108 protein-coding genes and 2 pseudogenes (1 of these 110 running past the window's edge) are annotated in these 112016 nt (G+C 63.5%); 49 read left to right on the plus strand and 61 right to left on the minus strand.

The annotated features are described in order from the left end of the window. Both CJZ80_RS15560 and CJZ80_RS15565 read right to left on the minus strand, forming a co-directional pair. Positions 1–201, minus strand: the 5' portion of a protein-coding gene (locus tag CJZ80_RS15560) for a hypothetical protein (protein ID WP_233132755.1). 18 nt of this gene lie to the left of the window's left edge; 201 of the gene's 219 nt are visible here — the first part of the coding sequence; the start codon lies at positions 199–201; its stop codon lies off the left edge, out of view. Beyond that, complete coding sequence (locus CJZ80_RS15565; RefSeq protein WP_233132756.1) at positions 202–471, minus strand: hypothetical protein; 270 nt, start codon at positions 469–471, stop codon at positions 202–204. A gap of 243 nt (positions 472–714) precedes the next feature. Here CJZ80_RS15565 and CJZ80_RS02815 point away from each other — a divergent pair, with 243 nt between their 5' ends. Then, positions 715–1101 (plus strand): antitoxin Xre/MbcA/ParS toxin-binding domain-containing protein, encoded by a 387-nt coding sequence (locus CJZ80_RS02815; RefSeq protein WP_094510569.1) that lies wholly within the window; start codon positions 715–717, stop codon positions 1099–1101. A gap of 5 nt (positions 1102–1106) precedes the next feature. Next, complete coding sequence (locus CJZ80_RS02820; RefSeq protein ID WP_094510570.1) at positions 1107–1847, plus strand: RES family NAD+ phosphorylase; 741 nt, start codon at positions 1107–1109, stop codon at positions 1845–1847. A 22-nt stretch (positions 1848–1869) separates the two neighbouring features. On the opposite strand, the gene CJZ80_RS02825 is transcribed toward CJZ80_RS02820, so the two are convergent. Further along, positions 1870–3741, minus strand: coding sequence for a DUF2075 domain-containing protein (locus tag CJZ80_RS02825; RefSeq protein ID WP_094510571.1), 1872 nt, complete (start codon positions 3739–3741; stop codon positions 1870–1872). A 337-nt stretch (positions 3742–4078) separates the two neighbouring features. Next, a complete protein-coding gene (locus CJZ80_RS02830) occupies positions 4079–4747 on the minus strand; it encodes an alpha/beta family hydrolase (RefSeq protein WP_094510572.1) in 669 nt (222 codons plus the stop codon). A 75-nt stretch (positions 4748–4822) separates the two neighbouring features. On the opposite strand from CJZ80_RS02830, the gene CJZ80_RS02835 reads away from it, so the two are divergent. From CJZ80_RS02835 to CJZ80_RS02855, 5 genes are all read left to right on the plus strand, one after another. Further along, complete coding sequence (locus tag CJZ80_RS02835) at positions 4823–6046, plus strand: glycosyltransferase family 2 protein (RefSeq protein ID WP_094510768.1); 1224 nt, start codon at positions 4823–4825, stop codon at positions 6044–6046. Positions 6047–6436: 390 nt separating this feature from the next. After that, a complete protein-coding gene (locus tag CJZ80_RS02840; RefSeq protein WP_094510573.1) occupies positions 6437–6670 on the plus strand; it encodes a hypothetical protein in 234 nt (77 codons plus the stop codon). Further along, a complete protein-coding gene (locus CJZ80_RS02845; protein ID WP_094510574.1) occupies positions 6667–6897 on the plus strand; it encodes a hypothetical protein in 231 nt (76 codons plus the stop codon). Before CJZ80_RS02840 ends, CJZ80_RS02845 begins: the two co-directional genes overlap by 4 nt. A 936-nt stretch (positions 6898–7833) precedes the next feature. Then, positions 7834–9978, plus strand: coding sequence for an adenylate/guanylate cyclase domain-containing protein (locus CJZ80_RS02850; RefSeq protein WP_094510575.1), 2145 nt, complete (start codon positions 7834–7836; stop codon positions 9976–9978). After that, positions 9978–11525 (plus strand): mechanosensitive ion channel family protein, encoded by a 1548-nt coding sequence (locus tag CJZ80_RS02855; protein WP_094510576.1) that lies wholly within the window; start codon positions 9978–9980, stop codon positions 11523–11525. Before CJZ80_RS02850 ends, CJZ80_RS02855 begins: the two co-directional genes overlap by 1 nt. A gap of 398 nt (positions 11526–11923) precedes the next feature. Here the strand turns inward: CJZ80_RS02855 and CJZ80_RS02860 are convergent, their stop codons facing one another. Next, positions 11924–12226: a helix-turn-helix domain-containing protein gene (locus tag CJZ80_RS02860; RefSeq protein WP_198948212.1), complete on the minus strand. Its 303-nt coding sequence runs from the start codon at positions 12224–12226 to the stop codon at positions 11924–11926. Between the two features lie 165 nt (positions 12227–12391). Between CJZ80_RS02860 and CJZ80_RS02865 the strand changes: the two genes are divergently transcribed. From CJZ80_RS02865 to CJZ80_RS02875, 3 genes are all read left to right on the plus strand, one after another. After that, on the plus strand, positions 12392–13126 hold the full coding sequence (locus CJZ80_RS02865) for a glucose 1-dehydrogenase (protein WP_094510578.1): 735 nt from the start codon (positions 12392–12394) through the stop codon (positions 13124–13126). Positions 13127–13148: 22 nt separating this feature from the next. Continuing rightward, positions 13149–13589, plus strand: a complete 441-nt coding sequence (locus CJZ80_RS02870) for an antibiotic biosynthesis monooxygenase (RefSeq protein ID WP_094510579.1) — start codon at positions 13149–13151, stop codon at positions 13587–13589. 126 nt (positions 13590–13715) lie between these two features. Further along, positions 13716–14777, plus strand: a complete 1062-nt coding sequence (locus CJZ80_RS02875) for an endonuclease/exonuclease/phosphatase family protein (protein ID WP_094510580.1) — start codon at positions 13716–13718, stop codon at positions 14775–14777. A 489-nt stretch (positions 14778–15266) separates the two neighbouring features. On the opposite strand, the gene CJZ80_RS02880 is transcribed toward CJZ80_RS02875, so the two are convergent. Continuing rightward, positions 15267–15530 carry a hypothetical protein gene (locus CJZ80_RS02880; protein WP_094510581.1) on the minus strand — a complete coding sequence of 88 codons (264 nt, stop codon included), beginning with the start codon at positions 15528–15530 and terminating at the stop codon, positions 15267–15269. Then, positions 15527–15742, minus strand: coding sequence for a hypothetical protein (locus CJZ80_RS02885; protein WP_094510582.1), 216 nt, complete (start codon positions 15740–15742; stop codon positions 15527–15529). Before CJZ80_RS02885 ends, CJZ80_RS02880 begins: the two co-directional genes overlap by 4 nt. On the opposite strand from CJZ80_RS02885, the gene CJZ80_RS02890 reads away from it, so the two are divergent. Further along, positions 15741–16016 (plus strand): hypothetical protein, encoded by a 276-nt coding sequence (locus CJZ80_RS02890; protein WP_198948213.1) that lies wholly within the window; start codon positions 15741–15743, stop codon positions 16014–16016. The two genes, CJZ80_RS02885 and CJZ80_RS02890, sit on opposite strands and share 2 nt — an antisense overlap. An 83-nt stretch (positions 16017–16099) precedes the next feature. Here CJZ80_RS02890 and dcd read toward each other — a convergent pair whose 3' ends face one another. The 12 genes from dcd to CJZ80_RS02950 all read right to left on the minus strand — a co-directional run bounded on the left by dcd (position 16100) and on the right by CJZ80_RS02950 (position 23746). Beyond that, positions 16100–16624 (minus strand): dCTP deaminase, encoded by a 525-nt coding sequence (gene dcd, locus CJZ80_RS02895; protein ID WP_094510583.1) that lies wholly within the window; start codon positions 16622–16624, stop codon positions 16100–16102. Positions 16625–16658: 34 nt separating this feature from the next. Further along, a complete protein-coding gene (locus CJZ80_RS02900) occupies positions 16659–17966 on the minus strand; it encodes a hypothetical protein (RefSeq protein WP_144036886.1) in 1308 nt (435 codons plus the stop codon). After that, positions 17956–19506 (minus strand): class I adenylate-forming enzyme family protein, encoded by a 1551-nt coding sequence (locus CJZ80_RS02905; protein ID WP_094510585.1) that lies wholly within the window; start codon positions 19504–19506, stop codon positions 17956–17958. Before CJZ80_RS02905 ends, CJZ80_RS02900 begins: the two co-directional genes overlap by 11 nt. 149 nt (positions 19507–19655) lie before the next feature. Next, entirely contained in the window at positions 19656–20342 is a 687-nt protein-coding gene (locus CJZ80_RS02910) for an LrgB family protein (RefSeq protein WP_094510586.1), read from the minus strand. Further along, a complete protein-coding gene (locus CJZ80_RS02915; RefSeq protein ID WP_158217406.1) occupies positions 20339–20701 on the minus strand; it encodes a CidA/LrgA family protein in 363 nt (120 codons plus the stop codon). Before CJZ80_RS02915 ends, CJZ80_RS02910 begins: the two co-directional genes overlap by 4 nt. A 50-nt stretch (positions 20702–20751) precedes the next feature. Further along, positions 20752–21246 carry a 2,4'-dihydroxyacetophenone dioxygenase family protein gene (locus tag CJZ80_RS02920; protein WP_198948214.1) on the minus strand — a complete coding sequence of 165 codons (495 nt, stop codon included), beginning with the start codon at positions 21244–21246 and terminating at the stop codon, positions 20752–20754. 292 nt (positions 21247–21538) lie between these two features. Further along, positions 21539–21742: a hypothetical protein gene (locus tag CJZ80_RS02925; protein WP_094510588.1), complete on the minus strand. Its 204-nt coding sequence runs from the start codon at positions 21740–21742 to the stop codon at positions 21539–21541. Between the two features lie 12 nt (positions 21743–21754). After that, positions 21755–21988, minus strand: coding sequence for a DUF433 domain-containing protein (locus CJZ80_RS02930; protein ID WP_094510589.1), 234 nt, complete (start codon positions 21986–21988; stop codon positions 21755–21757). A 142-nt stretch (positions 21989–22130) separates the two neighbouring features. Then, positions 22131–22631 carry a GNAT family N-acetyltransferase gene (locus CJZ80_RS02935; RefSeq protein WP_094510590.1) on the minus strand — a complete coding sequence of 167 codons (501 nt, stop codon included), beginning with the start codon at positions 22629–22631 and terminating at the stop codon, positions 22131–22133. Beyond that, the gene (locus tag CJZ80_RS02940; RefSeq protein ID WP_094510591.1) at positions 22628–22921 is read right to left on the minus strand and encodes a DUF1778 domain-containing protein; all 294 of its coding nucleotides are present in this window, start codon (positions 22919–22921) and stop codon (positions 22628–22630) included. Before CJZ80_RS02940 ends, CJZ80_RS02935 begins: the two co-directional genes overlap by 4 nt. Before the next feature lie 211 nt (positions 22922–23132). Further along, entirely contained in the window at positions 23133–23498 is a 366-nt protein-coding gene (locus CJZ80_RS02945; protein ID WP_094510592.1) for a type II toxin-antitoxin system VapC family toxin, read from the minus strand. Then, positions 23498–23746, minus strand: a complete 249-nt coding sequence (locus tag CJZ80_RS02950; RefSeq protein WP_233132757.1) for a CopG family transcriptional regulator — start codon at positions 23744–23746, stop codon at positions 23498–23500. Before CJZ80_RS02950 ends, CJZ80_RS02945 begins: the two co-directional genes overlap by 1 nt. 127 nt (positions 23747–23873) lie before the next feature. On the opposite strand from CJZ80_RS02950, the gene CJZ80_RS02955 reads away from it, so the two are divergent. Genes CJZ80_RS02955 through CJZ80_RS15255 form a run of 3 tightly spaced genes read left to right on the plus strand, consistent with a single transcriptional unit; the run spans position 23874 to position 24968 of the window. Continuing rightward, positions 23874–24224 carry a nucleotidyltransferase domain-containing protein gene (locus CJZ80_RS02955; protein ID WP_158217407.1) on the plus strand — a complete coding sequence of 117 codons (351 nt, stop codon included), beginning with the start codon at positions 23874–23876 and terminating at the stop codon, positions 24222–24224. Continuing rightward, positions 24211–24585, plus strand: a complete 375-nt coding sequence (locus CJZ80_RS02960; RefSeq protein ID WP_158217408.1) for a HEPN domain-containing protein — start codon at positions 24211–24213, stop codon at positions 24583–24585. The genes CJZ80_RS02955 and CJZ80_RS02960 overlap by 14 nt, the downstream gene beginning before the upstream one ends. Positions 24586–24632: 47 nt before the next feature. Continuing rightward, positions 24633–24968: a hypothetical protein gene (locus tag CJZ80_RS15255; protein WP_158217409.1), complete on the plus strand. Its 336-nt coding sequence runs from the start codon at positions 24633–24635 to the stop codon at positions 24966–24968. 638 nt (positions 24969–25606) lie between these two features. Here the strand turns inward: CJZ80_RS15255 and CJZ80_RS02980 are convergent. From CJZ80_RS02980 to CJZ80_RS02990, 3 genes are all read right to left on the minus strand, one after another. Beyond that, a complete protein-coding gene (locus CJZ80_RS02980) occupies positions 25607–25813 on the minus strand; it encodes a 2-oxoisovalerate dehydrogenase (RefSeq protein WP_094510596.1) in 207 nt (68 codons plus the stop codon). 384 nt (positions 25814–26197) lie between these two features. Further along, the gene (locus tag CJZ80_RS02985; protein WP_233132758.1) at positions 26198–26500 is read right to left on the minus strand and encodes a HigA family addiction module antitoxin; all 303 of its coding nucleotides are present in this window, start codon (positions 26498–26500) and stop codon (positions 26198–26200) included. Continuing rightward, positions 26487–26765: a type II toxin-antitoxin system RelE/ParE family toxin gene (locus CJZ80_RS02990; protein WP_094510598.1), complete on the minus strand. Its 279-nt coding sequence runs from the start codon at positions 26763–26765 to the stop codon at positions 26487–26489. Before CJZ80_RS02990 ends, CJZ80_RS02985 begins: the two co-directional genes overlap by 14 nt. Before the next feature lie 72 nt (positions 26766–26837). Here CJZ80_RS02990 and CJZ80_RS02995 point away from each other — a divergent pair, with 72 nt between their 5' ends. Together CJZ80_RS02995 and CJZ80_RS03000 are read left to right on the plus strand one after the other, a co-directional pair. After that, positions 26838–27401, plus strand: a complete 564-nt coding sequence (locus CJZ80_RS02995; protein WP_094510599.1) for an HNH endonuclease — start codon at positions 26838–26840, stop codon at positions 27399–27401. Continuing rightward, complete coding sequence (locus CJZ80_RS03000; RefSeq protein WP_198948215.1) at positions 27374–27700, plus strand: HIT family protein; 327 nt, start codon at positions 27374–27376, stop codon at positions 27698–27700. Before CJZ80_RS02995 ends, CJZ80_RS03000 begins: the two co-directional genes overlap by 28 nt. A gap of 163 nt (positions 27701–27863) precedes the next feature. Here the strand turns inward: CJZ80_RS03000 and CJZ80_RS03005 are convergent, their stop codons facing one another. Together CJZ80_RS03005 and CJZ80_RS15885 are read right to left on the minus strand one after the other, a co-directional pair. Continuing rightward, positions 27864–29465 (minus strand): phospholipase D-like domain-containing protein, encoded by a 1602-nt coding sequence (locus CJZ80_RS03005; protein WP_198948216.1) that lies wholly within the window; start codon positions 29463–29465, stop codon positions 27864–27866. A gap of 202 nt (positions 29466–29667) precedes the next feature. Further along, positions 29668–30123, minus strand: a pseudogene (locus CJZ80_RS15885) (tyrosine-type recombinase/integrase); the annotation flags it as partial. Positions 30124–30235: 112 nt separating this feature from the next. Between CJZ80_RS15885 and CJZ80_RS03015 the strand changes: the two are divergent. Continuing rightward, entirely contained in the window at positions 30236–31171 is a 936-nt protein-coding gene (locus tag CJZ80_RS03015) for an HNH endonuclease (protein ID WP_094510601.1), read from the plus strand. An 11-nt stretch (positions 31172–31182) separates the two neighbouring features. Here CJZ80_RS03015 and CJZ80_RS03020 read toward each other — a convergent pair whose 3' ends face one another. The 7 genes from CJZ80_RS03020 to CJZ80_RS03055 form a co-directional block, all read right to left on the minus strand. Beyond that, a complete protein-coding gene (locus CJZ80_RS03020; RefSeq protein ID WP_094510602.1) occupies positions 31183–31389 on the minus strand; it encodes a hypothetical protein in 207 nt (68 codons plus the stop codon). Further along, positions 31349–31582: a BrnT family toxin gene (locus CJZ80_RS03025; protein WP_369802988.1), complete on the minus strand. Its 234-nt coding sequence runs from the start codon at positions 31580–31582 to the stop codon at positions 31349–31351. The genes CJZ80_RS03020 and CJZ80_RS03025 overlap by 41 nt, the downstream gene beginning before the upstream one ends. Positions 31583–32324: 742 nt before the next feature. Further along, complete coding sequence (locus CJZ80_RS03035) at positions 32325–33992, minus strand: AAA family ATPase (protein WP_094510603.1); 1668 nt, start codon at positions 33990–33992, stop codon at positions 32325–32327. After that, a complete protein-coding gene (locus CJZ80_RS03040; RefSeq protein WP_094510604.1) occupies positions 33989–37867 on the minus strand; it encodes an N-6 DNA methylase in 3879 nt (1292 codons plus the stop codon). The genes CJZ80_RS03035 and CJZ80_RS03040 overlap by 4 nt, the downstream gene beginning before the upstream one ends. Then, a complete protein-coding gene (locus CJZ80_RS03045; protein WP_198948218.1) occupies positions 37864–41181 on the minus strand; it encodes a helicase-related protein in 3318 nt (1105 codons plus the stop codon). The genes CJZ80_RS03040 and CJZ80_RS03045 overlap by 4 nt, the downstream gene beginning before the upstream one ends. A gap of 173 nt (positions 41182–41354) precedes the next feature. Then, on the minus strand, positions 41355–41735 hold the full coding sequence (locus CJZ80_RS03050) for a hypothetical protein (protein WP_094510606.1): 381 nt from the start codon (positions 41733–41735) through the stop codon (positions 41355–41357). Continuing rightward, complete coding sequence (locus CJZ80_RS03055) at positions 41732–42190, minus strand: hypothetical protein (protein WP_094510607.1); 459 nt, start codon at positions 42188–42190, stop codon at positions 41732–41734. Before CJZ80_RS03055 ends, CJZ80_RS03050 begins: the two co-directional genes overlap by 4 nt. Before the next feature lie 127 nt (positions 42191–42317). Between CJZ80_RS03055 and CJZ80_RS03060 the strand changes: the two genes are divergently transcribed. The 4 genes and pseudogenes from CJZ80_RS03060 to CJZ80_RS15890 form a co-directional block, all read left to right on the plus strand. Beyond that, positions 42318–44522, plus strand: a complete 2205-nt coding sequence (locus CJZ80_RS03060; RefSeq protein WP_198948219.1) for a DUF3427 domain-containing protein — start codon at positions 42318–42320, stop codon at positions 44520–44522. A gap of 29 nt (positions 44523–44551) precedes the next feature. Beyond that, positions 44552–44878, plus strand: a complete 327-nt coding sequence (locus tag CJZ80_RS03065; protein WP_094510609.1) for a nucleotidyltransferase family protein — start codon at positions 44552–44554, stop codon at positions 44876–44878. A 37-nt stretch (positions 44879–44915) separates the two neighbouring features. Next, on the plus strand, positions 44916–45233 hold the full coding sequence (locus tag CJZ80_RS03070; RefSeq protein WP_144036887.1) for a DUF86 domain-containing protein: 318 nt from the start codon (positions 44916–44918) through the stop codon (positions 45231–45233). Continuing rightward, positions 45233–45510, plus strand: a pseudogene (locus tag CJZ80_RS15890) (hypothetical protein); the annotation flags it as partial. The gene CJZ80_RS03070 and the pseudogene CJZ80_RS15890, both read left to right, overlap by 1 nt. A gap of 41 nt (positions 45511–45551) precedes the next feature. Here CJZ80_RS15890 and CJZ80_RS03075 read toward each other — a convergent pair. Continuing rightward, positions 45552–45980 carry a hypothetical protein gene (locus tag CJZ80_RS03075; protein ID WP_144036888.1) on the minus strand — a complete coding sequence of 143 codons (429 nt, stop codon included), beginning with the start codon at positions 45978–45980 and terminating at the stop codon, positions 45552–45554. 128 nt (positions 45981–46108) lie between these two features. Here CJZ80_RS03075 and CJZ80_RS03080 point away from each other — a divergent pair, with 128 nt between their 5' ends. Both CJZ80_RS03080 and CJZ80_RS03085 read left to right on the plus strand, forming a co-directional pair. Next, a complete protein-coding gene (locus CJZ80_RS03080) occupies positions 46109–46372 on the plus strand; it encodes a hypothetical protein (protein ID WP_233132759.1) in 264 nt (87 codons plus the stop codon). A gap of 10 nt (positions 46373–46382) precedes the next feature. Further along, entirely contained in the window at positions 46383–47624 is a 1242-nt protein-coding gene (locus CJZ80_RS03085; RefSeq protein WP_094510613.1) for a hypothetical protein, read from the plus strand. A 97-nt stretch (positions 47625–47721) separates the two neighbouring features. Here the strand turns inward: CJZ80_RS03085 and CJZ80_RS03090 are convergent, their stop codons facing one another. The 3 genes from CJZ80_RS03090 to CJZ80_RS15260 form a co-directional block, all read right to left on the minus strand. Further along, positions 47722–49347 carry a YdiU family protein gene (locus CJZ80_RS03090; RefSeq protein ID WP_369802982.1) on the minus strand — a complete coding sequence of 542 codons (1626 nt, stop codon included), beginning with the start codon at positions 49345–49347 and terminating at the stop codon, positions 47722–47724. Positions 49348–49545: 198 nt separating this feature from the next. Beyond that, complete coding sequence (locus tag CJZ80_RS03095) at positions 49546–51126, minus strand: FAD-dependent monooxygenase (RefSeq protein WP_094510773.1); 1581 nt, start codon at positions 51124–51126, stop codon at positions 49546–49548. A 124-nt stretch (positions 51127–51250) separates the two neighbouring features. Further along, entirely contained in the window at positions 51251–51388 is a 138-nt protein-coding gene (locus tag CJZ80_RS15260; protein ID WP_158217410.1) for a hypothetical protein, read from the minus strand. A gap of 41 nt (positions 51389–51429) precedes the next feature. Here CJZ80_RS15260 and CJZ80_RS03100 point away from each other — a divergent pair, with 41 nt between their 5' ends. Continuing rightward, entirely contained in the window at positions 51430–52089 is a 660-nt protein-coding gene (locus tag CJZ80_RS03100; protein ID WP_094510614.1) for a glutathione S-transferase family protein, read from the plus strand. A 39-nt stretch (positions 52090–52128) separates the two neighbouring features. Here CJZ80_RS03100 and thiD read toward each other — a convergent pair whose 3' ends face one another. After that, positions 52129–52923, minus strand: coding sequence for a bifunctional hydroxymethylpyrimidine kinase/phosphomethylpyrimidine kinase (gene thiD / locus CJZ80_RS03105; RefSeq protein ID WP_094510615.1), 795 nt, complete (start codon positions 52921–52923; stop codon positions 52129–52131). A gap of 67 nt (positions 52924–52990) precedes the next feature. On the opposite strand from thiD, the gene CJZ80_RS03110 reads away from it, so the two are divergent. The 3 genes from CJZ80_RS03110 to CJZ80_RS03115 all read left to right on the plus strand — a co-directional run bounded on the left by CJZ80_RS03110 (position 52991) and on the right by CJZ80_RS03115 (position 54416). Then, positions 52991–53323, plus strand: a complete 333-nt coding sequence (locus tag CJZ80_RS03110) for an efflux RND transporter permease subunit (RefSeq protein WP_233132760.1) — start codon at positions 52991–52993, stop codon at positions 53321–53323. 83 nt (positions 53324–53406) lie between these two features. Next, positions 53407–53595 carry a hypothetical protein gene (locus CJZ80_RS15265; protein ID WP_158217411.1) on the plus strand — a complete coding sequence of 63 codons (189 nt, stop codon included), beginning with the start codon at positions 53407–53409 and terminating at the stop codon, positions 53593–53595. Beyond that, positions 53592–54416, plus strand: coding sequence for an efflux RND transporter periplasmic adaptor subunit (locus tag CJZ80_RS03115; protein ID WP_158217412.1), 825 nt, complete (start codon positions 53592–53594; stop codon positions 54414–54416). Before CJZ80_RS15265 ends, CJZ80_RS03115 begins: the two co-directional genes overlap by 4 nt. Before the next feature lie 34 nt (positions 54417–54450). Here CJZ80_RS03115 and CJZ80_RS03120 read toward each other — a convergent pair whose 3' ends face one another. Next, positions 54451–55623, minus strand: coding sequence for a class I SAM-dependent methyltransferase (locus tag CJZ80_RS03120; protein WP_233132761.1), 1173 nt, complete (start codon positions 55621–55623; stop codon positions 54451–54453). Positions 55624–55670: 47 nt separating this feature from the next. Here CJZ80_RS03120 and CJZ80_RS03125 point away from each other — a divergent pair, with 47 nt between their 5' ends. Next, positions 55671–56519 (plus strand): TPM domain-containing protein, encoded by an 849-nt coding sequence (locus tag CJZ80_RS03125; protein ID WP_094510617.1) that lies wholly within the window; start codon positions 55671–55673, stop codon positions 56517–56519. 17 nt (positions 56520–56536) lie between these two features. On the opposite strand, the gene CJZ80_RS03130 is transcribed toward CJZ80_RS03125, so the two are convergent. The 3 genes from CJZ80_RS03130 to CJZ80_RS03140 all read right to left on the minus strand — a co-directional run bounded on the left by CJZ80_RS03130 (position 56537) and on the right by CJZ80_RS03140 (position 59705). Continuing rightward, on the minus strand, positions 56537–57307 hold the full coding sequence (locus CJZ80_RS03130) for a glycoside hydrolase family 104 protein (protein ID WP_094510618.1): 771 nt from the start codon (positions 57305–57307) through the stop codon (positions 56537–56539). Positions 57308–57786: 479 nt separating this feature from the next. Beyond that, positions 57787–58860 (minus strand): hypothetical protein, encoded by a 1074-nt coding sequence (locus CJZ80_RS03135; RefSeq protein ID WP_094510619.1) that lies wholly within the window; start codon positions 58858–58860, stop codon positions 57787–57789. Continuing rightward, positions 58854–59705: a TIGR04168 family protein gene (locus tag CJZ80_RS03140; RefSeq protein WP_094510775.1), complete on the minus strand. Its 852-nt coding sequence runs from the start codon at positions 59703–59705 to the stop codon at positions 58854–58856. The genes CJZ80_RS03135 and CJZ80_RS03140 overlap by 7 nt, the downstream gene beginning before the upstream one ends. A gap of 123 nt (positions 59706–59828) precedes the next feature. On the opposite strand from CJZ80_RS03140, the gene nadA reads away from it, so the two are divergent. From nadA to CJZ80_RS03165, 5 genes are all read left to right on the plus strand, one after another. Then, positions 59829–60776 (plus strand): quinolinate synthase NadA, encoded by a 948-nt coding sequence (nadA, locus tag CJZ80_RS03145; RefSeq protein WP_094510776.1) that lies wholly within the window; start codon positions 59829–59831, stop codon positions 60774–60776. Between the two features lie 68 nt (positions 60777–60844). After that, on the plus strand, positions 60845–61870 hold the full coding sequence (locus CJZ80_RS03150; protein ID WP_233132762.1) for a ligase-associated DNA damage response exonuclease: 1026 nt from the start codon (positions 60845–60847) through the stop codon (positions 61868–61870). 336 nt (positions 61871–62206) lie between these two features. Then, positions 62207–62551 carry a hypothetical protein gene (locus CJZ80_RS03155; RefSeq protein WP_094510620.1) on the plus strand — a complete coding sequence of 115 codons (345 nt, stop codon included), beginning with the start codon at positions 62207–62209 and terminating at the stop codon, positions 62549–62551. Between the two features lie 578 nt (positions 62552–63129). Then, positions 63130–64764: a M10 family metallopeptidase C-terminal domain-containing protein gene (locus CJZ80_RS03160; RefSeq protein ID WP_094510621.1), complete on the plus strand. Its 1635-nt coding sequence runs from the start codon at positions 63130–63132 to the stop codon at positions 64762–64764. A gap of 178 nt (positions 64765–64942) precedes the next feature. Then, positions 64943–66655: an ATP-dependent DNA ligase gene (locus CJZ80_RS03165; protein WP_094510622.1), complete on the plus strand. Its 1713-nt coding sequence runs from the start codon at positions 64943–64945 to the stop codon at positions 66653–66655. Positions 66656–66722: 67 nt separating this feature from the next. Here CJZ80_RS03165 and CJZ80_RS03170 read toward each other — a convergent pair whose 3' ends face one another. The 4 genes from CJZ80_RS03170 to CJZ80_RS03185 form a co-directional block, all read right to left on the minus strand. Next, entirely contained in the window at positions 66723–67349 is a 627-nt protein-coding gene (locus tag CJZ80_RS03170; RefSeq protein WP_094510623.1) for a DUF4178 domain-containing protein, read from the minus strand. Between the two features lie 93 nt (positions 67350–67442). Next, positions 67443–68990, minus strand: a complete 1548-nt coding sequence (locus CJZ80_RS03175) for a polyamine aminopropyltransferase (protein ID WP_094510624.1) — start codon at positions 68988–68990, stop codon at positions 67443–67445. Beyond that, positions 68987–69220 (minus strand): hypothetical protein, encoded by a 234-nt coding sequence (locus CJZ80_RS03180; protein WP_094510625.1) that lies wholly within the window; start codon positions 69218–69220, stop codon positions 68987–68989. The genes CJZ80_RS03175 and CJZ80_RS03180 overlap by 4 nt, the downstream gene beginning before the upstream one ends. 30 nt (positions 69221–69250) lie before the next feature. Then, entirely contained in the window at positions 69251–70264 is a 1014-nt protein-coding gene (locus CJZ80_RS03185; protein ID WP_094510626.1) for a hypothetical protein, read from the minus strand. Positions 70265–70328: 64 nt separating this feature from the next. Here CJZ80_RS03185 and CJZ80_RS03190 point away from each other — a divergent pair, with 64 nt between their 5' ends. The 4 genes from CJZ80_RS03190 to CJZ80_RS03205 all read left to right on the plus strand — a co-directional run bounded on the left by CJZ80_RS03190 (position 70329) and on the right by CJZ80_RS03205 (position 74869). Continuing rightward, a complete protein-coding gene (locus tag CJZ80_RS03190) occupies positions 70329–70538 on the plus strand; it encodes a DUF350 domain-containing protein (RefSeq protein ID WP_094510627.1) in 210 nt (69 codons plus the stop codon). Between the two features lie 82 nt (positions 70539–70620). Beyond that, entirely contained in the window at positions 70621–73137 is a 2517-nt protein-coding gene (locus tag CJZ80_RS03195; protein ID WP_094510778.1) for a DEAD/DEAH box helicase, read from the plus strand. 47 nt (positions 73138–73184) lie between these two features. Next, complete coding sequence (locus tag CJZ80_RS03200) at positions 73185–73907, plus strand: PspA/IM30 family protein (RefSeq protein ID WP_094510628.1); 723 nt, start codon at positions 73185–73187, stop codon at positions 73905–73907. Beyond that, positions 73904–74869, plus strand: a complete 966-nt coding sequence (locus CJZ80_RS03205) for a substrate-binding domain-containing protein (RefSeq protein ID WP_094510629.1) — start codon at positions 73904–73906, stop codon at positions 74867–74869. Before CJZ80_RS03200 ends, CJZ80_RS03205 begins: the two co-directional genes overlap by 4 nt. Before the next feature lie 29 nt (positions 74870–74898). Here the strand turns inward: CJZ80_RS03205 and CJZ80_RS15270 are convergent, their stop codons facing one another. Continuing rightward, a complete protein-coding gene (locus CJZ80_RS15270; protein ID WP_094510630.1) occupies positions 74899–76878 on the minus strand; it encodes an NAD-binding protein in 1980 nt (659 codons plus the stop codon). A 172-nt stretch (positions 76879–77050) separates the two neighbouring features. Between CJZ80_RS15270 and CJZ80_RS03215 the strand changes: the two genes are divergently transcribed. Both CJZ80_RS03215 and CJZ80_RS03220 read left to right on the plus strand, forming a co-directional pair. Beyond that, positions 77051–79582: a glycogen/starch/alpha-glucan phosphorylase gene (locus tag CJZ80_RS03215; protein WP_094510631.1), complete on the plus strand. Its 2532-nt coding sequence runs from the start codon at positions 77051–77053 to the stop codon at positions 79580–79582. Further along, positions 79572–81788: a PhoX family phosphatase gene (locus tag CJZ80_RS03220; RefSeq protein WP_094510632.1), complete on the plus strand. Its 2217-nt coding sequence runs from the start codon at positions 79572–79574 to the stop codon at positions 81786–81788. The genes CJZ80_RS03215 and CJZ80_RS03220 overlap by 11 nt, the downstream gene beginning before the upstream one ends. Positions 81789–81796: 8 nt before the next feature. Here the strand turns inward: CJZ80_RS03220 and CJZ80_RS03225 are convergent, their stop codons facing one another. Together CJZ80_RS03225 and CJZ80_RS03230 are read right to left on the minus strand one after the other, a co-directional pair. Further along, on the minus strand, positions 81797–83941 hold the full coding sequence (locus CJZ80_RS03225; RefSeq protein ID WP_094510633.1) for a 4Fe-4S binding protein: 2145 nt from the start codon (positions 83939–83941) through the stop codon (positions 81797–81799). Positions 83942–84129: 188 nt separating this feature from the next. Beyond that, entirely contained in the window at positions 84130–84738 is a 609-nt protein-coding gene (locus CJZ80_RS03230) for a hypothetical protein (RefSeq protein WP_144036890.1), read from the minus strand. A 1232-nt stretch (positions 84739–85970) separates the two neighbouring features. On the opposite strand from CJZ80_RS03230, the gene CJZ80_RS15580 reads away from it, so the two are divergent. After that, positions 85971–86117 carry a DUF1651 domain-containing protein gene (locus CJZ80_RS15580; protein ID WP_255374106.1) on the plus strand — a complete coding sequence of 49 codons (147 nt, stop codon included), beginning with the start codon at positions 85971–85973 and terminating at the stop codon, positions 86115–86117. An 83-nt stretch (positions 86118–86200) separates the two neighbouring features. Beyond that, positions 86201–86884 (plus strand): cupin domain-containing protein, encoded by a 684-nt coding sequence (locus CJZ80_RS03245; protein ID WP_094510636.1) that lies wholly within the window; start codon positions 86201–86203, stop codon positions 86882–86884. Here CJZ80_RS03245 and CJZ80_RS03250 read toward each other — a convergent pair. From CJZ80_RS03250 to CJZ80_RS03265, 3 genes are all read right to left on the minus strand, one after another. Then, positions 86873–87490 carry a cation transporter gene (locus CJZ80_RS03250; RefSeq protein WP_198948220.1) on the minus strand — a complete coding sequence of 206 codons (618 nt, stop codon included), beginning with the start codon at positions 87488–87490 and terminating at the stop codon, positions 86873–86875. The two genes, CJZ80_RS03245 and CJZ80_RS03250, sit on opposite strands and share 12 nt — an antisense overlap. 34 nt (positions 87491–87524) lie before the next feature. After that, positions 87525–89093: a glutamate synthase-related protein gene (locus CJZ80_RS03255; RefSeq protein WP_094510638.1), complete on the minus strand. Its 1569-nt coding sequence runs from the start codon at positions 89091–89093 to the stop codon at positions 87525–87527. A gap of 284 nt (positions 89094–89377) precedes the next feature. After that, positions 89378–90049 (minus strand): isoprenylcysteine carboxylmethyltransferase family protein, encoded by a 672-nt coding sequence (locus tag CJZ80_RS03265; RefSeq protein ID WP_094510639.1) that lies wholly within the window; start codon positions 90047–90049, stop codon positions 89378–89380. A gap of 92 nt (positions 90050–90141) precedes the next feature. On the opposite strand from CJZ80_RS03265, the gene CJZ80_RS03270 reads away from it, so the two are divergent. Both CJZ80_RS03270 and CJZ80_RS03275 read left to right on the plus strand, forming a co-directional pair. After that, positions 90142–91776 carry an FAD-dependent oxidoreductase gene (locus CJZ80_RS03270; RefSeq protein ID WP_094510640.1) on the plus strand — a complete coding sequence of 545 codons (1635 nt, stop codon included), beginning with the start codon at positions 90142–90144 and terminating at the stop codon, positions 91774–91776. A 58-nt stretch (positions 91777–91834) separates the two neighbouring features. Then, positions 91835–92041 carry a DUF1651 domain-containing protein gene (locus CJZ80_RS03275; RefSeq protein WP_094510641.1) on the plus strand — a complete coding sequence of 69 codons (207 nt, stop codon included), beginning with the start codon at positions 91835–91837 and terminating at the stop codon, positions 92039–92041. Between the two features lie 169 nt (positions 92042–92210). Here CJZ80_RS03275 and CJZ80_RS03280 read toward each other — a convergent pair whose 3' ends face one another. Then, positions 92211–93521, minus strand: a complete 1311-nt coding sequence (locus CJZ80_RS03280; RefSeq protein WP_094510779.1) for an Nramp family divalent metal transporter — start codon at positions 93519–93521, stop codon at positions 92211–92213. 222 nt (positions 93522–93743) lie between these two features. Between CJZ80_RS03280 and cadR the strand changes: the two genes are divergently transcribed. Beyond that, positions 93744–94160, plus strand: coding sequence for a Cd(II)/Pb(II)-responsive transcriptional regulator (gene cadR / locus CJZ80_RS03285; protein ID WP_094510642.1), 417 nt, complete (start codon positions 93744–93746; stop codon positions 94158–94160). Here the strand turns inward: cadR and CJZ80_RS03290 are convergent. Together CJZ80_RS03290 and CJZ80_RS03295 are read right to left on the minus strand one after the other, a co-directional pair. Further along, complete coding sequence (locus CJZ80_RS03290) at positions 94114–96390, minus strand: cation-translocating P-type ATPase (RefSeq protein WP_233132763.1); 2277 nt, start codon at positions 96388–96390, stop codon at positions 94114–94116. The genes cadR and CJZ80_RS03290 overlap by 47 nt on opposite strands. 85 nt (positions 96391–96475) lie before the next feature. Continuing rightward, positions 96476–96886: a hypothetical protein gene (locus CJZ80_RS03295; protein WP_144036891.1), complete on the minus strand. Its 411-nt coding sequence runs from the start codon at positions 96884–96886 to the stop codon at positions 96476–96478. 202 nt (positions 96887–97088) lie between these two features. Between CJZ80_RS03295 and CJZ80_RS03300 the strand changes: the two genes are divergently transcribed. Then, positions 97089–97268, plus strand: a complete 180-nt coding sequence (locus tag CJZ80_RS03300; protein ID WP_094510644.1) for a hypothetical protein — start codon at positions 97089–97091, stop codon at positions 97266–97268. A 55-nt stretch (positions 97269–97323) separates the two neighbouring features. Here CJZ80_RS03300 and CJZ80_RS03305 read toward each other — a convergent pair whose 3' ends face one another. Continuing rightward, the gene (locus CJZ80_RS03305; RefSeq protein WP_369802983.1) at positions 97324–98016 is read right to left on the minus strand and encodes an SOS response-associated peptidase; all 693 of its coding nucleotides are present in this window, start codon (positions 98014–98016) and stop codon (positions 97324–97326) included. 497 nt (positions 98017–98513) lie between these two features. Between CJZ80_RS03305 and CJZ80_RS03310 the strand changes: the two genes are divergently transcribed. Further along, on the plus strand, positions 98514–99140 hold the full coding sequence (locus CJZ80_RS03310; protein ID WP_144036892.1) for a hypothetical protein: 627 nt from the start codon (positions 98514–98516) through the stop codon (positions 99138–99140). Between the two features lie 185 nt (positions 99141–99325). On the opposite strand, the gene CJZ80_RS03315 is transcribed toward CJZ80_RS03310, so the two are convergent. The 6 genes from CJZ80_RS03315 to CJZ80_RS03335 form a co-directional block, all read right to left on the minus strand. Next, positions 99326–99742 (minus strand): hypothetical protein, encoded by a 417-nt coding sequence (locus CJZ80_RS03315; RefSeq protein ID WP_094510647.1) that lies wholly within the window; start codon positions 99740–99742, stop codon positions 99326–99328. Positions 99743–99950: 208 nt separating this feature from the next. Then, positions 99951–103490, minus strand: coding sequence for a TM0106 family RecB-like putative nuclease (locus CJZ80_RS03320; protein WP_094510648.1), 3540 nt, complete (start codon positions 103488–103490; stop codon positions 99951–99953). Between the two features lie 18 nt (positions 103491–103508). Next, positions 103509–104378: a GIY-YIG nuclease family protein gene (locus tag CJZ80_RS14865; protein ID WP_144036893.1), complete on the minus strand. Its 870-nt coding sequence runs from the start codon at positions 104376–104378 to the stop codon at positions 103509–103511. Positions 104379–104552: 174 nt separating this feature from the next. Then, positions 104553–105188: a metallophosphoesterase family protein gene (locus tag CJZ80_RS03325; RefSeq protein WP_094510649.1), complete on the minus strand. Its 636-nt coding sequence runs from the start codon at positions 105186–105188 to the stop codon at positions 104553–104555. Beyond that, the gene (locus tag CJZ80_RS03330; protein WP_094510650.1) at positions 105175–106431 is read right to left on the minus strand and encodes a VWA domain-containing protein; all 1257 of its coding nucleotides are present in this window, start codon (positions 106429–106431) and stop codon (positions 105175–105177) included. The genes CJZ80_RS03325 and CJZ80_RS03330 overlap by 14 nt, the downstream gene beginning before the upstream one ends. A gap of 34 nt (positions 106432–106465) precedes the next feature. Then, positions 106466–107155 carry a MerR family transcriptional regulator gene (locus tag CJZ80_RS03335; RefSeq protein ID WP_094510651.1) on the minus strand — a complete coding sequence of 230 codons (690 nt, stop codon included), beginning with the start codon at positions 107153–107155 and terminating at the stop codon, positions 106466–106468. Positions 107156–107330: 175 nt separating this feature from the next. Between CJZ80_RS03335 and CJZ80_RS03340 the strand changes: the two genes are divergently transcribed. From CJZ80_RS03340 to CJZ80_RS03350, 3 genes are all read left to right on the plus strand, one after another. After that, positions 107331–108077 (plus strand): M20/M25/M40 family metallo-hydrolase, encoded by a 747-nt coding sequence (locus CJZ80_RS03340; RefSeq protein ID WP_158217413.1) that lies wholly within the window; start codon positions 107331–107333, stop codon positions 108075–108077. Between the two features lie 334 nt (positions 108078–108411). Further along, a complete protein-coding gene (locus tag CJZ80_RS03345; RefSeq protein ID WP_094510653.1) occupies positions 108412–110181 on the plus strand; it encodes an AAA family ATPase in 1770 nt (589 codons plus the stop codon). Next, positions 110178–111506, plus strand: a complete 1329-nt coding sequence (locus tag CJZ80_RS03350) for a hypothetical protein (protein WP_094510654.1) — start codon at positions 110178–110180, stop codon at positions 111504–111506. The genes CJZ80_RS03345 and CJZ80_RS03350 overlap by 4 nt, the downstream gene beginning before the upstream one ends. Here the strand turns inward: CJZ80_RS03350 and CJZ80_RS03355 are convergent, their stop codons facing one another. Then, a complete protein-coding gene (locus CJZ80_RS03355; RefSeq protein WP_233132765.1) occupies positions 111507–111671 on the minus strand; it encodes a hypothetical protein in 165 nt (54 codons plus the stop codon). Positions 111672–112016: the final 345 nt, after the last annotated feature.

Raw genomic sequence — 112016 nt, forward strand, 5'->3', positions numbered from 1 at the left:
CAGCTCGTCAAGATAGCTGGAGAGGCGGAACCCAGCCGGATGGGAATAGATGATGCCTGCAATCTTCCAGCTGCCAGCGGCGCCGCGCACCAGCTGATAGCGCAGCTTCTTCGGCGCCTCCTTGGGGCGGTTGCGCAGGCCTGCCTGCACAGGCACCAGGGCCTCCAGCCCTCCGCCGGGGGCGGCGGTGCAGCCCAGCACCTAGGCACCGAAGGTCGACACCTGGGTGCCGCTGAACAGATCGAAGTCGACAAAACGGCCGCTGGCTGGATCGAGCCCATAGGCGCGCCGCAGCTTCTGGTAAAGCCCATCGGTGAAGCGGCCTTGCTGGCTCTTGAGGTCGATCGGAACGCGCAGCTCTTGCCGCGCCACCTGACAGCGGTAGAGACCATCCAGCTGGGCCTTCACCGGAGCTGGGCATGGCGCGATCGCCGCGGCCGCCAACAGCGGCATCAGCTGGGGCAGGGTCATGACGGCGCGCTGGCATTGCCGGGAAACCTGGCAGCAGGTATGGGCTCTGGGCGGGGAGATTCGCCTTTGGCAAGGTTGTTTCGCTCGTCGTCTGGGCCTGCTGGCGCTGCTGCCCTCCCTGCCTGAAGGCCAACGCCCCCTTCTTCCATGGGCCCCAAACGCTGGTGATCAGGCCGCGCCTTCGGCTCTTCCCTGCTGATTCCCCCACAAACCATCTATCATTGATGCAAATGCATCGGGTTGATGGCTGTAGTTGATCGCTCGCCGCCGCTCGCCGCCGCAGCGGCTCCGCTCACGGATGCCCAGCTGCTGATCCAGGCGGTGCTGCGGGCCTCTGATGAGCTGGCGCTGAGCCGCTCGGCCCTGGCGCGGGTGCTGGGTCGCGATCGCTCGCTCTTCGCCCGCGGCAAGGGCATCGACCCGGCCTCCAAGACCGGTGAGCTGGCCCTGTTGGTGGTGCGTCTGTACCGGAGCCTGGCGGTGCTGGTAGGCAATGACCGCGAGCAGATGTGCCACTGGTTTCACACCGCCAACCGCCACACCGGCGGCGTGCCGGCGGAGCAGGTGCAGCGAACCGAGGAACTGGTGGAGATCGTGCACTACCTCGACGCCATGCGCGCCCGCCTTTGACGGCGATGGATCTGCTCGCCATCGTGCAGGCCGCAGCGGAGGTCCCCTTGGCGGGAACGGTTCTACGGCTTGTGCAGCAGCAGGGCATCGATTCGCTGGGCCCCCTGGTGGATGACCTGGAGCAGCTGGCGCGGCTGGAGGCCCTGGTAGAACGCAGCAAGCCGCCGAGGCCCTCCCTGCTGGCGAGCCATCCGCTGCTCGCCACCCCGTTCCGCTACCCGCCCCTGCGGCATGGCTCCCGCTTCGGGGGTCGGGAGCATCGGGGGATGTTCTACGGCTCCCGCACGCGCATCGGTTCGTTGGTGGAGGGGGCGTATTACGCCCTGCTGTTCTGGGAAGGATTCAGCGAACCGCCTAAGGCGCCCATACGTCGCCGGCAGACCCTGTTCTCTGTGCTGCTGCAAACCAGCAGGGGACTGCAATTACAGGATTTGGCCGACGCAGCCGCCCAGGCTGACTTGCGGGACCCACGGCACTACGGACCCACCCAACGGCTGGGGACCTGGATGCGGGAGGAGGGAATCGAGGCGTTCGAGTATCTGAGCGCCCGCACCCGTGAGACGCTGGTCCAGGTGGGGGTGTTCACGCCGGCGGCACTGGTCTCCACGCCGTTTGATCAGGTGGAGATCACCGGCGAGGTCAACGCCGATCACGCGTCCTTCCTGAGCCATGACGACGGGACGGTGCATCGCTTCCCCCGGGAGTTGTTCCTGGTGGAGGGAGAGCTGCCGCAGGCTGCAGCGTGAGGGTCAGGCCCTCGCCGGGGATTTAGCCAGAATCGCCAGACGGATCCAACCTCTCGCGGAAATAGGTCTGCAGCTGGGGATCGCAGGCAAACACCCAGCAGCTCTTCATGCCGCGGGTCATCAGGGTGCGGTAGGTGTTGCGGATCAGGCGGCTGAGCCGCTCCTCGGTGCCCTCCGGGTCGGTGGCCATGGCGGCCCGCCAGCCGCTCAGGCTCTTGTCGCTGCGGGCCCTAGTGGTGGGATTCGCCAGCAGCCGGCCACCTCGGAACTGGAGATCCGGCCCGATGATCACGCCGATCGTGTCGACCTCCAACCCCTGGCAGGTGTGCACGCAGCCCACCTCCTCAACGCCGGTGGGACTGATGATCCAGGTGTTGCCCTCCGAGGCCAGGTTCCAGCGGGCGGCGTAGCCATGCTCGGGGATCACGATGTCGCTGAGATCCGGGCTGCGTTTCGAGGCCCAGTTCCAGCAGTAGCCGGCCACCAGCCGGGCGCGGTTGTTGCCATTGGCGTGGCGGATCGCCGCATGCAGGCTCTGCGGGTCATCGAAAAGGCGGAAGTCGAACACCTCCCGGTCGAGCTCCGGGTTGGCGGTGGAGCGGATGCCGAGCAGATCATCCAGCCAGGCCAGATAGCCATCGGAGCCGGCACAGCGGAACTGGGAAGGCAGCTCATCGCACACCACCTGCGCGCCTAGCTGGCTGGCGTGCTCGCGGATCTCGGCTTCTGTGCCGATGTCCTTCCAGGCGACCTGCTGGTCTTCATCGAGGAAGAACACACTCAGGTGGCTGGCGTTGATGATCTCCCTGACCTGGTTCTCTCCCTGGTTGCCATAAAGGCCGCTGAAGCGGTTCAGCCGGTGGGCCTCGTCGACCACCAGGGTGTCGTACAAACCGGGGGGGCAGTCAACAAAGGCACCCGATCCGCAGAAGAGGTTGTCGAAACGGGTGCGCCGAAGCTGACCGGTGAGTTTGGCCTTGAACACTGTGCGCGGGGCGGCGTTCTTGCTCACGTAGCGGATGTTGAGCCCCTTCTGCAGCATGGCCGCCATCAAGTGGATCGCCACCACTGACTTGCCGGTCCCAGGGCCGCCCCGCACCAGCAGCACGGTGCGCTTGCCGGGCCGCAGCTTTCTCGCGAACTGCAGGGCTCGCTCATAGACGACCTTCTGCTCCTCAATCAGGGTGAATTCACTGTTTCCAAGCACCATCTGCTCGAACACTTCCGCCAGCTGCCGTGATGGCCGGGTCCGGCCATCACGGATCCGCTTGATCGTCTCGCCGCCATCGCCCTGCGTAAGGCAGCGGGTCAGGAAGCCAACCAGTTCATCGGTGTGATGCCTGAGGAACACCGGAGCCCGCTCCAGGTAGTCCTGGTAGCAGTCCGCGAGAACCCCGCTGCCGTCGCTGCAGTTGTGAAGGTAGGCGCAAGGGGTGATCGCGATGGCGTGCTCCTGTACGGCGGTGTTGAAGTCCTCCAGCAGGCAGGAGTAGCTCCAGGCCTGGTAGGAGGGGTGGGTGAGATCCCGTGGGCCGCCACCCACGACGGAGCGCACCACACCATCCATGGCTGTGGCATCCACGGTTTCCCACTGCTTGAGCTCCACGATCACCGCCGCATGTCGCTCGTCCGGGGAGCGGCCGGAGAGCAGCAGATCGATCCGGCGCGAGGTGTTGTGGATCTGATACTCGATCGCCACCCCCAGCCCCGCAGGGATCTGGGGGGCCAGCAGGAATTGGCTGACGTACTGAAAGGAATTACGCCAGGCCCGCACCTCTGCCGGGCTGACCCGCCGACCGGCAAGGGCCTTGAGCCGCTCTCCAACCTCCTCCTCAATGCGATTACGGCGCACATGCTCCAGGAAAACCTCGCGGGTTTCCAGGTAGATGATCATTGCGCCCGCCTGTCATGGCGAGTTGATCCTATGGATGGGCAACAACACCCTTCCCGCCAGGGCCATGCATTCGCTGCATTGTTTGATCTGTTGCTGCTGCTTGCAGGCTTGAGGCCTGCCAGGGCTCTTGCCATGTAGAGGTCCCGTTGGAGGCCCGGCCCCGCGTACCGATTGGGCATCAACCGACACAGAGCGGCAGAGGCGGGACCTCGCGGTAGAGGGGCCGAACACTTGGGTGCGCTGGGCTTCCGTTCCCAGTGGCAGCGGATCCTGCCGGTAACGATGGCGTGGCGTGGATGGAACCCATGGTGCCGATTCCCTTCCGGCAGACCAGGGCTCACCCCTCCAGCATCCCCCGCACAAACCGATCACTCCAGGCCACCGCCGTCGCCCAGTTCTCCGCCTCGATGAGGCCGGAGCTGCGGGTGGGCTTGAAGCTGTGGTCCCCGCTGGCGATCCAGCGCAGCCGCACATGGGGAGAAAGGCTGTAGGTCTCCACCTCCTCCCGTCGCCCGAAGTTGTCGCGCTCCCCCTGCAGGATCAGGGTGGGGGTGTGCAGGGCGGCCAGGTGCTCGGTGCGCAGCTGCAGCGGCTTGCCGGGCGGATGGAAGGGATAGCCCAGGCACAGGCAGCCCCGCACCCCATCACCGGCGGCCAGTTCATCCACCAGCTGGCTGGCCACCCGGCCGCCCATCGACTTGCCGCCGATGAACAGCGGCCGCTCCGGGCTTTCGCCCCTCTCCAGCCGCACCTGCTGGCGGAACGCCTCCTGCAGCACGGGCATCCGATCAGGCCCCTGGCGGCGGGCCGTTTCGCGCATCCGGGCCATGTAGGGAAACTCAAAGCGCACCACCCGCCAGCCCTGCTGCGCAAGGCCGCTGGCGATGGCCGCCATGAACGCGCTGTCCATCGGTGCACCGGCCCCGTGGGCTAGCAGCACGGTGGCCGGCGCGGCATCGGGACCATCGATCAACCGTGGCGCGGAAGTGGGGGCCTCAGTCGTCATCCGCCAATCCTGGATCGGTTCAGGGTGATGCGTGAGCCGGGCCACCATGGGCTGATCAATCCTGAGGGCTACGCCATGGATCCAGCCACGGCCCTCGCCTGGGCGCTGCTGTCGATGGCCGCCGCCGCGGCGCTTGGCCTGGTGATCCTGATCGCTGGCCTGGCGCGGGTGTTTGCGCGGGCGCCCAGGCTGGCGGAACGGCCGCAGCCGGGAACTGACGTGTTAGCTGCCCTGGCCAACACTTCGCTTACGGCGGTGGTGCCCGCCTACAACGAAGCTGCCAACATCGCCGCCTGCCTTTCCAGCCTGCTGAGCAGCGAGGACCCCTGTGGCGACTGGCGGGTGCTGCTGGTGGACGATCGCTCCAGCGATGCCACGGTGGCGATCGCCCTGGAGGCGGCAATGGCCTGCGGCGCCACGGAGCCGCACTTCTCGCTGCTTGATGCCGGGGCCCGGCCGGTGGGCGAGCGCTGGGTGGGCAAGAACTGGGCCTGCAGCCGCGCCATGGAGCACGTTGTGAGCGAATGGGTGCTGTTCGTCGATGCCGATGTGCGCCTGCAGCCGGCCACCCTGCGGCGCGCCCTGGCCCAGGCAATCGCAGACGGGGCCGACCTGTTCAGCCTGGCGCCGCGGCTGAGGTGCGGCTGCCTGGCGGAGTGGATGGTGCAGCCGATCATGGCCAGCCTGCTGGGGCTCGGCTTTCCGATCGAAGCCGCCAACGATCCCGCCAGTCCGGTGGCCTTCGCCGCCGGGGCGTTCATGTTGTTCCGCCGCAGCGCCTACCTAGCGATCGGCGGCCACCGGGCCCTGGCGGCGGAGGTGGTGGAGGACCTGGCCCTGGCGCGGCGGATCAAGCAAGGCGGCCATCGTCTGTGCTACCTGCTGGGGCTGGATGCGCTCGAGTTGCGCATGTACAGCGATTTCGCCTCCCTCTGGGAGGGCTGGACCAAGAACTGGCTGCTTGGCCTCGATGGCGATGTGGCCAGGGCCCTGGCGGCCTCGTCGGTGGTGCTGCTGATGTTCAGCGGCCCCTGGTTGCTGACACCGGCCGCTGCGATTGCGGCCGCGCTGCTGCCCGGCCAGCGGCTCGTATCGCTGAGCGCCCTGGCCCTCGCCCTGGTGGGCATCGCCCTGCAACTGGTCCTGCGCCTGTGGACCCGCCGCCAGTTCCAGGTACCGCTCACCCTCTGGTGGCTGATGGGAGCCGGTGGCCTGGTGGTGGCCGCGATCGGTCCGGTATCGGTGTGGCGCACCCTCAGCGGCCGCGGTTGGACCTGGAAGGGGCGGCCGTTGGCGTAAACAGTGACCGGTTCATGAAGAGCCGTTACCGCAGATCACAAGCGGTGTCCTCCTGACAGGAAAGTCTTGCCGCCTGCGGCCGGCGGATCGATGGTGAATGCATCACGAACCGGGAGGCTCCAGACCATGGATGACACCCCACCCGAGCAGGTGTGAGGAGCGCGCTGACGATCCGGCCCCTGCTCCAACACTCTCATCGGATCTCTGGCTTCCCTGGCGTGTTACGCCGTCGCCGTCCATAGCACCGCTATAGGTGCCCCGGACCCAAAGGGGAAGCCCCACTGGAACCCTGGCCCCAGGTGCCAGCGTCAGCACCTCCGCCCCCATCAACCAGACTCCTTCAAAGCCCGGTGGCCTCGTCACCGGGCTTTGTTGTGTCACCCCTTTCGCATGCCTGACCTCGGCGACATCCACCAGGCCCTGGTTGAGGACAATCGCGGGTCCTTCGAGATTGCAGCTGGCCAGCTGCTGGCCCAGCCCAGTTGGACCCTGGAGGCCATCGTGGTGCTGATGCACACCGAGACCGGTGAGGTCAGCATCGGGCCGGTGCGCAGCCTGCCCCTCTGGCTGGATCACCTTCCGCCTGAGCTGGAGCCTTCGTACGCCTTCAGGAGCAGGGGGTGAGTTTTGAGGCGGCCTACGCCCAGTGCCTGGCGGAGCAAGGCCAGGAGTTTGTCGAGGCCTGTGAAGCCGGCAAGCGGAGCAAGCCCTTGGTCACCCACGACAACCTGGCCGAGCTCACCGCCCTCTCCCAGAAGGGCTTTGCTCGGCAGCCCCGCGAGCTGCTGGCGCTGGCCAAGTGGTCCGACCACGTCAGCGGTTTCCTGGGGTCCTGCCAGCGATTTCGTTGACCTTGAAGCGAGCGCCCTTCTGCCACCCGGCTCACGCCCTACGGCGTTTCTTTGAGAAGGCTTCGCCTCCGCAGAAGCCTGCGGCTCGGTTTCGTGCAGCGCCTCAACGAAGGCAGTGAAGTTCAGACGTTCGCTGCCATCGTTCCTGCTGCTGAGCTGGCCGGCGGCCCGCACCAGATCGGGAGTCGAGGCAACACCCAGCTCCTGCCCTTTAGCGAGCGGTTCAGATCCGGTGAGGGGCATGGTGGTGAAGCTTCAATCAGCTGAACACAACGACCAGGCAGATGGCGGTTTGGGTAAGAAGGTGCGGCTGTCCGTCCCTGCCTCGTTGACTTTCGTAGGCCTTTTCATCACCCATTCCATCGACGGACGTGTGCCCTTGGCGCGACCATCGCCTCCTGTCCCGACAGCCAGCTGGCCTTGCGGCACCAGTCACTGAACATGTGCGTGCGGAGCGCGAGTGCTCTCATGCCTCGGTTGGCTTCGGGGATCGGGGCCAGTCAGCACGGAGAGTCCAGGTTTACTTCAACCAACTCGCTCCGGCATACACGTCCCCAAGTGAGCCTGCCGTCAATCCAGGTTTGGATTTGTAGAAACGCCTGCGCATAGTCCGCTTGACTGTTGCGCATGGCCGGATTGAGCGTCAGCTGTCTAAACAAAGCTGCACCATCCAGGTTCTGTTCCTTCCCTCACCAGTGACACCGTCCGCTCCCGCTGCATCTGACTCCAGGACTGCCCTGTCACTGAACCATCATCGCCGCAATTGTTCCAACCACCAAGCACGTCACGCCGGGGGTGAGGCGGGGGGAAGTGCCACGATTGCTACAGTTGCGCGGCTGTTGGAAGTTTATGGTACAGCTGAATGGCCAGCTCACCATTCCGATACGGCTTCGAAAACGTCTTCGATGATGTCCTTCTTTTGAGCTCGCTGAATCAATGCCTTCGCTGAGCCATTTGAGCATCAAGTCAAAGCTAATCTTGATGCTGCTCGCAGTGAGCGGCTTTTCAATCTTTGTCACAGCCATTCTTGGCTATCGGAGCGGCAAAGACAATCTCACCAGCCGGGTATCCAATCAACTGACCAGTGTGCGGGCCTCTAAAGCACACCAGATTGAGTCCTACTTTCAAACCATTCGCAATCACACTCAGACCCTCAGTGAAAATCCATCGGTAATCTCTGCCGTTCAAGAGTTTGCTTCAGCTCACAAGCAACTGGACAAGACCTCATTGTCCAAAGAAGCAGACCGGAAGCTGTCAGAGTACTACGCTCAGATCTTTCTGCCGCGTCTTATGGAGGGACGCTCGGGAACACCGATCCTGCGCTCCTATTTGCCCAAGCCGCAAGCTTCCCAATATCTTCAGTCCCAATACATCGCAGCCAATCCTAATCCTGTTGGCAAGAAGCAGCTTCTCAACAGTGCTCCTGACGGCAGCGCATATTCGAAGGTGCATGCCACCTACCATCCAATCTTCCGAAACATCATCGAACGATTTGGATATTATGACATGTTTTTGATCAACCCAGAAGGAACAGTGGTCTATACGGTGTTCAAGGAAACTGACTTTGCCAGCAATCTGCTGAGTGGGCCGTATAAGAGTACAAATCTGGCGACCCTTGTTCGCACTGTGATGGATGCAAAGGAGCAGAATTACACCAGGCTTGTGGATTTTGCCCCCTACCCACCCTCTTATGATGCCCCCGCTGCCTTCATCGCTGCGCCTATCTATAGAGGATCAGAGTTGGTTGGAATTCTGGCCTTTCAGATGCCGGTGAATGAGATCAACAATGTGATGACGGGTAACCGTAACTGGAAGGAAGATGGTCTTGGTCATTCCGGCGAAACCTACTTGGTCGGCAATGACCAGTTGATGCGGTCCACATCCAGATTTCTGATTGACGATCCGAAGGCTTTCTTTGCCAGTCTTCGTTCGCTGAACATCAAGGAAGATATCATCAGAAGAATCCAACAGTTTGATACCACAATTCTCCAGTTGATGGTTAGAACACAGGCTGTCAGCCAGGCCTTGGCAGGAAAGCAGGGCACCGAGATCATCAAGGACTATCGAGATATTCCCGTTCTTAGCTCATTTTCCCCATTGAAGATCAGGGATCTGGATTGGGTAATTCTTGCCGAGATGGATCTGGACGAAGCCTATGCGCCGATCCACTCTTTTCAGCGCCAGGTTCTCATTTCGGCAACACTCTTGATCCTCCTTACCACGTTAGTGGCAATGGGTCTTGCACACTTTTTCGTGAAGCCGATCAATTCTCTCATCAGCAGTGCCCGCAAGGTGGCCACTGGCGAGTTGGAGTCGATCCCAACCCTTGAAACCGGAGATGAGTTTGGTGAACTCGGTCGTTCGTTTAACTCGATGCTGCATAGCTTGCGTTCCCAGCGAGAACTGGTCGAACACAAGAGCCGGGAAAATGAAAGCCTTCTCCTGAGTGTGTTCCCGGCAGCCATTGCACGCCGGCTGCAGCGCGGTGAGAAGCAAATCGCCGAAGACATTTCTAATGTTGCAGTGTTGTACATGCAAGTGACAGGATTTTCTGAGCTTGCTGCCTCCCTCAGTGCTTTCGAGTCTGTTGCAATCCTCAATGATCTGGTTGCGTCATTTGATGATATTGCGCTGAGTCATGGTATCGAAAAAATCAAGACGATTGGCGATCGCTATCTGGCTGTCTGTGGATTGTCCGCCCCTTATCTCGACCATGACAGACGAGCGGTCGACTGTTGCATCGAGATGTTTGGTGTCATCCGCAGGTTCAATCTAGAGCGTGGTTTTGATCTTAACTTGAAAGTTGGCATCGATTCTGGCGACATCGCTGTTGGCATCGTTGGAAAGAGCAAGGTGGTCTATGACGTCTGGGGCAAAACCATGAATTTCGCCGTCGAGCTGAAGGATGCATGCACACCAGGTTCAATTCTTGTGTCGCAGACTGTCCACCATCGCCTCGAAGATCTTTATCCTTTTGAGCAACTCGATAAGGTTCCAGATCATGAGCCGATCACTCTCAGAGCGTGGACCCTCAAAGGCACTTTGATGCCTGTGGAAACAAATTCACGCGAGCAATCCTGATGATCACGAGCACCTTCATTCTTTGGGTGGGGATACTGGCAGTGGGCTTTCCGCTGTTGTCTGTCCTGCTTGGTGAAGCGATCCATCGGCTGCGGCGACATGGCGAAGGCTTGGCTGAGACCTTGCGACTGCTTCGCAACCTGATCATTCCTATCTTTATTGGTCTGTTGTTTTTGCAGCATGTTCTCGGCCTCAGTACCAGTACTCGCATCTTCAAAACTGGAGAGACAATCCTTTGGATCTGCATGATTCATGCAGCTCTGTCTCTGCTTAACCTTGCTCTCTTTGAGAAAGCAGAAGCTGATACATGGAGATCAAGAGTTCCCAAGCTGTTGGTAGATCTTGCACGCTTGTTTCTAATTCTTCTTGGCACAGCCTTCGTTCTGGCCACTGTTTGGGATGCCGATTTGGCCGGACTGGTGACTGCCTTGGGCGTGAGCTCAATCGTTATCGGTCTGGCACTTCAAGACACCTTGGGAAGCGTGATGTCCGGCATCGCCCTTCTGTTTGAGCGACCTTTCTCCGTGGGTGACTGGCTTGAGGTGAATGGGGTGGTGGGTCAGGTGATTGACATCAACTGGCGGGCCGTCCGTCTGCTGACGCTCGAACACGAAATGGTTGTGATCCCTCATAAGCTGATCAGCAGTGAAATGATTCGCAACTTTACGCAACCGACCCCAATCCACGCCGAGAGAATCAAGCTGGGATTTTCATATAATGATCCACCTAATCTTGCTCGGCAAGTGCTGAAGAGCACTGCACTAGAGACAAAAGGAGTTTTGGCGGATCCAGAGCCCAATGTCTTTACTCTCGACTACTCCGATTCGGCGGTAACTTATGAGGTGAAGTTTTTCATTCGAGATTATGGTGACATTGAAAATATTCGTGAGCGATTCATGACCAGGGTGTGGTATGCCGCCAAGCGGAACAATCTTTCGATTCCCTTTCCGATACGCACTCTCTACCACTTCAATGGCCCAACTTCTCAGCAAAAGGGTATCTCCAAGAAGTTCGCAGAGAGCTTACAGGCTCTGCCGGCCTACGTACCGCTGAACAAGGAGCAGGAATTGATGCAGGCTCCTTCCTTGGGTATCTCCCTTCAGCATTTTGCTGCCGGCGAAAAAGTGGTTCGGCAAGGCCATTCTGGGAATGCTCTCTACATCATTGTTTCGGGCCAGGCGGTGATGTCCACAGCCGATGGACATCAGCAGGATCGGGAGGTACTGTCTTTGCGATCCGGTGAGTTCTTCGGCGAGATGGCCTTGTTCTCAGGTGACCCGAGTTCCGTCACCATCACAGCCCTTTTTGACCTTGAAGTGATGAAGATATCCGGCCACGTGGTCAATCAAATGATCGAGCGTCAGCCCAGCTTCGCCCGTGAAATCGGGCACATTCTTGAGATCCGACGTCGCGCTGTCCAGGAGGCATCGCAGCTTCTGGACAAAGCGAGCCAACAGCAAAAAGCCAGGTCGCCAGGCCTGAAGCCAGAGGAATCGTTCGGCGACCCCACTGGCTCATGGAGGGTTGATGTGCCCCATGGAACCTGAACCAGCCAGTTGATCAGTGTGTGCATCCCCCACCAACGCACTGGGAGGCCGAACGTTTATCAGAACCTTGTGGGAAGAACCAATGATCAAGGGCCATCTGAACAGATGATGCGCAGTGGATAAAGCTACGACGGAAGACCGGGCTTTTGCTCAGCCAGGGCGATCCACATCTCTTGGAGGCGATTATCGGCAGGGATCAGCACCTCACGCACGCTGGCCATCTCCCGCTGGTTAACCAGCGGATGTTGCTAGCGATTACGGTCGCCGCAAACCACGGCTTAGTGATCCACGCTGGCCAGCCGCACCAGCACCGGGGATTGTCCCGGCTGACCGTGCTGACCAGCGGAGCTCTGGATCCAAACACTTCAACGGCCAGTAGCCCCAACAGATCTGATGGATCATTCGAAGCGATCCTGGCGCTGCAGGTGCTGCTCTCCCCAGGCACAGAGTGACTGAATCAATGGGATCAGGCTCCGGCCGTAGGCACTGAAGCGATAACTCACTTGCGGCGGTTTGGCAGGCATCACCTCCCGCTCCACCAACCCGCCGCGTTCCAGGTCGCGCAGGTGCTGGGTCAGCACCTTGTCGCTGATCTCTGGAATCGCGCGGCGCAGATCTCCGTAGCGCTGAGGGGTCTCCCGCAGCTGCCAGAGGATGGGCAAGGTCCACTTGCCCTCCAGCACCTTGAGGGCAGCTCTCACGAAGGTGGTTGCTTCGATGGGATCAGTCCCCGTCGGCAGGGTTGCGCTCATTGGAGATGGCGAGCCTGGCCCGGCAACGCACCTGAAGGTAAGCCCTTCCTTTCCGTGGCGGGCCGCCATAGGTTGCCGCTTGATCCCCTCCGTCCCCGGCGCACCACAACGACGATGACGCGATTGCAAGGCAAGGTGGCCCTGGTCACGGGCGGATCCCGCGGCATCGGCCGGGCCATCGCTGAGCGGCTGGGGCGTGATGGAGCCGATGTGGTGCTCACCTACGCCGGCAATCACGAGAAGGCAGAGGCCGTGGCGGCTGCGATTCGAGCAGGTGGGGTGCGGGCCCTGGCACACCAATCCGACCTCAGCCAGGTGAGCCAGACCCGGGCCCTGTTCGCAGCCGTCCTCGAGCAATTCGGTCATCTGGACATCGTCGTCAACAACGTCGGGGTATCCGTGTTCAAACCCACGACTGACATCGAGGAAGAGGACTATGACCGCGTGATGGGCACCAATGCCCGCGGCACGTTCTTCGCCTTGCAGGAGGCGGCCCGCCACGTGGCCGACGGTGGCCGGATCATCAATCTGGCCAGCGGTGCCACCCGCCAGGCCCTGCCCGCCGCAGGTGTCTACGCCGCCAGCAAGGCGGCGGTGGAGCAGTTCGGCATGGCCCTCTCCAAGGAGCTCGGCCCCCGTGGCATCACCGTCAACCAGATCGGCCCCGGGGTCACCGACACAGACGGCCTGGTGATGCCAGCCGATGCCCTGGCCCATCTGATCGCTGCCACTCCCTTGGGTCGCCTCGGCCAGCCCGCCGATCTGGCGGATGTGGTGGCTTTTCTCGCCTCCGATGATGCCCGCTGGGTGAACGGACAGACGCTTCAGGTGAATGGCGGCATCCTCTGAGATCTTCCCTGCACGTCATCCAATGACCGGAACAACTGCCAGCTCTGACAACGGCTTTCCCGTCAACACGATCAGCGTCGGCGATGGCATCGTGCTGATCAACGTGTTTCATCTGGATCCAGATCAGGCCGAGGCCTTCGTGGCCACCCAGGTGAGCGAATACAAGCGCCTACAAGGCGTCTTTCCGGGCAGCCTGAGCGCCAACCTGCACCTCAGCCTCGATCGCACCCGCGCCGTCAACTACGCCCACTTCAGCTCCGTCGAGGCCTATCTGGCCATGCGGTCAAGCCCTGCCTTTGCGCAGCATCTGGAGCGGCTGAAGGGACTGGTTCTGAAGGCCGAGCCTCAGCTCTACACCGTGGCCTACACCCAGAACGCCGCTGAACCCGCGTCCAACGCACCCCTGCCGCCCCTCCTGGATCCCGCCAAGGCGCCGCGGCTTGGCCCGGTCACGCCTCAGTGAAACCGCTGGGGACGGTGGTCTGCCACGCCTGAGCTCACCGACCCAGGCTGCTTGAACATCTGCCTACATGCAACTTTAACCTGACGTTGCTATATCCCAGTGAAGACTGAAGCGATCGGGAGCTCCATGACGGCCTTCAAAGTGATGAACTGGAATGTGGAGAACCTGTTCCTTCCTGATCCCTCGAAGCCGGAGGCTCAGCAGCAATTCCAGGACAAACTCACCAAGCTCGCCGCCGTGATCGACGAAGAGCAGCCTGATCTGCTGGCTCTCCAGGAGATCGGTCCGAACGGCGCCCTGGCGGCTCTGCAGCAGGCCCTGACCCATTCGATGCCCCATGCGGCGGAAGGAGTCCCGGAAGCCGGCGGAGAACCGAGCCGTGCCATCCGCGTGGCGATCCTCTCCATCCGCCCTCTGAGCGGTATCCGGTCCATCAGCCCGTTTCCGGATCTGATCCGTCCGGTGCAGCAGAAGGATCCGGTCTTCGACAAGCCGGGCACCGTCGCCGATGAATCGCTACTCGCCGCCATGGGCCGCAGCGCCCTGGAGGTGGTGGTGGAGGTTGACGGTACGGAGGTGACCGTGATCACCGCCCACTTCAAATCGAAGCTGATCAGCTATCCCCGGCCGAAGGGCAACTTCAGCCCGAAGGATGAGGACGAGCGCTACCGCTATGCGGCCTACGCGCTCTACCGCCGCACCGGGGAGGCGCTGACGATCCGTGACCGGATCAATGCGATCCTCTCCTCCAGTGCCGGAGAGCCCGATCCCGATGACGGACTGGGGCGTGAGAAGGCCGTGGTGTTCTGCGGGGACCTCAACGACCAGCCCGATGCCGCCACCACCCAGATCATTCAGGGTCCGACGGGCTCAGAGCTTGAGACCGCAGGGTTCCTCACTGGCGACAAGGGAGACGGCTATCGGATGTGGAATCTGGCTCCGCGCCTCAACGTCACGCCGGATGGCGAGCCACCCGCAGAGCCTCCCTACACCCGGGTGTTCAAGGGCCGTGGTGAATTGATCGATCACATCTTTGCCAGCCACCGCCTCGTGAACCCCAAGAACATCCCAGACGCCCGCACCGTTCTGGCGACGAACCGGCTGCCATCGGTGAATGAGGTTCCCACCGAGCGCAAATCTGACCCGGCATCCGATCACGCAGCGGTGGTGGCGACCTTCATGATCTGATCATTCAAGTGCACACCTGGCATGAACTGGGCTGAACCCACGGAACGTTGCCAGAGACCCAGAGGTTTTGAATGGCTCTGTTCATGAGTTAGCCTGAGTGTGCTCAAGCTGGTTTGGCTTGTTGGCCACCTGTGAAGCAAGTCCTGTTCATTGGCTGATCGGACTTAATCGTTGTCCGAACGTTCGCCACGTTTGAGGCAGTAAGCGCGAGTTTCTAGTGGTTGGGGTTAAAGCACCGCCTCTGTCTGTCATGTGAAGTGACGGATCATGAAATTGTGCCGCATGCTGCGTGGTTGGGTGTCAATGCGGTAAAGCATTGGGGTGACATTGGTTGATGAACACCCCTGCTCCGCCGCTCGAGCTGGCTGCGGATAACGTTCCAGCTCCAGAGTTGCGATCTGGACATCCTGTTGAGGCACACAGGCGACGCACCGATAGCGGCTGGGGGGTGAGACTGCCCCAGGCCATACCGGCGGCCACGGCATCGCGCTAGGGGTCAGGCTTCCGCAACCGCCTGGCGCCCAGCACCGCCAGGGCCACGAGGGAGAAAGCGGCCAGCCACAGCAACAGCAGCACCGCGAGGGAGGCGAGACAGTCGAGTGGGGTCTTGATGGCGCAGTAGAGCAGGCCCCAGAGCGTGAGCGGCAGCAACACCACCAGGGAGGCCAGCGCACCGGCCAGTGCCACCACGAACAGCAGGACGCGCAGCAGCCGGCGGAGCTTGGCGCGACGATGGCGTGGGTTGCTGGTCATCGCCCCGGCGCAACCCAAGCGGCGGTAGCCACCTGTGCGGCGATAGCCACCCGTGCGGTGGGGATCGCCTGGAGGGGGAGGGTCATGGCGAGCAAAGCAACGGAGGTGCGGCGGGCACGGCCCATCCCTGCGGCGATGGTGCGGTTGTTGGTTGTGCTGGCTGCCGCCAGGCCATCAGACTCCTGGATGATGCCCTTGGATCCTCGCGCCATGAAGACGTCACGCTGCGCTCTGGCCGCCAGGCTCCTGGCCCTGCCGCTGCTCACACTGCCGCTGCTGATCCCCGCAGCGGCGGTGGCACAGAAGCGGATCCCCAAGCTTCCGGGCTACGACCAGTGCCCGCTGGGGTATGTGAATGACCTGAAGCAGCACTGCAATTCACCCATCTATTACGAAGTGAGGCCCACTTACGGCAAGCCCTGCGAATCGGGCTGGATGAACATCGGCGCCGGTTACTGCAAGAAGAAAACTCTGGGCATTTTCTGACTGTTGCTGCCGCAGCCCCCAGTCGCGCAGATCAGAGGCAGAGCCTGCAGCACCCCCGTACCGCACCAGGAACGACGTGGCTCTCAGAAGGAGTCCTCCGTCTGGCCAGCGAAGCCGCCGGCATAGATCTCGCTCCCCTCCAGCTTCTGGAACACGAACTGGCAGACCGCGGTGCCGGGAATCACGGCCAGGGGAGCGGGGCCGAAGTTGCTCATCTCCAGCACCTGCTGGCTGTCGATCCCCGGCCCCATGAAGGGGGCGCTGATGTGAACCATCAGGCCCAGCCGCGCAAAACGGCTGCGACCCTCCAGCCAGCCGCACAGCCCTGGCCCTAGGCGTAGCCGCTCCTGGGTGATGCCCAGCACCGTTTCGCCCGGCATGATCAGGATGTGCTCGTTCTGGGGCACCTTGATCTTCTCGGTGAGCTGCCGGTAGTCGGTGTGCTCGCGCACCTCGATCACCTCGTGCACCTTGCGGAACACGCGAAAGGTGCCGGCGAGGGTGAGGTCGAGAGAGGCGGGGCCCAGCCGCTCGGGAACGAACGGCGTGACTCCGATCGCGCCCGCTTCGATCGCCTGCAGGATCGCCTCTCTGCCGAGAACGGCCATGTTTTTCGCTGGGCACAGGCGAGGGTGGATTGTCTCAGGCGGTCGGCCGGGGCCCACCGGCCAGGTCGTCGATGGTCTGCTCCAGCAGATCGCGGCCGCTGTCGTACACGACGCGCGGCGCCGGCCGGCCAGCCTCGGTGGCGCGCAGTCGGCAGGCGGCGGCACGGCGGCGCTTCAGCTGGGAATCGGCGTGGCGGGCCGCCTGGGCCCAGGCCTGACGGCGGAAATTGCGGGCGGCGATGGCGCGGTTGCGCCAGTGCTGCAGCGGCAGGTGGGCCAGGGGCAGGAGCAGCAGCAACAGGGCGTAGCCGATGGCGAATCGGGCCAGCCAGGCCACGGGCGGCAGCCAGGCGGGGGTGATCGCCAGCAGCCACGGCGAGAGCACCAGCAGGCCCCCCACGGCGACGCCATAGGCGACCCGTTGCCCGCGTCCGGCCCGACTGAAGCGAAAGGCCCGCTCACGCAGGGGCGGCACCGGTCCATCAGCGCGGGCCGCTCTGGCCGGCAGGGAGGGGAAGCCATAGATCAGATCCCCGTCCTCACTCACCTCGGGGCGGCCGTCGAAGCGCAGCAGCACCGGCAGCATGGCGGCATCGGCGAGGTCACGGCGGCGGTCGGGATCGGAGGGGCAGTCGGGCAGATCGAGCAGCGGGGCGAGGTCCTCGGCGATCACCACGCCACCGCGCTTGCGCAGGAAGGCGCCGATGCGGCGCCAGCGCTGCGGTTCGAAGCGGGCATTGGGGTCGCCATCGCCGAACAGGATCGAGAACACGGCGCTGAGGAAGCCTAGGGCGGCCGGATCGGCGCCCTCGCCGGGCAGGTCCCAGAGCAGGCTCCACAGCTGCTGCGGCGTGACGGAGGCGGAGCCCTCACGCGCCGGGGCCCGGATACCGGAGGCGAGCAGATCCAGGATCGAGAGGGGCACGTGGGCCAGCCCCTGCAGCAACGCCAGGCCGGCATCGTCGCCGTCGTCGCTGGTGAACAACCGCACGATCAGCAGCACCGACAGGATCAGCACCACCAGGGTGGTGACCAGCAGCAGCACTAGGCCGAAACTGAGCCGGATCAGGCGGGCGGCGAGGCGCAGGGCCGCCTGCAGCCGGGCCTGCAGGCGCCGGCGGCCGCTGAGGGCCAACAGCCGCATCCGCAGCGCGGGGGGGAAGACGAACAGCAAGGTGCCGTCCTCGGCCACCTGCAGGCGACCGGACACTTCGGCCACTAGGGCCAGCAGCCCCGGCTCGACTTCCTGCAGGGACAGCCCGGTGCCTGCGGCCACCTCGCCGACGCTGCAGCGGCGCCCGCGGTTGCCGATCCAGTCGAGCAGGGAGGCCTCAACCGGCATGCAGCCCATCCACCGCCAGCTGCCGCAGGGCCAGCCGGTCGGTCTTGCCCACGGGGGTGAGCGGCAGTTCAGGCAGCACGCGGATCTCCTCCGGTGCCTTGTAGCCGACGCGGGCCCGGGCGAAGGCGATCAGTTCGGCTTCGCTGGGGGCGGGCTGATCGGGGCGGAGGGTGACGTAGGCCCGCACGTTCTCGCCATGGACCGGGTCCTGGATGCCGATCACCCCCACCAGATCCACGGCCGGATGCTCAGAGAGCGCCTCCTCCACCTCCTGGGGGCAGATGTTGGAGCTGTCGTGGACGATGATCTGCTTGCGGCGGCCGCAGAACCAGAAGGAGCCGTCGGCATCGACCCGCATTTCATCGCCGGTGTCCAGCCAGCCCTTCTGGATGGTGTCGGCGGTGGCCTGGGGGTTGTCCCAATAGCCCAGCATCCGGGAGGGCGCCTGGATCCAGAGGCGTCCCTGCTCGCCCGGGGCCACCTCGTTGCCGTCCTCGTGGCGCAGGCTGGCGCTGAACCCCGGGCAGAGCCGGCCGACGGAGCCGATCCGGTTCTGGCCCGACGGGGGCGCCAGGGTGGCGTAGCCGATCTCACTCATGCCGAAGCATTCGTCGATCCCGAAGCCGGCGGCGCTGCGGAACTCCTCCTGCAGCTGGTGGGGCACCTTGTCGCCGCCGCTGATGCAGAGGCGCACCGAAGCCAGATCCGTCGGCAGCAACCGGTCATCCCGCAGCAGCTCGAACAGGGCGGCGGGCAGCATCAGCAGCACCGACGGCCGATGGCGCCGCAGCAGGGTTTCCACGGTGGGCGCATCGATGCGGCTGGCGATCGCCGCGGAGGCGCCGCCGGCCAGGGCGGCCAACACGAGGGCGGAGGAGGCGATGTGGGCCAGGGAGCTGCCGGCCAGCACCTCCTCGCCGGCCCGCAGTTCGATGGCCTGGATCAGGGAGGTGAGCACGGCGGCGAAGCTGGCCCGGCTGTGGGTCACGCCCTTGGGCCGGCCGGTGCTGCCGGAGGTGAAGTAGATGAAGCAGGGCTCGTCGTCGGCCAGGGGGGACCAGGGCAGGGCCTCGCCGCCGGCGGGGGCCGCTACCAGCAGCTCGTCGAACCCGGTGGGATCGTCGATGCGGTGGCAGCCAAGGGGCAGCTGGCCCGCCACGGCGCTGGCCTGCAAATCGGCCAGCCGTTCGCCGTGGAACACCAGGGCTGCGGCGCCGCTCACCGTCAGCGCATGGTCGATCTCCGGGGACACATAGCGGTAGTTGAGCGGGGTGAGCACCAGGCCGCTGCGCAGGCCGGCCAGGTAGTGGACGACCAGCTCCACCCGGTTGGGAATCAGGGAGGCGAGCCGGTCGCCCCGCCGCAGACCCAGCCGCTGATAGGCCCTGGCCAGCTGCTCCGCCTGCCGGTCGAGCTCGGCCCAGCCGATGCTGTGTTCGAGGTCCTGGAGCGCCGGTGCCGCCGGGTCGCGCCCCAGGCCGGCCGCCAGGAGGCGGTTCAGGTCGATGGATGGGGCCAGGGGCGGGCCGTGGTGGGGCATGGAATGCCGCAGCCCGCCCACTCTGGCAGCGGTTTGGGGTCGCGCAGGAGCCGTTGCGGCAGCGCGTCCCGATCAGCGCCTGGGCAGGATCAGCCACCCCAGCCAGCACCGCCTCACACGCCGGTTGGAACCCATGGACCTCCAGCCGCTCAGGAGTGCACGAGGCAGAGCGCCAGGGGCAGGGCCAGCAACGCCACCGCCACGGCCGCCAAAGCCATGGCCACGGAGGCGATCGCGCCGGTGAGTTCTCCCTCGCGGAACGCCTGGGCCACTCCCTGGCCGCTGGAGATGGTCCCCAGCGCCAGCCCCCGACCCAGGGGGCTGCGTATCCCGAGGTGGGTGAGCAAGGACGGACCGACGATCGTGCCGAGCAGCGCCGATGCCACGACAATGCCCGCCACCACGGGAGCGTCGGCACCCACCTGGTGGGCCAGGGCGATGGCGACCGGGGCCGTGGCGCTCTTCAGGCCCAGGGCGGCCTGGAGTGGGACGTCCAGCCCCAGCAGTCGCGCCAGGGTCACGGCTGTGACCATGGCCACCAGGGTGCCGCCCACCACGGCCGCCGCCACCCTGACGCCATGATCCAGAAGAACCTGGCGATGGCGATGCAGCGGCACGGCCAGCGATACGGTGGCGGGCCCGAGCCACCAGGTGATGGCGTCGCTCGCGCCGCGGTAGCCGTCCAGCCCGCTGCCGGCCAACATGATCGCCACCATCACCATGGGGGTGCTCAGCAGCACCGGCACCGTGAGGGGCGAGGGATAGCGGCGGTTGATCCAGCGGCTCAGCGCATAGGCCAGCACCGTGAGCGCCAGGCCCAGGAGGGTGAGGGTCATGGCGCGGGCGCCGGCGGCCGTTCCCCGAGACCGGGCCGGGCGCCAATCCAACCCGCCGCTGCGATTCCCGCCGCCGTGCTCACCAGGATCACCAGCAGAAGCATCAACCCGTGCTGGCGCAGCAGGCTGCCGTAGGCCATCAGCCCCACCGCGATCGGCACAAAGAAGAAGGCGAGGTGACGCTGAAACAGAGCCGCCGCCTGCCCCAGCCACGACTCCCGCACCAGCCCCGTGAGCAGCAGCAGGCCCAGCAGCAGCATGCCGACGAGATTGGAGGGAAGCGGCAGCGGCAGATGGGGCGTCAGCACAATCGCCACCCGGTCGATGGCGATCAGGCCCGCGAACTGGAGGGCGAGCACGGTGATGGGGCGGAGGACCGGGCTCCGTGATGGGCCGCCCTGGGGAGCGCTCACAGCACCAGCACGGGAGGCCGTCCGAATCCCTGCTCCTCGCACAGCTTCAGGTAGGTGTCGAGGCGCGCCTTGCCGAAGACGATGCTGGCGATGGATCCCTCGGCGTCGATGTTGAGATTGGCGCCATGGATGTGCCAGCGCACGTGGGTGTTGTCCTCAAGGATCTTGAGGGTGTGCACCGATGAAGCGGGTTCGAATAGAAAGGAGCCGGCGCGGTTGACGAAATCCGATTCCAGGTACTTCCAGGAACCGGAAAAGGTATGGCCCCACACACTGCCGGTGTGCATATGCATCGGGCTTTCGAAATCTTTCATGAAGATGTTCTCGGTGACCCACACGTTCTCGGTGGGAAACACCTGGAGCACCCGCAGCAGATTGCCGGCACCAATGTCAACGAAAGGCAGATCGTCGGCGCCGAGATGCACCGCCGAAGGAGCCTGCTCCATCCACTCCCTGTGAATGGGGTGATCACCATCAACTCCGATCAACATGGTTCCACTTGGTCTTGCCGGTGTGCCCCCATTCTCTTCCAGCCCTTGGCGCGGAGAAAGGCGCAGGTCTGCGACCGTCGCCAAACGCCAACACCAGCAGGGATCCCAGCAAGGGCACTGGCGCGACGTGCCGCCCACAACCAGACCTGGCCCGGCCGCCCGGCAGCCGCCAGCAAAGCTCCATGCCCTCGCCCCCCTCCGCCACCTACCAGCGCCTACGGCACACCATCGCCGAGCGGAAGCGCATGAGCCAGGTGGTCAAGCGGTTCATCGGCGCCGAGTTCACTGACGTTCAATGCCTCACAACCAATGCCTTCCGGCTCAACTCGATGAGGACATGGGTTTCAGACTGCCGGTTCAGCTCCGGCAGAACACGAAGCAGCAGGGCGCTGAGATCCTGGTTGCCGATGTTGCCTGTAGCCACAATCAGAAGCCTGGCGGGAGTGCCGCGCAAGAGATGACTGCGGCCGAACGAGAGATCGAGGGAGCTGGGCATCCAGCCGGGTCCTCATGCAGAGAGGAGATCAACCCGCTGAATACGAGAAAGCTGGGTTGCGTACTCAAGCACTGCGGTGATGTCTTCAGCCTCGAGATCTGGATAATCGATAAGAATGTCAGCCGCACTCATCCCTGCTGGTAACAGTTCGAGCACCATCTCCACGGGATAACGCAAGCCGCGGATGGTTGGCTTTCCATGGCAGAACTCAGGGTTGAGGGTGATGCGCCCAAGCTGGTCTGTCATGACGATTTCCTGGCTTCCCCAGCCTAAGGGGGACAGCAGATCACGACCGTGAGCTGGTTGTGGCGCTGGCATGGGGATCGTTTGGGCCTCTCCCTCACCAGTGCCACCCCCCGTCTCACACCCGCCAGGATGCCCCCATTGCTCACTGGAGGATCTTCCTCGCGTCCTTGAGGAGCAGAAGCAGTTGCTGCTGGCGCAGCGGCGATGCAGTGAATCCAAACCGGATGTAGAAGCGTGCAGCGTCTTCGTCGATGGGATGGGTCAGGATCGCCCGGATTCCGGCCTGCTCAGCGATCACCAGCGTCCGACGGATCGCGTCCTGAAGCATCCCGACTCCGAGGCCACGTCCATGGTTCTCCCGTGACACGGCGAGCCTGGCCAGGATGACCACGGGCAAGGGGAATCGCCCCATGCCCTGACGGATGCGCTCTGGCGCCTCCACCGTGTCGACCTGGCCCACGGTGAGGCTGAAATAGGCGGCGCCACGGTTCTCCTCGTCGGCGACGACGAACGTTCGGGCCGAGCCACTGGTCTGAGCCTGGCGAGCGTGGTGCTGCAGCCAGTGATTCAGTGTGGGCTTACCGCAGTCAAAGCCTTCCAGCCGGTGATGGACGGCCAGCGGCTCCGGCGGCCGCCAGGTCACTGGGCGTCCCAGGGTGCCTGCCTGGCGAACAGGTCATGCAGACCCTCGTTGGTCTGTTCGGGGCGGTCCAGTAGATCGATCAGGGCCTGGGCCTGGGAGCCCGAGACCATGAACAGGCGCTGATCAAGGAGCGTCTGCTCGGCAGCGAGACAGGCACTGTCGAGGATGAAGTCGGTGAGCGACTTGTGGGTCACCTCAGCGGCACGGCGCAACACGGCTTCCTGTTCCGGCGTGGCGCGCAGGCCGAGCCGGGCTGAGCGCGCAGGAGGCGAAGCTCCGATGGCAGCCATGGCGAACCGTCTCCACCTTGAGTAGCTGGACAACGTTAGTACAAACGACGCACGCAAGGGCGTCCCGCAAGGCTTGGCCCAGGGCATGACGGAGGGCATGGCATCGCGACAGGGCTTCCGCTCCACAAGTGCCACCCCCGTCTCACCCCAGCGGAACTGCTCCATGCCCCTGGTGTTGCCCCAGCGGCAGTGGCTCAGGGCCTGCTCAGGATCACCCTCCCTTCGCATAAGGAACCAGCACATTGGCCAGCATCGGGAAATGGCGCCGATTGAGTGTGGCCAGAGTTGCTCCGGCAGCCTGCACACACGCGGCAATCAAGGCCTCCGCGAGGCCCGTGCCATGGCTGCGGCCGAACTGACGGCGCAACAGCCCCGCCTGCATCGCCGCCTCCTTCTCCAGCGGCAGCACCTCGAAGGCCGACACAAAGGCATCCAACCGCTGGCGCTCCACCCCCTCGCGCACACCCACAGACAGCTCAGCGATCGACATCACAGAGGCCGCCAGGGGCTGATCGCGGAGATAGTCGATCAAGACATCCGTGTCGATGACGAGCAAGCCGTTCGCGGCGGACGCCATCAGCCGCCTTCGGGGGGGATGCGGTCAAGTTCCTGGCGCAACTTCAGCCCATCCAGCGGACGAGTTCCGGCTGACCAGAGGCCCCTTCCCTGTCGAAGCTTGGCGAGCCGCTCTTCAGGCTGGTTGTTCTCCAGAAAGCGATCGATGGCTTCACGGATCAGGGCGCTCTGGCTGCGTCCGCTGCGTTGGGCCAGGGCCAACAGCCCTTGCCGCCCCGGCTCCGACAGGTAGATCTGGGTGCGCTGCATGGCCAACGTCCTGGTGTATACACCACACACCGCAGGCATGGAACATCACGAACGACTGGCCGGGTTGGCTGCAGCAGCGATGGTGTGCCTGCTACCGGGCGAAACCAGTGGCCGTCAGAATGGAGTCATGACTGCCACGACAGCCTCCAAACCGATCGAGTCGAGGCTGGCTGGCATGGTTGCCGGCATCCGCCAGCTGATTCCCGCTGCTGATGTCCGTCTGTTTGGCTCAAGGGCCCGAGGTGATGACCGGGCCGATTCCGATGTGGACCTGCTGATCACCGTGCCTGATGCCTGGCTGGCGCAACGCGACCGCTTTGCGCTGCTGGCTGACCTCTGGGGTGCCGTGGCCCAGCCAGATCTGTCGGTTGACCTGGTGCTCCACTCGAGCAGCGAAGTGGCCCGCCGAGCCAAAGAGCCAGGCTCCCTGGTGTGCGAGGCCCTGCGAGAGGGTGTTCTGCTTGATGGCCAGGCCTGAAGCGCTGCGGCTGCTGCGCATCGCCCGCCGCGACCTCAGGATGGCCCGCTGTCTGCTGGATCCAGAGGTGGAGGAAGCCACCTGGGGCTGGGCAGCTCAGCAGTGTCTGGAGAAGACGCTCAAAGCCTGGTTGCACCACCTCGGCAGCACTCCGCCTTCAACGCACGACATCTCCCGACTGCTGTTGCTGTTGCAGGAGGCCGGAGTTGAGGTCAAGGACCTTCTGCCACTGCAGGCCTTCACCTCCTTCGCTGTGCAATACCGCTACGACGACGAACCCGAAGAACTCAGCCTGGATCGCACGGCCTGGTGCGATAGAGCCGAGGTATTGATCGAACAGGTGGAAGGCCTTCTGGGCTGATGGCCGTAGGCATGCGCATGAGCCCCATCGACCAAGCGTTGATGCACATGGAACTGCTCGGCCGCCGCAGCCCCGCCCCCGCGCAAGACCTGGCCCACCGGATCCCGGAATGCGCATGGTGGGCCGGGTTCACCTTCAACGGCATCACCGCCTATGGCAATGACCACGACAGCCTGATCGGCGGCGACGCGTTGAGCGATGGCGAGCGCGACGCGCTGCTGGAGCTGTGCCGCCAGCGCCTCGATGCCTTCCGCGAGCACCCCGATCAGCGGCTGAGTGAAGTACAGGATTCCCCGCTGCGCCCTGCGCCGCACAGATCAGAACGGCAAAGTAACAGCCACATCGGAGAGACGAATCAGCAGGGTGTCGGGGTCGATGGGTGAGGGATCAAAGCCCATGTGGAGATAGAAGCTGCGGGCTTCCGCGGAGGCGGCATGAACAGGGCATCACGCTGGGGCGCCGTCGTGGTGAACGTGATGGCAGCGCGAGTGGACAAGGGGGTGGAGCGGATGCTCTTGTCCGTTACCCCGCTGGATGAGGCCCAGGCGTTGCCGTGGCCTGCCAATTTGTTCTGCGGATAAAGGGGACTGGGGCGGCATAACCACACCCGGCGCCGGGCTGGCTGCAGCCGCATCACACCCACGCCAGAAGGGATCCCAGCAGGGGCGCCTGCCTGCCGGGCCGCCCAAAACCAAACCTGGCCCAGACGCCCGGCGGATCCGCTGAAGCGCATGGTGGGCAGCGTGCTCATCCGCACGATCAACCTCACAGCCCTGCCCTCAAAGGCCCAGGCTGCTGATCACCTCTTCCATCGAACAGCCCAGCTGGCTGGCCACGTCCTTGAGGATCTGCCGCAAGGTACCGACCCTCAGGGGCTAGTGGGCAGGAATGGTGAGGTGGTGCTGCTGGCCGTCAGAGCTTCGGCTCAGCCGCATGTGGCTACCTGTTTGACGGGTCAGCACGTAGCCATGGCACCGCAGGCGTTCGGCCAGGAGCTGGTCGTTGACGTCCCGGGGAATCCTCACAGGGCCAGCAGTTCCTGCCTCACGTGATGGAGGCGGATCAGGGGTGGCGCCTGGCCGGGATCGAAGTGGCAGACGACGGCGTCGCGAATCTCCCTGTGGAGGTCCTCAAGCGTGTCGGCCTCGGTGTGGATCGCCGCGGCAGCTGCGCTGGCCCGAAAGGAACCATCCTCCGCCTCCTCGACCACGAAAAGGATTTCCTGCATAGCGCCCTCCAGTAATCCCAGTCTGACAGTGGTGGGTGGGATGCTGCCCCTGTCTGGGCAAAGGGTCTGGGGCGGCACAGCCACACTCCCGGAGCCGGGTGGGCTGCAGCCGAATCACGCCCACCCCAGAAGGGATCACAGCAGGGGCAATGGCCTGACGGGCCGCCCAAAACCAAACCTGGCCCGGTCCCCCGGCAGCCGCCCGCATCCCTCCATGCCCCCGCCCGAGCGCAGGACGTGGCCCGCCGGATCCTGGAAAGCGCATAGTGGACCGGGTTCACCTTCAACGGCATCACCCGCTGCGAGAAGGGCACCGTCGACCTGGTGGGCGTCGAGCAGCTGAGCGGCGGGCGGCATCTGCTGGCACTGAACCGCCAGGCCTGCTCACGCCATTGGTTGAATTGGCACGATTGCCGGCAGCACGGTTTCCAAGGCTTGCTTGGCCAGCTTCAAATCATGGCTGGCCTGCATCCGCAGCCAGAAGCCCTCGCTCAGGCCGAAGAAACAACAGAGGCGCAGGTCGGTATCGGCGGTGATCGCCCGCCGACCCTTCACGATCGCGTTGATGCGGCTCTCCGGCACGCTGATGGCCAGCGCCAATCGGTACTGGCTGATCCCCATCGGCTTGAGGAACTCCTCCAGCAGCACCTCGCCCGGGGGCACGAGCATCACGTCAGTGGTAGTCAACGATCTCGACCTCCTCTGGCCCGGCTTCCGTCCAGATGAAGCAGAGCCGGAACTGGTCGTTGATGCGGATGCTGTGCTGGCCATGGCGGTTCCCCCTGAGTGGCTCCAGGCGATTGCCTGGTGGAACTTGTAGATCGTTGAGGCAGGCGGCCGCATCGAGGATGGCGAGCTTCCGGAAAGCGACGCGAGCGAAGCTTCCAAAGCGGCGCCCCGGCTTGCCTTCAAAGAGGGCCTGGGTGTCGCGGCAACGAAACGACCTGATCACACCGTTACCTTACCCCCGCCGGACGTAGGCACGCCAGGCAGTGGTGCCGGGCGAAGGCGATCACGCGCTGACATGGCGGCCTGGCTTGCCTGTGTTCCTCCTCTTGCAAGTGCCACCCCCGTCACACCCCCGCCAGGATGCCCCCAGGCCCCCGCCCCAGCACAGGACATCGCCCGCCAGATCCTGGAAAGCGCATGCTGGGCCGGGTTCACCTTCAACGGCATCACCGCCTGTGGCGATGGCCACGACAGCCTGATCGGCGGCGACGAGCTGAGCGATGGCGAGCGCGACGCGCTGCTGGAGCTCTGCCGCCAGCGCCTCGATGCCTTCCGCGAGCAGCGCGGCGAAGAGGTGTTTGCCCACCGCAGCAGCCACCGCACCCCGATCAGCGGCTCGGTGAACTACAGAGTTCACCGATGCGCCCGGGGCCGCTGCGAGTGCTGCGGGGCCCATGAGCACCAGCGCGCCTTGGAGGTGGACCACATAGTGCCCAAAAATCAGGGCGCCTCCGACGCCATCAGCAACCTGCAGGCCCTCTGCTTCCGCTGCAACGCCGGCAAGCGCGACGGCTGTTTGCCTACGCAAGAGGGCGCACCGACTTCCGCGGCGTGCAGGCCAGCTACGGCCACCGCGTAGCGGGCTGTGCGTTCTGCTCGCTGGAGGGCAGCGGCCGGGTGCTGCTGGAGAACGAGTTGGCGTTCTGCATCGCCGATGCCTATCCCGTGAGCGAGGGGCACAGCCTGGTGATCCTGCGTCGTCATGGGGCCGATGGGCTGGAGCTGCACCAGCCGGAGTGGAACGCCGTGGTGGACCTGCTGAAGCTGCGGCGGGAGCAACTGAGTGCCCAGGACGCCACGATCAGTGGCTGGGCTGGTTTGCTCAACGCAAGAGGGGGGCTGAATTCAGACGAAGCGGCAGGGCTAACGGTGTTTTAGGCGCACTGGCATCTGATTCCGAGGCGCGAGGGGGATTGCGAGCAGCCACGGGGTGGGGTGCGGGGGGTGATTGCGGAGAAGCAGGGCTATTGAGACCGAGTTAATTCTCCGGTTCGACGGAGACCGCAATAAGCGTGAAACTGCCTAGACAGACAAGCGCAGACTATTGCGTGCGCGCGAAGTGTTTTCGCCTGGCCGAGCGCGGTGTGTTGCCGAAGGAGTCTCTCCACCAGTCGTCGGTTCGCAACGGCTTCGGAGGATCACTGGCATCGCGCAACTGGAGGGACTCACGAAAGGCGTGATGGCTGTACAGACGCATGAACTCGCCGATGTAGATATCCGCGATCCGTGTGTTACCACGCACGACAATCATGTTCTCGTCGTTCTTTAGAGTTGAGGCGTCGCTGAAGTTGGCCGAGCCGACGATGACGATTGGATCGTCGCTGAGCGGGTCAACGAGCATGAATTTGTTGTGGACGTAGCGTACGTTCGAATTCAAACCGGTTAGTCGCTCCTTGAGCCATCCGTCGATCATGCTCGTACGGATGAACTCCCCGACAGCGAAGACATTATCCGGCATGTTTCGCAGGTGCTGGATTTCCTGCTCCTCGGCATCCCTTTCAGGTCCGTCCTCCATCGGACGCGTCTTCTTCTCCATAAGCGCAAATCGGAGAGGAGCTGTCCCGGTCCGGTAGACATCCTTGAAGACATCGTGCATCCCGAAGGCGAATGTCATGAATAAGCTTTCAGTTGCGTCCCTGGCGCGATCCGCGTACCAGTTCAGGGCATCGAGGTTGCGGCGCGGGCTGAACAGTACCGTTGTCCCGACGGAAGGCTCCCCTCCGGGGAGCGGGGTCAAGGCCTCGACGCTTGTCTTGAGCGATGCAGCGGTCGGATCACTGGCAAGGAGTTTCCAGTAATCGAGGAAAACTTGCGAAACCGCCTGGTCCTCGACCACATGGGCCACGTTCGAGTGCCCGAAGATCCCTCCCTCGGAGAAGTTGGTGCCGCCGGTCCAAACTGACTGTGGCTGATCTTGATGAAGCTTTACGATGAACTTGTTATGTGAGATATACGACTTCGGCTGGGTTCGCTGGAAGCTGACCCCAGAGGCGTCGAGGCCTTTTGCCTGCACTGCTGCAATGTTCTTGGTCCGAGGATTCTCCTTCCGGGCGTCGTAGACGATCTGCACGTCCACACCCGAGTCAAGGACCTCCTTTACCACGTCGAGGAAACGGCCGTAGGAAAACTCGTACGCTGCGATGCGCAGCGCATCGACGCCGGGCCTGCAGGATCGGAGGAAAGCTTCGAGGGCTTCATTCAGCCCACGCGAGAGCCAATCGAATGCCTTGCGGTTGGGAACCTTGTCCGGCGCTCTGTCGCCAAAGCGGCGAACGTAGGCTTGCGATCCAGCGACGCCACGGTTGAAGTAGACGTCGTGATCGCCGGTCGCGGGATCCTCCGTGGTGACAGAGACAGCTGTTTCTGCAAAGAATGACAACGCTTGCGGCACTCCCTTCCTGGCCGTGACGGTATAGACATACTGGTGCCCCGGCTTGGCAGAATAATCTGCCCACTGGAAGCTCTGGATCGGGTGATCGAACGTCGAATAAGGCGAACCGGTGGGAAATCCCGGATCTGTCTCGGCGAACGCTTTCATCGCCGTCAGATAGCCCGCTTCGTTCTCCGTGAGATCGAAGCGGTGGATCGAGAACCCGAGGAGACCATCGCAATCGCCTTCCGGTAGATCAAAGCCAAGCAGCACGACGTACGTACCGGCGACGGCATAAACTGTAAGTCGGTCGTTTGAATTTGTGATTCGCATCGTATCCTCACAAGTTCGTAGAACTAAATATTGGAAAGTTTGCAGAACCACCCTCGCAGCCCTTTCGCATGCCGTGAACCACCTGTTCGTATTGCCACACAAGATCCGCTGGGCTACGTACCCTGAGAGGCCCACTGTCGAGCACGTGGGTATAGATCCTCGTGGTGATGACGTCCTTGTGGCTCAGCAGCTCTTCGATGGTACGGATGTCTTGCCCACTTTCAGCAGGTGCGTGGCAAAGGAGTGGCGGAAGGTATGGCTGCAGGTAGCCCTGGTCACCTCGGCTTCGGCCACGGCGCGATTCACTGCCTTCTTCACCACGCTCGGATCGAATTGACTACTGCCCTGGGTGCCTGAATCCCTTTCATGCCAATGGATCTGCTGGGGGAACACTCATTACCAGCACAATTCCCGGTTGCCACTTGGCTACTTGCGCAAGAGTGCATAGGGCATCAGCACCCGCCCCCACCCAGCGGCCAGATCACCCTGGTACAGGAGACGAACCCTCAGAAGCTGCTCCCGCATCGCCTGCCACCACGCTCTGCAGTAGTGGGCTCAGCAGGCCTATACCGCCCTTGGAGAGGCGCACAGTGCCCTCAGGTCACCTCGCCACCAGTTGGTGTGGGGCTGGACTCAGGTATCAACCACATCCCCACCTAAGCCTCCGGATTCAACAGGGGCTACAACAGAGGCGCCGCCGCCCCGCAGCCATGGCCTACTGGTGGGTGAACCACAAACAGACCTACCGGCAGGAGACCGACGGCGGCTACATCTGGTCGCCGAAGGCCAATGCCAACGGCGCCCGCAATGTGAGCTACGACAACCTCACCCGCTGCCAGCGGGGGGATGTGGTGTTCAGCTATGCCAACGGGCGGATCAGCCAGCTGGGCCTGGTGGACACGGCGGCTATCACGGCTACCAAGCCGCCGGAGTTCGGCTCAGCGGGGGAGAACTGGAGCCAGGAGGGCTGGCTGGTGCGGGTGAACTGGCAGCCGCTCCGCCAGGCCCTGGTCCCGCAGACGTTCTTTGAGCTGCTGCAGCCGCTGCTGCCGGAACGCCACAGCCCGATCAACACCAGCACAGGGAAGGGATTGCAGGGGGTGTACCTGGCGGGGCTCAGCGAAACCCTGGGGTTGTTGCTGCTGAAGCTGATTGAAGACCACGCCGATGCAGCGGTGCGGGTGCACCTGGTGGTGCTGGCAGAAGAGGGCGCCTACACCGCCGCCCTGCTCGATGACATGGAGCGGTTGCGGGAGGTGCCGAGCAGCACCGAACGCGATGCGCTCACCAAGGCGCGGCTGGGGCAGGGGTTGTTTCGCCATCGGGTGTCGGAGCTGGAGCCGGCCTGCCGGGTCACGGGTCTAGCGCGGCAGGAGTTTCTGGTGGCGAGCCACATCAAACCCTGGCGATCCTGCGACAACAGCGAGCGGCTGAGCGGATCCAATGGCCTGCTGCTCTCCCCCCATGTGGACAAGCTGTTTGATCGCCACTGGATCAGCTTCGATTCAGGTGGCGAGGTGATCTGGCAGCACGAGGCGGCCGGCGAGGCCTTGCGCTGCTGGGGCATCGAAGGGGCGAATCTGATCCGCCCGTTCAGCCGCGAGCAGGAGCAGTTTCTCAGCGCCCATCGCCAGGAGTTGCGCTGAGGTCGCCTGGCTCAAGCGGTCTGGGAAAGATCGACCACCACTGGCTGATCGGGCTGACCGGGGGTCCTGTTCACCGCATGGACGAGGTCCGCATCGGTGATCGCGGGGATCACCTCGTACTCCTCTGGTTGGATCACATGGGCATCCACACGCTGAAGATTGGAGCGAATGGGATCTTCAGGAGACGTAGTCACGAAAACGGCGTTGTTCTCTTGCATTGGCCTTTCGCATCGAGATGAAATGACGATCAAACGATCGCTTGGTGTATACGATGACGACGATTCGACCCTGAAGCAGGCCCAGGCACTCGATCCGTTCCTCACCATAATCCCTCCGGACATCCTGGAACTGCAGCGTGCGGCCGGCGAAGACACGCTCAGCATCGAAAAAATCCAGGTCGCGCTGGTCCAGAGCCTACTGGCGCTTAGCCGGGTCAAAGCCGATCACCGGGCAGGAAGCGCTGGTTGAACACCGCGAACGGCATGGGCCCTCAGCGGGGATTCCAGCACTCGCCGCCTGGGATCCGACGCCAGAACTGCATCTGTGGGTGGGGGGTGGTGCCGGGCACCAGCAGCACCTGATATCGGTACTCGGAATCAGCCGCCTACTCGGGGCTCTGGATTAGCCCCGCCTTGGGCTGCGTACTCACGAGGGCAACAAGGAAGGAGGCGGGTTGGGGGATTCGCGTAAGGCCTCCGGAAAATGCCAGGCAGCGCCGGTGGGGTAGCCATCGTGATACAGGAAAAGATGACACGGCGTAGTGCTGGGAAAACCACTGAAGATGGAGACAGACTGGGTGGCCTAGAGGGGGAGTTTGGGCGTTAATTCCAATACCAGCTGCGTATCAGAGCCGGATTCAGAAGCAACTCCTCCGCGCTTAGCAGCGCAGACTGGAGAAGGACGGCTATGACAGCTTTCTCCATTTCTCAGCGAAGGCGAATAAAGAGATGGGTCGCTTAGACAAAGTGATAGAGCCGCATAGCCGATTAAGTCCCTTCATCAGATCCGAGGAAAAGGTGATGATCCCTCGCATCATTATGATTAGAGGAAAACAATAAAAGCGTATACGCAAAAGAAGCAAGATCGACTGATCGGCAAGCCACAGCTCAATATGATCTTCGTTAGCGTGAGAACCAAGAACAGACTTCACGAGCTAAGGGATGCTCATCTCTAGCCTAACAAGAAGACTGAGGGCATTACGGACCTCATTTTCATAGAGCGGTAAATCACTGCCGTGGGCACCGGGGTTAAGAACACGCTCGGTAGTGTGTAGGATTTGTTCAATCAATTGGATATTATCCATCACCTTCCAGTTTTCATCTGTCAAAAGAGCACGAAGCTTTCTTCGCTGAGTCTTGAGTACACCTCTAGTTCCAGAATCAATCCCTGGTAGAGCGTCTATGTCGTCATCTGCATCTGGGACAAGGTGCCCTCGGATTTCAAGAGGTGCACCATTGATCACACTGAAATAGAGTTGCGCCGGGACTTTTTGCATTAGTCTGTTCTTGGCAGCGCGAAGGTTTTCCGTGAGGCTAAAGAACTCGCCAGGAGGAAGCCTGGTTTGTTCTGTCCATTCGCGGTAACGCTTTGCCATATCCTCCGCTGCCTTACGGAGGCAGATGGCGGCTTCGTCGAGGCAATGGCCATAGAGATAGTCCTCAGCCTTCTGCAAATAAGATTTCTCAGACACCCCTCTGATCTCACTAATGGGATCTCCGACGAGCCGAACGAGACTCCATTCGGGAAGGCACGGTCCGATCATTCGGCGGAACTCACGGAAGAATCCAAGGTCGTGGGTGAGGATGATTTTTTGATAGTTAGCAAAAGACTCGGCAAGCAGGATCTCGACTACTTTCATCCTGTTGCTCATGTCCAGACTCACAAGGAGGTCGTCAAGAACGAGTAGTTTCAGGTCGGATTCATGAAGATTGACAAGGGATGCGGCGAAACGCACTGAGAGTGCGAGCTGGGTTAGCTTGGCTTCATTCAGGAAGACTTGTGGACGTCTGATAGTGACTCCGTCCGCTTGGATGCCAAACTCAATTACTGGACTAGTAAATTGACAGTTACTCTTGGTTGTGCCTGTAAAGGATGGTGGAACTGTTACTTTGAGCTTTAGAGTAATTGGAGCCACATCACCTGCGGCGAAATGGGTGTCGTAGAAACGCTGTGCCTCAGCGCTTATGGAATCGACAATCTCAGTTAGAACCCCCGCAAAGGCTTCTGTATCCCTCTTAAAATCACGATAGGCGGAGGAACCTCTTGGCCCGCTTAAGCCTGAAGGATTCGGGTCACAGTCACGAATGCGGCTCCACATATCAAGCGGAGAAATGCCACCTGTGCTCACACAGAAGGGCAGAATCTCATTCTCAAAGAGTGGCCAGATATTGAACGTCTCGGAGTTACGAAAATGGGAGAAGCCGAAGAAAAATCGGTAGGTGATGAAGTCGCTGGCAAGATCACCTTTTAGGATGGCAGGCTGGTCATGCGTGCCGTGATCGGCCTGGCTGATGCGATAGGTAGTGTCGTTTCTTGTGATGCCATCTCGTAGAGTCAGGGCAATTTCAGCAGGCATGGGTGTTGCATCCGCCTGCTCATAGATATTGAGCAGATGCTCCTGTGCGGCGGGATCGAAGTACTTGGCGATCGAGTTCAACGGCTTCCGTGCACTTTGAAGGAAAGTGAAAAGTGCCCAGTAAAGGGAGGACTTACCGGCCCCATTCTCACCGTAAACGAGAAGGTGGCGGCCTTCCAGATTAAGAGTAAAGGACCTAAATGCCTTAAAGTTTCTAATGTTAATCGTATGGAGACGAGCCTTCATAGGCAGCCCTCTTTTTTGATGATAGCTAGAAGGTCAGGGCTGTCGACACTAAGGCGGAGAAGCCGACTGCGGATGGAGTGAGTCGGAGAGTTGAGAGTATTGTGCAAATTGGAAAGGAATCTACACTGTTCTGGCTCGCTGGCGGCGGGATCGTATGCAATGAGGTAAGGGGCAACAGTTTCGCAGAATAGGAGGTCACGCTCTGCCATGTGCTCACGGAAATAACACTCCATTACACAAGCATCAACGAGATCTTCAAGAAAAGGCCAAGCTCCGTTCAATAGAGATCCTTCAGCGGCATGTGCAATCTGAATCAAAGACACAATGGCTCCGATCAAGCCTTGCCGGCTGTCGGATTCCATAGGGATAGGAACTCTCAAAAGAGGTGCAGAATCAATCTGATAATTTAGACCCTGCATGCTACCACGATATCTAAGCCAATACCTAACGACCGAAGAATTAAGAACACCCGACAGAAAACGCATGTTAACTCTGGAAGTTTTCACCACATTCAGCGAAAGCATCACATAGGCAGGATCTTCCGTGTGAAAAAAGATTGGCCGAGAACTTTTTCGAGGTACAAGCAGTTTCTCACCACTTTTAAAGAATGACTCGTCCCTTGGCCAATGAAGATTATAGAATTGAATTCGGCCAGTCTTGTTTTCCCTGCGCTCCTCCATAATCTCTTTATATTTATGCAGATGAGAAACAATGGAAGGGGCATCCTCGGGATTAAAGGAGCCTTTTTTGGAATAGATCATGACAAGGTCTGATGGACGCTTTGCATATCTCTCAATATGAATCGGCTCGTACAATGGCTTTAGATACTTATGCTCCGATAAACTGATCCTCATGCGCTCTACATTATTCAGAACGAATACTCCATCTCCAATTTGAATTCCTCGATGGATAGCATTCTGCTCTCCTAATGTTTTGATATTCCGAGAGTTTATGCGATCTGGATTTGGGACTATACCCTGGGCAATCTCATGGTCCAAAAGTCGGAGTCTACGTCTTCCATCTATGATATCCAGAATTGAAGATTTGTCTGCGGAGTTTAGCAGAAGAGGCTGTCCGAGAAGATCACTCTTTACAATTTCAACTTCAAAGGTCTTCAGGTTGGGGCTTTCACCTTGCGACCCAGATTGCAGGATTGCTATATCATCTTTTGAGAAGGAACTTTTTGCCTTAGAAATAGATGCATAGTACCTGGACGGAGGCACTTCTTTCGAAAGAAACATCACCATGGTTTGAACACTTGCAGACTGAAAGATCATATAGTCTTGAAAGTCGATCAAGCTAATAATTCGAGCTTCATGCAGGATTTTAGATCTAAGATTAGACGCGCCTGAATTTGTTACCCAATTATTAGTAGCGATAAACGAGAGGATGCCACTGGCCTTTAAAAGATCTAGGCAAACATCAACGAACAAATACCAAACATCCATTTTGCCTTGATAGCAAGGCAAGTTTCGAAGACCGTCAAATCGATGTTTGTCGTTATTTTCCTTGAAATACGGCGGATTGCCAATGATAATATCAAATCCAGGTATCAACGTTCGACCAAACATCCAATGGGGATCAAAGAATGCGGCACTCAACTGAGGATTGAAGGGGTCCCAATCTGCAATAAGCTTTGCCTTGTCAGTAGCAATGAAACTATCAGCCAGAAGTCTTGCGAGTTCCAGTCGTAGCGATTTAATCTTCCTTTGAAGCGCAAGCTTTTGGTCACGCCGCTGAATAGAGAAGTGGCTATGGTATTGGGCTTCGATTTCACATTCAATGACGTTAATGCGGGGATCTACAATCAATGGCTGAGATAGAGATGGCAAGCCGACTAAGCTGTTTGCTGCGACAAACTTGGTTTCAAGGTTGGGTAGGGGTCGAATTCCGTGGTTCTTCGTCTTGTCGCGGTTAGTCCTTTGGTCACAAACCAGTGAGATGAAGAATCTAAGTTTAGTAATCTGAATCGCAATTGGTTGAATATCAACTCCGAATAGGCAATTCTCAATAAGATATAGTTTCCGCCCATAGTCGTCGTTGTTATCGTTGAATGCGCGTTCGAGCTCCTCACGCATAGGTGCAGAATCCAACTTGTCAAGTTGGGTCTGCTTCCAGCGGCTGTTCTCAGGATCTAGTTTACCGAGGACATAGACAAGCTTGTGCAGGGCTCCCATTGGGAAGGCGCCCGAACCACAGGCAGGGTCAAGGATTTTGACCTTATCTATGGCATCAATGAGTATGGCAACTTCGTTAGGATTAAAGGGATGCGGTTTCTCAGTGTAAGAAAACAAAAGGTCGAGTCTTGATCGCGCGTCGGCTTTAGACATGTCAGCTACCTGCACAAGATGCCGAAGCAGATGGGCTTTGAGTGACTCATCTACCATAAAGTCGACAATAGGGCGTGGGGTATAGAAAGAGCCTGTTTGCTTGCGGGCGGATGTTTTGGTTTCTTCGTTATACGAGGCAAGAAGATTTTCAAAGACTTTGCCGAGAAGTTCTGGGTCGAGAGCAATTTCCTGATCAATGGGTGTGTTTTCATCAATAGTGAACTTGTAGCGACTCAGAATGTTAACGAGGCCGGTTACGCGCTCGGCCTTACGCTTACTGTCGCCATAGGCAGTTGAAAGGTCTGCAGTTTCACCGCTGTCAAAGAAGAGCCGATCAGGCATGGACGGGCGCTTCTTGGGGTTGCGTGAGAATCCATCCAAGTAGAGCTTTTTCTGAGTGGTGTCCTCGGTGCGGTCAAGACACTCGAAGAGGCCGCCATTGAGGAATGGGATGTCGGCGAAGTGTGTCAGCGCGGTGTCAGGCTCCTCTTGAAAGAGTGCTTCGTAGCGGAAAAGGTTGTTGACGTCGTAGGTTGTGCGGTTGTTACGGAATCCTTCATCAGTCGCGAAGAAGCGGTAGGGCTTTCCCTTGCTGTCCCTGCCCATGCGCTGGTTAAGGGTTGCAAAGAAAAGATTTTGCAGAATTGCCTGGTAAAAGACGGAGCGTGTTTCGCTTTCGGGATCGAAATCCTTGAGAATGTTCGAGAGGTCGGTTGGATTGAAAAGCTTTTCGGGGATGAGGCCCTTTTCTTTGAGAAACCAACAGAAGAGTAGGCGCGTAAGTAGACGGATAAGACCGGTTGCACGGCGTTTCTCGGAGTCAGGCTCAAGATCAGGAGGGAACTCGACCTGTGGAAGAGCCCAAAAGTACCAGTTAGCCAATTCTCGATAGAAGCGCTCATTAAGCAGTTCAACGTTGAAGATCTGCTCCCAAGCAGCGTGAAGGGTGTCAAAGTCTGCAATTGGCTTCTTTTGCGGGTGCTTGAGTTCTGCCAGTGCCAACGAAGCGAGGATATCGAGATGGCCTCGGTGGGGGTTAGAGTAAGCAATATCTCGGATTAGCGTTGCTCTTTCAAGGACATCCCTATCGGGATCATTTTTGCTTCGACGTCGGTTGATGACCGCGATGGTCAGCAACTCTCCATGCTTGAAGATCACCATGACCGGCATGGGAAAAAGTAGATTGATCTGCCGCGTGATCGCCGATAGTTTTCCACGGGCATACTCTTTATCCTTAAGCTCAATAGCGATGAATACGTAGGATTTCAATAGGCCGCGTTGCACCGAGTCATCTGTGAAGATGCTGGATTGTCCGCAGAGTTCTTGATCGGTAAGCTGAAACAAAAGATCAGCAGACTTCCACTCTGAAAAGAGTGCCTTTGCCTGGTTAAAGGATCGTCCACCAACAAAGTCATCGAGGAAATCCTGCGGCGTGGACCCTGCACCGACTAAGAATTTTTCGCTTTTGTACCCCAACTTCCTAAGTAGTTCCCGAGCGGCAACCTTGAGTGGCAGACTGTTGAAATTAGCTAATTCTGATTTCATGGTGCTTTGATGACCAGCCAAGTCACGATCTCTAGGTCAGTCTTGCTGTGTACTTGATCCTGAGCATTGGGAAGAACAAAGCTACGGTCGGCCTGAAGACTTGATGCGGCTCTTTTACGGTAGGTTGCCGCAATAGAATCAACTGCTCTATGAAGGAGTGTGTCATACGCCTTCATCTCATTACCGTGATTAGTCTCCAGGTCGAAGATGTTACAAAGCTGGGTATATGGAACCGTCTTCTCGGAACAGAGGATGCGATAGATGTCAAGTATCTGCTTTGTGCTTGCGAAGCCGTAGCGGACGTTACCGTCATCTAGTATGTATACGAGGAAGTGGGGGTGAAGCGGATTGATGCCATCAATAAGCGAAGGCGTTGAATCGAGATCGGCTCCGCCTTGGACTTTCTGTCTGAAGCAGAAGATGACTCCGGGGCCAATGATCTTGTACTCAGCGTTTGGCGGAACACAAGTGTAGAGACCAAATGGCGCGGCATCTAAGGCGGCTTTGTTAGCCTCGATGTATTTGAGCAGCTCGAGGCGAAAGTCATCGAGAGTGAATTCTGTTAGAGAGACACTGTCTCCGAGGTCATCGAGATCGAGAACTTCGTCTTTAAGCCTAAGTAGCTGCTTGTCTCGATAGCGGAGATCTTCAGAGATAATATCTTCGATTTCTTCGTTTTGGAGAACGTTGTCCTCGAAAGTTGCAGAAAGGTCGACAAGAGCCATGCGAGCTTCGACGCGGTTCTTGAGGTTTATGTACTTATTAAGATCTTCGGTGGGCCAAAAATTGACGAGGTGAACACTTGGGTTGACACTACCTATGCGGTCAATACGGCCAAATCGCTGAATAATCCGGACGGGATTCCAGTGAATATCGTAATTGATTAGATAATCGCAGTCTTGAAGATTTTGACCTTCACTTATGCAGTCAGTGGCGATAAGAAGTTCGATTTCTTCCGTCTGAGGCATAGAAGGGATCTTGGCCCGATTCTTGGCGCGCGGTGAAAAGTTGGTGAGAATCTGATCGTATGATCGTTCTCCGAAAGTTGTGCGGGTATCTCCGCCTCCACAAACAAGCGCCATGTGAATACCTAGTTCCTTGCTGGCCCAAGACAGGAGCGCATGATATAGATAAGTGGCGGTATCTGCAAAAGCAGTAAATACAAGAACTTTTCGGTTTGGCTCTCCAAGCTTGTTAATCGATGGCTTGGAGATCTTCGCAGCGATAAGCTTCTTCAATTCTGCAAGCTTGGCATCAGTCTCGGGTGTAACCCCCTTAGCGGCATTGTACAAAGTAAGAAGTTGGTCCTTGTCATTCTTCAGTGCTTTAAGCCATCCATCATCTCCATCAAGCTGGAGATGACTTAGATGGAACTTAAGATTATTCCCAACCTGTGAGGCATCTTCTAGCTCCTCATCGTGGCCTGGGTCGTCAATTTCAATTTCGATTTCATCGAGTTCGCCTTTTTGCCTCTGCAAAGCTTGAAAAGTATCGATCTTTTTCTCGAGATCTTCAATCTTAGATATAGTGCGTTCTATCGTAATCTCGAACGACTTCACGGAGCTTTCGAGGCGCTTAAGAAAGTTAACCTTCATCATGCCTATAAGGTGATTCTCTCTCATCGCCTGAGTGATGTTTGAGGTACCCCTATTCTCGTATTCTGCCTTGTGATGTTCCAGCACGTATCTGGAGGGATTATATAGGGAAAGGGTATAGGCATCTATCTCATCATTCAGCTTGTCGTATGAGAGGAAGCGGCCTTTAAGATGGATTTCAGGATAGACAGAAATTGGCTGCTCGCGCTTAGGAAAACCACCAAGCTGGGCTATAGTGGCCTTATAGTACTTCAAAATGTGTTTCCTTGAGCGCGCGATTGTCAGTTCATCGAGGAGTTTGAAGAATCCCGTGTTGAGCTTCTCAAGTAGTTCACCAGTCTTACGCTCATAGGTTTGCTTCTTTGCCCAAGTAGTAAAGGTCTTCTGAGCCGCTGCAAGGGTTTCTCTTAGGCTAGCGACGCCGATAGATTCTGAAAACGCATCATCACGATTCTCTGTAATAAAGTAGATTTGATTTCGAAGATCTTTAAGGTCGTTGTTAACGGGTGTTGCGGAAAGTAAAAGGACCTTGGTGCGGACACCGGAGTTGATAATGTCACCCATTAGGCGTTGGTAGCGGCTCTTACGGACAATATTTCCCAAATCATCTTTTCGTCCAATTGTATTATTCCTGAAGTTGTGCGATTCGTCAATGACGATCAAATCATAGTTACCCCAGTTCAATGTCGCAAGATTGATATCTCCGGAGTAGCCCGTCTCTCGGCTTAGGTCGGTATGCGAAACGACATCGTAGCGAAAGCGGTCTTCTAGAAAAGGATTAAGAAAGCTATTAGCTTTGAACACCGTCCAATTTTCGCGAAGCTTCTTTGGGCAAAGAACAAGAACACGCTCATTTTTCAATTCAAAATACTTAATGACCGCTAGCGCCTCGTAGGTTTTACCCAAACCGACGCTATCAGCAATTATGCAACCATTGTGTGAGAGTATTTTATTGATTGCACCTTTGGCCCCGTCCTTCTGAAACTCGAACAGCGTTTTCCATATTCCAGTCTCAAATAAGCTAGTCTTGCTTAGATCGATATCAGTCTTCCCAGCGTCACTAAGAAACTTTTCGAAGATATGAAAGAGTGTTTTATAGTATATAAACTCTGGAGTGTTGTTCTCGTAGAGCTGTTTGAGATAGTTGAGCACATCCTGCTTTACATCTTTCACTAGTGTCTCGTTTGCCCAAAGCTCATCGAACCACTGCTTAAGCTCATGCCTATCACGGTTGCTATCTACGATGAGGTTTAACTCGACATTGTTGCTATCTTTGCTAAGGCCCAATCCTCTTACGGTAAAGTTGGAACTGCCGAGGATAGCTTCTTCAACGCCAGCAGTTGCAACGTGATACATTTTTCCATGCAGTAGATTAGATTGCTTGATTGTTTTGATGTCAACCTTTCGCTCAATCCAGTCAGCGCATAACTTTGCAACACGTTTCTGCTGGAGTTTGCTGGAAAGCTCTAAGCCTTCATTGTCTATGATGAAGGCTTTTTTCTCGATTTTACTTGGATCCAGACGATTCACAAAGGATGGCTCACCAAAAAGGAAATCAAGATGTTCGATGCATTCAAGTTCCGCCTTGAGCGCATCGTAGGCGTAGATGGTGAAGTAAGCAGATACGATTGATAGGTTAGATCCGCTCTGAATTTTCGTACGCAAAAAATCTGCGACCGTTCCCCTGGAATGGTTGTCACGTAGACCAGAGTTATTCACGTCACTAGGCATGTTCACTGGTAGATCGGGAGTATTGGGGAGTGATAGCTGACACTATTGGTGGGCATTCTACTCATATGTTTCTCTGGTTGGGTCTGCAACCCTTTCATTAGAGTCGCAATCAACGTGTCGATTGGGTGTCGGGTGACGCAGTCCTCATATATAGCCATCTCCTACCCCTCCTCCTGCAGCTGTCGCACCAGCGCAATCAACTCCTTCTTGGTGAAACTCTCCAACGGCGGCGGTGGTGGGGTCACCCCATGGCTTTCCAGCAGTTGGGCGAGAGCAGCTTTTTGCAACTTGGAGTAACCCTTGATGCCGTGCTCTTTGCACAGTCGCTTGAGCCTGGTCGCGGGTTGCTGCAGAAAACTCCCCTTGCCCAGCAAGGCTTTCGGGTCTTGGGTTCCCGCAGAATGGGGATCCTGGAGGTCGAGGAGGGCAGCGCTGAAGCGCTGCAGATGGTCCGCCACCCGGCGGTACACCCGGGCATCGGTGCCCGCCAGCTCCCTGTTGGTCTGCTCCAGCAAATCAGCGATCGTCGGGCCCGCGCTCATCGCTTTCCGCCGAGCTGGCTGACGGAAGTTCCGGCCTCCGCCGCATCTGCCGCCAGCGCAACGGCCTTGGCCTTCACCTGGCGCCAGCGCGTGGCCTGCTGAACCAACCGGCGGAACATCTCCACAAGCCAGAAGCCGCTTTGGCGCTCGCTCTCGTCGATCAGGGCCACCATTGCATCGCCCGTTTCCTCCAGCTCGCGGATCACGCTGCCGAGCTTGGCGTTGAGAGCATGAAGCCGGGCCTTGGCCCGGGCCTCATCGGCCAGATCCGCCTCCAGCTCCACCAACTCCCGCTGCAGCTCGGCGATCACCACCCCCCGCCGGTCGCTCTGTGCCTTGAGGATGCCCCGGGAGCGGTTGGCAGACACCAGGGCCGCCCGGCAGTCCTGGTAGGTGCCCTCTAGAGCCTCTGGATCTGGCGTGATTGGGAATTCACTGGCCGAGCGGAGCGGCATCGGGACTCGAATGGCTGACTCAAGGATTGCCGATTTTGAGCCGTTTTGGCTGGGCCACATGGGGGAAGGGGTGATCAGGGCTTCCGTAGGGAGTCCGCTGGTATCTGCCGCCACATCAAGACAGCCTTTGCAGCAGCACTTCCGCCCCTACGCCTACCAGCAGGAGATCCTCGACAAGCTGACGGCCGAGCGCAGCCTCCATGGCCGCTGGCGCAACCTGGTGGTGGCCGCCACCGGCACGGGCAAAACTGTGATCGCCGCCCTCGATTACGCCCGCCAGGGCGGTCCGGGTCACCCGAGCCTGCTGTTCGTGGCCCACCGGCGCGAGATCCTGCAGCAGAGCCTCGCCACCCTCCGCCAGGTGCTGCGCGATTGCTCCTTCGGCGAGCTGCTGGTGGATGGCCAGCGCCCCAGCCAGTGGCGCCATGTGTTCGCCTCGGTGCAATCGCTCGCTGGGCTGGATCCGGCGGACCTGGCGCCGGACACGTTCGACGTGGTGATCGTCGATGAATTCCACCACGCCGCCTCCGCCAGCTACGAGCGCTGGCTGCGCCACCTGGCGCCCGTCCTGCTGCTGGGCCTCACCGCCACCCCCGAGCGCACCGGCGGCGAGGACATCCTCCATTGGTTCGATGGCCGCATCGCCGCTGAGCTGCGCCTCTGGAGCGCCTTGGAGCAGGGCCTGCTGTGCCCCTTCCACTACTTCGGCCTCCACGACGGCACCGATCTTTCGCAAATCGAATGGCGCCGCAACGGCTATGCCACAGAAGCCCTCACCAACCTCTACACCGCCGACGACGCCCGCCTGCGCCTGATCCTGCGCGAACTGGGAGACAAGGTCACCAACCTGGATTCGATGCGGGCCCTGGGCTTCTGCGTGAGCGTGGAGCACGCCCATTGGATGGCCCGCAAGTTCGTGGCCGCCGGCCTGCGCGCCGCTGCCCTCGATGCCTCCAGCCCCCGGGAGCAGCGCGCCGAGCAGATCCGCCGCCTGCGCTCCGGCGAGCTGCAAATCCTGTTCGCCGTCGATCTGTTCAACGAAGGCCTCGACATCCCCGAGATCGACACGGTGCTGTTCCTGCGCCCCACCGAGAGCGCCATCGTGTTCCTGCAGCAGCTCGGCCGGGGTCTGCGCCTCTGCCGGGGCAAGAGCTGCCTCACGGTGCTGGACTTCATCGGCCAGGCGCACCGGAACTTCCGCTTCGACCTTCGCTACCGCGCCCTGCTCGGCGGCACGCGCGACCAGCTGGAACAGCAGATCAACGACGGGTTTCCCTTCCTGCCGGCCGGCTGCAGCCTGCAGCTCGATCGGGTGTCCAGCGAGCGGGTGCTTGCCAATTTGCGCGAGTCGCTGCCCAGCCGTCGGCCCGAGTTGCTCAAGGAAGCCCGCCGCCTCGGGCGCTGTTCGCTGGCGGCGTTGCTGGAGGGGCTGGGGATGGAGCTGGGGGAGTTTTACAAGGTGGCGGGCTCTTGGGCGTTGCTGCAGCGGGAGTTGGGGTGGGTGGCGGCGGGGGCGGCCACCGGCGATGAGGAGCGGCTGGGGCGGGGGATCGCTGGCGGCCTGCTGCATCTCGATGACCCGGAGCGGTTGCGTTGGCTGATGGATCAGCTGCAGCGACCCGTGGCGCCCGATCCGGCGGCTTTGGATCCTGAGGCCGAGCGCCGCTGGCGGATGCTGATGGCCCAGCTGTGGGGCAGCGGCCGCCAGCACCTGCCCCTGGCAGAGGCGTTGGTGCGGCTCTGGGCCGCCCCGGCCATCCGCGCCGAGCTGGTGGAGCTGTTCGCGCTGCTGCTGGAGCGCACCGATCACCTGGTGGCGCCCCTCGCCTGGCCCTTTCTTGCCGATGGCGAACCAACCCCGTCGGTGCCGCTTGGCCTACACGGCCGCTACTCCCGCGCCGAGGTGTTCGCCGCCTTTGGGCTGCTGAACGAGGCCCGACCCTTCCCCGGCCGTGAGGGGGTGTTTTTCGATGAGGCCACCTGCTGCGACGTCTTCTTCATCACGCTCAAGAAGAGTGAGCGGTTGTTCTCCCCTACCACCCGGTACAACGACTACGCCATCTCCCCGTGGGAGCTCCACTGGGAGAGCCAGAGCAACACGCGGGAAACCTCATCCACGGGGCAGAGATACATCCACCACGTTGAGCGCGGCAGTCGGGTGATGGTGTTTGTGCGGGAGGAGAACAAGCGCGGCGGGGCGACGCTGCCGTTCCTGTTCCTGGGGTTCGCGGATTACGTGAGCCACCAGGGCGAGCGGCCGATGGCGATCCGCTGGCGGCTGCAGCGGGCGATTCCGGCGGCGTTCGTGCCGGAGTTGGCGTTGGCGGTGTGAGGGACTGAAAGGTCCATTAACCTGACCCCATGGACACGGTTGCCCCGCTGCTGCCCTTACTGGCCGATCGGTTGGAGCCGCTCAGGCACCTCTGCAACCGCTATGGCGTGGATCGGCTCGAAGTGTTCGGCTCGGCGGCGAAGGGCCTGTTCGACCCCGCCAGCAGTGACCTGGACTTCATCGTGCAGATGACAGGCCAACGGGAGCCTGGCTACGCCCGACGCTTCTGTTCCTTCGCCGATGAATTGGAAGCCCTCTTCGGCCGTCCGGTCGATCTCTTGACGGAATCCATGATCCACAATCCCTATTTCCGGAAGGACGTGGACGCCTCACGCCGGCTTCTCCTGGAACTCTGACAGGCGAAGGGAGGCGCTGAAACGCCTGCTTGACGCCTTGGAGGCAATCGAAGCAATTGAACGCTTCATCGAGAACTGCACGCTTGACCACTACCTTGACGATGAGCTGATCCAATCAGCTGTGGAGCGCAAATTCGAAATCATCGGAGAGGCTCTCAAGCGAGCACTTGAAGCCGATCCAAGTGTGCTCGTGATCATTCCAGATGTACGCCGCATCGTTGGATTACGGAACAGAATCATCCATGTGCACGAAGCCGTGGATCAGCTGATTCTCTGGGATTCGATCCAGAATGACCTGCCTGGCCTGAGATGCTCTCTCATGGCAGCGTTGGACAAGGATCCTCCCACCACTTAGCCATTGCCACTCTCACCGCCGACGCCCTGTGCATCCACCGCGAAGGCGTGATCTGGCACCGGACCTGCGCGACCGACCTACTGTTCATCACCCTGCGCAAAAGCTAAGCCCTCTTCTTACCCTCCACCCGCTACCGCGACCTGGCCCTTGGCCCCTCTCGGTTCCATTGGCAGAGCCAGAGCACCGGCAGGAGGCCGGCCGGGCCGGGGGTGTCACCGAGCCGTTCCGGTGTCTGGGGTTTGCCCGCGATCAGAGCCACGAGGGTGAACGGCCGCTTGGCCACCCGCCAACGCCGTGATCGCCGGGAAGGTGAAGCCCCTACTCAGCCTCGGTAGAGGCCTCAGGAACATCATCGAGCTTCTGGCAGACACCCTTTGAGTTCCACTTGGCGGGTTCACGATCGGTGAACGAACCGGTTTCACCCTTGTAGCTGAGGTTTTGGAGATCGACGGTGTTGGTCTCCCACTCCATCTGGGGGCGATACCGTTTGACCTCCCAGTGAACCTCCTGCGAGGTGATCCTCACGAGCGTCTCATCCACCAGACCTCGCGCAGCCGGATCTGGGATGTCGGAGTTCCAGAAGGTGTTCGTCCTGTCCAACGTACGGGGATCCAGTTCCTGTACTTGTTGCTGGCGGGGATTGACGCGGACGGTCTTCAGCGAACCTTCCTCGAGCTGGCAACGCAGCAGAAAGGGCTTCGGCTTCAGGAGATGCTCACAGCCAGCGAGAAAGAAGGCCAGTGTCATCATCACCAGGTGCCGTGTGCAGAGTGGGAGCATCAGTGAAGGGCCCAACGCTGAATCCAGATCCAGACCAGCAGCATGACGTTCTCGACGGAGTGTCAGAACACCCCCATAGCACCGCCATGCTGCAGGTGTCCTCCTTCGCCACCAAGGTGTTCACGAACCGCATCAACCAACCGCAGACATCAACCAGCTCAGCGATAACCCCCGTGTGGCTGCCGCCCTGCTTGCAGCTGGGGGTGGTGTTGCTGTCGTTCCTGTTTGTTGGCCCGTGGGGTTGGGCGCGTGCCGGGCAGCATCATCGTTCCCACTGGAACTCCGCGGCGGTGCTGATGCTCGGTTCCATCCTCCACTGCCACAACCTCGGTGATCCGTCTCACTGCAGCTCAACCTGAGCTATTGCGGTTGCTGGGGGAGCGCGGTGGGGCGCTCACAGCCGGAGAGGCGGCATCCCGCACGGGCCTCTCCCTGGAGCTGATGGAGCGCCAGCTGCTGGAGCTGGCGGTAGCCGCTGGGGCGTCTCTGCGGGTGAGCAACGACGGCAGCGTGGCTTATCACTTCCCACGCCATCTTTGGCGAAGGTTGCTGGCGCGTTCCTGGCGGTTGCGGTTGGGGGTCACGCTCGGCTGGCTCTGGCGGCAGTCCACCCGGCTGGTCCGCCTTGTGATCGGCACGCTCCTGACGTTGCTGGCGTTGCTGCTGGTCACTGGCCTGATGGTGACCGGCCGGATTCCGGCCTCCGCGGAGTTCCTCAAAGCCATGGCTGGTCTGCTGCTGCACGTTGTGCTGGGCGTGGGCGACAGCGTGGCCGGCCTCGCCAGGGGCCACCGCCGTCAGGATGATGATCCGGTCGCCTTGCAACGGCAGAAAGCCATCCAGGACGACCTGGAGCTTCTGGAGTCGCTGTTTTCGGTGCTCTTCGGCGATGGCGATCCCAACCGCAACCTGGAGCAGCGGCGTTGGCGCCGCATCGGCTGCTTCATCGCCCATCGTGGTGGAGCCGTGATTGCCGAGGATCTGGCCCCTCTGCTGGATCTGCCCCGCCGGCCCGCCGACGGAGAACGGGCCGGTGAGATCGCCGATGCCGCGATGCTGCCGGTGCTGCTGCGCTTCGATGGCCGCCCGGAGGTGAGTGAACAGGGCGAGTTTGCCTATCACTTCCCGAGCCTGCAGGTGTGCTCCGGGCTCGCCAAGCCTGCACACGGCCGTGGCCAGGCCCTTGCTGCGGATCGCCCCTCACCACCGCTGCGGGAGCGGCGGTGTGTCTTCAGCCGGGCAAGCTCGGACGTGCGCTGGGCCTACGCCGTGCTCAGTGGCGCCCTGCTTCTGCTCGCCCCGATGCTGTTCGATATCCTTCGGCCCACGCCGCCCCTGCTGGCGGGCCTGGCCTGGTTCAGCATCGGTTACGCCCTTCTGCTGATCGCGATCCCGCTGCTGCGGCTGGCGGCCCTGCGCTGGCGCAACCGCCCCATTGAGGAGCGCAACAGTCTTCGCACCGGCTGGGCGCGCAGCGCCAGCTCCCCCACTCAGCGCCTCGACCGCAAACGATCCTTCGCCCGCCGCTTCGCCCGCCACCGGCACCTCGGCACAGACGGCTTGGCCTACACGACCGAGAAGGGAATGCTTGAGCAGGAGATTGAGTCCTGATCGCTGCTCAGCATCACCTTGGCGAAGCTCCGCGGGAAGGCGCACGGACTCGCTGTTGCCCCGCATGGACACACGGCTGGGTGTGGACAGGTTCGGCTCAGGACGAGCAGCTGTAGTGGGACACTCCTCCGGCATTGAAGAACTCCCTGGGCTTGAGGCGGTCGTAGGTGGCCGCCAGTTCCGGGCTCAACTCTGCGTAGGGATGGCGGAACACCGCCTGCAACTCCTGGATCGCTGTGGTGTCGCCTTCGGCAGCCTGTTGATAAGCCGGTGCGATCAGCCATTCACGCCAGGTCACTGCAGGGTTCACACGCTTCATCGCTGCAGATGTCTCGTTGAGGTTGCCATTGGCCGTGATCTGAGCACGCCAGCGTTGCAACCACTGCGTCCATTGCGCATCGAGCTCATCTGAATTCGGCAGGTAGAAGCTCTCATTCAGAGCGGAGAGTTGCTCGGGGATGGCAGACAGCCTGCGGAAAAAGATCGTGTAGTCGACCTTGGAGTGCACCATCAGTTGCAGCAGCTCGTTCACCAACGTGGCGTCGTAGGAGATCAGGCCAAGCTTGCTGGCCCACATCGCCTCGAGCTCCTGCTGCATCGCTTCGGCGAAGCCGTCGCGGATCTGATCCAGCCTGGCCAGCGCCTCCGTGTTGTCCTCGAGCAGTGGCCGCAGGGCGGACCAGAACATCTGGAAGTTGGCTTCAGCCGCTGCCGGTTGATTGAAGAAGCTGAAATGCTCGCCGCCGCCGGTCCAGGGTTGAAATCTGGGATCGAACAGTTCACAGAAGCCGAAGGGCCCGTAGTCGAGGGTGTAGCCGCCTGCCGCGCAGTTGTCGCTGTTGAAATTGCCCTGGCAGTAGCCCACGCGGATCCAGTTCGCCACCAGTGAAGTGAGCCGCGCGCGGAACAATCCCGCCAGCTCCAGCACCTGGTCGCTGAATTCCAGAGCCGGTTCAATCTCCTGCCGGTAGTTGCGCTCGATCAAGTGGGCCACGATCATCCGCAGCTCGTTGAGCGCCTCCGGATGGGCCTGGCGGCGGGTGCGGCGGGCGAACAGCTCCAGCTGGCCCACCCGCAGGAAGGAGGGCGCCACGCGGGTGGTGATCGCTGCCGGGTTGTTCACCAGGATGTCGGGATCGAACGAGCGCGAGTTCGGGGAATACCAGGGCCGGCGCACGGTTTCGGATCGCGATGCATAAAGCGTGAGGGAGCGGGAGGTGGGCAACCCCAGGGCGTGCATGAACTCCTGCGCCAGAAATTCGCGCACGCTGGAGCGCAGCACGGCGCGGCCATCGGCGCCACGGCAATAGGGCGTGGGCCCACCGCCTTTCAGCTGCATCTCCCAACGCCGGCCGTTGAAGACGCCTTCGAACACGGAAAGGGCCCGGCCATCGCCGTAGCCGTTGCCGGTGCCGAACGGGCACTGCTGGATGTATTCGCTGCCGTAGATCGAGAGGGCATAACCGGTGGCCCAGCCGTAGGGCCGCATCGGCTCTGTGGCCACGCTGATGTCGCCGGAAAACAGCCGCCGGAACTGGTCGTCGCGGACCAGTGAGTCGCTCAGGCCCAGCTCGTGGAAGAGGGTGCTGCTGTGTGCCACCAGCTCTGGCGCTGGAAGCGGCGTGGGCGTGACCGGCACGTAATGACCGGAGAACACCTGACGGGGCTGGTGATCAACGCCATCGACCGTGGCCTGCGGGTCCGCGCACAGCGAATCCAGCAACGAATAGTCGGCCCGTTGCGCGAACGCCGCGAACGTGGTGGTTGTCGGCTCAGCTGTCGTCGGCGCTGGTGCCGCGGCTGGTGCGGGCTCTGTTGACGGCGCGGATATCGGCACGGATGACGGCACGGAACGTTCGGGTTGGGGCGGCCTGGGCAGGGCCCTGACGCTGAGGTCCCCATCCTGGCGAAGCGGAGCGCATCAGCGGCCCCTCAACAGCGCCACATACCGCTGCACCGCGCTGCGGTGATCGGTGTCGGCCCGCAGGGCGATGAAGCCGTCGGGCCGCACGGCCAGAAGCGTGAGGGGCCCCAGGCCCAGGCTGAACGCCTCCTCCAGCCGTAGGGACACCACCGCCTCCACCAAGACCTGCGGGACCGTGCCGGCAGCCCTGTCGGCCTCCAGTTCAGCCTGCAGGCACGCAAGTGCCTCCGGGGGCGTCTCGGGGCCCGCCAGCAGCAGCAGCGTGTGGCCGCACCGGTGTGTGAGCGTGTGCAGAAGGCTCGTGCCGGCATCGGGCGGCACCGCGATCGTGGTGGGCAGCCGTTGACCGGCACCTAAGCCGAAGGCTTCTGCGAAGCCGTGGGGCTGGCTCTCGCTGCCGCTCAAGATCGCCGAGCTGGCGTAGCTCACGTTCATCTCGGCTTCCGCCACCGCTTCCTGCTGGCTGGCCACCGGATTGGCCAGCATGGCGGCGATCGCCCGGTCGCGGGCGGCACGCTCGCCGCTGTCCTGCAATAAGTGGGCCTGCTCGGTAGCGTCGCTGGAGCGGCAGATCTGCTGCGCCACCGGACGCCGCTCCTGCTCGTAGCTGTCCAGCAGGGAGGAGTCAGCGGCGCCTTGGTGCACCAGGGCCAGCTTCCAGGCCAGGTTGGCGGCATCCTGCAGCCCGCAGTTCATGCCGTGCCCCTCGGCGGGGGAGCACATGTGGGCAGCATCGCCGACCACAAACACCGGCCCGGCGCGGAAGGCGCTGGCCACCCGGCTGTGGCAGTGGAAACGACTGGGGTTCTCCACGGCGGTGAAGCGGGCCTCCGGCAAGTAGCGCCGCAGCACGGCGGCGGCCTCCGCCACCAGGTCGCCCTGGTCGCCTGCGGGCCGCAGGTACACCCGCCAACGGCCCTCGGGCAGGGCCGTGAGGATCAGGGGCGATGGGTCGAGGTAGGCCGCATTGACCTCGTGGCTCTCGGCCCAGCCCTCCACCGCGGCATCGAACACGGCCCAGGGGCGGGCGATGCCATGGCCCTCGAAGCTGAGCCCGCTCAGTTCGCGGGTGGTGCTGCGCAGGCCGTCGCAGCCCACCACCCAGCGGGCCTGCACGGTCTGCTCCCGCCCATCGCAGTCCACCGTGGCGGTCACGCCGTCGTTGTGGGGCTGGAGAGCCACCAGCCGGCAGGAGCGGTGCACCGTGCCCCCCTCCCCCTCGAGATGGTCCTTGAGGATCGCTTCGGTCACCTCTTCGGAAAGGCCGAGATTGAAGCCATAGCGGCTGCCGCAGTCGGCCAGATCCAGTTCCCCCAGCCGCTGGCCATCGGCGTGGATCAGGATTCTTCGCTGCCGGCAGCCAGCTTCGAGAAACCGATCCACCAGCCCGAGAGCCTCGAAGATTTCCAGCGAGCGAGGGTGGATCACCGTGGCCCGGTCCCAATGCAGGGCTTCAGCGCGGGCGTCGATCAACAGGTTGGGAACGCCGCGGCGCTGCAGCTCTCCGGCCAGCAGCAATCCGGTGGGGCCAGCTCCCACCACGAGCACGCAGGTTTGGCTGGGAAGGGACAGAACCATGGCGCCCAGGCAGGTCAAGTCACCGCGAGGCACAGTAAATCGACCCAGGGGCGCGGGCGCAGTCGAGGCCTTGGCGATGCGATACGCCTGATGCAGAGGGTGCACCCGCTGGCACGCCCAGCGGTCAGCCTCCCTGGCCGATGTCGTGGTGCTGGAGCGCGGCCCTTACCAAGCCGGAACCACCGGCCAGAGGATCACCGTTGCCACCGGCGGCATCGCCGCGGCGATGCTGGCCGTGCGCCTGACGGGTCGCGTTCTCCAACCAGAGCCCTGAAGCGGCCCTGCCGCCGAGCTGTTTCCCCCATGACCATCGCCCAGCTCAAGCTGTTTCACGCCCCCGCCACCCGCAGCGCCCGTGTGCGCTGGGCGCTGCATGAGGTCGTGGGCGAGGCCTTCGTGCTGGAGCGCCTCGATCTGGCGGCGGGCGACCAGTTCGCCCCCGCCTTTGCGGCCCTCAACCCCAACCGTTCCGTGCCGGTGCTGCAGGTTGTCCGCGACGACGGCAGCGTGCAGACCCTGATCGAGAGCGCCGCGATCGTGCTGTTCCTGGCGGACGCCTACCCCGCCGCCTGCCTGTTGCCGCCCGAGCCCGCCTCCCCGCAGCGCGCCGATGTGCTCCAGATGCTCCAGTTCGGTGCCACCAGCGTCGATCGCCTGCTCTGGCAGCTCCGGCTTCACGAAAAGCTGCTGCCCCAGGCGGAACGGGACCCCGGTGAGGTCGAACGCGCCCGCCGCCGCTTCCAGGAGCAGGTGGAACCCCAGCTGGCCGAGCGCCTGCGCCAGCACCCCCACATCTGCGGCACCGCCTTCACTGCCGCCGATCTGGTCATGGGCCACAACGTGCTCTGGGCCCGGTCCATGGGTCTCTGCGGCGAGCGCATCTTCCAGCGCTACCTGGCCCTGCTGGGCCGCCGCCCCGCCTTCGCGCGCGCCTTCGATGACATCAAGACCGTCACTCCTTGACGCCTGCTGCGCAGCAGCAAGGGGCAGTGGATCGCAGCTTCACCCCAACGCCTGATGCCAATGGCACAGCGGCCCCTGGCCGCCGCCGATCGCCAGGGCATGGCGTAAGCCGCCCGCTACAAAGGCCTTGGCGGTCTGGATCGCCGCTTCCAGTGCGGCGCCACGGGCCAGCTCGGCTGTGATCGCCGCCGAGAGGGTGCAACCGCTGCCGTGGCTGTGGGGCGTGTCGATCGGGGCCAGGCGAAACCACTGGATGCGGCCGTCCCGCCACAGCACGTCGCTGCCGCGCAGGCCTCGCAGCCCGCCGCCCTTGATCAGCACCGCCTTGGGCCCCATCGCGGCGATGCGCTCCGCCGCCAGTTCCAGATCGTCGACGCTCTCCAGCGGCCGCCCGACCAGAAGCCGTGCCTCGTGCACGTTGGGGGTGAGCAGGTCTGCCAGCGGCAGCAGCTGGGCTTTGAGGGCCTCGATCGCCTCGGGCTCCAGCAGCACCGCCCCTGCCCGCGACACCATCACCGGATCGATCACCCGGGCGGCCGCCAGCGGGGCGATCGCGGCCGCGGTGGCCTCAATCAAGCCCTGGTTGAGCAGCATGCCGGTCTTGAGGGCCGCCACCGGCAGATCCCGCGTCACTGCCTCCACCTGGGCCCGCAACGCCTCGGGGGGCAGGGCGTCCACCCGCTCCACGCCGCGGGTGTTCTGGGCTGTGACGCAGGTGATCGCCGAGCAGCCATGCACCTGCAGGGCGCTGAACGTTTTGAGGTCGGCCTGGATGCCGGCGCCGCCGCCGGAGTCACTGCCGCCGATGGTGAGCGCAATCGGGATCAAGGCCATGGCAGCGGCAGCGACGCACCGTCTCTATCGCAGTGCCTCCAGAAAGGCGATCACTTCATCGCACCTGATGACCGCCACGTTGGTGCTCTCCTTCCGCTCCTTCCGGCTGGCGGCCCTGATCGGCTCGGTGGCGGTGCTGCACAGCACCCGCCATGTGCTCGCCACCACCCTCACCACCGTGATCGGCTTCCTGCCGCTGATGCTCGATCCCACCGGCTTCTGGCCGCCACTGGCAATTGCTGTGTCCGGCGGGCTGGTGGGCGCCACCGCCTTGGCGCTGTTCTATGTGCCGGCCGCCCACTCCCTGCTGATGCGAAAGACGGCGCGGGGGCCGGTGGCGACGCAGGGGCCTGTGGCAGCGGGGGTGAAGGCGACGGCAATCGCCCCACCCCAATGCTGATCTCACACCCTGTCACAACTTGGCCATGGCGCTTCCCGGCAGGCTGGGTAGGGTCTGCCCATCTGTTGGCTGCCTGGTTGAAGATGCCGCTCACGCGTCGATCTGGCCATGTCCTGGTGCTGGCCGCCGCCCTGGTCGGCGTGGAGCCGGTCCAGGCGCAGCAGTCGAAGCAGCAGGCGGAGGCCAACCGCGACCGCTGCTGCAATGGTGTGCTGATCGGCGGGGCCAGCGGCGGTTGCGTGATCAACCGGGGCGTGAACGAAGGCACATGAGGAGCTCCCGCCTCCTCGGTGTGATCTTGCTGCTGGCCTCAGGGGCCGGGGTGGTGCAGGCCCTGCGTGCCAGCGGGCCCTTCGAGCCGCTGTCGGCGCCCGGCCGGCTGGAGCTGGCGGGTGAGACCCGCAAGCTGGCCGCCCCGCTCAGCAGCAACGGCATCAGCCCGCGCCTGGTGCAACTGCTGGTGCAGGAAGGCGACAGCGTGCAGCGCGGCCAGGTGCTGGCCCGCTTCGACAGCGGCCCTGCCCTGCAGGCAGAGCGCCAGTTGCTGCAGCGCCGCTCCGAGCAGCTGCGCCTCCAGGCAGACCGCGTTCAGGCCGATGTGGAACGCTTCCGGCCGCTGGTGCAGGTCGGGGCCCTCTCCCGCGCCGATCTGCAGCAGCGCGAGCAGCAGTTGGTGGAGCTCCAGGCCGGCATCGAGAGCAACCGCCAGGCCATCGCCCGCACCGACGTTGAGCTGGAAAACAGTGCCTTGCGTGCCCCGATGGACGGCAAGGTGCTGCGGCTTTACGCCCGCGTGGGCGAGCGGCCGGGGGTGATGAACGTGCTGGAGCTGGGCACCAGCGACCGGCTCGAAGCGATCGCCGAAGTGGATGCCAGCGATCTGACCCGCATCCGTCTGGGACAGCCGGCCCGCATCAGCAGCCTCAGCGGCGCCTTCCCCGGCAGCCTGGCGGCGCGGGTGCGCCAGGTGAATCCCGCTGATGGCGCCCCCACCGATGGCGTGGTGGATGTGCAGCTGGAGCTTGACCCCGCCGATGCCCGCCGTGTGCGGCAACTGGTGGGACTGCGCACGATCACCCGGTTTGCTACCTGATCCGGAGCCAGGGATCCCTCAGCTCGCTGCAGCTTCAGCCAGCTTCGGTGGGATCGGGGTCCTGCAGAAACTGGCTTGCCGCCGGGATCTCACCCTCGCTAGCGCTGCGCTGGAAGGCCAGCCAGCGGAAGTCACCCAGGGCGGTGGGATCCACCAGCCGTAGCAGTGCTTCGCGGCGTGCCAGCAAATCGGCCAGATCCACGCCGTGCCCGCTCGATTGCTGCAGCCCGTGCAGGCGCTGGGCCAGGCCCAGGGCGAGCAGGGCTTCGCCCTGGCGGCGCTGGCCCAGCAGCTGCCAGCCGCTGGCCGCCGCTGCCGCCACCAGGCTGTCGATGCACAGGTGGGCGGTGAGATCCCACGCGCCCGGCTCCAGCAGGGGATCGCCGCTGGCCCGCTGCTCCCGGTAGGCCATCAAGGTGCCGTCGCAGCGCGAGGGCGCGTAGTAGCGCCAGGCCTCCAGGGCGTAGTCGATCACCAGCAGCCGCCCTTGCCCCAGCGCCGCGCCGCAGGCCGCCAGCCAGGACTCCAGGCCAGGATGCAATTCGCTGCACCAGCCCGCAGGCCGCTGGGCGCCCGGCGTCGCCAGCCCCAGGGGCTGCAGCCGAGCCACTGCCTCCGGCTCCAGGGGGTCGCCCGGCTCCAGCCGCAACCTCCCCTCGTGGAGTGTCACCTGCTGGCGGCGCCAGGCCGCCCCGTCCGAAACGATTCGCTCCACCGCCAGGGCATCGAGCACCTCATGGGCCACCACCACGCCGGCCAGCGGAGCGTCCGCCAGCTGCCGAAAACTGCTCCAGCGCACCGGCAGCGGGCAGTGCTGCAGCCGCTCCCGCTGGCGGGCGGCCATCCCGGCATTGGGTTCCACCAGCACCAGTTCTGTGCGGGCAGCCAGCTGGGGCCAGCCGGCCACCAGTGCCTGCGCCAGTTGCGCCGCCAGCTGCCCCTCGCCCGGGCCTGTCTCCACCAGCGACAGCGTCCTGGCGGCGTCCAGCTGCTGCAGCCACTGGGCCAGCTGGGGTGCCAGCAGGGCGGCGAATTCCGGGCCGAGCGCAGGGGCGGTCACGAAATCACCGGCGCGGCCGATGCGCAGACGGCCAGCGCCGTAGGCGCCGTGCTCGGGATCGTGCAAGGCCCACTCCATATAGGTGCGGAAGGGCACGCTGCCGCCTGCCGCATGAAGACGCTGTTGCAGCCAGAGGGGAACGGACACGGGCAGGCCTGGCGTTAAGGAGAATCGGAGCACATTGAACCTGCCGCATGGGCCGCTCCTCCGTCTCCCGTTCGCCGGCCTCGCCCGCGCCCCGGCGTCACGCCGCGGCAGGGTCCTGGCTGGCGCTGCTGGCCGCCCTGCTGCTGCTCTGGCCGTGGGCGCCCGCCTTCGCGGCCGACAACCCGGAGCTGCTGCCTGATCACCCCACACCCGTGATCGATCTGGCACGGGCGCTCACCGATGGTCAGCGCGCCGCCCTGGAAGACAAGCTCGACCGCTTCGAGGATTCCAGCGGCTGGAAGCTGCGGGTGCTCACCCAGTACGAGCGCACTCCGGGCCTGGCGGTGAAGCAGTACTGGGATCTCGACGAGCGCAGCGTGCTGCTGGTGGCCGATCCCCGCGGCGGCAACCTGCTGAACTTCAACGTCGGCGATGCCCTGTTCGCGCTGATGCCGCGCACCTTCTGGGTGGAGCTGCAGACCCGCTACGGCAACCAGTTCTATGTGCGCGACAACGGCGAAGATGGCGCGATCGTGGCCGCCCTCGGCGCCGTGCAGACCTGCCTGGAGCGCGGTGGCTGCCAGGTGGTGCCGGGCTTGCCGCAGGAGCAGTGGCTGCTCACCTTCTGCACCTCGGTGCTGGGCGGCCTGATCGTGGGGTTCGCCGCCTACCCGCGCAAGGAGGGAGATACCGTCGCCTGGAGCTGGGTGCTGCTGCTCTCACCGCTGTGGGTGATGCTCTTCGTGGTGTTCGGCCTCGGCCCGGTGGTGACCCGCACCTCCGATTGGCTGCCGGTGCTGCGCAACAGCCTCGGTTTCCTGGGCAGCTCTCTGGCCGCATACCTCATCGCCCAGCGCACGGTGGGCAAACCTCCGGTGGGCAATGCGGGCGGGTGATCTCAGCGGCTGAGCGCTCAGGGAGTAGGCGTCACCTGCTCCAGCGCACAGGAAAGGGTTTCGTTGTCGCAGACCGGGGGCGGCGTTGAAACGGTTGCCACATCGATGCGCACGCTGAGTGAAGCGCGCAGCTCGGCCAGGTTGGCTTCGTAGAAACGACGCAGCTCATCGAAGCGTTTCACTGGCTGGCCGTAGAAGCTGCTGCCGGCCAGGGTGGGGAACGACGCCCACTCAGGGGCCAGCCGGGCGGCCAGCTCGGGCGTGAACACGCCACGGTCGGCTTTTTCGAGTGCGCCGCGGCGCTGGATCAGGAAGATGGCGGCCTGATCCTGCACATGGGGCCCGAAGCCGTTCAGGCCCAAGCGGCTGCTGGCCATGGTCCATGTGAAGGGCATGAACTGGTAGGCCCCGGCGGCGGCACTGGCGTAGCCCGGCGTGCGGTTCACCCGGTTGGGGTGACGATCCAGTGAGGGCATCAGGCTGCCGCCGAACATGATCCAGTAGCCCCGGTCTTCACCGCGGGCCCAGGTGCCTTCGGCGAAGCGGATCGTGTTGAGCAGTGCGCGGCGCTCCGGGGTGATCACGAAGAAGCGGGGATCCTGCGGCACTTCGCTGGGCAGGGCCACCGCCATGGAGTGAGGACCGGTGATGGCGGGGGCCGGAGCCGGGCGGCGGATCTCCTGCCACAGGAAGGGCGTTCTGGGCACGGCAGCGTGGGCAGGAGCCGCCAGCGCGAGCGCGGCGGCGGGCAGCAGCAGGTGGCGGGCAGCGGAGCGGAGAGTGCGCAAAACGGGGGTCGGAGTGAAGGGGACGTGGGAAAGGAAGAGGGCGGAATCCTGAGGGGGACTGCCGGTGGCTAGGCGCAATCGGTCAACGGTTTGTTGTTTCCGTTGCGCATTCGCGTGGGAATGAAAAGTCTGTGAATCGGCTGAGAAGTGACCCTGAACCTTGACGAAGCGGCTCAGATGTGCAGGTCAGTTTCTTGTTTCTGGACCGTCGTAGAGAAGGATGAATCCATCGCGGCGGGTTTGGTTCGGCACAATGTGACAAACGCCAACATGGATCCAAGGGTTATATGTGCCAATCGCACGACTGTCCACCAGTTATCTTGAGGCGCCGCACGGTTCTGATCACTGTTGAGCACTGAGTTTTTTGCTGCTCCGATCAATCTGCGCTGGTTGATCAGATCTGCTGATTGAAGCCGCTCAGTAGTGAAATACACCAGAACGGCTGCGCTGCAATGCTCCCCAGCGATCAGCGCTGTTGTTCAGGGCGCCATCCCTTCGGCCAGCTGCACCAACTGAGCCGCCGCTTGCTGAGCGCCATCGGCTGCCAGCGGACCGTCGCTGGGGGGCAGCAGCGGCTGGTCGAGCTGCCAGTCGCCGGCCAGCAGCTGCGGCTGGCTCAGCAGCAGGTGCCGGCCGTGGCGCCGCAGCCAGCCTTCCAGCACCGCCGCTTCAGCGAAGCCATGGCGCTCCACCAGATGCACCCCCGTGCCCTGGCCCAACGCCTCACAGAAGGTGCTGTAGCCGGCCTTGCTGATCTGGCGGCCGCACAGCCGCATCAGCTCCAGCGGGCGCACGTCCGCCGGCAGCAGGTGCACATTCGGCGCCGCCGCCGCGCTGGCGTCGGTGGTCACAAAGGTCCAGCCGGGCCAGCGGGCGTAGGGCTCAGGGCCCAGGGCAAAACCCAGCCCACCGAAGCTCACCATCACGCAGCGCTCCCGCTCGGCCGGCAGATCGAGCCGCTGCCGCAACGCGTCCGCCGCCAGCTGCGGCGCTGCAGCCGTCAGGCCCACCGCCGTCTCCGGCAGGCCCCAATCCATCGCCATCGAAAACGGGCAGCGGATCACGTGCGTGCCGCGGCGGTAATCGTGGTGGAAGCGCTCGGCCCAGTCGAGGAAGGCCCCCCCCATGGGCGCGTAGATGTCGTCCCAGCCGAAGTTGCCCATCCACACCAGCGGCCGCCGCACCAACGCCGCCAGCCGCGCCGCCGCCGGCGGCACATCCCCCAGCAGCAGCACCGGTTCCCCCTGCTGTTGAAGCCAGTGCGCTTCCGCCTCCAGCAGCGGCGGCAGCGAGGCAGTCACGGCCTCCAGCGCCGCCAGGGTGGCGTCTCCATCCACACCGAGCGCATCGGCCTGAATCGCGCCCACATCCCAGCGCAGCGGGCGATGTTCGAACGGCACCCCCGCCAGGGCCAGCTGGAGAAAGGAGGGCGGCAGCGAGGTGGAGAGCACCAGCCGCCAGCGTGGCCGGAGCGCCGCCAGCGCCAGCAGCACCGAGGCCACCCGGGAGCCATGGCCGAAGCCGTGGCCGCTCACGCACGCATAGATCAGCACGGCACGGCCAACGGTTGCTGCACCAGCAACTGTTCATAGAGCAGCTCACCGCCGGGGTGGTACCAGCGGTGGCTGGCGCGCCGCACCCTGCCGTCCACCAGTTCCACCCAGGAGAAGTGGCGCAGGGCGCGACCCTCCTGATCGACGCCGTGGCGCGGCACACAGGCGCTGTTGAGATAGGCGGTGCCGCTGCGGTCGATCACAAAGCTGCGGCGCAGGCCCCGGCCGCGCTTGAGCGCGTGGTGCATGTGGCCGAACACCACCAGCGGCACGGGCCGGTGGCGGCGGATGCGCTCGATCGCCAGGGTCAGGTCCTGGTCGCCCCAGTCACACGCGGGTGGTTTCCAGTCGCGACCGCAGGGGTCCTGGGCCTCGCTGCCCAGACCGGCCGGCCCACTGTGGGCCAGCAGCAGCAGCGGCAGGGCCGGATCGGCCGCCAAGGCGGCGTTGGTGATGCGCTGGGCTGAATCGTCGACGCTCATCGGCCCCCAGACCGCCTGCACCGCCTGTGAGAGATGGAAGCCACCGCCGGCGCTGCCGGGCCGGGCGCCCACCACCGCGAGCCCCGGGGGCTGCAGCTGCCGCAGCGCCCAGCCGCAATGGCGATCACCCAGCAGCTCGATCTGGCGCCGCAGGCAGCGGCCGCTGGCATCACGGCCGGCGTCATGGTTGCCGAGGATGCAGGCCAGGGGCAACTCCAGCCGCCCCAGGCTGGCGGCGATGCGCTCCTGGCCATCGCTGAGGTCGCCGACCACCAGCACCGCATCAGGAGCTAGGCGGTGGAGCAGATCCACATCGCTGGCATCCCATTGCCCGTGCAGGTCGCCGGCGATCGCAATGCGCATGCGGGCCGGGCCCCGTCCCTAGGGTGGTGTCATCTTGGCCCAGAAGCCTTCTGGGCGCCGTCCGCGACACCCTCCACTCCCGCCATCGACACCGTCACCACCAGCCCGCTCCCTACCAGGCCGCTGAGCGTCGGCCCCGCTCCCGCCCGGCACGCGCTGCCGCAGGCGATCCGGGAGCTGGCCAGGCAACGCCGCGCCGTGATCCTTGCGCACTACTACCAGAACGCTGAGATCCAGGACATCGCCGATGTGATCGGCGATTCGCTCGAACTCTCCCGCCGCGCCGCCGACACCGACGCCGAGGTGATCGTGTTCTGCGGCGTTCATTTCATGGCCGAAACCGCCAAGATCCTCAACCCCGGCAAAACGGTGCTGCTGCCCGATCTGGAAGCGGGCTGCTCCCTGGCCGATGCCTGCCCCGCCGAAGCGTTCGCCGCCTTCCGCGCCCAGCACCCACACCACTACGTGGTGAGCTACATCAACTGTTCAGCGGCGGTGAAGGCGCAGAGCGACCTGATCTGCACCAGCAGCAACGCCGTGAGCCTGGTGCAACAGCTGCCCGCCGACCGGCCAATCCTGTTCGCGCCGGATCAGAACCTGGGCCGCTGGGTGGCGCGCCAGAGCGGCCGTGAACTCACTCTCTGGCCCGGCAGCTGCATCGTGCACGAAACCTTCAGCGAGCAGGCGCTGCTGAAGCTGCGGCTCGATCATCCCGGGGCCGAGGTGATCGCCCACCCGGAATGCCTGCCCAACATGCTGGATCTGGCCGACTTCATCGGCTCCACCAGCAAGCTGCTGCACCGCGCCGAAACCAGCGAGGCCACCGCTTTGATCGTGCTCACCGAGCCGGGCATCCTGCACCAGATGCGCCTGAAGCTGCCCCATAAAACCTTCTATGAAGTGCCCGGGCAGGACGGCTGCAGCTGCAATGCCTGCCCTTACATGCGCCTGAACACGCTTGAGAAGCTCTGGCACTGCCTGGCCACGCTGGAGCCGGCGATCGAGCTGGATGAAGCGGTGCGCACCCGGGCGCTGCTGCCGATCCAGCGCATGCTGGACATGAGCCGCTGAGCGTGGCCTCCGCGCCCTGCCCTGGCTCGAGGCCGGCGACCGAGCCCGGCTGTTGATCCCGCATCGCCATGCTGCCGCCGGGCTCCCTGATCCAGCACACCCCCCAGGGGCTCTACTGCCCGGCCGCCGACGCCTGGATCGACCCCTGGCGCCCGGTGCCACGCGCCCTGCTCACCCACGCCCACGCTGACCACGCCCGGCCCGGCAGCCAGGTGTACTGGGCGGTGGGCAGCGCCGCCGGCGTGCTGCGCCAGCGACTGGGCCAGGGCATTGATCTCCGCCGGATGGCCTACGGCCAGGAGCTGCGCCTCGGCGATGCCACCGTGTCGTTTCACAGCGCCGGGCATGTGCTGGGTTCGGCCCAGGTGCGGATCAGCGCCGGCGGTGAAACCTGGCTGATCAGCGGCGATTACAAGCGTGATGCCGACCCCAGCTGCGTGCCGTTCGAGTCGGTGCAGGCCGATGTGCTGATCACCGAGGCCACCTTCGGTCTGCCGGTGTATCGCTGGCGGCCGGGCCAGGAGGTGGCCGCCGAGATCCACGCCTGGTGGAAAGGTGCCCCGGAGCGGACCTCGATCCTGTTCTGCTACGCCTTCGGCAAGGCGCAGCGTCTGCTGGCGGAGCTGCACCAGCTGGGCGTGCGTGAGGAGGTGCTCCTGCATGGCGCCGTGCAGACCCTGATGGCGCCTTACCGCGAGCAGGGGATCGCCATGCCGCCCACCCGGCCCGTGAGTGAACTGCCCCGCAGTGAGCCATTGGCGGCCCGGCTTGTACTGGCGCCCCCGTCGGCGCATCGTTCGGTGTGGATGAAGCGGTTCAAGGCACCGCAGACGGGCTTCGTGAGCGGTTGGATGGCGGTGCGCGGTGCCCGGCGGCGGGGCGGCTACGAGCGGGGCTTCGTGCTCAGCGACCACGCCGACTGGAACGGTCTGCTCACCACCGTGCGCCAGAGCCGCGCCCAGCAGGTGTACGTGACCCACGGCCAGAGCGACGTGCTGGCCCGCTACCTGCGCGACGTGGAAGGCATCAGCGCCGAACCCCTCAGCGGCGGCATTGCGGCGGAGCGCGGGGAAGAGACGCAGGGGGGGGTGTGACCGTTGACCTTGTGTACGGAGTCCGCGAGCCCTGAAGCTCTGCATCAGACGGCACACCTTGGCGTCGCGACTTGACTGCCTTCGTGCGTCGATGGGTTCGCTGTTGCCGGCCTTAACGGGCAGAGTTGCCTGCCTTCGGATGGAGGGTTGCCGGCGAATGATGAAAGCGAATGGCTGATGACTGCAGGCTGAACCTTCATGAATTGCCGGTACACTCGCAGCGGCGACCCCTCCGATGCTGTTGCTCCCGGTGGCGCTCCGTGCCGGCGGCATGCGTGGGTCAGGCCGCAGGGAATGGTCGCCACACTGCAGGTTTGATCACACACCACGGCTGCCATGACTGCATTCCGCACGTTGCTGATCTCGATGTTTCTTGCCCTTCTCGGCTACACGGCGGTGGTGATCAGCCAGCAAGGGTTTGGCCTGTTGGCTGTCTTCATCGGCAACCTGCAGCAGCTGAACTGGTCCGGGCAGTTCAATCTGGATTTCTCGTTCATGCTGATGATCTCCGCCCTCTGGGTGATGTGGCGTCACCGGTTCAGTGGCGTGGGGGTGATGCTTGGTCTTGCTGCTTTGGTGGGCGGTGTTCTGTTTCTCAGCACGTATCTGTTCATCCAGAGCTTCCGGCTGAATGGAAAGATGGTGCCCCTGTTGATCGGCCCCCAACGGGTGTCTGTCTGAAACGCTGCCCAAGGAGCCCGTGTTTCCAGAACGACACGGACTGCGTGCAAGTCGCGAGACTGCCAGCATGAACCAGCGCAACCAGACGCCCTTGCCCTATGGGAGACAGTCGTCGTCGGTTCTGTAGGCAGAAGACACCGAACGAGCCCCTTGCCCGGCAGGAAGGTGTGAACCATTGGCAGAACAACGGCTGCTTTGGCCAGGATGAGGGGGTGACTGTCTTGTCGCTCTGTGGGGTAGTGGCTCTTCATCTCCCCTGGAAGTTCTTGTTGGTCACCACCACACGAGGCTGCAGGACTCACCCACGATCAGCCAGGCGCATCGACGCCAACAAACCATTGTCAACCTGCCACGCCTTGCTGGCTCCTTGGCGTGCGCCCGTTGAGGGATGCTGTCCGTCCGAGGGAAACCAATCAGTCGGCACGGCGTGATCGGCACCCCTGCAGGCCAGCGACTGATCACACGCACGACAGCATGGAAAGCCTGCAGCGCTCTACAAAGCTGTGGCATCGTCATGCAGTGCTCAGCAGAAGGGTTCTCTGTAGAGTTCAACCGAAGCTACACATCCGGATCATCGAATGACAACCGGCAGCCTGGCGATCAACAACAGCAGTGGCGAGCCGCTGAGCTACTGGGTGGTGTCCAATGGCTACACCTCCGAGCAGATCGTGAGCACGGGAACGCTCACGACAGGAACGAACAGCATCTCTGTGCCATCAGGCAGCAACTTAAGAATCTATGTGTCGAGCACGGATATCTTCACGAGCCAGAACAACGCCGGTGGCGGCGAACCGAGTGGGCTCTCCATCCGAGATGCCTTCAGTTTTTATGAGTACACCTGGGATGGAACCTACAGCAGCACGGGATTCAGTGCTGATGTGAGCTATATCAACGACTGGGCCTATCCCATTCAGTCGAACCTCAATGGCACCACCTACGGATTCCTGGATGCCACGGCGATCGCCCAGGCCATGGCTGCCCTGCCTCCACAGAACTTCCTGCCCCAGAGTGCGGCAAGTCTGGCGGCCGTCGGCACCGTTTCCGACCTCTACGACGCTGCCAACCGTCGTTTCATCGGCCCGATGTCGATCTGGCAGTGGCAGGCCGGTGAATCTTTCTGGACCCAGCAGGCGGCGGCCGTCTCGCTGCCGCCGGCGATGGCGGCGGGATGGGCCAGCTTCGGGGCCGACGTGCCCTGGGGGCCGATGCCCTGGGGAGGAGTCTCCCCTACGGCCAGCGGGCTGCAGCCGTCCGGCAAGGCCAGCCAGCTGGCTGCGGGAGGAATCCCCGCCCTGCCCGCCCTGGCGGCCGGGGTGCCGCTGCCTGCTGGCTACCCTTCGCCCACCTTCGGCTTCGATTTCTCCAGCAATCTCAACTGGAGCACGATGAACAATGGAGCCGGATCGAGTGTGGATCCCTCCGGCGACTCACTCTTCTATGCGTCCAACTTCAATGTGTGGAATTTCGGCTATGCCTTTGGCTCGCCGGATGCTCCTGCTGGCAATTATGCGCCGGACGATCCCTCCAATCCGAACGCTTATACGTCGATCCTGCGTGCCCAGGCCAACACCGAGGGCGGGATGGGTCTGTATGCCAATGGCAACCAGGACTTCGTTGGATTCTACACCTTCGCCAAGGACGACTACAACGCCAATTATCAAGGAAATCTTCAGCAGCTCACCATCACCATCGGTGCGCTGGCTTCCGCCTCCACCGGCGGCTCCGGCAATGATGAAGTGGTGGGCACCCGCCGCAATGATGTGATCTCCGGCGGTTACGGAGCGGATCTGCTCTCCGGGGGAGCAACGCCGCCCAGTGGCCTGCAGGAACCCGGCCGTGATGCCATCACCCGTCAGCCCTTGGGAGGATCCAGGCAGGCTCTGCCAGGCCGTGATGGTCGCGATGTCTTCGTCTACGTCCGGGCCGACAGCAGCCTCAACACCAAGCACCAGCGCGATGTGATCACCGACTTCGATCCTTCCGATCAGATCGATCTCGCAGCGGTGGATGCCCGTTCACTTCAAGCGGGGCAGCAACGCTTCAGCTGGATCGGGCAGCGGCAGTTCAATGGTACGGCGGGCCAGTTGAGGATTGATGTCTCCCCTTTCCGCCATGCTTTGTTGCAAGGTGATGTCGATGGCAACGGCAAGCCTGACTTTGAGGTAAAGCTCCTGGGCGTCGATCTGTTCACACGCTCCAACCTCCTGCTCTGAAGGAATTCACGTTCCGAGGGTTCTGCCAGGACTGGCGTTGGCGCTTGAGGCTTCCGGCGCACGTAGCGGATGGCGTTCATCCTCCCGCTGAGTGCCGATTGCCCATTGGTCACGCCACCTCACCCCTGATCGCTACAACCGGCGCCAGGGCCGATGCCCTGCCCACCCATCCCTGCCTGTGCACGCCTTCTGTGACCTGTTCGAGTGCCTGGATCGCAGCAGCGGCACCAAGGCGCGCGTGGCGGCGCTGGTGGGGTACTTCCGCGAAGCGCCCGCGGGCGATGCGGCCTGGGCACTTCAGTTGCTGCTCGGCAAGCGGCGCCGTCGGCTGCTCACCGGACGGCGTTTGCGGGAGATCTGCCTCGGGGCGGCCGAGCTGCCGGAATGGTTGTTCGAGGCCTGCCACTCCCAGGTGGGGGATTCGGCGGAAACGATCGCCTTGCTGTTGCCCCAGCTGAAGCTGCCGGCTGGCGAACCGCTCGACCTGCCGCTGTCGGTGTGGATGGCAGAGCGGTTGCCGGCGCTGGCTGCGCTCGACGGCGAAGTGCAGGCGCAGGCGGTGCTGCAGACCTGGTCATCCCTGCCGCCAGCGCAGGTGTTCGTGTTCAACAAGCTGCTGACTGGCGGTTTCCGGGTGGGGGTATCCACCGGCCTGGTCACACGAGCCCTGGCCGAGGTGAGCCAGCTGGAGGAGGCGGAGCTGGCCCATCGGCTGATGGGTGGCTTCGAGCCCAGTGCCGCCGCCTTCACCGCCCTGCTCAGCCCCGCCGCCAGCGGTGAGGACGCACCGATCAGCCGCCCCTATCCCTTTTTCCTGGCCAGTCCACTGGAGCCGGAGCGGCTGCTGACGGACGACCCCGCTGATTGGCGCGCCGAGTGGAAGTGGGACGGCATCCGCGGCCAGCTGATCCGACGCGCCGGCACCACCTTTCTCTGGAGCCGTGGCGAAGATCTGGTCAACGAAAGCTTCCCGGAGCTGGTGGCCCTGGGCGATGCCCTGCCGGACGGCACCGTGCTCGATGGGGAAGTGATCGTGTGGCCGCCGGCGGCGGACCGTCCGCTCGGATTTGCGGCCCTGCAACGGCGCCTGGGGCGGCGCTGCGTGAGTCGAGCGCTGCGTCAGGCCTGCCCGGCTACGTTCGTTGCCTATGACCTGCTGGAAGCGGGCGGCCGTGACCAGCGCCAGCACCCCCTGGCGGCGCGGCTGCAGGACCTGGTCCAGCTCGGCGCGGGGTTGGGGGAGACCGCCGCTGAGGAGTTGAAGGGGGTTCTGCGCCTGTCGACCGGGCTGCCGTTCCAGAGCTGGGAGGAGCTGGAGCCGCTGCGCAGCCAGGCGCGCCAGGCCGGCGCCGAGGGCCTGATGCTCAAGCGGCTGGATTCGCCGTATCTGGCGGGCCGCAAGCGGGGCCACTGGTGGAAACACAAGCTCGAGCCGATGGAGCTCGATGCAGTGCTGCTCTATGCCCAGGCAGGCAGCGGCCGCCGCGCCAACCTCTTCACCGACTACACCTTCGGGCTATGGGCCAGCGCACCATCTGACTCGGTGGATCCGGAACCGTCAGGACAAGGGACCAGCCCGCGCCAGTTGGTGACCTTCGCCAAGGCCTATTCCGGTCTTGATGATGCCGAGATCTCTGAGCTTGATCGCTGGATCCGGCGCCACACCACCGAACGCTTCGGGCCGGTGCGGGCGGTAGAACCGCTGCAGGTGTTCACCCTCGGCTTCGAAGGCCTCCAGCGCTCCGGCCGGCACCGCAGCGGGGTGGCTGTGCGCTTCCCTCGCATCCTGCGCTGGCGCCGCAACAAACCGGCGGCTGAGGCCGACACCCTGGCGGCCGCCGAAGCCCTGCTCGAGGACGGCAGGCCAGGACCAGGGTCCGCAGAAGGATGACGGCTGTAACCGTGGGATGGCAGCCACCTCCTGGCGGCAGGGTCACCGCCCCTAGCGGTAGACCAACTCAGCGGTACACCGAGCGCCCATCGCCGGGCAAGAGGCTGAGCTGGCCGGGATCGATCAGGCGGCCCACGCTGAGCTCGGGCGGGTCGGGGGTCTGACCGGCAGCGACAGCAGCGGCCAGATCCCACTGCTCCAGCGACAGCACCAGGCCGCCGCTGGCGGTGTAATCGGCGTAGCGGCAGCCGCTCTGGCGCCGGTTCATCACCCGCGCGCTGGAGCTGATCGAGGCCCGGCCCTGCTCCTTGAGCGCATAGGTGACACCGTCGAGCTGCAGCCGCGCCGGGAAGCGGCCCGCGCCGGAACCGGCCAGCGACGCTGGATCCAATGCCGAAGCGCTGACGCTCTCCAGCCAACTCACCTCCAGCCAGTCGTCTTCGCTGACGCTCAACCAGCGGGCGTCGTTGCCGTCACGCAGCAGATACTCCAGCCACTCGAAGCCTTCCTCGGCACACAGCAGCCTGTCCTCCACCACCCAGTCGCGCCCTTCGAACTGCACGATGTCGCCGTAGCGGAGGGTGAACAGGGTGCGGTCCTGGGGCAGGGCAGCCGGGCGGCGGCACCAGCGCCGCAGCTGCAGCACCACGACAGCTGCCACCAGCAGCCCCAGCAGCAAGATCCACACCGTCATCGGCTCGATTCCAAGGGCCGGCCGCGGCCGCCGGTAGCGGCGAGCCTATCGACACCACCCTGGCGGCCAGGCACATCGCCACCATTGCTCAGCTCACGGCCCCGACCAGCGGCTCTGGCGCTGGTACTCGGACAGCACAGGACGCAGCAGGCGGTTCGGCCGCACCTGCTCGCCGGCCGGCAGGCGCAGGTCCCGCGGCAGCGGGAACAGGCGGGCGATCTGGGCGTCATCGGCCCAGCGGCCGCTGAACGGCAACGGGGCGGCCTGCAGGGTCTGGCCCGCGCGGTAGGCGATCACGAAGCCCCAGGGGCCGAAGCTGGGCACATCCACGCTGTAGGCGCGCGTGGTGAGCGGCAGTTGCTCGAAGGTGGCCTGGATCGAGGCCAGCACTTTGGGGGTGAAGAAGGGCGTGGAGGCCTGGGTCACCAGCCGCCCGTCCGGCGCCAGCAACTGCAGCAGCCGGCCGTAGAAGCTGACGCTGTAGAGACGCGCCAGCGGTGCGGTGGCGGGATCCGGAAAGTCGGCGATCACCACGTCGTAGGCGCCGGGCAGGTGCCGCACCCGCTCGAAGGCGTCGCCACTGTGGAGATGCACCCGCGGGTCGTCGAGGCTGCCCTGGTTGAGCCGCCGCAGGAAGGGGTGCCGGCGCGCCAGCTGGAGCATGGCGGGATCCAGCTCCACCAGATCCACTCGCTGCACACCCGGCCAGCGCAGCACCTCCCGCAGTGCCAGGCCATCACCGGCACCGAGCAGCAGCACGCGATGGGGCTGTCGGTGGAAGGCCATCACCGGATGCACCAGCGCCTCGTGGTAGCGGTATTCGTCGAGGCTCGAGAACTGCAGGTTGCCGTCGAGGAACAGGCGCAGGTCATCGCGGCGGCGCGTCAGCACGATGCGCTGGTGACGGCTCTGCACCCTGCCCACCACCGGGTCGTCGTAGAGGCTGTCTTCGATCCTGTCGCCCAGGGGCAGCACAGCCCAGGCCACCAGAGCCACCAGCGGCAAGGTGCCCCCCACCAGCCAGCGCCAGCGGCGGCTCAGAGGGAACACCCGGCAGATCACCAGGCAACTGAGCAGCGGCACCAGCGCCAGCAGGCCGGCGGTGGGCAGCAGGCCCAGCCAGGGCAGCAGCACCAGCGGGAACAGCAGCGCCCCTACCAACGCGCCCAGGTAATCGAGCGCCAGCACCCGTGCCAGCGCCGTGCGCAGGTGCTGCTGGGTCTCCAGCAGGCGGGTGAGCAGCGGCACCTCCATGCCGCCCAGCACCCCCACCAGCAGGGTGAGCACCACCAGCCCCAGCCAGACCGGCCCGCCGGCACCGAACAGGGCGAACAGCCCGAGCGGCGCCAGCAGGCACAGCGGGCTGAGCAGCAGTTCCACCAGCAGGAACAGCCGCAGCAGCCGGGCGAACGGGTTGGGGCCACAGGCGAGGAACTGGCTCAGCCAGGCCCCCAGGCCCATCGCCGCCAGAAAGGTGCCCACCACGATGCCGGTGGCCAGGGTGTGGTCGCCCAGCAAGTAGCTGGCCTGGGTGGCGAGCATCAGCTCCAGCACCAAGCTCACGGTGGAGGACACCGCTGCCGCCGCCAGCAGCACCCACACCTGCAGGGGGCGCAGCGGCGGGGCGGCAGCGGTGGTCACTTGGCGGAGCCCGGTCCTCGCCCCTGAAAGCCCGACCAGCTGCGCGAGCGGTCCGGTGCCGCCACCCAGCGGCCCGCCCGGTAGCTGCCGCCGTAGCGCACGCCGCTGAAGCTGGCCGGCGTGCCCTCCTGGCCGAGGCGGAACAGAGCCGGCTGCAGGATGGCCGTGCCGGTGCCCACGCCCACGGCGCCGACGGCCAGCAGCAGGATCACCGCTTGTTCGCGGGGCATGGCGAGCGGTCTCCCAACTCTCTGAGCATCTCAGGCGCGGGCGCCCGGTGGGCGGATCGGCAGCAACGGCACCTGGAAGGCCGTATTGATGCCATCCTCCACCCACAGCTCCAGCCATTCGATCTCCCAGGGGTCGTCCTGGGGAGCGAAGGCTTCCGGCACCGTCACCCGCACCCGGTAGCTGCCGGGATCCGCCAGCCGCAGGTAGTACGTCTCAGAAAGCGTGATCCAGTAGTCGCCATCGCTCACCTGCATGTCTAACGGCAGAGTGACCTGATGATCGAGGCGACGCTCGCCGGCCGCATCGCTGAGGCTTAAGCAGAGCAAGGCCGTGGTTGGCGAATACGTCTCAGGCTTGGCGCCATCGGGAAGCTCCCAGTGAGCGTTCACCACCAGCTTCACCAGCCCCGGCCCGCCTAGCGGCAGGCGTGCAGCCGCCACCCCGTGCTCCACCCGCAGCAGGCGCCGCGAGCGCGCCGCTCCGTACACCGCCCCCAGCAGGCAGAGCACGATCGCCTGGGTGACCACCGCCGTGAACACCAGCAGGCCGGCGGCAACGCTGTGGTTGCGCACTGTGCCGCGCAGTGTCACCGGTGCCTGGAGCGGTAAGCCGCTCGCGTCGAGCAGCTCTTCGGGCGTCACCTCGAGTTGGAAACGGCCGCTGCTCTGTGGGCGGAGCTGGAGCAGCAGGGCCGTGTCCTGCTCCTGCCAGCTGCCGCTGTTGCCGCCATCCGTCCAAAGTCCGCTCTCACGCCAGCCATCCTTGTAAAGCTCCAACACCGTTCTGCCTGCCTCATCGAGCAGGCGCACTTCCAACACCACCGTGCTGTTGGAAGGGATGTCCGCCTCCATGGCGATCCGCGGACTCCCCAGCCAGCCATCGCGCAGCTCGAAAGGCTCGCTGCGGCCCGGCTGCTCCTCCGTCGCCACCAATACCAGCCGTTGCGGTGGTTCGAGTGCGGAGAGCGCCAGCACCGCAAGGGGCAGCAGCGGCAGCAGCAGCAGGGCCAGCAGCGGCCAACGCACCGTCGTGGCCGCCGTCACGCTGCCGCCAGGTCGGCCTGCTCCCAGGGAGTCCCTACCCTGACGGCGAAGGCGTGACGTGGTCATGGTCAAACCGCTGCTCCAGTTGCTGCTGACAGTTGGCTGGACGTTCTTCGGCGTCATCCTCATCTACGGCGGCCTGCTGCTGTTCGATCGCCTCTCGCCGATCGACTACCGCAGCGAGATCCGCAAGGGCAACATCGCTGCCGGGGTGGTGCTCGGCGCCGTGATCCTGGCGATCGCCGCCGTGGTGGTGGCCGTGCTCTCCAGCTGACGGGCGGCGCGACTTGGCCAGCCGCAGGGGCGCGCCGCTCCGCCCGATCGACGACTGGTTCCAGCTCCAGGGCTGGCGGCCGATGCCGTTTCAGCGCCAGTGCTGGAAGGCCTATCTGGAGGGCCGCGACGGGCTGATCCAGGTGCCCACCGGCGCCGGCAAGACCTACGCCGCCGTGATGGGTCCAATCGCCCGCATGCTGGCGCGTCCAGGTGCGGGCATCCAGCTGCTGTATCTCACACCGCTGCGGGCGCTCAGCCGCGATCTGGCCCTGGCGATCCGCGCGCCGATCGAGGCGATGGGCTGGCCGCTGCGCGTGGGCATCCGCAATGGCGACACCACCAGCGCCGAGCGCAGCCGCCAGCTGCGCCAGCCGCCCCAGATCCTGATCACCACGCCGGAATCGCTGTCGGTGCTGCTGGCGGGGGCCAAGGCCGACGAGCTGTTCGGCGGCCTCGAAACGGTGGTGCTGGATGAATGGCACGAGCTGATGGGCAGCAAGCGCGGCAGCCAGTGCGAGTTGTGCCTCAGCTGGTTGCGCCAGCGCCGGCCGGGCCTGCGCACCTGGGCGATCAGCGCCACGATCGGCAACCTGGAGGAGGCGGCGTGCGCGGCGGTGGGGGCAGCGGCTCCGCCGCCGTTGATCGTCACCGCCAAGCTGCGCCGCCACACCGAGATCCGCAGCCTGCTGCCCGACCAGATCGACGGCTTCCCCTGGGCGGGTCACCTGGGCCTACGCATGTATGAAGAGCTGGTGGCGGCACTCGATCCCGCCGTCTCCACGCTGCTGTTCACCAACACCCGCAACCAGTCGGAGCGGTGGCATCAATGCCTGCGGTATGCCTGCCCGGAAATGGAGGGGGCACTGGCGCTGCACCACGGCTCGATCGACCGGGCCGAACGGGAGGCGATCGAAGCGGGGGTGAAGACAGGCGGGATCCGCTGGGTGGTGTGCACCAGCTCGCTCGACCTGGGCGTTGACTTTCAGCCGGTGGAGCGGGTGGTGCAGATCGGCAGTGCCAAGAACCTGGCGCGGCTGCTGCAGCGGGCCGGCCGCTCCGCCCATTGCCCCGGCGGCACCTCCCAGGTGCTGTTCATGCCCACCAACGCCCTGGAGCTGCTGGAGGTGAGCGCGATGCGGCGCGGGCTGGCGGCGGGGCTGGTGGAACGGCGCCGGCCGCCGCAGGCGCCCCTCGATGTGCTGCTGCAGCACCTCACCACCCTGGCCTGCGGGCCGGGCTTTGAGCCGGCGCAGGAGCTGGCCAGCGTGCGCAGCGCCTGGAGCTACCGCCAGCTCAGCGACGACGACTGGCACTGGTGCCTGCGCTTCCTTGAGCACGGCGGCGACTGCCTCGGCGCCTATCCCCGCTACCGCAAGCTCGAACGCGAGCCGTTGGCGGCGCCAGCAGGAACCACGGCAGTGGAAGGCACCCCGCTGGCGGGTGCGGTGCCTGAACGCACGCGTGAAACGCAAGACCACGCAGAAGCTCCCTTCCGTTACCGGGTGCGCGAGACCGCCATCGCCCGGCTGCACCGCCTCAACATCGGCACGATCACTGCCAGCCGTTCGATCACGGTGAAGGTGGTGCGGGGCGCCACGCTCGGCCATGTGGAGGAGGGGTTCGTCAGCCGGCTCAAGCCCGGCGATGTGTTCTTCTTCGCCGGCCGCCAGCTGGAATTCGTGCGCCTGCGCGACATGACCGCCCTGGTCAAGGCCAGCACCCGCAAGAGCACCCTGGTGCCGGCCTGGGCCGGTGGGCAGATGGCCCTCTCCGATCTGCTCAGCGAACACCTGCGCCAGGAGGTCGACCGCTGCGCCCGGGCCCTGGCATCCAGCCGCGACCCCGAGGATGCCGCCACGCTCGACACCCCCGAGTTACGCGCCCTGGAGCCTCTGCTGCGCCGCCAGCACGAGGTGTCGGCGTTGCCACGCGCGCATGAGTTTCTGGTGGAGATCACCCGCAGCCGCGAAGGCAGCCACCTCTACGCCTATCCGTTTGAAGGGCGCTTCGTGCATGAGGGCCTCGGCTTCCTCTGGGCCGGCCGCCTGGCGCGGCTTCAGGCCGGCACGATCACGGTGTCAGTGAACGACTACGGCTTCGAGCTGCTGGCGCCGCGCGGCTATCCCTTCGCCGAGCTGTTCGAGCAGGCCGGCGACGCGCTGCTGGAAGCGGCGGGGCTGCAGGACGACCTGGAACGCACGATCAACCTGTCGGAGTTGTGCCGCCGCCGCTTCCGCGCGATCGCCCAGGTGAGCGGGCTGGTGCTGAACGGCTTTCCTGGCCAGAACAAAACCGGCGGCCAACTGCAGATCAGTGCCAGCCTGCTGTTCGATGTGTTCCAGCAGCACGAGCCGGCCAACCGCCTGCTGGCCCAGGCACGCCGTGAGGTGCTCGACGAGCAGCTGGAGCTGGGCCGTCTGCAGGCCGCCCTCACGCGTCTCCGGGCCAGCGAGCTGCGCCTGGAGCACACGCCGCGTCCGGGGCCGTTCGCCTTTCCGCTGCTGGCCGAGCGGCTCAACAACCGCATGAGCAATGAATCGGTGCTGACCAGGCTGGAGCGGCTGATGGCGGAGGCGAGGCGGGCCGAGGGGATCTGAGCCGCACTGGACGGGCTACGTACGCTGGGGCGACGGCGCACCTTCCCGTGAAGCGACTGATCTACTGGCTGATGGGCGATCGAGCCGGCCGTGTGGTGGTGGGTAGCTGGCGCTGGCTGTGGGGGCGGCCGGTGGAATCCGGCGGCCAGGTGGCGGTGGCGGTGGCGGAGGAATCCCTGCAGTCGATGCAGCTATCCGTGCAGAAACTCGCCCAGGCGGTGGCCATGCAGGTGGGCGCCTATGAGCGGGCCAAGAAGAAGTACCAGACGAAAACGATCGAGCTCAGCACCTACGAGCAGCAGGCCCAGCTGGCCCAGCGGGCCGGCCAGATCGACGGCGCCAAGCTGGCGATGGGCCGCGCCATCCAGATCGAGAAGCTGTTGCCCGCCCTGGAGCAGCAGGTGCAGCAGGCTGAGGCCTATGTCACCGCCTCCAAGGACAAGCTCAACCGGGAGCGCCTCAAGCTCGAGCACTACAAGAGCGACATGCAGAACATGAAGGATCTGGCGGAAGTGAACGCCGCGCTGGAATCGATCGCCAAGGTCAACAACGACTTCGACATCGGCTCCGCCCGCTCCTCCTTCGAACAGGCAAGGAACGCGGTGGAGGGTCGAAATCTGCGCAACGCCGCCCTCGCCGAACTCAGCGAAAATCCGCAGGAAAAGCTCACGGCCGATCTGGAACAGCTTTCGCTCGATGCGGAGGTCACCCAGCGGCTTCAGGCCCTTGAAGCTGCCCCCCTGCCCCAGTTCGAAGACAGGCAACCATGAACGGTGAGACCCCGGGCGGCAAACGCAGCGGGCCGCCGCCGATCGTTTACATCCTGCTGCTGGTGATCGCAGCCGGTGCTCTCTGGGGTGGCCGCAACCAACTCCTGGGCCTGCTGGGTGCCCGTCCTTCCCTGCCCGGCCTGCCGCAAGGGGTGCCCAGCCCGCCGCAGGGGCTGCCCGGTCTGCCGGGCCAGGAGCCTGCAGCGGCCGCCTTCCCGCCGCCCAGCGCCGTGCCGGCCGGCACGGCCGTCAGCATCGATGGCTCCACCAGCATGGTGCTGATCAACGAAGCCCTCAAGGCCGGCTTCATGGCGGCGTTTCCGGGCACGGAGGTCACCACCGCCTCAGTGGGCACAGACAACGGCATCCAGGCGCTGCTGGGCGGCTCCGTGACCCTGGCGGCGATCTCGCGGCCGCTGACCTCTGAAGAGCAGGGGCGGGGCCTGAGAGCCGTGCCGGTGGCCGACGACCGGATCGCCCTGGTGGTGGGCATCGACAACCCCTTCCGCCGTGGCCTCTCCCGCAGTCAGGCGGTGCAGATCTTCCGCGGCGAGATCATCAACTGGGCCACGCTCGGCGGCCCAAATCGGGCCATCCGGGTGTTGAACCGCCCCAGCGTCAGCGGCACCCATTCGGCCTTCCGCGCCCTGGTGCTGGAGGGGCAGCCCTTCGGCAGTGGCCCCACCATCACCACCATGGAGCGCGACGCCACCACGCCGATGCTGCGCCTGCTCGGCACGGACGGCATCGGCTACGCCACTTACGCCCAGGTGGCTGATCAACAGACAGTGCGCGTGGTGCCGATCGACGGCATCACCCCGGAAGCGCAGGACTATCCCTTCAAGCGTCCCCTCTTCTATGCCTACCGGGAGCCGGCCGCCCCCGCCGTCCAGGCCTTCCTCGGCTACGCCCTCTCACCCCAGGGCAGCGCGGCGATCGCCGCAGGCGTGAAAGGGCCCTGATCAAGCGCTGCTCGGTTCACCCACTGGTGTTACGGCTGGGGTTCCAGCTGACCTGGCAGCTGCCCTTCCAGCTGGCTGAAGATTCCCAACCGACGGAGCTCAGCGTGCAGCCGTTCGGCGGGCTCACGGTCGAGCAGCGGGGTGAGAGCCTCGCTTTTGGCGAGCAACCCAGTGGTCTCTCCCGGCGCGCAGCCCAACCAGCGGGCCAGACACTGCTGACATTCGAAACGCGCCTCCCCCTCTACTCCATCAGGCACGCGCAGCCGTAACCGCCAGGCCGGCGGCACGGCCTCCCCGCGCTCGATCCTGCGCAACCCTTTCAGCGTGGCCAATACCAACACCGCATCGCCCGTTGCCACCACCAGATCACAGGCCGGCAGCTCGATCACCGTGGCGCTGCCGCGGCGCCTCAGAGACACGGCAGTGACGCCATATCCGTGCTCCAAGCGGGCGATGGTGCGGCCGAGCAGGGTGTCGCCGGGTGCGATGCGGTAGCGCACCAGCAGCAGGTGGTGGCCGCCGATGCCCACCACCCCCTCCACCCGTTCCCCAAAGGCGGTAGCCACCAGGGCGTCAGCGGCCAGGTCCACCGCCGAGATCACCGTGACTCCGCCTAGCAACTCTCCTAGCCTGGGCGCCGCTGCCAAGGCGTGGGCAAGCACAGCCAGGCGTGCCTCGGGCCAGCGCCGCTGCAGCGCCAGCGCCGCTTCCAGATTCGCCAGCAGATCGGGAGAGAGCAGCCCCACGGCCGACACCCTGCTTCCCCTGAGGGCGGTCAGGGCCGCATCAACGCTCTCGTAGATGGGGGTGCCAGCCTTCTGGTCCTCCCAGTCCTCCCCCGGCTGCACCCGCACGACCGGCAACTTCTGGCGCTGGAGGGCGTGCGCCACGCCACGCGCCAGGTCGCCGCCTTCCACCAGTAACACCGGCCGCAGCCCCCGCCGCAGCCGGGCAGGACGTCGGCGCACGAGCCGATCACGCAGCAACCGTTCCAGCAGCACGGCCACCAGCGCCGACGTGAGCAGGGTGCCCACCAACGAATAGAGCAGCGTGCCGGTGATCAGCCAGCCGCTGGCCTCCGCCAGGCCTGCGCCGCCATCGAGCAGCACGTTGACCGGATCCACGTATTCCCCCTTGAGCAGCGCAAGGGTGACGAACATCCCCTGCCGCCAGCTGCCCGGCTGGGAAAACAGCTGTGGGCCGATCACCAGCAGCAGGGCCAGAGCACCCACGGCCAGCCACTGCGCCCGTGAACGGCGGGCGAGGGGCGCCAGCAGCCGCCGTGGCAAGGCGGTGACTCCCGCCACCGATTCGGCGCGTTGGCCGGCGGCAGTGGGCGCCACCCCGAGCGGGTGGAATGATCCCGGCGTGAGCAGCAGATCGCTCCCACCGCCCCCGGCCTGGTCGGGGAGCTGCACCGGTCGCTGCCAGCGAGGGTCCTGGCGGGGCCCTTCCACCAAGTGATACAGCTGGCCATCGGCTTCAAAGCTGGCGGCTGCTTCGCCCGGGCGCAACGCGCCGCTGATCGCGCCGGTGGCCAGCAAGGCCGGATCCACCACCGCCAGACCGGGCAGGCGGGCTTCCAGCAGCGCTCCCAGGCTGGCCTGCCGGCTGGAGGATCGCAGCACAATCGTGGCGTCGGGGTTGAGCAGGCGGCACTGCAGCGCCGCTTCCACATTCACCGAGCCATCGGAGCTGAGCAGCAGCACGGCGCGCGCCTGGTGCAGACCGGCCCGCTGCAGGTCGCGGGGCTGGCGCATGTCGCCTTGCAGCAGCCCCGCGCCGAGCCGCTGCCGCAGGGAGGGATCGAGCCTGCTGGGCGGTTCCAGATCGAGCCCCGCCAGGGGCACGTCGAAGCTAAGCAGGCGGCTCAGGCAGGCCTGGCCCAGCGAGCCGAGGCCACACACCAGCACCAGACCGGCCCGGCAGTCGACCGCCGTCGCCTGTCCGGTGCACACGGCGTCATCGTCCTCAGATGGGCCGCCCACGCTCGCCGCCAGGGAGGACATCCATCATCAGCAGCGCGGCGATCATCAGCCGCGCCGGCGTGATCCAGGCGACAGCGCTGCAGCGCAGCAGCGGGGCTGGCCGCGAAATGTGACGGCTTCCGAAGCTCAACCGTGTGTTGAAGAGCCCTTAACCAGCTACCGACAGCTTGAAAGGGTTCCACGCCCGTCAGCAATGTCCGGATCGCAGACGCCGGGTCTTGCGCCCTCCAGCGCCGATCTGCCCCTGCCGGCTAGCTACGGCGACCCGCAACGCAACGGGCTGAGCGCCGCCGATCTGGTCGACGGCATGACCGAGCACCTCTTTTACACACTGGGCCGGCAGGCCAGGGGGGCCAGCCACCACGACCTCTACATGGCGCTCAGCTATGCCGTGCGCGACCGGCTGATGACCCGCCACCTCGCTTACAAGGACGAGCTGCGGCGGCTGCGGCCCAAGGCGGTGGCCTACCTCTCGGCTGAGTTCCTGATCGGGCCGCAACTGGGCAACAACCTGCTGATGCTGGGCATCGTCGAACAGGCCAGGGAAGCCCTGCGTCGTTTCGGGATCAACAACCTGGACACGGTGCTCGATGAGGAGGAGGAGCCGGGTCTTGGCAACGGCGGCCTCGGACGCCTGGCGGCCTGCTACATGGAGTCGCTGGCCAGCCTGGAAATCCCCGCCACCGGCTACGGCATTCGCTACGAGTTCGGCATTTTCGATCAGCTGATCGAGCACGGCTGGCAGGTGGAGATCACCGACGGCTGGCTGAAGGGAGGCTGGCCCTGGGAATTGATTCAACCCGAGCGCAGCTGCAGGGTGGGTTTTGGCGGCCACACCGAACAGGTCCGCGACGAACGGGGTGAACTGCGGCATCGCTGGGTGCCTGCTGAAGCGGTCATCGGCATCCCCCACGACGTGCCGGTGCTGGGCTTTCGCGTCAACAGCTGCAACCGGCTGCGGCTCTGGCGCGCCGGCGCCGCCGAAGACTTCGACTTCCATGCCTTCAATCGCGGCGATTACTACGGCGCGGTGGAGCAGAAGGTGGGATCGGAAACCATTTCCAAGGTGCTCTATCCGAATGACGGCAGTGATGCCGGACGGCGGTTGCGGCTGCGGCAGCAGGCCTTCTTCGTGAGCTGCTCCCTGCAGGACATGCTGCGCAGCCTCGTGCTGCGGGGTATCCCGATCGAGGCGTTCGCTGATCACTGGGCCGTTCAGCTCAACGACACCCATCCCGCGATCGCCGTGGCCGAGCTGATGCGGTTGCTGGTGGATGAGCATGGGCTGGGCTGGGAAGCCGCCTGGGAGATCACCAGCCGATCGATCGCCTTCACCAATCACACCCTGCTGCCGGAGGCACTGGAGTGCTGGGATCTGGGCCTGTTTGCCTCGCTGCTGCCACGGCATCTGGAGGTGATTCTGGAAATCAACCACCGCTATCTGCAGGAGGTGCGGCTGCGCCAACCGGGCGATAACGACCTGCTGCGGCGGCTGTCGATCATCGAGGAGACGGACGGCAAGCGGGTGCGCATGGCCCACCTGGCCGTGGCGGCGGCCCACAGAATCAACGGCGTGGCCAGCCTGCACAGCGAGTTGGTGCGCACCAGCCTCTTCCCCGACGCCGCCCGCCTCTGGCCGGAGCGGTTCACCAACGTCACCAACGGTGTGACACCGCGTCGCTGGCTGGCCCTCGCCCATCCCGACCTGGGGACCCTGCTGAACGAAGCGCTCGGAACCGCCTGGCCTGCCGCTCCGGAGCTCTGGCAGCGGCTGGAAACCTGGCAGAACGATGCAGCCTTTCTAGAGCGCTGGGCCGGGGCGAAGCGCGCCGCCAAAGAGCGCCTGGCGGCTCTGATCGAGGCCCGAACCGGGCAGGTGATCGATCCGACCAGCCTGTTCGACGTCCAGGTGAAGCGGATCCACGAATACAAGCGGCAGCACCTCAATGCCCTGCAACTCGTGGCTCAATACCTCCGGCTCAAACGCGGCGACAGCGATGGCATGGTGCCGCGCACCGTGATCTTTGGTGGCAAGGCAGCGCCGGGGTATGCGATGGCGAAATTGATCATCCGCTTCATTCACGGCGTGGCTGGTGTGATCAACGCCGACCCCGATGTTCACGGGCTGCTGAAGGTAGTGTTCCTGGCCGATTACAACGTGAAGCTGGGGGAGAAGGTGTATCCAGCGGCCGATCTCTCCGAGCAGATCTCCACCGCCGGCCTGGAGGCTTCCGGCACGGGCAACATGAAGTTCACTCTCAACGGTGCGCTCACGATCGGCACCCTTGACGGGGCCAACATCGAAATCCGCGATCAGGTGGGTGCCGAGAACTTCTTCCTGTTCGGTCGCACCAGCGAGCAGATCGCCGAGCTGCGCGCCAAAGGTCAACCCCATGACCGATTGGAGGCAATACCATTGGCACGCGAAGCGTTGGATCTGATCAGCGCGGGCCATTTCAGCGAAGGGGATGGCAACCTGTTCCGCCCTCTGGTCGACTCCATCCGGGGGGCCGATCCCTATTTTCTACTGGCGGATTTCAACGACTATCTCGCCTGCCAGGACCAGGTGAGCCGCACCTGGAGCCAGCCGGCCCTGTGGACACGCCGGTCGCTGCTGAACACCGCCCGCAGTGGTTTCTTCTCCTCCGACCGCGCCATCCGCCAGTATTGCGATGGCATCTGGGGCGTGCGCCCGCTGCGCATCGCCATGACCCATGGCTGCTGATCCGCTCCTGCGCCGCCGCGAGCTGCTCGCCCTGCTGGGGGTATCGGCTGCCGCTGCTGCCGCTTCTGGCGGGGCCAACCCGCCGGCCGCCCAGGCCCTTTCCCGCACGGCCGCGCGGCGGCCTCCCTCCCTGAACGCCCTGCCCTTCAAGCCCCTGCCCGGACCCCTGCCGTTGCCGGTGGCCGGGCTCAGTGGCGCCGAGCAGCTGCGCCTGTTCAGCACGATCACGCTCGACGACCGGATGGTGGTGCCGGATGGCTACCGCGCCGAGCTGGTGGCGGTGTGGGGGGAGCCAGTGGCCGCAGGCCGCTTTGGCTACAACAACGATTACCTGGCCCTGCGGGAGCTGGGCGATGGCCTGGCCTTGCTGACGGTCAACTTCGAGTACATCAGCCCGCGGCCCTGGCTGGAGGGCTTCAAGGAAGCCACCGGTGCGGAGCTGCCCGGCCGCGCCGTGATCCAGGCGCTGGTGAAACGGGGCGGGGCTGTGGACGTGCCGTCGCTCGATCCCAGCGACCCCCTGGCGCGGCAGTGCCGCCAGCTGGCGGCGGAAGCCCTGCGCGATCTGGGCGTCGGCGTGATCGCCCTGCGCCGCGATGGCGAGGGCAGCTGGCGGCGCGAACCGGGCCGCTACGACCGGCGCATCGATGGGCTCAGCGGTCTGGAGGATCCGGCCGCTCTGCTGCGCGTGAGTGGGCCAGCGGCGGCAGTGTTCCGCGCCCGCGAGCGCCTTGGCTACGACGACGGGCTCGGCGATCGGGTGATCGGCACCTTCGCCAACTGCGCCGGTGGCGTCACCCCCTGGGGAACCGTGCTCAGCGCTGAGGAGAACATCCAGGATCAGGTGGTGGAGGCGGTGCATGCCGATGGCAGCGCCTCGTCGCCTGCACAGCTGCCATTCCAGTTCGGCGAACAGCGGGTGAAAGGCCTCGGCAATCCCTTCGCCCTGGCCGGCAACAAGTACGGCTGGATGGTGGAGCTGGATCCGCAACGGCCTGAGCAGCCCGCCGTGAAGCACAGCTGGCTGGGGCGCTTCCGCCATGAGGCGGTGGCGGTGCGTGCGCAGGCGGGTGAACCGCTGGTGGTGTACTCCGGCTGCGACCGCATGGGCGGCCATCTCTATCGCTTCGTGAGCGCAGGGCGGATCCGCGATCCCGCCGACCCTGCCAACTCTCGCCTGCTGGAGGACGGCCGCCTGGAGGCGGCCCGCTTCGCCGCTGACGGCAGCGGCCAGTGGATTCCGCTGGCGCCGGCCACCGCCGTCGATCCGCTGCTGCCCAGCCACTTCGAACGGCACGGTGTGTCGCAGGCCTGCCGGCTGCCCCACAGCGACCGGCGCCAGGCCGGCGCTGAAAGCTTCAGCAGCGATGCCCAGGTGGCCGACTACCGCCGCCGCTTCCCCACCCTCGGCGACCTCTACCCGGGCAAGGGGGAGCAGCGGATGGGGGCGATCCTGATCGATGCCCATCTGGCCGCCAGCGCCGCCGGCGCCACGCCCTCCGCACGGCCGGAGGACACCGATCTCGATCCGCTCAACGGCGACCTGTTGGTCGCCTTCACTGCCGGCGGCGCCAATGACGACGGCCGCGCCGATCCCGCCATCTTCCGTGGCCCGGCCGGTGAAGCCAGCTGGCCGCACGGCTGGATCCTGCGCCTCAGCGATGGCGGCCCCGAAGCGGGCAGCCGTTTCCGCTGGAGCATGGCGGCCACCGGTGGCACGCCATGGCAGGGCGGCGCCGGCTTCTCCAACCCCGACAACCTCGCCTTCGATCGGGCCGGCAACCTCTGGATGGTCACCGACCATTCCGGCCGCGGCAGTGAGATCCAGCAATTCGGCAACAACGGCTGCTGGCTGCTGCCCCGCAGTGGCCCGGCGGCGGGGGAGGCGCTGCTGTTCGCCACAGGACCGATGGAATGCGAGCTGTGCGGTCCCTGTTTCGATGCCGCCGAAACCAGCCTGTTTCTGGCCGTGCAGCACCCTGGCGAAGTGCACGGCACCAGGGCCGGTAAAGCCCGCGAAGGCCAGGGCTATCCGCTCGTGAACCGCGATGGCCGCACCTTCGAGCAGTTGCGGTGGGTGCCGCTGGGCTCGAATTGGCCGTCAGGGGTGCCGGGGCGGCCACCCATGCCAGGGGTGGTGGCGATCCGGCGCCTGGATAGCGCTCCGCTGCTGGCGCCCACAAGCCCGCGCCCCAGTGATCCGTGATCAGTGCATCAGCCCACCGCCACCAGCCAGCGGCCCGCCGCCGCCAGCAGCAGCGCCGCCAGCGAGCCGCCCCACAACGACAACCGCCCCGGCGTCAGCAAGCGGCGCAGCAGCAGCAGTGAGCCTGCGGCGCCCACCAGCACCACCACGCTCTGACAGAAGGCGATCACGTGGGGGTCGGCGCTCCAGGCCGGTAGCGGCGCCTGGAAGCTGACCGGCAGCACCAGCCCCGCCTCCGCCATGCCGAGCGGCAGGTGGCGCGCCAGCAGCAACGCCCACAGCAGCGGCAGCAGGCCGTAGAGCGCCAAGCGCAGGCCCGCGGCCGGCATGGAGGTCCGCAGCGCCGCCACCAGCCGGGCCAGCAGGAAAAGCGCGGCCGGCAGCGCCAGTGCCACAGCGGCGAAGGCGAGCCGGGGCAGGAGCGGACCCTCCTGCAGACTGGCGGGCGCCAGCGGCAGGCCTCCCAGCAGGCGTTGCCACACGTGCAGGCACACGCCACCGGCCAGCACCAGGATCAGGCCGGCTTCCCCCGCCGGCGGCCGCATGTCGCGTTGCAGATCGGCGGCGGGGGGCCGCACACTGAGCTGCACCGAGCGGTGCGGACAGGCCTGGACGCAGGTGAGGCAGAGCACGCAGTTGCGGTTGTCGGCCAGGTGGGCGGGATGGGTGCCGAGCGGGCAGCCGGCCGTGGCCAGCCCCTCGCCTTCCGCCGGCCCCCCCTTGAAGCAGGCGTAGCTGGTGCAGCTGCCCCCGCAGACGCCGGCCTGGGCACGCAGCTCCAGCACGGAGAGCTTGGCGAACAGGCCGTTCATGCCCCCCACCGGGCACAGATAGCGGCACCAGAAGCGCTTCTCGAACAGCACCGAGCAGATCACCGCGCCGGCGGTGATCACCAGCAGCAGGCTGCTGCTCAGCCGGGCCTGGTTTTCCATGCCGCTGAGCTCCTCCCACAGCAGGATCGCCGCGAAGCCGGCCGCCAGGCAGGGCGCCGCCCAGACGTCGGTGTCGCCGTGGGGCCAGGCGGCGGGACGCCAGCCCACGGCGCGGGCCAGCCGCTGGGCGATCTCCCCCCACACCATGAACGGACAGAACGAGCACCACAGGCGCCCCACCAGCGGGTAGCCGATCAGGATCAGCGGCCACCACCAGGCCCAGAACAGCACCAACCCACCGTTGTGGGCGCGGTCCTGGGGGCCGGCCCACAGCCAGATGTTCACCAGCACGAACACCCAGCTCACCACGCCGAACAGCAGCGCGTTCCAGAAGCGCGGCGAACGCATACGGGCGCGCAGAGAGGGCTTCCAGCGCCACAGATCGAAGCGCAAGCGCGGCTGACGTGGCGCCAGCCAGAACACCTCCTCAGGCAGTTGCGGTGGTGGGCGCTGGGTGGCGGCATCGGCAGACGGCACAGGCAGCTGGCGCAGGGCCCGCTCCACCAGCTGCTTGAGCTCGCGGATGTTGCCCGGGAAGTCGTGGGTCTGAAGCCGCCGGATCACCTCCGCCCCCACCGCCGGCGCCAGCGGCCAGCCCAGGTGGCGGCTCTGCTGGCGCAGCAGGTAGCGCAACCATTCGCCCAGGTCCTGGCGCCGCACCCGCAGCGCCGGCACCCGGATGCGGCTGCAGACCCGATCAAAGGCCGGCAGAGCGGATTCGGCGGTGAAGAACACCCGCCCGGCGAAGTGATGCTGCGCGCCAGCTTGGCCCTGGGGTGGCTCCCCCGGCGCTTGCCAGCTGCCGTCACGGGCCAGTTGCAGCAGCGCGGGCTGCAGGACGGGATCGACCCGATCGAGCTGGCAGATCAGCAGGGCGCCATCGCCGAGGGCCTCCAGCAGCGAGCCGCGCCCTCCACTGCCGGCGGCACCGAACAGGTCACTGCCATCGGCGCGCAGCAGCGCCCCATCCAGCCGAACCATCAGGCGGCGGCGGTGGCTGGAGCCACGGTGAATCAGGGCCGCCAGGTTGTCCTTCTCCAGCCCCGGCTCCCCCGAGAGCAGCACCGGCCCGTGCGCGGGGTCGGCGGAAGCGCGGTGCACCGCCTCACGCAAGGTGCGGGCGTAGCGGCTGGAGCCCACCACGCCCCGCCGCGCCGGGCCCACCAGAAACGGAGCCAGCCGCAGGAAGGCCTCGGGCACGTTGGACGGATCCTGGGTCACTGATGGTGGAGCCGGTTCCCTTTCGCGAGGCGAGGCGAGAGAGCCTTCGGAGTCCGGGGGCAGGGGCACGTTCAAGGCCAGTGCCTGCGTATCGCTCCACTCTGATGCGCTTTTGTGCGTTGCAACCGCGCTGCTGTGCGATGCAACCAAGCCAGGACGGCTGAGCCGCAACCAACCGGGCCTGCGCCTCAACGCTGCGGGCCGTAGGGCTGGGAGGGAATCGCCAGGGAGGGAGGCAGATCCGACAGACGCTCCGGCAGAGGGGAGCCGGTGCGCTGCAGCTCGGCGATCGGACGAACCTGGCCCATCGCCAGACCGGTGAGCATCGGCAGTTCTGTCTTCAGCTGATTGGCCGGTTTCGGATTCACAAAGCGAAAACTGAGCGTGGTTTTCTGGCCGGCGGTGTCATAGCCCACCACCGTGAAATACAGGTCGGCCGACTTGCCGGCCCTGGAGCCCGCGAAGGCTCCGCCCACCATGCCCCCCACCAGACCGATCGGGCCCAGCAGCACGCCACCGGCAATCGCCCCGGCGGTGCCGCCGCCGATCGCGCCCACCGTGCCGTTGGTGGTGTCGAAGGTTTCCTGGCCGCCCGTGAACCACTGGGCCACCCGACCGATCGGGATGAAACGCCCCTGAGCAGCGATACCGGTGGCGTCGAGGTTCACGGTGCAGGCACTGGTTCCGCAGAGCGCCTGGTAGGTGGAGGCCCGCGCCGGCAGATGCAGAAGCAGCCCCAGGACCAGGGAATAGGGAAGCAGCGAGGTGAACAACAGGCGTTGCAAGCGTCCGTCCATCGTTTCGGCACTCAGAGCCCTGTCAGTCAATCGAACTGCTCGCCAGGAGCAAGCATTGCCACAGAGCCAGCGGTGACCGAATGTGACCCAGGCCGCCTAATCGAGGCGCGTCATTACACCATGGTCTGAACAGACCAGTGGCCGTTGTGGCACAGGTGTGAGTGTCTGCTTCAGGCGATGCCTGCATCCCTCCACTCTTTTGCAGCGGTTGCAATCCAAGTCCATCAGCCGCTCATCAAGACTCCCAAGGGCGCCATCCGATCGATGGACTGTCGATCCGAATGCATTTGCGGCCTCTACCAGCAGAACCACTCAGGGCAACGGAAAACGTACAGAGTCAGATGTCACTTGCAAGCCGGCAACGTTCTTACCCTCTGAACGGAAAGCCTCATCAACGCTACGGCCGCCGAGGCCAGCACGGCTTCATTGAGGCCATCATTGAGCCCAGCGTCAGTTCGTTTCCGGTTCCATTCACAGCCAAGAGCCCAAGGGAGTAGGCGCGCGTCTCTCATGGGATGCCGACCATTGATGGAGTCATGCGTGAAACAGCCCCTTCGGTGCTGTCTTGACTCCGTCAATCAGCCATTGGCTTGCCGGCCAAGCTGATCGGCAACCCCAGGCCTTCCTGCCGAAAGCGGTGATGGGTTGATCGGGCAGCACAACCTGACCCATGGCGGCTGTGCACGAACCCTCATGGACACAACGTGCATGAGCATGGTGATTCATGCATGAGCAGAACGTGCCCTTGGTGATGACGATGCAACGAGAGTCAGTGGAAAGAACGCCATGCCGACTGGATCGTCTTTCTTTGGCTGGTAGGCGCCTGGGGCTTCAGTGGTAGTGCCACCACCGCTGTCACCATCGGCGACCATCTCCTGGTAGTGGTGTTTTGTGCCTGAGATCCTTTGCCATTACAGGGCTGGGCTTGAGTTAGTCAAAGCTGGTGGACCAATAATGGACCGCTGACCGGATTATGTAGTAGTATTCATAGTCTTATTAGATCTGGCATACATGCATTTGGTTCATGTCAGTCAAGGCTTATCCGAACAAATGGGCAGGTGTAATCCCCGCAGCACTTGATGCTGGTGCTCGTTATCCAGAGCTGGTAGCTGCACAGTGGGCGCTAGAGAGTGGACAGAGCACCTCACCCGCCGGTGCCAGGGTTGGACCGATGACATGACGCGCCAGCTGGGCTGGTGCCCGGAGGTGGGCTGATCCTGAGTGGCCACCAGGTGCTGCACTTCAGACCCGTCAGCTACGACTGCTGGAGCCAGACGCTGGCGGTGACGAGCGGCGAGCTGATGCCCGGCCAGCCGGCACCACTCCTCAAACGGCGCCGGGAACTGTCTCGCGAGGAGGCCATCAGGCTGTGGCGGTAGATGCTTCGTCAGGGCTGGCAGGTCTGCCCGCCCCAGTGGGTGCCGCAGGCCTCCCTCTCCCCCCGTTGACGAGAATTGGGCCCATGGAGCTCCATCCCGATCTCAGCCAGCGCGCCGTGCTGGACACCAGCAGCCTGCCCTGGACCGCCTCGCCGATGGCGGGAGTGGAGCGGCGCATGCTCGATCGGCGTGGCGACGAAGTGGCCCGGGCCACTTCGATCGTGCGCTACGTGCCCGGGAGCCGGTTTGAACGCCACAGTCACGGTGGCGGCGAGGAGATCCTGGTCCTGGAGGGCACCTTCTCCGACGAGCAGGGCGACTATCCAATCGGCACGTATCTGCGCAACCCAGTCGGCTCCAGCCATGCGCCCTTCAGTGAAGAAGGCTGCACGCTGCTGGTGAAGCTGCATCAGATGCACCCTGCCGATCAGCCGCGCCTGGTGATCGACACCACCCGAGAGGCCTGGCTGCCCGGGCTGGTGCCGGGGTTGGAGGTGATGCCGCTGCATGCCTTCGGCTCCGAGCACGTGGCCCTGGTGCGCTGGGCTCCGGGCACGGTGTTTCAGCGCCATGGCCATCCGGGCGGCGAGGAGATCCTGGTGCTCGCTGGCGTGTTCCAGGACGTCCAGGGCACCTATCCGGCCGGCAGCTGGCTGCGCAACCCGCCCCGCAGCGTGCACCGACCCTGGAGCGAGGCCGGTTGCACGATCTGGGTCAAGACCGGCCACCTGCCGAACACCCAGGGGCCCGATGGCTCAGACGCGTGAGGCCCGAGCCTCCCGCAGGATCCGCCGGCCTCCGTTCAGGACCAGCAAGCTGATGGCGATGCCGATCAGCAGATCAGGGATGCGGCTGCCACTCCAGGCCACCAGCAGGCCGGCCACGATCACGCCCAGGTTGGCCAGGGTGTCGTTGGTGGAGAAGATCACTGAGGCCCGCATGTGCACGCCGCCCTCACGGTGCCGGCGTACCAGCACCAGACAGAGCAGGTTGGCCAGCAGGGCCAGGGCGCCGATGCCCACCATCAGGGCGCTGATCGGTTCACTGCCCACCGCGGTGCGCCGCAACACATCCAGCAGCACCAAGATCGCCAGGATGATCTGCAGCTGACCGCTGAGCACGGCGGCCCGGCGCTGCTGCGTCATGCGGCTGCCCACGGCTCCCAGGCTGAGCCCATAGACACCCGCGTCGGCCAGCATGTCGAGGGAGTCAGCAATCAGGCCGGTGGAGCCTGCTCGCAGGCCTACAGCCAGTTCCACCACAAACATGGCGGCGTTGATCACCAGCACCACCCAGAGGGTGCGGCGCTGCAGTTCAGCCGCCTGCTCGGCACCACAGCCGCAACCCACCGCCTTGCTGTTGCCTTGGGCCATAGCGCGAGGGCTGGTCGATTTTTTCGGCAAACTCCTAACCCTCCGGAGCGTCCTGAGCCGAGCCGCTCCAGGCGATCCCGGCCAGATCCGCCACCTCCCGGTGCCAGCTGGACAGGTCGATCCTGGAGAAGCCGCGCAGATGGTCATGGCCACATGCCCGTGCCAGCACCTGCATCAGCGCCACCGCCGCCTGCAGGAACCTGGCCAGCCGCTGGGCGGCATGCTCCACCTCCAGCCGGCGGCGCAGCTGTGGATCCTGGGTGGCGATGCCCGCAGGGCAGCGGTTGGTGTGGCAGATCCGGGCGCCGACACAGCCGATCGCCTGGATCGCAGCATTGGCCAGGGCGATCCCATCGGCCCCCAGGGCCAGGGCCTTGACGCAGTCGGCCGGAGTGCGCAGTCCGCCGGTGGCGATCAGGGTGACGCGGCCGCTGGCACCCCGGCGGTCGAGGTGGGCCCGGGCCCGCGCCAGGGCAGGGATGGTGGGCACGGCGATGTGATCGCGCAGCAGCAGGGGAGCGGCGCCGGTGCCGCCGCCGCGGCCATCGAGAATGAGGTAATCGGCGCTGGCCTCGAGGGCGAAGTCCAGGTCGGCCTCGATGTGCTGGGCACTGAGCTTGAAGCCCACCGGAATGCCACCGGTGAGTTCCCGCACCCGATCGGCGAGGGCGCGGAAATCCCCCGGCGTGTGGAGATCGACGAAGGTGGGAGGTGAGTGGATCGGCTGGCCTTCAGGCAAGCCACGGATGGCGGCAATGCGGGCGGTGACCTTGCTGGCGGGCAGGTAGCCGCCGCTGCCGGTCTTGGCGGCCTGGCCGGCCTTGAAGTGGAAGGCCTGCACCAACGGCAGCAGCTCCTCGCGGTAGCCGAACCGGGCCGGACCCAGTTCGAAGAGGTAGCGGCTGTTGGCAGCCTGCTCCTCCGGCAGCATCCCGCCTTCCCCGGAGCAGATCGCCGTCCCGGCCAGCTCCGCCCCTTTGGCCAGGGCCAGTTTGGCTTCCTCGGAAAGGGCCCCGAAACTCATGTCGGAGACCAGCAAGGGAAGCTCCAGTCGCAGGGGTCGCCGCGCCTGGGGGCCGATCACCAGCTCGGTGCCAACCGCCGTCTCGCTTGGCAGGGGCTGGCGGGCCAGCTGGGCCACCAGGATCTGGATGTCGTCCCAGCAAGGCAGCTGCGAGCGCGGTACGCCCATGGCCGCCAGAGGCCCCTCGAGGCCTACCCGATCGAGGCCATGTTCGGCCAGCTCGTGGATCAGCGCCACGCTGGGCTCTTCCGGCGTGGGCTGGGGCGTCGGCATCGCATCAACCAGCTCGGGCTTGGGCTGATCCGCGTGGACGCTGTAGAGCGATCCGACCCGATCGGCCGGCACCTGGCTGTGGCTGCCGTCGCAGTAAGGCGGAGTGGCGGTCTGCTTGCAGCGGCACAGCACGGCCCTGCCGCTCGTTTCGGCCACGAAGGCCAGGGGACTGAACCCGGTGCCCTGATGGGAGCCGTCGCAGAAGGGCTGGTCAGCCGACCTTCCGCAGGCGCAATAGAAGTACTCCTTCCCCTGCTCAAGGTCCACGCTGATGGGGGTGCTGGCGGCAACCATCGGTGCTGGCATCGAGCTCAGGCGTACGACACGGGCCGGTGGCCCACCATTCAGTGTGGAGCGGGCCAACGAAGGGCGCCGCCTGATCAGGCGACAGGGTGGGGGTATCTTTCGTGGCCCGGAACCCAGGGGCGAACTCGGCACCCTCGTGCCGGCCAATGCCTGCACGAGCCACAAGAGCCAGGGCAGCGAATACCCCGCCGAGGTGATCCCTTTGCTAACCCATGCTGCATCGCAATCTGGTGTACATCGGCATCACCAGCTGCTTGCCACGGGTGATGCCGGCTGCGTGGGCCTCACCAGAGGCCTGGCAAAAGCCGAGCGCTGTGCTGCTGCCAGGCGCTGAACTCCGGGTACTTCGCCGCCATCTGCACTTCCTTCTGGCCAATGCGTTGCAGATAGATCAGCAGCACCAGAGCCGGCACCAGGTAGGCCCAGCCGTTGCCGGCCACCACCGCGAAGCTCATGTAGCGCAGCAGATCGCCGAGGTAATTCACATGGCGCACACGCCGCCAGATGCCGTCGCTCACCAGGCCAGCACCCATCGCTTTAGCGGTGGTTTTCTGTGCATCGGCGCTGGCGTTGATCAGGCTGCCGAAGCTGAACAGCCCCAGCGCCACGGCCACGGCGGCCTGGGAGATCGGTACGGGATTGAGAAAAGCCAGCAGCCCCGGCAGGCTGTAGAGCACTCCGATGAACAGCAGGGCGAAGCCAAACCCCACCACCCCCACACGCTCTCTGAACAGCTGCCGAGCCCGCTCGGGAAACAGCCACTGCTCCAGCAGCCACCAGAGGCAGTAGCTGATGTGCAGGCTGAGATAGACCACTTGGCGCATGTCCTTCACCCCGACCACGGCCGCCAGCACCAGCAGCAGCACAATCGTGAGCATTTTGGCGGTGTTGATCGCTGTGAGTTGGCTCCAGCCCGCCGGTGGGGCCTGGCCCTCGTCCCGTGCTGATTCAGTCATCCGCGCACACTCGCTGGCGGCACCCTATCGACCCTGGCGGGCGTCGCGACCGCCAAAACCGCTCACACCGCCGCTGCCAGCTAGAACGAGCCATGCCAGACGACACCATGCCCGACAGAAAACAATCTCATGTGGTCGTCATCGGAGGCGGATGGGCTGGCTGGGGTGCCGCAAAGACACTCTGCGAAGCCGGCGTTGACGTGACCTTGATCGATGGGATGCTCGATCCAACCGGCAGTCAACCAATCACAACCAAAAGCGGTAAACCCTTTGAGGCTGGAACCAGGGGCTTTTGGAAGGACTATCCCAACATCAATGCCCTCACAGAAGAGCTCGAAGTTGGCAATATTTTCACTGACTTCACAACCAGTGCTTTTTGGTCACCCGATGGATTGGAAGCAACAGCTCCTGTTTTTGGAGAATCACCCCAATGGCCAAGCCCCCTAGGCCAAGTGATTGCAACAATCAAAAACTTCAAGCGACTTCCCATTCAAGATCGACTCAGCATCGCAGGACTTCTCTATGCCATGCTGGACCTCTATCGCAGCGACAAGGTTTTCCAGAAATACGACAACCTTAGTGCACAATCACTGTTTATAAAGCTTGGCATCAGCGATCGACAAATTAATGATTTCTTGCGACCGATCTTGCTGGTTGGGTTGTTCAAGCCTCCCGAAGAAGTTTCGGCCGCTGTCACTATGGAGCTCCTCTATTACTATGCCCTGGCGCATCAAGACTCGTTTGATGTTCGTTGGATTAATTCAAAAAGCATTGCCGAACAACTGTTTGAGCCTCTCGCTCGAAGACTGATGTCACGCCATCATCTACGCGTCCTTGGGGGAACCTTCGTGACACGGTTGAATGTTTCACCTGAGACGCAACGCATAAGCTCGGTTGAAATTCAAAGTGTAACAACAAATGAAGTCAAGGTGATTGATGACGTCGATGCTGTGGTTTTAGCGGTGGGTGCTAAAGGACTTAAATCCCTGATGTCTCAATCGCCAGAATGCAGCAAAGCAGCGCCAGAGCTTGTTGCCGCTGCTTCTCTCGGTTCGATCGATGTCGTTTCAACACGTCTTTGGCTGGATCGCTATGTTCCAATCGCTTACCCAGCCAATGTTTTCTCTCGCTTCGAATCGCTGAAGGGCGCTGGAGGCACCTTTTTCATGCTTGACCAACTGCAAAAGGAATCGGAGCGGGCGCTATGGGGTCATGACCAGCCGCAGGGTTCCGTGATTGCAAGCGACTTTTACAACGCATCTGTCATCGCAGTGATGAATGATCAAGAGATTGTTGATCGACTTATGCATGACTTGCTTCCAATTGCTCACCCTGAATTTAGGAACGCGAAGGTAGTTGATTACGAGGTACGGCGTTATCCAGATTCTGTGTCTCACTTCTCTCCCGGCAGTTTTAGGAAGCGCCCACCCTTGGAAACCTCAGTAGAGACGATCGTCTGCGCTGGTGATTGGGTGCGGATGGGCGACAAAGAGCATGGTGCCAAAGGTCTTTGTCAGGAAAGAGCCTATGTTTGTGGACTGGAAGCAGGAAACTCCCTGATCAGGCGCAAAATCGTCAAAGGGTCGAATCAATCGAAGACCATCCAACATTCGGTCGTCCCAATTCGTGCTGATGAACCACAGGTAGTTCTAGGCCGTGTTCTCAACAAAATCGTAATGGATCAAATCGATGCCCTTGGCCTGACACTTTCTTGGTTTGACTCATAGTCCTCTGATTCCATGTCCTCAAGTGTCAGGGCAGAAGTGCCCGTAGTCTTCATTCAGGATGTCAGGCGACAGCGAAAACTGGTCCAGCACTAATTCCGGATGTCACTTGACAGAACCAAAGGCCGAGGTCATCACCTGTGAGCTGCTGCCCGATCAGGAGATCCCTTTGCTGAAATCACGCCGAGAGCTGAGCCGGGCTGAGGCCCTCAAGCTCTGGGATGAGAAGCGCAAGGCGGGCTGGAGACCCTGCAGTCCCCAGTGGTGATGAGGTGGACCAGGAGTGAGGTTGCCTGCTTAACACCATGGCCTATCGGCTCCATTGATGAATCAGAGGCCACGACCAAGGGTTCTCTCGGGTGACAGATCGCGCCGTAAGGAGCCTCCGCTCCATGGATGGAAGCTTCGTTGACTGGTTCAAGCAGGCTGTCCAGGGCTCAGGTGCCCCGCACGACAGCACTCAGCAGCGAAAGGTTGATCAGGACGATGACGCTGGCGCAGAGCCAGCCCATGGCCTGTAGCCAAAGCGGTGCCCTCAACTCACCCATCAGGCCACGCCGTCCGCAGAACCAAACCAGCGGGATCACCGCGAACGGCAACTGCAGAGACAGCACTACCTGGCTCAGCACCAGCAGGTTCGTGGTAGCCCTTTCCCCGAACAGGATCACCGTGGCCATCGCCGGGATCAAGGCGAGACCGCGGGTGAGCAGCCGCCGCTTCCAGTCCGGCAGACGGATCTGCAGGAACCCCTCCATCACGATCTGGCCGGCCATGGTGGCCGTGAGGGTGGAGCTCTGGCCCGCCGCCAGCAGGGCCACCCCGAACAGCACGCTGGCGAGCGACGTGCCCAGCATGGGAGTCAGCAACCGGTAGGCCTCGCTGAGGTCGGTGACCGGCTGCGGCAACCGGCCGTAGAAGCTGCCGGCGGCCAGCACCAGGATCGAGACATTGATCAGAAAGGCCAGGCTGAGGGCGATCAGCGTGTCCCAGGTGCTGAAAGCCAGGGCCCTGCGCTGCGCCACCTGGCCGCCGATCCAGCGGCGGGTTTGCACCAGCGAGGAGTGCAGATAGAGGTTGTGGGGCATCACCGTGGCCCCGAGAATCCCGGCCGCCAAAAACAGCTGCTGCCCGTCTCTGAGGCTGGCGGCCTGGGGTATGAAGCCCTGGCCCACCTGGCCCCAGTCCGGCTGCAGCAGGAACATCTCCACCGCGAAACAGCCCCCCACCAGGGCCACCAGGGCAATCACCAGGGCCTCCAGCCGGCGGATCCCGAAGCGTTGCAGGGCCAGCAGCAGCAGGGTGTCGGCGGCCGTGAGGCCCACACCCCAGGGCAAGGGAAGACCGAAGAGCAGCTGCAGGGCAATGGCGCTGCCCACCAGCTCGGCCAGGTCGCAGGCAATGATCGCCACCTCGGCCAGCAACCACAGGGGAATTCGGCAGAACCGCGGCAGAAGCTGGCTGCAGGCCTGGGCCAGATCCAGCCTTGTGGCGATGCCCAGCCGGCAGCAGAGCGACTGGAGCACCATCGCCATCAGGCTGGAGAGCCCGATCACCCAGAGCAGGCGATAGCCGAACTGGGAGCCAGCCGCCAGATCCGTGGCCCAGTTGCCTGGATCCATGTAGCCCACGGCCACCAGGTAGCCAGGGCCGAGCACCCGCAGGAAGGTGCGAAGCATGCCCAGGCCGGCAGGCACCTCCACCGTCTGGTCATTGGTGCGCGGGGCCGTGCCCAGCGGTGCATCAGGCATGAAGCGACGCCAGCGGAGCTGGAGGCTAAGGCGAGGGTGGCTGCGATCCTGCTGGGGCATGGCTGGCCTGACCTCGCCCTGGGGAAGGGATCACCGCCAGCTCAGAGGTCGAGAGGAGGAGATGCAACCATCGAAAAGCCTGAAGTGGCTTCAGGGTCAAGGGCCTAGCGTTGCGCAAGGGAGGCTTGCCCGCCCGACTTGCCTACCCAAGGGGATGAATCCATGCAGATCGGCGAGTTGGCACGGTCCACCGGGGTCAAGATCGAAACCATTCGCTATTACGAACGCGAGCACTTGCTGCCGGTGCCGCAACGCACGGATGGCAACTACCGCCTCTATACGCCGCGGCATGTGGAGCAGTTGCGCTTCATCCGCTACTGCCGCAGCCTTGGCATGAGCCTGGAGGAGGTCCGCATCCTGATTGGGGTGCTCGACACACCATCCGGAAGCTGTCTGACGGTGAATGCCCTGCTGGACGAGAAGATTGCAGAGGTCGATGCCCGCGTGAATGAGTTGCACAAACTCCAGGATCAGCTACGGCAGCTCAGAGGGCTTTGTCAGCAACCGGATGAGGTGAAGACCTGCGGCATCCTTATGGAGTTGAACCGTTCGGCTCGCATCGACAAGGCTCAGATCTGATCGTTCCCGACCACGCTGAGCCCTTGATCTTTCCGAGCATGGGTGTGCGGAGCAGTCGCAGACCATTGGCGATCACGATCAAGCTCGTGCCCATGTCCGCGAAGACCGCCATCCACATCGTGGCGTTCCCGGCCACGGTGAGCACCAGAAAAAGGGCCTTGATCCCCAGGGCCAGCGCGATGTTCTGGCGCAGGATGGTGAAGGTGCGGCGAGAGAGGGCGATCGTTTCCGGTACGCGCATCAGATCGTCATTCATGATCACCACATCGGCCGCTTCGATGGCGATGTGGGTGCCGGCTGCCCCCATCGCAAAGCCGATGTCCGCCTTGGCCAGGGCCGGCGCATCGTTGATGCCATCGCCTGCCATGGCCGCGAATCCATAGCGGGCCTGCAGGACAGCCACCGCCTCGAGCTTCTCCTGCGGCAGCAGGTTGCTTTTCACCTGCTCTATGCCGGCCTGGGCTGCGATCGCGCCGGCGGTGGCTGCGTTGTCACCCGTGAGCATCACCGGTGTGACGCCCAGGGCCCGCAGGGCCTCCATGGCCGCCGCCGAGCTGGGCCGAACGGTGTCGGCGACGGCGATCAGGGCGAGCACGCCGCTGTTATCCGCGAGCAGGCTGAGCGAGCGGCCCTGGCGCTCATGGACCTGCATCGACGCCTCCAGTGCGCTGGAGCAAAGCCCTAGCTCCTCGATCCAGCGGTGGTTGGCCAGCATCAAATGGCGGCCCGCGATCACGCCGCGCACCCCGCGCCCCGGCAGGGCCTCGAAGGCCTCCACAGCCAACCGCTCGCCATCGAGGCCAACGGCCATCGCCCGCGACACCGGATGGTCGGAGCGCTCCGCCAGGCTGCTGGCCCACTGTTTGAGAACGCCAGCGTCTGCCGTTTCTTGCTGAGGGGAAAAGGCCACCAGCTTGGGCTGGCCCAGGGTGATCGTGCCGGTCTTGTCGAGCGCCAGCACCTTGATCTTGCGGGCCTCCTCGATGTAAAGACCGCCCTTGATGATGATGCCGCGACGGGCGGCTGTGGCCAGGCCGCTCACCACCGTCACCGGAGTGGCGATCACCAGGGCACAGGGACAGGCGATCACCAGCAGCACCAGCGCCTTGTAGATCGCCTGCAGGGGTGTGAAACCCAGCAAGGGCGGCGCCAGCAGAGCAACCGCCAGGGCCACCACGAACACCGCCGGGGTGTAGCGGGCCGCGAAGCGATCGATGAAGCGCTGGATCGGAGCACGGGAGGCCTGGGCTTCCTCCACGGCGTGGATGATGCGCGCCAGGGTGCTGAGCGAAGCAGGCGCCGTCACCTGGATTTCCAGGGCGCCGCCCTGGTTGATCGTGCCCGCAAACACCTCATCACCTGGGCCTTTGTCGACCGGCAGGCTTTCGCCGGTGATCGGCGCCTGGTTGATCGCACTCACGCCGGAGAGCACCGTGCCATCGAGCGGCAGGCGCTCACCCGGGCGGACGCGCACCACATCTCCGATGGCGACAGCACTGGCGGAGACGCGTTGCCAGCGGCCATCGCTCTGGCGAATCTCCGCCTCATCGGGGGCCAGGGCCATCAGGCTGGTGATCGCCTGGCGGGCCCGCTGCACCGCCCGCGCTTCGATCGCCTCGGCCACGGCATAGAGCGCCATCACCATGGCGGCTTCCGGGAAGCGGCCGATCAGGAAGGCGCCCGTGACCGCCACGCTCATCAATGCATTGATGTTGAGCCGGCCCTGGCGCAGGGCCGCAAGGCCCTTGCGAAACACGGAGAAACCCGCCAGGGCGATCGCGGCGATGGCGATCCCGATCTCCAACAGCTCATGGCCCGGGAAGGGGGGAACGACCAGATGCAGCAGCTCCGCCGTGATCGCCAGCGCCAGGGAGCCCGCCAGGCGGAGTCGTTCAAATCGCCGTTCGGCGCGGGTCTGGGCGGCGGACGGCCGCTGATCGGTGCTGATCGGCTCCGGGTTGAATCCCAGCCGGCGGATCGCCGCAAGGGCGGAGTTGAGCGCTGCTACTTCTGCATCGATCGCCAGAACGCGCTCGGCCAGCAGGAACCTCAGGCCGCGGATGCCGTCAACACCTGCGAGGGCATGGCGGATCTCGCCTTCCTCCGTGGCGCAATCCATCGCGCTGATCCGAAACAGCGCTTCCTTGACGCTTGCCGGCTCCGGCTGCGGCCCCGTGGTGGCTCCAGCCGTCTGCCCGCTGGTTCCGCTGCTGCAGCAAGGTTCCGCCATGGTCAGGCCATCCAAGCCCCATCAAACAGCCTGTAGCCACTTCAGGGTCAAGGGCCTTGCGGGCCATTTGCCCTCAGGCTGTTGATCAACGCAGCTGGGAGCACTCCCGATCCCGCAACGGCTGCATCAGCCCATCGGCTTGCCGAGCCAGCTCGGCTCCAGCCGCCGTGTAGAACCTGAAGCGCTGGCGGTTGACGTAGAGAACCCGCTGGCTGCGCAGCAGCTGTTCTTCCGCCTTGTGGCGGCACTCGATCAGGGCCTGGTAGTCGATGGTCTGCTCGTTGCGGTCGTTGGCATTGGCCCGATCGGCCTGCTGGCTGAGGAGCGGGCAGATCCGTTCACGGATGGTGCGGATCAGGGCGATTTCGGCCTTCATGGCCTGCTCGGACAGGGCATTGCGTTGATCCAGCAGGTTCCGGCACGCCTCCAATTCAGCCGCCAGCGCCGGAGCCGCCAGCGACCCACAGGCCAGCGAGAGGGTCAGGACGTGGCGCATGAACGGATCGGTTCGATGCCTGCGCCTGTGGCTGCGATCGCCGTGGCCCTTCTGAAACTTTTGCATCAGAAGATTGTCCTGGGTGTGAGCCCCCTCGCGAGCCTCAGCCGCTCCTCATGGGGCTCAGAAGACGCGATCCCGCCAAGGTTGGCGCCGTGATTTCTAATGCAGATAGCATAAAAGAGCCACTGTTTCATCTCACTTGAAGAAGCTTGTTGGACCACTACGTAGAGCGTTGATCTATGGCCTGATTAGTTATGGCGGGCTTGTTCTGATCAACAACTCAGAGCTGGATCTCCCCAACATGTGGATCGCGTATCTGCCGATGTTTATCGGTGTCTACGTAGTGACACAGTGGCTCGACAAGAAGCTTGGGGATTGAGCACCTCAGGAATGGGCGCCTCTTCATCAATCGATGACCAGAGCGAGTTTGCAGATCACAACCAGTCGACAGGAATCGCCTCCCAGCCGGCGGGATCCCACGGGGCCATCAGCGCCTCCAGCCCCCGCAGCTCGGCTGCGTCTTCCGGCAGCAACCAGGCCTCTTCCCATCCATCGTTGATCACCACCGGCATGCGGTCGTGGATCGGACGCAGCAGGGCGTTGGGGGTGGTGGTGAGGATGCAGCAGGTCTGGAGTTCGCTGCCATCGGGAGCGATCCAGTGGTCCCACAGGCCGCCCAGCCAGAAGGGGGCGCCGTCCTGACGGCGGATCCAGAAGGGCTGCTTCTTCCCTTTGGGTCCATGGCCTTCCCCTTCCGGCGGCGGCCTCCATTCGTAGAAGCCATCGGCAGGCAGCAGGCAGCGGTGATGGCGCCAGGGACCACGAAAGAAAGGCTTCTGGCTCACCGTCTCGCTGCGGGCATTCATTGGCCGACTCTTGCCGCGGGTGTCCTTCAGCCAGCTCGGCACGAGGCCCCACTGCGCGTAGCCCACCTCCAGTCGGCCCTGTTGCTGGCGCTGGATCAGAAGCGGTTCGCCGGGCCGCACCTGCTGCCGGGGCTGGTACTGCTCGAGGAAACCCTCCGGCAGCGGACCCTTGAGCCTTGGCAGCAACTGATCGATCGTGGTGGTGAGCGAGTAGCGGCCACACATCAGCGACGCCTGCGGATCCGATTGGGCTTCTCCCAATCTGAGTGACCTGACTACTGGCTGAGGGGTTTCGCAGGGAGTGAGTCTGAGGGGACCAAACCCACACTGGAGACGGCCACGCTGCGGTGGATCGGTTTGCCGTACTGACGCCACGGTCAATCGGATCTATCAATGAATCAGAGGCCTCGACCAGGGCAGCGCGAGCCCAAGCCCTGCAACCGGCCCAAGGGCGCCCGACACGGGGCGCCCTTCTCATTGGGAAGATCAGCAGATCATCACCAGCCCTGGTGGTTATTGGGGCAGCTGGGACGGCAAAGCCATGGCTCCACAGAGATTGATGAGGCGGAGATGCTCGAGCCGACGCAGTGGGCATGGCTGGAGCCATGCCGATGGTTTATCTCGCTCTGCCGTGTGTTTCGCAAGCCAGAGCTCCCAGGCCTGGACCCAGCCCGAGCTTAAAACTCAAAAGGACAACAGTGCCACTGCAACTGTGAGAATAAGGTAGACTGCCCGGCTTCCTTGCTCCCGGCCGCACCATGACTGATCTCGCTCCAGCGACCTTGCGGTGGCTCAATCAGCTCGACAGCACGACCCGCAGCATCGACAGCCTTGTGGATGAGGGGTTCGGTGGTTTTTCCTTGCTGGATCTCTTGCCATGGATGAACGAAGGCCACGCCATTGCAGCCATCCAAGCGATCGACTGGGTGAAGAGCCAGCCGGACGAGGACGGTGAAATGGCGCTGATGACCGCTGATGCGGAGGGGTTGGACAAGCTTCTGGAGTGGATGCTCGAAACCCGTGGCAGCTGTCCGATGGTCTATGCACCGGAGGAGGAGGTTGTCGTGCCGGACAGTGTTCCCTTGCTGCGCCCCACGGCCTACAACCTGCCGGAGGGTATGTCCTCCGATGAGGTGTTTGATGAGGAGTTCAGCGAGAACCTTTCAGAGTTGTTCGCGGCCATCAAGGACTCCTATGGGAACCACGCGCACCTCTACCGAATCGACTATGGCCAGCTGGTGGAGACGGTCGAACACGGCCTCTTGCTTGCCGGTCAGTTTATCGACCTCAACGACGGTGAATTGTTTGACTTCAGCATGGACGCGATCAATCAGCGGATTCGCTACCAATCCACTGGCCGCTACCACAAAGGCTTTCCTGCCTGATCCGGGACAACCGATTGATCTGCTCCCCTTCCGCCACCGTATTGGCAATCCCCGTTGCCAGGCCCCGGGGGGCGGCGTCGCCATCGCTGGCGGCGAGGGCTTTCCCGACCGATGGGGGTCAGGCGGGCCTTGGGGTGTGTAGGCATGGGGTGTGAGGTCTTGGGCTGCTGAGTTGGGTTTCAATGTCACCGATCTTCCTCGTACCAGATGGAGTTGCGCCCATTGCTCTTGAATCCTCCGGTGAATGCACGAGCATTCCGGAAGGCGACGACGATGCGCCCCTTCTCGATGCATTCTTCTACGTGGGCGCGAGCGGCTTGTATGGAGAGGGAGTCCTTGTCTTTCGAGTGCTTGAGGATCTCGTGCTCGACGTACTCATCAAGACGCTTTGGGTCCATCACGTGCGTCGCAACCGGGTCAATCTCAGCGGCAAGTAAGAAGTGATGCCCATTGAGCGTGCCAATCCTCAGGATGCGCTCATTGCGTACGCGGTTCAGCGATGCGAGCCAGAAACCAGTGATTCCGTGGCGTGAGCCAGATGGCTTGGCTAGTACTGCATCGACCACCGCATCTACCAGCCAAGACTTGACGTTGAACGACATAGATTTCTCCGATGTAGAACAAATGATAGAAGCGCACTTTCTTCAGCTTAGGTGCTCTGTCTCCCCCTCTGCCGGGGAAGTTGACGCCTCTCCATCTCGATCACTTCAAGTTCAAGAGGATCACGTCAGTGGCACAATTGACCAAAATAGGCTATTCCTCAATGGATTGAGAAGGGAATCCAAGTCAGTTCAGTTGAAATCTCTGAGATCATCCTTCCATAGGAACTTGGGCCAATCGGCACAACCGATTGATCTGCTCCGCCTCCTCCACCGTGTTGGCGATACCCGTGACGAGGCCGGGTGAGCCCACAACGATCGAGAGGCAACGGGCACGGCTGATGGCGACATTGAGCCGGTTGGGCTGCAGCAGGAAACCCAGGCCCCGGGGGGCGGCGTCTCCGTCGCTGGCGGTGAGGGAGTGAATGGCCACGGGGGCCTCCTGGCCTTGGAATCGATCCACCGTTCCCACCCGTGCCCGGTTGCCCAACCTTTGCTGGAGCCGGTTCACCTGCACGTTGTAGGGGGCGGTCACCAGGATGTCGTCTGGGGTCAACAGCCCACGGCGTTCAGCGCCACTGCTGGCATGGCGGTAACTGGAACCCAGCAAGGCTTCCACTAGCTGGGCGATGCGTTCGATCTCCTCCTCTGAGCAGACGCTGCAGCTGGTGTGCTCAGCCGCCTCAAACACCAACCCCTGGCTGGGGAGGACTCCACCCTTGCTGCCGGTGAAGGGCTCCCGCCACTCGATCCGGTTGATGGCATTGGCGGGGCTGGCCTTGAGGCGGCAGTCGTAGAAGAGCGCCGACACCATGGCGGTGAGCGAGGGTTCCATCCGCCAGCTGGTGGCCAGGAACACGCCCCGATCGGCCGGCACCACCGCCTTGTCCTGCATCAGATACTCCAGGCAGGAGCTGCCGCTTTCTCCCGGATGATCGGCCTGGCTGGGCTGGGCCAGTTGCTGCTGGTCGCCCACCAGCAGGATTCCTCGGGCGCAGCGAGCCATCACCAGCAGATTGGCCAGGGACATCTGCCCCGCCTCATCCACCACCAGCCAGTCGAAGAGCTCCTCCATCACGGGGCGAGCGAACATCCAGGCCGTGCCGCCCACCACGGCCATCGAACCTGTGAGCGCATCGGGTTTGCAGAGCGCCACGGGCTGGCCGACCAGGCCTTTGTCGTCCTTGGCGGTGCTGCACTTCACCACCTGCTGGCTGAGGCCACGGGTGGCGCAGGCGCTGTGGGCCTTGAGCAGCAGGTTGTTGATCGCGGCGTGGCTGTTCGAACTGATCGCCACCCGCAGACCGCGCTCCACCAACTCGGCAATGACCTCGGCGGTGACGGTGGTTTTGCCCGTGCCTGGGGGCCCCTGGAGCGCCAGGGTCAGATCGCTGTGGGAGGCCAGAAACTCCGCCAGTTGGGCGGGCAAAGCGCTCGGATCGGCTGCGAGGGCAGCATTGAGCCCGATCAGGGGCTCAATGGCACGGCGCTCCAGCAGGTGAACGATGGCGGCAGGGATGGGCTTGCCACCATCCACCCAGCTCTCGGCCTGGGCCAGCAGGCTGTCCCGTAGGAGCTCGCTGATGTCCTCGGGCACCTTGATCAGGGCCATGGGACCCCTGGGAAGCTCCACCGCCTGGCCGGCGGCTTGCCGCTTGTCTCTGGCGCTCCAGGGGTACTTGAGGGTGAGGGTGCCCCGCTCGCCGTCGATCACCACGGCCTGGAGCTTCTGGCCGGTCTCGGGGATCTCCAGCTTGATGGACCCATCTCCCTGGGCGACATGGAGTTTGAGGGTCTGACTCGGATCGAAGCAGAAGGTGTGCCAGTCGGAGCCGGTTCTGGGACTCGGCACGCTCTCAACGCTTTGCCAGACGGCTCCGTTGATGGCCTCGCCATCGGCGTCGAGATCCTCAGGAGTCTGCAGGGCCTTACCCCTGCGGTCGAAGTAGGCCCACCAGGCCACCTTGGCCTCGCGGTGATGGAACGGCAGCAGCTGGGCCAGCAGGCGCTGCACCCGCCAGCTGAGGCTCCGTGAACCCAGTTCTTCCTGGGCGATCAGTTCGGCTTCTGGGGCATTGGCGGCTGGATCGCTCTGGAGCTGCTCGGGCAACTCGGCGATCAACCGGGCGCTGAGGGCTTCCAGGGGCCAGGGTTCGGCCTCAGGGCGTTCCTCCTCCGGATGCTCGAGCGGTTGCTCGGGCAGGCCCTGGGCGCGGCGCAGCTCCAGCAGCCAGTCGTGCAGCAGCACGGTGGAGACGCAGTCGTCGCGGTTGTAGTCCTCGATCGCCTGAAGCCTGGGGCTGCCTTCTGGGGCGGGTCCCGGCAGGGAAGGCTCACCGGAGGACTGCCAGTGCAGGTAGGCGACAACAGAATCACCGGCGTTGGTGACATCGGCGCCACGAGGGCCCATGTAGAGCCCCTCCACCTTCTTGATCGAGTAGCTGCCCTCACCGAGGACGATCGAGCGGGTGACGATCGGCAGCAGGTCGCAGAGCAGATCGCTGCGCAACCAGTCGTCGATCACCGCCTCACGGGTCTGGTGTTGCTGGGAGAGGCGGCGCATCGCCGACTTCTCATAGCTGGCGTAGTGGTAGACGTGCAAGGCTGGATGACGGCGCCGTCGTTCCTCCACCCAATCCACAAACCCCTCGAAGGCCCGCTTTTCTCCCAGGGGGCTATGACCCCACCAGGCGATGAAGGCTGCCGGCTGAGCCGGGACCTCCCGGTAGCAGGCCCCAAAGAGGTATTCGAGCTTCTTGGCAGCAACGGCATCCTGGATGCCCTCCATGTCGAACCAGATGTCGCCGGCATCGGCGGCGGGCAGGGCGGCCAGGCCCTTGCCCGGCTGCAGGGGGCGCACCAGGAAGGCGGGCTTGCCATCGGGGCCGTGGGGGGTGAGCTGCAGCTGGGCCTGCTGACGCAGCTCGAAAAGGGCCTCGGCCGCCAGGCCAGCAATGCTGGCGCCGGGAGGCAGTTCGGCTAGCTGCTCGATCGTGTGGATGCCGGCGGCCTTGAGCTTGAGGCGCTGGTTCTGGCGCATGTTCGCCACCAACACCAGATCCCGCTCGGCGATCAGGCGCTCCTCAATGAAGGCGCTCCAGCTGCCGTGATCACCGGGTTCATCCTCCGGTGGTGAGGCGGAATCGAAGGAGGCACAGAAATCGCGGTAGCGGTTGCGGAGCTGTTGGTACCAGGCCCAGAAACGATCGATGTCGTAGGTCTGGAAGCGGCCACCACCGAGAAACAACTCGAAGCGATCGGGCCGGTGCCCCAGCAGTGGGGTGAGCAGTTCGCAGTAGGCACAGGCCTGGACCAGGAAGGTGGTGCGGGGCTTACTGGCCAGCTTGCACTCGATCGGGATGTAACTCCAGTCGCCGAGATCTGAGGGTTGGGGAATCCTGCGCAGCACATCGGCCGAGCCGCGGATCTCTCCGTTGTTCAGCGAGGCCTGATGGATGAAGTCAAACCCTGCTTGCATCGCCTCGCGGGTGGCGACGTAATCAGCCTCGTTCTGCTTGCCGGCCAGGCGGGCGATGCGATAGCCCTCGGCTTCCAACTGGTTGAGCAACACCTGCTCGAGGCGCAGGCCATCGGCGAACAGTTGCTCATCAAGGGAGGAGGGGGGTGGCTGCTCGCCAGTGAAAAGACCTCTGGCTTTGAGCTCCTCCCACCATGCACCGATGCGGGGGCTGCGGCTGAAGAGGGAGAGCTGGCTGGGGGTGATGGGGCGAGAGGAATTAGGATTAGACATGAAAGGAAGTTATGGCTTTCAGTTTAGGTTTAGGCCGTGGACCCTAGTCCCGAATGCTTTCTTGTAAAAGGACTCCAGTCTAATTACATCATCTTTGCTGCTTCCTGAATCCATTGTGTGAAGAATGCTATAGATTAAGTTGTCTGCTCCATTCGCGTTGATGTGACTTCTTAGCATTGCATTTCCATTGTGACCGCCGTTGACATATCCCCGCCAGCGCCCCCATAATCCCTGATTCTGCATGCCAGTAGAGCTATATGCAGAGCCAACGTATGAGTCGCCAGTCGATGCATCTGTGATCACATAGATGCCCGCGACTGAAGAGAGAGCCGCCTTCCAGGTGGGTGCTCCACCTCCACCAATTCGAAGATCAAACTGTTGCCGATTCAAGTGAAACGAGTAAAAACCTGGAAAGGGGACATCGGATATGCCAAAGGGGAATTCTCTAATCTCAATAAACTGAAACCCCATTCCAGTATTGCCAATATTTAAGTATCTGTTTCGGCATGGGCTACTCCACTTAAAGGTCACGCGGCCAAACCATTTATTAATCGCGTTGTCACTAAATGTATTTTCAATTATAAACACGGTATCTCCATTGGCATTGAGTCCGGTTTCCCTAGGGCCAGAAGAGACATCGTAAGCTCCTGCGAAGATATATCGCTCATTCCGATCGAGTGGCAAAAGATTTATGATAGTTCCAGCGTTTCTAAAGTTATTTCTATTCTGGTATTTGTTTTCAGTCGACATTCCATCTTTACCTTTAAAAACTAATACGTCCTGATAATAAGATAAACTATTTCCACTACGAGGAAACACGTGAGCAAAGACTGGCGCAGTCAGGTTGTAGCCATTTGCGAAGTCCTGAAGATTTTCAACTTGGATCATTGATGCTCCCGTTGGCTGGTGGATGGCAAGATTACATTCGCACACACTGTGCCGAGCTGCTCAGCACGTGAATCTCTACGAGTTCTACATGGCTTAAGCGATGTCATCCAATTATGTGAGCAAAGGGAGTGCATTGTCACATGCTATTGACACCATGCAGCGCGCCAGTCTTAGTTATGCATGCATATTCAATGGAAGTTGAATCGCTGTCAACACTCCACTCACATATGCCCCCGTATCAATTCCGATCCGATGTGGCAACCGGGTCACCTGGTAGTCGTTGCGGAACGTATGGCCGTGCACCACGGTGTAAGGCAGCCCATGGGGCTTGGAGAGGAAGGGTTTGCGGATCCAGATCAGATCGTCGAAGGCCTGGCGCTCCAACGGAACCCCCGGCCGCACCCCGGCATGCACAAACAGGTAGTTGCCGCGAACCGCCGTGACCGGCAATTGCTCGAACCACTCCCGGTGTTCGCGCGCCAGGGGCAGCAGTGCGGGGTCGCCGCCGTTGCAGCGCCACAGCTCGAAGGCGAGTCCTCGTTTTGTTGACGCCAACGACTCGACCAGCATCTGCTCGTGGTTGCCGCGCAGCACCGTCACCGCCGCCAGGCCAAAGGCGCCGGGGTTCTCCTGCAGCTGCCAGATCCGCTCCAGCACCTTGCGATCACCATCGGGTTCGGGGGCCCGATCGATCAGATCACCGAGAAAGATCAGCTCCACACCTGAATCCAGATGCGGCAGAAGTTGCTCCTCCAGCAAGGCGGCGCAGCCGTGCACATCCCCGATCGCCACCACATCAGGCCTGGTCATCGTCGCTCTCCCAGACGTTGGTGTTGGACCGCATCGACTCCCGGCTCAGGCGCTTCCGGCTGAGCTTGGGATCGCTCTTGAGCAAGGACAGTTTCTGGTTGAGCAGGTCCAGCTCGCGGGTGATCCTTGGAGTCGCGGGCATCGACAACAGACTGTCGCGCAGATTCCTCAGGCTGAGGCTTGCGGTGTCGTGATCGCCGCGATCGAGTTCGCTGATCACGCGCCTGCGTTCGCGGTCGGCCTTGAAGAGAGCCAGTTGTTCGGCCACCGCCTTATCGGGGTCCAGTGCCCCGAGTTCTTCGCTTTCCATCACCGGCAACTGCAGATGCTCGATCAGGATCTGGCGTTCGCTGCTACCGGGGGCATCCCAGGCCAGGCGCACGCTGAGCATCTCCTGATTGGGGATCCAGGCGGGCAGCTTGAGCTGCACACCCACATTGAGCTCCTGGCCGGTGCGCAGGTTGGGGAGCTGATGGTTGCCGGCGCCGGTGGGCTTGAGGTCGTTGAGCAGATCGACCACCTCGGCGCCGTGCTTGCCCCGTAGACCAATGCTCACCCGCCGCCCGAAGGTGGTGGCCAGGCCCTGGAGCTCGGAGGCGTAGAGATCCGCCAGCTGGCTCGGGGTTTCGATGTGGGCCAGGGTGCCATCGCCTGCGGCGGCCATGGCCCCCATTAGGTCTTCATCGAAGTCCACCCCCAGGCCAAAGCCACTGGTGCTGATTCCCCGTTGGGTCAGACCCGCCACCTTGCTGGCGATCTGATTCTGGTCAGTGAGGCCCTCATTGGCCTGGCCATCGGACAGCAGCAGCACCCGGTTCATCTGGGTGGGATCGAGGTGTTCGGCCACCTGTGTGGCTCCCGCCAGCCAGCCATCGAAGAGGGCCGTGCAGCCACCGCTGTGGATCGTGTTGATCGCAGCGATGAACGGCTGTGGATCGATGACGGGGGTGGAGGGCACGACCACCTTCACCTCATCGTCAAAGGTGACGATGGCGAGGCGATCACGGCTGGTGAGTTCCCCGGCCAGGAAGCGGGCCGCCTTGCGGGCGTAGCTGAGCTTGGTGCCGCTCATCGAGCCGGAGCGGTCGATCACCAGGGCCAGGTTCAGCGGCGGCCGCTGCTGGCGTTGGGGATCAACGTCAAGGGCTGGGGGTGTGATCGTGAGCAGCAGATCAAGGCGTGACGGGCGATCAGAGGCCACCGCCGGCCGCAGAGGCCGGAAGCGCAGGGTGGGTTGGGTCATAGCTGAGTAGGCGGTGGTACTTGGAAAAAAAGATTCAGCTGAAGGGGTCGTCGATCAGTTCGTTGAGCCGATCCAGCAGGCGCTTGAGCCACTGCTGACGGCGGGAACCGGCAGGAGGAAGAGAAACGGATTCGCGGACGTGAACTTCGATCCCGGGGGCAAGGGTGAAGCGCAGCCAACGGCTTGAGGCCTCTCGACTGCTCCCCCCGTAGCGGGAGCCGGAAGGGGAGCGTTCGGAGCGGGCCTGGGTAGAGAAGGGTTCGCTGAGCATCCCGAGAACGGGACTGAGCGAATGGGTTTTGCTCAACAGGTGCGCAGGAATGTCGTCACTGGTTGGGGTGGATTCCTCTGAGGACTGCAGATCCCGGAGGTAGTCGAGGGCGGCACGGGAAGCAGGAGGGGAAGGAACGATGGCCGCCGCCCCTTCCCCATCGAGCTGCTCCAGCTGTTGCTCCAGATCGGGGTCGGCCAGAACGCAGAGGGGAGCAATCGCTGAGAGGCTGAGACCGCGCCGGGCCAAGGCGCGCACCAACACCAGTTGCAGGAGGTGACGGTGGGTATAGACGGCACTGCGGCCCTCCTTGCCGGGGCGATCGATCAACCCCTGGGTGGCATAGAGACGCACGGTGCGAGATGAGATCACCTCTCCCAGCAGCTTGCCGGCGACGAGGAGGAGCTCCTCGAGGCCGTAGAGGGCGTCAGCTGGAGTGGAGACCTTCACCATGGCCTAATTATGCACACTTGCAGTGCAGGTGTCAAGCGGCTAAGCTTCGTGGCCCTGCTGCTGGATCACCTTCGCTCACCCCGCTTCCAAACTCGCCCCAGACCACACCCGACTGCTGGAGCACCTGCAGCAACTGGCCCGGCCCCGCCATGCCCGCTGGGACCCCATGGGCCTGATGGCGGTTCGGGCCTATCTCAAAGAGCAGCTCGGCGCCCTTGGGCCCTTGGAAGAACACCGCTTCTCGGAAGGGATCGATGAGGGCACCAACCTGATTCTCAAGCTCCCCGGCCAGCACCCGGAGCTGGATCCACTGCTGGTGGCAGCCCATTACGACGGCCCCCTGCACTCGATCGGCGCCGATGACAACGCCTCCGGGCTGGCTGCTCTGGTCGAGCTGGCGGTGCACTGGAAGGCACAACCGCCCCGGCGACCCGTGTGGATCGTGGGGTTTGACCAAGAGGAATGGGGCATGTTCGGCAGCACCGCCCTGGCCAGGGAGCTCAAGGCCAGCGGGCAGAAGCTCAAGTTGATGGTGAGCCTGGAAATGCTCGCCTACACCTGCGAAACCCAGAACTACCCTCACCCGGCCATGCGGGCGATCTACGGCGACCGGGGTGATTTCATCGCCGTAGTCGGCAACCTGGGTGCTACAGCGATGCTGCCGGGCCTCGCGAGCCGCATGGGGCGGCATGTCGTCACCAAGCTGCTGCCGGTGCCCGATGCCGGTCGGGCGATTCCCGATGTGCGCCTGAGCGACCACAGCCCCTTCTGGGATACGGGCTACGACGCCGTGATGGTGACCGACACCTCCTTCATGCGCAATCCGCACTACCACAGGATGAGCGACATGATCGACACCCTCGATCTACCATTTCTGGCGGCTGTCACCGAGGGTTTGAAGGAGGGGCTTGGGGTGCTCTGAGTAAGAGGTTCTTAGTGTGCAGGGTGTTGGTCTGGGCGGAGGACTTTACGCTTCTTGGCGAGTAGTCACTCCGGCATCTTGCATCATTAGGATGAAGAGTGTGAATGCCAGAATGTGCAGGTATTGACAGCCTTTGTCTCTGCGCTATGGCGCGCAGCCATGGCCCATGGGCGTAGATTTGTACATTCTGATCACATTTGAGCTTAGAATAGTCCGGCCGTGTAACACCTGATACTCGGGGCATTTGAACTGTCGTTTCATGCGCATTCCCGGATGCTAGCGTCCATAGGGAATATCCTTATCACTTCCCTCTCTCACGCATTTACATAGAATAATGGCACGCCTTCCGGGAAACGACTCTCAAAAGATCTATGAAGCGTCGAAGTGCTTTCTCGAAAACTGCCTGCTCCAGGATGGCTCTCTTGTCTTTGCTGGCGAATCACTTTGGCAGGCCGAACTGCTGCAGCATATCCATCGAGCTTTTGTAGAGGCCCCCGATGAAGGTGATCGATCCTTTATCGAGAAGCTTCGTGATCAGGTCAGGCCAGCTGGCCAGGACGTGGTTCGCCTTGCAGGCGAGCTCCTATGTGTGTACTTCTTGTTCCCTTCGAGTGTCAGTGGAATCCGAAAACGGGAAGTCGTCAATGAAGTTTTTGGTTGGGTTGGGGACAGTCTTCCTCAGAGCAGTCTTGTTTCCCAGGCCTTTGAGCATGGCATCGGTAGCGGCGGTCAGGGTTACAACACCCGTCGACCATTTGAAATCGCATTCCTTATCAACTTCACCATTGCCTGGAAGAAGCTCAACTCCGCCGAGCAGCAGGAGACAGCAGCGGATCCGTGGCGTTTCCAAGAGCTTGTCAATGGCATCGAGGATGCAGAGTCAAAGCAACTCCGGCACATGATGCTCCACCTGCTTTTCCCTGACGAATTTGAGCGCATCGCGAGTGGAAGTCATAAGAGACGGGTCATCGCAGAGTTCTCAGGTTTGATCCCAGACGAATCGGACAATGAAGATCGAAATCTTTTGGCAATCCGGAGAGCTCTCGAGGCATTGCTGCCGAATCAAAGTCTCGACTTTTACTGGCCACCGTTGGAAGCAGCCTGGGACAAGGATTCGTCTCTTGAGGTCATCCAGTACAAGAAACAGATCGTGTTATTTGGCCCACCAGGAACTGGAAAGACGTTTCGAGCCAAAAAGATGGCTCAACGAATTATCCATTCAGTTGCACTCTCACAATGGGGGCCTGCTCGATATTTTAAATCACAGGCAGAGATCACAGAGGCCATCAAGACCAATGTGCACCGTTTACAGCTTCACCCCTCCTACGGCTATGAAGACTTTGTACGTGGCTTGCACATCTCTGATAACGGTGCAACAGAATATCGGCCAGGTTACCTTCCAAGACTAATCGAAGACATCGAGAAGATACCGAGAGAGGTGCGTCTTCCACATGTGCTGATTCTCGATGAGATGAACCGAACAGACCTGAGTCGGATGTTGGGCGAGTGTTTTTCGTTATTGGAGGATCGGAATCAGACGATCGAATTGCCAGCGCGCAATGGGAACGAGGAAACACTCAAGTTGCGGATTCCAGATGATCTGTTTGTGATTGGAACGATGAATCTGATCGACCAGTCCATTGAACAGATTGACTTTGCCCTGCGTCGCCGCTTCCTTTGGGAATTGTGTCCCTTTGACGCCGAGGCACTTATCGCGGCTGCCGAAGCTAAATGGGATGATCTTGGTTGCGGCATTTCCTGGGATCGGGTAGAAGCTGACTTTCGAGGACTGGCAGGTGCAGCCACCGAATTGAATCGCGAGATTCACAACAGTGATGTTTTGGGTTCCCAGTATGAAATCGGACACACCTACCTTCTTGATGTGGTGGTGTTCCTCCGGAATTTCCTTGGCCTGCGTCCAACACGTAGGCAGAACTATCTCTGGAACAGGAATGGCAAAGCGCTTGAACCAGTTATTCAGGTATGGAAGCTATCCCTGCTGCCTCTGTTAGAACAGTACTTGGCCGGGCTCGATTCCAATTCTCGGAATGGGGAGCTGGATAAGCTCGCCAAGGTCTTTCTCAGGTCTTCGGTGATTGAATGAAACTAATCGCTAAGGACTGTTCCCCGCTGAACCCGCAGCCGACGGCGGCAGAAGCTGACTGGCTACGGAGGGTCGCAGCGAGCATTTCTACCGGTGATTTCGTCGTCCCGATCTCAGGCGACCGCGATGATGACGAACCTATCGTGTACTGCTCGTGGGATGGTACATGGTGGGCCGGTCGGTACGTGGGCTCCCTGTCTTCTGAAGGCCACTGTTTGACGATTGAGCCTCGCTTCGGCCTGGCTGCACTTAGAAGCTGGCTGTCAGAGGCAGCCTCTGTTGTACTGATTGAGTCGCCAGGGCATTTGCGCCAGGACGAGTCCTTCATTGTGCAGTTGTTGGCAGCAGTCTGGGCGCACGGTTTTGTCGAGGCCGCGCGCCATGGTTTGCCAGCTCTTCGCCGAGATGTCGCGAGCAAAGGTCCAACGATCCGCGGGCGACTTGATGTCACTGCCTCAATTCGATTGATTGCATCGAAAAGCAGGGAGGTGGTCTCCATCAGATCGGAACGGTCGTTGGATCACGCCGCATCCAATGCCATCATCGCCGCCTATTGCGTTTTGCGCCGGTGGCTCGGAGTTCCTGACGATCAATGGATGCCCACTCGCGCAAAGGAACTCATCCCACACTTGATGGCTGTAACAGGACCACGTCCACGCGTACCTACAAAGGCTGAACTAGATCATATTCGTTATACGCCGATTACCGTAAGGTTTGCCCCGATTGCTGAGTTATCTCGCCAAATCGCAAATCGACGCGGACTTGCTGCTGATGTGGATGCAAGTGGCGAAACCAAAGGCGTTCTTCTGGATGTGGCCGAACTATGGGAGATGTATGTACTAAGCCTTCTCCGTAAAGCAGCGACTCCGCTAAATGTGAAGCACGGCACTCGGGAGAGAAACGCCTCCAAGAAGCTTCTCTGTAGTGACGTCGATGGGCAGGGGCTCGGTACCTTGATCCCTGATGCCGTCCTCTGCAGAGACAACGATGTTCTAGCCGTGGCCGATGCGAAGTACAAGCGCCTGCACAAGTCTCGGCTTGCGCCGAACGGCCCTCAGAGAGAGGATCTTTACCAAATGGCTGCCTACTTGGCTAGATATACTCCAACTGTCGGCAACGCGGCATGGGGGCTCCTTGCATATCCCGTCGATCCGTCACAGCCAGAGGTTGCTCCAGCAGAACTATTCAGCCCATGGAGTCTAGATCAAGGGAAGAAGGTTGTATTCACATCACTTCCGCATGACGCTGAACTTGCGACACAGAAGCTACGGAGTCTCATCGCACTTATGACATCTGAACGTTCCATCTTGGGTCATCGCTCGTGATCAGCACCACCGTTCCACTGTGGCGGGCTTTGTCTTCTTGCCCGGGGTGAACAGGTCGGTGGCCCTATCCAGCAGCTGCTTCTTCCCCTGATTCACATGGACCGTGTGCACCGCATGATCAGCGGCGATCTCCTGGAGGGTCTTGCGGCCACTGATCGCCTCCATGGCAACCTTGGCCTCGAACTCGGGACTATGGGTGCGGCGTTTGTTAATGGGTGGGAGCCCCCTCTCAGGGGCGGGGCCCCGCCTCACAGGTTAACGTTGGACCCTGTCCTGAAAACCCAGGCCACCTCAATAGTGTGCGCGAGGCGAACTGTGCATCGGTGTCGTTCGAGCACCGAATCAACCGGGCTGATTCGAGTTGAGGTGCCAGATGGATTGGAATGGCTGAGGCCAAGTGCTGTCTATGGCCTTCTCAGACTAACCCAGACTGGCAAGTCCACGATTAGCAGCGATATCGGCAGTATCCCAAGGCTTGCAGTCACCTGCTCTTGTTAGCACGTTGTTCAA

Origin of the sequence: Synechococcus sp. MW101C3, from assembly GCF_002252635.1 — a bacterium.
Taxonomy (GTDB): Bacteria; Cyanobacteriota; Cyanobacteriia; order PCC-6307; family Cyanobiaceae; genus MW101C3.

What these genes read in the sequence shown, in the direction of transcription:
- CJZ80_RS03115 (WP_158217412.1), top strand. Translation starts at nt 53,592, where the DNA reads ATGAGGAGCTCCCGCCTCCTCGGTGTGATCTTGCTGCTGGCCTCAGGG.
- CJZ80_RS02960 (WP_158217408.1), top strand. Translation starts at nt 24,211, where the DNA reads ATGGCCAGGCCTGAAGCGCTGCGGCTGCTGCGCATCGCCCGCCGCGAC.
- CJZ80_RS02955 (WP_158217407.1), top strand. Translation starts at nt 23,874, where the DNA reads ATGACTGCCACGACAGCCTCCAAACCGATCGAGTCGAGGCTGGCTGGC.
- CJZ80_RS03230 (WP_144036890.1), bottom strand. Translation starts at nt 84,738, where the DNA reads ATGGACGGACGCTTGCAACGCCTGTTGTTCACCTCGCTGCTTCCCTAT.
- CJZ80_RS03265 (WP_094510639.1), bottom strand. Translation starts at nt 90,049, where the DNA reads ATGACTGAATCAGCACGGGACGAGGGCCAGGCCCCACCGGCGGGCTGG.
- CJZ80_RS03290 (WP_233132763.1), bottom strand. Translation starts at nt 96,390, where the DNA reads ATGGCGGAACCTTGCTGCAGCAGCGGAACCAGCGGGCAGACGGCTGGA.
- CJZ80_RS03020 (WP_094510602.1), bottom strand. Translation starts at nt 31,389, where the DNA reads ATGCAAGAGAACAACGCCGTTTTCGTGACTACGTCTCCTGAAGATCCC.
- CJZ80_RS03205 (WP_094510629.1), top strand. Translation starts at nt 73,904, where the DNA reads ATGAACGGTGAGACCCCGGGCGGCAAACGCAGCGGGCCGCCGCCGATC.
- CJZ80_RS03110 (WP_233132760.1), top strand. Translation starts at nt 52,991, where the DNA reads ATGACCGCCACGTTGGTGCTCTCCTTCCGCTCCTTCCGGCTGGCGGCC.
- CJZ80_RS03340 (WP_158217413.1), top strand. Translation starts at nt 107,331, where the DNA reads ATGGCGGTTCGGGCCTATCTCAAAGAGCAGCTCGGCGCCCTTGGGCCC.
- CJZ80_RS02880 (WP_094510581.1), bottom strand. Translation starts at nt 15,530, where the DNA reads ATGACCAGCAACCCACGCCATCGTCGCGCCAAGCTCCGCCGGCTGCTG.
- CJZ80_RS02995 (WP_094510599.1), top strand. Translation starts at nt 26,838, where the DNA reads ATGGCGGCCTGGCTTGCCTGTGTTCCTCCTCTTGCAAGTGCCACCCCC.
- CJZ80_RS15270 (WP_094510630.1), bottom strand. Translation starts at nt 76,878, where the DNA reads ATGTCCTCCCTGGCGGCGAGCGTGGGCGGCCCATCTGAGGACGATGAC.
- CJZ80_RS03330 (WP_094510650.1), bottom strand. Translation starts at nt 106,431, where the DNA reads ATGACCCAACCCACCCTGCGCTTCCGGCCTCTGCGGCCGGCGGTGGCC.
- CJZ80_RS02900 (WP_144036886.1), bottom strand. Translation starts at nt 17,966, where the DNA reads ATGCCGGTTGAGGCCTCCCTGCTCGACTGGATCGGCAACCGCGGGCGC.
- CJZ80_RS02910 (WP_094510586.1), bottom strand. Translation starts at nt 20,342, where the DNA reads ATGACCCTCACCCTCCTGGGCCTGGCGCTCACGGTGCTGGCCTATGCG.
- CJZ80_RS03050 (WP_094510606.1), bottom strand. Translation starts at nt 41,735, where the DNA reads ATGAGCGCGGGCCCGACGATCGCTGATTTGCTGGAGCAGACCAACAGG.
- CJZ80_RS02830 (WP_094510572.1), bottom strand. Translation starts at nt 4,747, where the DNA reads ATGACGACTGAGGCCCCCACTTCCGCGCCACGGTTGATCGATGGTCCC.
- CJZ80_RS03075 (WP_144036888.1), bottom strand. Translation starts at nt 45,980, where the DNA reads ATGACACTGGCCTTCTTTCTCGCTGGCTGTGAGCATCTCCTGAAGCCG.
- CJZ80_RS02815 (WP_094510569.1), top strand. Translation starts at nt 715, where the DNA reads ATGGCTGTAGTTGATCGCTCGCCGCCGCTCGCCGCCGCAGCGGCTCCG.
- CJZ80_RS03255 (WP_094510638.1), bottom strand. Translation starts at nt 89,093, where the DNA reads ATGCCAGCACCGATGGTTGCCGCCAGCACCCCCATCAGCGTGGACCTT.
- CJZ80_RS03140 (WP_094510775.1), bottom strand. Translation starts at nt 59,705, where the DNA reads ATGCGCATTGCGATCGCCGGCGACCTGCACGGGCAATGGGATGCCAGC.
- CJZ80_RS03355 (WP_233132765.1), bottom strand. Translation starts at nt 111,671, where the DNA reads ATGGAGGCGATCAGTGGCCGCAAGACCCTCCAGGAGATCGCCGCTGAT.
- CJZ80_RS02950 (WP_233132757.1), bottom strand. Translation starts at nt 23,746, where the DNA reads ATGCAGCGCACCCAGATCTACCTGTCGGAGCCGGGGCGGCAAGGGCTG.
- CJZ80_RS15255 (WP_158217409.1), top strand. Translation starts at nt 24,633, where the DNA reads ATGGAACTGCTCGGCCGCCGCAGCCCCGCCCCCGCGCAAGACCTGGCC.
- CJZ80_RS03215 (WP_094510631.1), top strand. Translation starts at nt 77,051, where the DNA reads ATGTCCGGATCGCAGACGCCGGGTCTTGCGCCCTCCAGCGCCGATCTG.
- CJZ80_RS03335 (WP_094510651.1), bottom strand. Translation starts at nt 107,155, where the DNA reads ATGGTGAAGGTCTCCACTCCAGCTGACGCCCTCTACGGCCTCGAGGAG.
- CJZ80_RS03250 (WP_198948220.1), bottom strand. Translation starts at nt 87,490, where the DNA reads ATGGCCCAAGGCAACAGCAAGGCGGTGGGTTGCGGCTGTGGTGCCGAG.
- CJZ80_RS02925 (WP_094510588.1), bottom strand. Translation starts at nt 21,742, where the DNA reads ATGCCCAGCTCCCTCGATCTCTCGTTCGGCCGCAGTCATCTCTTGCGC.
- CJZ80_RS02850 (WP_094510575.1), top strand. Translation starts at nt 7,834, where the DNA reads ATGCCTTCGCTGAGCCATTTGAGCATCAAGTCAAAGCTAATCTTGATG.
- CJZ80_RS03310 (WP_144036892.1), top strand. Translation starts at nt 98,514, where the DNA reads ATGACTGATCTCGCTCCAGCGACCTTGCGGTGGCTCAATCAGCTCGAC.
- CJZ80_RS02825 (WP_094510571.1), bottom strand. Translation starts at nt 3,741, where the DNA reads ATGATCATCTACCTGGAAACCCGCGAGGTTTTCCTGGAGCATGTGCGC.
- CJZ80_RS03315 (WP_094510647.1), bottom strand. Translation starts at nt 99,742, where the DNA reads ATGTCGTTCAACGTCAAGTCTTGGCTGGTAGATGCGGTGGTCGATGCA.
- CJZ80_RS03220 (WP_094510632.1), top strand. Translation starts at nt 79,572, where the DNA reads ATGGCTGCTGATCCGCTCCTGCGCCGCCGCGAGCTGCTCGCCCTGCTG.
- CJZ80_RS03275 (WP_094510641.1), top strand. Translation starts at nt 91,835, where the DNA reads ATGTCAGGCGACAGCGAAAACTGGTCCAGCACTAATTCCGGATGTCAC.
- CJZ80_RS03150 (WP_233132762.1), top strand. Translation starts at nt 60,845, where the DNA reads ATGCTGCCGCCGGGCTCCCTGATCCAGCACACCCCCCAGGGGCTCTAC.
- CJZ80_RS03040 (WP_094510604.1), bottom strand. Translation starts at nt 37,867, where the DNA reads ATGAAATCAGAATTAGCTAATTTCAACAGTCTGCCACTCAAGGTTGCC.
- CJZ80_RS02875 (WP_094510580.1), top strand. Translation starts at nt 13,716, where the DNA reads ATGACGGCCTTCAAAGTGATGAACTGGAATGTGGAGAACCTGTTCCTT.
- CJZ80_RS02885 (WP_094510582.1), bottom strand. Translation starts at nt 15,742, where the DNA reads ATGGCGCGAGGATCCAAGGGCATCATCCAGGAGTCTGATGGCCTGGCG.
- CJZ80_RS03280 (WP_094510779.1), bottom strand. Translation starts at nt 93,521, where the DNA reads ATGCCTGATGCACCGCTGGGCACGGCCCCGCGCACCAATGACCAGACG.
- CJZ80_RS03325 (WP_094510649.1), bottom strand. Translation starts at nt 105,188, where the DNA reads ATGACCAGGCCTGATGTGGTGGCGATCGGGGATGTGCACGGCTGCGCC.
- CJZ80_RS02930 (WP_094510589.1), bottom strand. Translation starts at nt 21,988, where the DNA reads ATGACAGACCAGCTTGGGCGCATCACCCTCAACCCTGAGTTCTGCCAT.
- CJZ80_RS02865 (WP_094510578.1), top strand. Translation starts at nt 12,392, where the DNA reads ATGACGCGATTGCAAGGCAAGGTGGCCCTGGTCACGGGCGGATCCCGC.
- CJZ80_RS03245 (WP_094510636.1), top strand. Translation starts at nt 86,201, where the DNA reads ATGGAGCTCCATCCCGATCTCAGCCAGCGCGCCGTGCTGGACACCAGC.
- CJZ80_RS03065 (WP_094510609.1), top strand. Translation starts at nt 44,552, where the DNA reads ATGGACACGGTTGCCCCGCTGCTGCCCTTACTGGCCGATCGGTTGGAG.
- CJZ80_RS03345 (WP_094510653.1), top strand. Translation starts at nt 108,412, where the DNA reads ATGGCACGCCTTCCGGGAAACGACTCTCAAAAGATCTATGAAGCGTCG.
- CJZ80_RS02870 (WP_094510579.1), top strand. Translation starts at nt 13,149, where the DNA reads ATGACCGGAACAACTGCCAGCTCTGACAACGGCTTTCCCGTCAACACG.
- CJZ80_RS03180 (WP_094510625.1), bottom strand. Translation starts at nt 69,220, where the DNA reads ATGCCCCGCGAACAAGCGGTGATCCTGCTGCTGGCCGTCGGCGCCGTG.
- CJZ80_RS03125 (WP_094510617.1), top strand. Translation starts at nt 55,671, where the DNA reads ATGGGCCGCTCCTCCGTCTCCCGTTCGCCGGCCTCGCCCGCGCCCCGG.
- CJZ80_RS02820 (WP_094510570.1), top strand. Translation starts at nt 1,107, where the DNA reads ATGGATCTGCTCGCCATCGTGCAGGCCGCAGCGGAGGTCCCCTTGGCG.
- cadR (WP_094510642.1), top strand. Translation starts at nt 93,744, where the DNA reads ATGCAGATCGGCGAGTTGGCACGGTCCACCGGGGTCAAGATCGAAACC.
- CJZ80_RS14865 (WP_144036893.1), bottom strand. Translation starts at nt 104,378, where the DNA reads ATGATCCAAGTTGAAAATCTTCAGGACTTCGCAAATGGCTACAACCTG.
- thiD (WP_094510615.1), bottom strand. Translation starts at nt 52,923, where the DNA reads ATGGCCTTGATCCCGATTGCGCTCACCATCGGCGGCAGTGACTCCGGC.
- CJZ80_RS02905 (WP_094510585.1), bottom strand. Translation starts at nt 19,506, where the DNA reads ATGCCCCACCACGGCCCGCCCCTGGCCCCATCCATCGACCTGAACCGC.
- CJZ80_RS03320 (WP_094510648.1), bottom strand. Translation starts at nt 103,490, where the DNA reads ATGTCTAATCCTAATTCCTCTCGCCCCATCACCCCCAGCCAGCTCTCC.
- CJZ80_RS02920 (WP_198948214.1), bottom strand. Translation starts at nt 21,246, where the DNA reads ATGTTGATCGGAGTTGATGGTGATCACCCCATTCACAGGGAGTGGATG.
- CJZ80_RS02980 (WP_094510596.1), bottom strand. Translation starts at nt 25,813, where the DNA reads ATGCAGGAAATCCTTTTCGTGGTCGAGGAGGCGGAGGATGGTTCCTTT.
- CJZ80_RS02835 (WP_094510768.1), top strand. Translation starts at nt 4,823, where the DNA reads ATGGATCCAGCCACGGCCCTCGCCTGGGCGCTGCTGTCGATGGCCGCC.
- CJZ80_RS03270 (WP_094510640.1), top strand. Translation starts at nt 90,142, where the DNA reads ATGCCAGACGACACCATGCCCGACAGAAAACAATCTCATGTGGTCGTC.
- CJZ80_RS03095 (WP_094510773.1), bottom strand. Translation starts at nt 51,126, where the DNA reads ATGGTTCTGTCCCTTCCCAGCCAAACCTGCGTGCTCGTGGTGGGAGCT.
- CJZ80_RS03350 (WP_094510654.1), top strand. Translation starts at nt 110,178, where the DNA reads ATGAAACTAATCGCTAAGGACTGTTCCCCGCTGAACCCGCAGCCGACG.
- CJZ80_RS15265 (WP_158217411.1), top strand. Translation starts at nt 53,407, where the DNA reads ATGCCGCTCACGCGTCGATCTGGCCATGTCCTGGTGCTGGCCGCCGCC.
- CJZ80_RS03055 (WP_094510607.1), bottom strand. Translation starts at nt 42,190, where the DNA reads ATGCCGCTCCGCTCGGCCAGTGAATTCCCAATCACGCCAGATCCAGAG.
- CJZ80_RS03195 (WP_094510778.1), top strand. Translation starts at nt 70,621, where the DNA reads ATGCCGTTTCAGCGCCAGTGCTGGAAGGCCTATCTGGAGGGCCGCGAC.
- CJZ80_RS02840 (WP_094510573.1), top strand. Translation starts at nt 6,437, where the DNA reads ATGCCTGACCTCGGCGACATCCACCAGGCCCTGGTTGAGGACAATCGC.
- dcd (WP_094510583.1), bottom strand. Translation starts at nt 16,624, where the DNA reads ATGGCCGTTCTCGGCAGAGAGGCGATCCTGCAGGCGATCGAAGCGGGC.
- CJZ80_RS03160 (WP_094510621.1), top strand. Translation starts at nt 63,130, where the DNA reads ATGACAACCGGCAGCCTGGCGATCAACAACAGCAGTGGCGAGCCGCTG.
- CJZ80_RS03170 (WP_094510623.1), bottom strand. Translation starts at nt 67,349, where the DNA reads ATGACGGTGTGGATCTTGCTGCTGGGGCTGCTGGTGGCAGCTGTCGTG.
- CJZ80_RS02945 (WP_094510592.1), bottom strand. Translation starts at nt 23,498, where the DNA reads ATGGCGTCCGCCGCGAACGGCTTGCTCGTCATCGACACGGATGTCTTG.
- CJZ80_RS02855 (WP_094510576.1), top strand. Translation starts at nt 9,978, where the DNA reads ATGATCACGAGCACCTTCATTCTTTGGGTGGGGATACTGGCAGTGGGC.
- CJZ80_RS03035 (WP_094510603.1), bottom strand. Translation starts at nt 33,992, where the DNA reads ATGAAGGCTCGTCTCCATACGATTAACATTAGAAACTTTAAGGCATTT.
- CJZ80_RS03190 (WP_094510627.1), top strand. Translation starts at nt 70,329, where the DNA reads ATGGTCAAACCGCTGCTCCAGTTGCTGCTGACAGTTGGCTGGACGTTC.
- CJZ80_RS02890 (WP_198948213.1), top strand. Translation starts at nt 15,741, where the DNA reads ATGAAGACGTCACGCTGCGCTCTGGCCGCCAGGCTCCTGGCCCTGCCG.
- CJZ80_RS03015 (WP_094510601.1), top strand. Translation starts at nt 30,236, where the DNA reads ATGGCCTACTGGTGGGTGAACCACAAACAGACCTACCGGCAGGAGACC.
- CJZ80_RS02940 (WP_094510591.1), bottom strand. Translation starts at nt 22,921, where the DNA reads ATGGCTGCCATCGGAGCTTCGCCTCCTGCGCGCTCAGCCCGGCTCGGC.
- CJZ80_RS03295 (WP_144036891.1), bottom strand. Translation starts at nt 96,886, where the DNA reads ATGCGCCACGTCCTGACCCTCTCGCTGGCCTGTGGGTCGCTGGCGGCT.
- CJZ80_RS03155 (WP_094510620.1), top strand. Translation starts at nt 62,207, where the DNA reads ATGACTGCATTCCGCACGTTGCTGATCTCGATGTTTCTTGCCCTTCTC.
- CJZ80_RS03100 (WP_094510614.1), top strand. Translation starts at nt 51,430, where the DNA reads ATGACCATCGCCCAGCTCAAGCTGTTTCACGCCCCCGCCACCCGCAGC.
- CJZ80_RS15565 (WP_233132756.1), bottom strand. Translation starts at nt 471, where the DNA reads ATGACCCTGCCCCAGCTGATGCCGCTGTTGGCGGCCGCGGCGATCGCG.